The organism is Nocardiopsis sp. CC223A (assembly GCF_030766825.1).
Classification (GTDB): Bacteria; Actinomycetota; Actinomycetes; order Streptosporangiales; family Streptosporangiaceae; genus Nocardiopsis.
In genome coordinates, this window is record NZ_JASFDV010000008.1 from 1 (window position 1) to 115,343 (window position 115,343).

The following is a 115,343-nucleotide window of genomic DNA, read 5'->3' on the forward strand; positions in this document are numbered from 1 at the left end:
GGGCACCCCGGTCACCCGGGTGGTGCCCCCGTCGCGGGCCCGGTCCTCCCCGGCCCGGTCCAGCAGCTCGATGGCCTGCGCCGCCGTCGGCCGCGCGGCCGCGTCCCGGTTCAGCAGCGCCTCGATCAGCGCCCGCAGCGGGGCCGCCGCCACCTCGTCCACCCGGCCGGGGACCGCCTGCCGCGGCGGCATCGGAGCCGTCAGCACCGCGCTGATGATCCCGGTGATGCTCTCCCGCTTGAACGGCGAACGCCCCTCCAACAGCGCGTAGAGGGTGACACCCAGGCTCCACAGGTCGGACGCGGGCAGCGCCCGCTCACCCTCGAACCGCTCCGGGGCCATGTACTCGGGCGAGCCGATGTACACGCCGGTCTGGGTCAGCGCGGTGCTCCCGTCGACGTTCGCGATGCCGAAGTCGGTCAGCACCGTCCGGCCGTCCTCGGTGAGCATGATGTTGGCGGGCTTGACGTCCCGGTGGGTGACCCCGACCGAGTGCGCCGCCTTCAGCCCGCCCAGCAGCGACCGGGCCGCCTCCTCCACCCGGGCCACCGGCATGGGGCCGTCCCGGTCCAGGTGCTGCTGGAGCGAGTGCCCGCTGAGCAGCTCCATCACGATCCACGGGCTGCCGTCGTGCTCCAGGACGTCGTGGACCGTCACCACGGCGTTGTCCCTGATCCGCGCGGTGGCCTGGGCCTCCCGCAGGGTGCGCTCCCGCGCCTCGTCGTGGTCCTCGGGGCTCATACCGTCGGGGAGGACGACCTCCTTGACGGCGACGTCGCGCTGGAGGGCGGGGTCCCAGGCATGCCACACCGTTCCCATCCCGCCCGCACCGAGCCGCTCGCGCAGCTCGTACCGGCCGACGGAGGAACGGGGGGTGGACATAGGGGCGCATCCCTTCTGAATCGGGGGACGATGCGCAGGCCAATCTATCCGAGAAAGAACCCTCCACCGGCGTTCCCGATGGTCATCGACACTTTCCGAAATACCCTCACTGTAAGCTCCCGTTCTCTCCCCGCACGGGGGACGACGGAAGGTGACCGATAACGGTCATCGGTCGGGCCCCGGTCGCCGCATCACGTCCAGGGGGCGGCCGGATCCGCTCGAAACGGTCGTCGAACGCGGAGTCATTGCTGTTCAGCGGTTATTCAGAGCTTCGGTGGGACACGGTCCCCGCCCCTTTCGGCGGCACCGCCCCCACTTTCCGGAACCCGCTCGAACGCCCCCTGGAACTTCACGCGGGGTGACCCCGGAACGGATTCGCCGCCCTCTCCTCTCGGACGGCCGTGGTCTCGCCGATCCGGCCGCCGCCCACCCCCGCCCGGCCGCCGGATGGCGCACCCGTGCCGCGACCAGCGCCACCGGCCGGTGCCGCCCCTCCCCGGCGCCGGGCACGGGGTACCGGACGGCCGGTCCGGCGAGCACCTCCCCGGGCGGCGGCCCGGACCCCGGCGCCTCCTCCCCGGCCCCTACCCCTCCCGGATCCCCAGCGCCTCCGGAGTGATCCCCAGCTCCGCCAAGCGGTCCGGGTCGGCCAGGACGTCGATGGCGGTGATCCGCCCGCCCGCCACCACGAACCCCATGACCGACAGCACCCGGCCGCCCGCCGTCACCACGACACCCTCGGCGCCGTTGACCGACACCGGGTGCACGAACGGCGCGAACCGGTGGAACGTGACCGCCTGCCCCGCCACGTCCGCCGCCCCCGTGATCCGGGTCGTGTACCGACCGCGCACGCCGCCGTCCGAGCGCAGCACCACCTCCGGGTGCAGCACCGACAGCAGCCCGTCGATGTCCCCCTCACGTGCCGCGGCGAAGAACGCGTCCACCACCCGGCGCCGCCGGGCCGGATCCCCGTCCGGGACCGCGCCCCGCGACCCCTGCTCGCGCACCCGACGCCGGGCCCGGCTGGCCAACTGCCGGGCGGCGTCCTCACCGCGCTCCACCAACGGGCCGATCTCCGCGTACGGCACGGCGAACAGGTCGTGCAGCACGAACGCCACCCGCTCCGACGGGTTCAGTTCCTGGACCACCACCATGAGCGCCCACCCCACCGAGTCGGCGGTCAGCGCCGCCGACTCCGGGTCGTCCGCGGCCGCCGACCCCACCACCGGGTCCGGCAGCCGCTCCGCGCCCCACGGGCCGCCGGTCTCCAAGGGTTCCTCGCGCCGCTGCTCGCGCGAGCGCAGCATGTTCAGGCACACCCGCGCCGTCACCGTCGTCGTCCACCCGCCCAGGTCGTCGATGTTCTCGATCCCGGTGCGTTCCAACCGCAGCCAGGTCTCCTGGACGGCGTCGTCGGCCTCGCCCACCGACCCCAGCATCCGGTGGGCGACCGCCCGCAGCCGGGGCCGGTGCTCCTCGAACCGCCGTGCCGCGGAAAAAAGTTCGCGCATTCCGGTCACGTTCCCCTCTCCGCCCGGGTCACGTCAATGAACCCGGCGGTGGGCCCGAGCCCACCGCACACCGACCCGAGGAGACTCCACCATGAACGCACCCGTTCTCGTCACCGGGGGCACCGGAACGCTCGGCTCCCTGGTCGTCCCGCTGCTGCGCGACGCCGGCCACGAGGTCCGACTGCTCACCCGCGGCTCCCGTCCCGCCCCCGGGGGCCTGGTCCACGTGCGGGCCGACCTGCGCACCGGGGAGGGGATCGACCCGGCCCTGGAAGGGATCGGCACGGTCCTGCACCTGGCGGGCGGCCCCAAGGGCGACGACGTCGCCACCCGCAACCTGGTGGCGGCCGCCGAACGCGCCGGAGTGGGCCACCTGCTGCTCATCTCGGTGGTCGCCGCCGACCGGGTCCCGCTGGGGTACTTCCGCGCGAAACTGGGCGCGGAGCGGGCGGTGCGGGAATCAACGGTCCCCTCGACGGTGCTGCGCGCCGCCCAGTTCCACGACCTGGCGCTGGCGGCGGTGCGGACACTGGCGAAATCTCCGCTGGTCCCGGTGCCCGGGCTGCGCTGGGAGCCGGTGGACGCCCGCGACGTCGCCGAACGCCTCGCCGCCCTGGCGGCGGGCGGACCCGCCGGCCGGGTCGCGGACCTGGCCGGACCGGAGGTGCTGCCGATGGCGGACCTGCTGCGCACCTATCTGGCGGCGCGGGGGGTCCGGCGCCCGACGATCCCGCTGCGCATCCCCGGTGCGGCCGGGCGCGCGTACCGGGCGGGGGAGAACCTGGCGGGCCCGGACGCCGACCGGGGCACCCGCACCTGGGCCGCGTTCCTGGCGGAGCGGACGGGGACGGAGTCCTCCCGCCGTTGAGGCCGGCCGGGCGCCGCCGCTCCACTGCGGACAGGATCCGCCCGGCGGCGGGGGAGGGCGGGGCGGGCGCCGCCGTGCCGCGACCGGGTCGAGGAGGGCGGGGCGGCGGGCGGACGGGGGCTCAGATGGGCCGGAGATGTTCCCGCGGCGCGGATACGGGAGCGCGGGCGGGCCCGGGACCTCCGGGGTGTTCGCGGTCGCCCGCCCCTGCCGGTACGGGGGCCGCCCGAGCACGGCCGAGGGCTCTCGGCCGGTGCCGCGGCGGGAGCACCCCGCTTTCCGGCACGGCCGTCGCCGCGCCCGTCATCCGCCCTGCCACAGGGGCGGGCGGATCACCTCGTCCTCGTCGATCAGGCAGTTCTCGCCCACCACGACCTGGTGGTGGTCCAGGCTCCACCCGGTGACACCGTGCCCCTGCCGGCCCAGCTCGATCACACGGGCGCGTTCGGTACCGTCCCCCGTGTCGGCGTCGCAGAACATCACCGTCGTCCAGGAGTGGCCGTTCACCGCCACGCCGAACGCCACCAGCGGCAGCACGACGACGGTCAGCGCCAGGGCGGTGACCCGCCCGGTGTCGGCGACGCCCTGCCAGAGGCTCCCGACGGTCTCACCCGTGCGTTTCCCGCTCTCCGGTGAGCGTCGGCCGGTGCGGTACTCCAGGAACACCGTCAGCCGCAGCAGGGCGGCGAGCACGCAGGTGGCCAGCCCCCACACCGGCCCGTTGATCGCGCCCACCACCACACCAACGGCCACCGGCACGACCATGGCGGAGGCGACGGTGAGAGCGACCGGGGAGTTCAGGTGCCGCAGGGCCCCGCCCCTGGCGGAGAAGTAGGCGTAGCTCATGTGCGAGACGACGACCGCCAGCGACGCGGCCAGCAGCGGCTCCGCCAGGAACAGGTCGATCACCACTTCCATGATGTTGCTCGGCCCCATGGCGTACAGGGCCTCACGGGCCGCCGGGCCACCGCCGAGCGTCCAGGCCAGCTTGACGACCGGGACCGCCAGCACGAGCGCCGCGACCACGATGCGCGCGGCGCTCCGCCGTGAGTCCTCCACGTCCGTGTTCTCCACCATGCGGCCAGTCTCCGGCCCGGCGGAGCCCGGCGGGGGCAACGACACCCGGCATCCGCGGGAGAGGCGGCGGCGGGGCGGCGCGCCGCGTCGACCGGCGGCGCAGGGAGGGCGGGGCGGGCGGATCCCTGTACCCCCGGCCGCGCGGTGGGGTTCCGCGAGGGTGCGGGTGCCGGCCTCGGCGAGTGCCTCGACGCCGTCCGCTCCGGCCGGGCTCACCTGGTCCAGGAGTTCCACCGGCTCTTCGGAGATGGGGTCCGGGAGCGGGCCGGTACGGGGATGGCGGGTGCCGTGGGGCGGGATGCGCTGACGCTGTGGGTGTGATGCGTGGTGCCCCGGTTGCGCTGACCTCTCAGGAGAACTTCTTTTCGGTCCTGCGACAAACCCGACTGCGGTTTCCGCAGAAGCCGGGATCGGCACCGCGTACCAGCCCGATTGCCCGTCGAGTGTCCACTTTTGGACGCGGGTGACGATGTGACGCCGATCATAGAGAGGGGTTGGAGGGGTAATTGTGGATGGGAGTTTTCTTGGGCTTGTGCAAGGCCGATGATGTCCGCTACCTGCGGAAACGTTGATATGTGAACCCTTTGTCACCCCCGGTTCGGGTGTGGCCGGATAGAGAACCCGAAAACGCATCGCGTTGTACCCGTACGCGAACCCGGTGATGGAGCACCATAGAGGATGGGGTAAAGACAACCGGGGGCCTTGTGGTCGCACACGGCCGCACACCGGTGTGCGCTCGCGCGCACCCGGTGGGAGGGCGTGCGACGACCATCGGGAGGGCACCGGGCCTCACGGTTGTCCGCCATCATGACCCCAGGGCACCGACCGACGACGCAGGAGCCAGCAGATGACGGATCAGCACGTCCGACGGCGGGGATGGCGACGCCTCCTGATGACGTTCCTCATGCTGGTCGGTTTTTTGGTGCTGCCGCTCACCTCGGCCCAGGCCAACCCGCTGTGCCCGGGCGAACCGGCGCCGCTGCCGGAGTCCGCGGGCAGCGGCTCCGACGGTCTGCTGGTGCCGCCCCAGTCCCAGTCGGCCATCGAGGGCGCCCCCGACGGCCTGCCGCCCGACGCCAGCATGTACGGCCAGTACGGGACGGCCGGGCAGCAGTGGCACATGATCACCGAGTCGTGCGTCGACGGGATCACCAACGGGCCGCAGGCCACCCTGGCGAACACGGCCTGGGACCTGTCCAAGACCATCAACCAGTCGACCATCACCGTCTACCAGGCGGCGACCTCCGACGGGCTGCTCGCCAGTTTCAACGACCTGGTCGAGAACGTCGTGGTCACCCTCCGGGAGGGGATCTGGCGGCCGCTGATCCCCACGGTCGTGATCCTGGGCGCGATCTGGCTCGGGTGGTACGGGCTCATCCGGAAGCGGATGACGCTCACCATCGAATCGACGGTCTGGATGGTCGGGGCGACCGCGCTGGGGCTGTGGATCATGGTCAACCCGGCACAGGTCATGGGGTTGGCGAGCAGCCTGGTGAATTCGGGCAGCCAGCTGGTGACGAGCACGGTTGGGCAGATTCCCTACGGGGGCGGGTCGGGGACCTGTCCGCCGGGGGCGGACGCTCCGGAGAGGGCTGAGTGGGAGTCGGAGTCGGACTTCCAGGTGCGGCGGAACGCGGACATGCTGTGGTCGAGCCTGGTCTGCCAGCCGTGGGTGGCGGGGCAGTTCGGGAATGGGGATATCGCTGAGGATGCCTCTATCGACCATGCCATGGATCTGATCGCAGCCCAGGGAGTCAGTCGTATCGAGCAGCAGCAGATTCGTGACGGTGAGCTGGACGCCACGACCTTGGTGGAGGAAAAGCAGGAGGCCTACCAAGAGGTGGCGTCGGATATCCAGTCCACCTATCCGAGTGCCTACCCGCTCTTCTCGGGTCAGGACCAAGGCAGCAGGCTGGGTGTCGCGACCTTGGCTCTGTTCGCATCGATCTTCGCCGGAGGCCTGATCCTCGCCGGATCGGTCGCTCTCATCGTCCTGAAGATCGCTTTCCTGGTGCTGTTCCTGTTGTCACCGATTTTCCTGCTCATCGGTATCCATCCCGGTTACGGGCGGATGGTGCTGCTGCGGTGGGTCGAGCTGATGGTGGGGTTCCTGCTCAAGCAGATCTTCGTCGTGCTTCTGATCTCCTTGCTGGTCATGTGCTACGGCATGGTCATGTCCACCAGCCTGGGCTGGGGCCTCCAGATGATCCTGCTGGCCCTGTTCACGCTGGCGCTCTTCATCTACCGCAAGCCCTTCGCCTACCTCTTCTCCTCGGTCAACGCGAACTCCTTCACCTCCCGGGTCGTCGGGGATGCAGTGAACAGCCAGGTCCTCTCGAAGAGCGCGACGGTCCTGCCACCGGTGGCCTACCTCAAGGCGCAGAACTGGGGGCGCCGCAACAGCGCCGCCATCGCCGGGGCCGCTGCCGGTATCCCGGCCGGTACCGGTGCGACGGCCGACCTCAGGGGTGCGGAGGAGACCGTGGGAGAAACCGCGGAACCGACCCGTGTACGAGGAACAGGTGGCTACGGCCGGGTCCGGGGCAACGAGGCCCCACCGCCGCTCAACGTCAGCCGTCAGGACGGCGGTACGCGCCCTGCCGGATCCCGGCGTACCGCCGATGAGGCACCGAGCCTGGGCGGGCGCAGCGGGGCGATCCCGCCGCGGCCCAGCGGTGGCTACACCGGTGCCGGTGACACCGGATGGGCTTCGGTGTTCGGTACCGCCTCCGGTGGGCGTTCCGAGCAGCGGGACGACGGTGGATCCGCGCCCGCGGCCGGGTTCAGCCGTGCGGCGAGTGCGGAACGGCCGGAGCCCAGCACCGGCCGGGGCATCTTCGATGCCCGTGAGGACACCCCGCCGAGGGGCAACCCCGATGCCCGGGGGTCCCGTTGGGGCGCGCCGCGCGAGCGGCGGGAACGCCAGGCTCCGCAGCGTCCGAGCCGTCCGGCACCGGCGGCTCCGGAGCGTCGGCGCGGCGACGGTGAGGGCGGCTGGTTGAGTGGTTCCGGCAAGAGCAACGACAATGCTCCCATCACCCCCTTCTGGGGGGAGAGCTCCAACTCTCCCCGCAGGGACTGGAAGCGCGACGTGCCCTTCTGGCTGAACGACGACTGATCCTCCCCCGCCCGACGACGACAAAGGCCCCTGACGATGCCCAGCCCCCTCCCCGAGCGTGCCCAGAGGTTCGTGTTCATCGGACTCATCGTCGTGCTGGTCGGGGCCGGGGTGTACTTCAGCACGGGCGGCTTCGGAGGTGGCGGGACCGAAGAGGCACCGGTCGAACCGGAGGTCTCGCAGGGGGAGAACGGCGGTAGCGCCGGGGCCCCCAATGGTTTGTCGAGTATGGAGCCCAGCCCGTTGCCGACCACGGCGGAGGGCGATGTGGACGTGCTGGAGTGGTTCCCCTTCCAGGAAGAGGAACTGAGGGTCGCGGGGACGACGGCGAAGGCGTTCGCCGAGGCCTACGGAACGATCGATTACACCGGGTCCCCCGAGGCCTACTACGACTCGATGCGTGCGCTGGCGACCGATGAGTACGCCGACGTGCTGGCGGAGTCCTCCAGGGCCGGGGCCTTCTGGGCGGAGATGGCGGAGGCCGAGGCGATCGCCGAAGGACGTGCCGAGGTGGAGTCCATCCGTACGTTCGGGGACAGCTCGATCACCTTCGTGGTGACGGCGCAGTCCATCACCGAGACCGCGAACCGTGAGTTCGACGAAGAACTCGGGGAGTTCGCGATCACCGTGGTCCAGGAGGGGCGGACGTGGAGGGTCTTCGACTTCCAGCCCGCCGACGCCGGGCAGTTCGGGGAGGAGTGATCCGATGCTCTCCTATTTCGGCGCTTCCGGGGACCGGGGTTCGGTCCGTTGGTGGCTCGGGGGCGGGATCGCGGTCGGGGTGGCGCTGCTGGTCATGGTGGCGATGTTCGTCATCCCGGTGATCACCGGTACCGGAAGTCAGCTGGCGAGCCTCATGGCGAACGGGCTGGTGTGCGCTCCGAACGCCGATGCGGAGCAGCCGGGGGCGAGCGGGTACGCGATGGACTCGATCCCGGAGAACTACCTGGAGCTGTACCAGGAGGTGGGGGAGGACCGGGGGATCCCGTGGAACGTCCTTGCCGGGGTCGGCCAGGTGGAGTCCCACCACGGCAGGTGGGACGGCCCCGGGATCACGGAGGGGCACAACGACTGGGGTGCGGCCGGTCCGATGCAGTTCGGTTCGCTGGACGGTTCCGCCGCCGGGAACAGCTGGGGCGGCGAGCCGATCCAGCCGGTGGAGGACCGTCCGGAGAGCGGGTACGGAGTGGACGGCAACGGCGATGGGATCGTCAATGTCTACGACCCCGCCGATGCCATTCCGGCCGCCGCCGATTATCTGATCGCGCACGGTATCCAGGACGACATGCGACAGGCGATCTTCGGCTATAACCACGCCTGGTGGTACGTGGACGACGTGCTGGAGTGGGCGGACCGGTACGCGGAGGGCGACTACAACACCTCGGACCCCATCCGGACCGCGGTGCTCTGCGAGCTGGATGAGGACGGGGTGCCGATCGGTCGGGCTCCGGATGAGTTGACGCAGGCCGTGGTCGACTGGGCGCTGGCACAGCGCGGGAAACCGTACATCTGGGGTGGGACCGGACCGGACGGGTTCGACTGTTCGGGCCTCACGATGAAGGCGTACGAGAGCATCGGCGTCACGGTTCCGCGAGTGTCGCAGGACCAGTGGAGTTTCGGTCCGGAGATTCCCGCAGGTGAAGAACAGCCGGGTGACCTGGTGTTCTTTGATGTGACCCGGGCAGGGGAACCGCCGGGGCCTGGACATATGGGAATGGTGATCGGCGACGGCCTGATGGTGGAGGCCTGGTGTACCAACTGTGGACCGATCGCGGTGCGCGAGTACGATGACCCCAATCGGTCGGACATCGTGGGTTTCACCCGTCCGCTCGAACACCCCGATGTGAAGGCCCAGCTGGAGGCGCAGGATAGCCGTGGTTGATGAGAAGGCACCACCCAAGAAGCAGGGGCTGCACGGGTGGAAGGCCGCAATCGCGGTTTTCGGCTGCGGGTCGTTGGCGGCCTTCGGTGTCTTCGGTGTTCTTGCGCTTATCGCCGGTTCCTTCCTTCGTGCCACGTCGGCGGGGGTGACAGAGGAAGAGGGACAGGTCGCCGGAGTGGAGCAGACAGGGGCGCCCAGAGACGAGCTGCCGCCGGGCGATCTCAACGTTTGCGAGAACTACTTTCCGTTGATCTCTGATGTGACGATCGAAGAGACTCTCAGCAGCGTGGACATGGACGATGCTCAGGCTGAGGGATTCCAACTGGGTGATCGGCGAGAGGTTGCCGGGGAATGCTCGTTTGTGATATCGCCTTCATACGGGATTAACTCTGAGTCTGCTCGATGGGATATGAATTTCTCCTACCAAGCCATCGTGTTTGATCCGAATGTGGACCGTGATGAGCAGGCGGCTCAGATCTTTGTGAGCGAGGTGTCAGAAGCCGAGCGGGTGAACTCCGGATCTTCTGAGGTTGATGATCCTTCCTGGGCAGAAGAATCCCGAGCGTTCTATGGGGTGGGTGAAGCAGGGGAGAGTCGTTACTTGGTCATCTTGCGTACGCGAAGCGCTGTCTATACGTTTGACTTCGCGGGTGATGTCTCCGACGCCAATTCAGGTGTTGTGCCGAAAAATGACTTCACGCGCCAGGCTGAAGATGTAGTGGAGAGGCTGCATAATCGCTTCTTTCTTCTGATCCCGGAGTGATCAGCGCGGAAGTGGTGGGTCGGTCGGGTTATCCACAGGTTGGGGGCGGGCGACTTCCTTCCCTTTCACCCGATCTCTAGGGTGGATGTAAGAGCTCATCTCATTTGGGTTCTCGGTAACCTAGCCGAGTGTCGATGGTGGAACGGCTGGTGCCGGACGAGCTGTGGGAACTGTTCCAGCGGGTGGTGCCCGAGGCGCCCACCCGACCGCAAGGCGGCGGTCGGCGCAGACACGGCGACCGCCAAGTGCTGGCCGCGATCATCTTCGTGGCCACGTCCGGGTGCACCTGGGCCCAGCTCCCGCCGGTGTTCGGCCCCTCCGGGCCCACCGCGCACCGGCGCTTCACCGAGTGGACCCAAGCTCGGGTCTGGGCCAAGCTCCACCGCCTGGTCCTGGACGAGCTGGGTTCTCGCGGTGAGCTGGACTGGTCGCGGTGCGCGATCGACTCGGTGAACATGCGGGCCCTCAAAGGGGGGACCTGACGGGTCCGAATCCTGTCGACCGGGGCAAGAAGGGGTCGAAGATCCACCTGATCACCGACCGGCGGGGGTTGCCCCTGTCCATGGCGATCTCGGGGGCCAACACCCACGACAGCCAAGCGCTGCAACCCCTGGTGGAGGGGATCCCGCCGATCCGCTCCCGCCGCGGACCCCGGCGGCGCAAACCGGGCAAGCTGCACGGTGACAAGGGCTACGACTACGCCCACCTGCGCCGCTGGCTCCGGCGCCGGGGGATCGTGCACCGCCTGGCCCGCCGGGGTGTGGAGTCCTCGCAGCGGCTGGGCAGGCACCGGTGGCAGGTCGAGCGCACCATGGCCTGGCTGGCCGGATGCCGTCGCCTGCACCGCCGCTACGAGCGCAAGGCCGACCACTTCCTAGCCTTCGCGGGCATCGCCTGCACACTCATTTGCTACCGCAGACTCACCAAATGAGATGAGCTCTAAGGGGGAGCCGAGGTTCCGCCGACATGGTGCTGCCCTACACGGACCCAGGTGGCGGACGTCCACCACGACCCCGTCGCAGGCTCCTCCTCATCGACGCCCTGGCCGCCTGTTGGGGGTCCCGGGCGCCGCGGTGGACTTCCCGTTCTGCGCGGGGTCGGGCACCGCGGTCCGGGGCGAGTCCATCCCCCCGCCCAGGAGGCCCTCACCGCCCGGCCCGGGACGCCTCCCGGTGAGCGCCCACCCGTCGGCCGCCCCCGGGATGCGCGCCGTCCTGTCCGCTCCCCGGGGCCGCCGCTTCACCCGTATCCGCGTCAAGGCCCGCCGCCCGCCCACCCGTGAGCAGCGCCTCTTCACGCAGATGCCGGACAATGCCCGCGTCGCCCGCCGCCCCGCCCACGGCGAACTCCCGCCCTGGATGGACCTCCACCACACCCGCATCACCGCGCGCGCCCCCACCCCGTCCCGAACGCACGCAGGACGACACTTGTCGCCCGCCCCCGCGAGCCTGCGGAATGACGAGAACCCCGCCGGAGCCGACGTCGAACCCGGTGGGCCGCACGTTCCGGTCGGCCCAACGGGAACGTGCCCGGGAAGAGCGACATCCCCGACATGCCCTCGCCGGCTCCCGGAGGCCCGCGCATATTCCTGGACCAGGCCTTCCGTGCCTTCATCGCCCGTCTCCGCCAGGTCGGCCGGACAGAAGCGGGAATGTCTCATTTGAGGCTGATGCCGGCCTTTCCTGGAATCCAAGGTCCTGATCAGCGCCTTTGACATTTTTGTCATGATGCGGCCACGCTGGGGCCGTGAGTGATGACACCCCCCATTCCTCGCCGGTGTTCTTTTCCGGCTTCCCGGAAGAGACGCCCTCCCCGGAACGCGCCTGGGTCGACTTCGACGCGGATCAGGCCCACCACGCGTTGACCCGGCTGCGCGCGTGGATGGGCGATGTTCTCGTTCACGAGCCCGCGGCCGATCTCCTCCGGCCGTGCTGGTACCGGCACCCCGCCGCGGTTCAAAGCCTGTTGGACGCCCAGGCCGCCTGGCATCAGGCGTACCGGTCCGCACTCGACGAGGCGTCCGCCCTGACCTGGGCCCTGGACTGGTCGCAGCGGTACCTTCCGCATGTCGAGCAGCGACTCGCGCGGCTGCTGGCCCAGTGCACCAGCGTGCGCCATGACCCCCGTCCCGCCGACCTGCCACGGCCCGCGGCGGAGGACGTCGCAGCCTACCTGCGGTGGTGGACCGCCGACCGGGATCCCGCCACCGAGCCGCCCCATCGGGAGGGCCGGTGACCCTTCAGGCCGCGGCCGCCTTCTGCGACGAATGCGGTACCCCCTTGGCCGGGGCCACCCTCTGCCCGGCCTGCGCCACCCCCGTCACCTTCCCACCGGATCCCCGGTCCCGGTCCCGATACCGGGACCGGGCGGCCAGGGCCTCCCGCCGCACCGGCCGGCAGTTGCGCGCCGTGCTCCGTCACAACCGGGCCGGCGGCCTCGTCGGGGCGATCGCCGCCTGGTTCAACCTTCCGCTGGTGCTGCTCATGGCCGCGGTCGGAGGCGTCTTCGGGGGTATCGTCGGCCTCTTCTCCGGAGGTATGGGAGGTCCGGGCGCTCTCACCCGGGTCTCCACCCTGTGGAGCGTTCTGGTGCCGATGCCCGTGGACCTGAGCGACCTGCTGCCCACCGCCGCCATCCAGATCGGCGGCGTCATAGGCGCCCTCGTCGGTATCGCCGCGGGCGCTCTCACCATGGCATGGCTCACCCTGGCCACCCCCTGGGAACTGCTCTACACCGCGGATCCGCTCTGGCCCCTGGCGGTCCTCCTCGGCCAGCTCCTGACCGCGGCGGCCGTCGGCGCCCTGTACACCACGTATTCCATCCACACCGAGGCATGGCGCCTGCGCCTGGCGGGGGCACGCCGCCTCAGCCGCCGTGAGGCCGCCTGGCTGCTCCCCCTATTGCGTCAGGCGGCTCAGCGCATGGGCATTCCCGCGGACGACCTGCCGGTGCTGCTCATGGACGACCGGCACACCCCCAACGCCACGGCGTTCACCCGTCACATCGTCATCGACCAGGGGCTGTTGGAGTTTCTACGCCACGACACCGAGACCGTCGAGGCGGTCCTCGCCCACGAGCTCGCCCACTGGCACCGCGGTGACGCCACCGTCATGGCCTGGGGGAAGGGCCTCGCCCTTCCGCTCTACCTCGCCTACAACTTCACCGTGAAGGTCCACGAGGCCACCAGGTGGGGACCCCTGCGAATCCTCGTGTGGATCGTGCTGTGGAGCGTCAACGCCACCATGCACGGCCTGGTCGTACCGCTGCACGCCCGCTACTGGCGTGACTGCGAGTACGCCGCCGACGCCGCGGCCGCGGCCGCCGGGTACGCCGACGGGCTCCACCGTGCCCTGTCCCGGTTGCGTCAGACCTTCGACGGCGCGCGCACCGGTTGGGACGCCACCATGCTCGCCACCCATCCGCCCACCGAACTCCGGCTGGAACGCCTTGAGCGGCCCGGACGAGAGCACCCCTTGCCCGGAGCCCTGTCCGCGGCCCGGACCATCCCTCGCCCCGACCTGCCCCATCACGTTCCCGACAAGGACTGAGCGGATGCACCCCTTCCCCCCGCTGCCCGCCGAAGACCTCGAACCCCGGCAACGGGTCTTCCTCGGGCGTGACCCGAACGACGGCCACCGACGTGTCTGGTCCAGTGCCTCGGACTCGGTCGGCGTCATCGGGCCGCCCCGCTACGGCAAGACCGCCGGCCTCATCATCCCGAGCCTGCTCCACTGGGACGGTCCGGTCGTGTGCACCTCCACCCGCGGAGACCTCCTGCGCGCCACGGGCGACCGGCGCCGCCACATGGCACGCCCCGGCGGCCGCGTCCACCTGTACGACCCGCTCCTCACCGAGGGCCTGGGGACCATGCGGTGGTCTCCCCTGGCCGACTGCGCCGACTCCGGGGTCTGCTACCGACGCGTCCAGGCCATGACCGCCACCGCGGCCGGTGGTGTGACCGACGCCGACCATTGGCGATCCGGTGCGGCGCTCATCCTCCGCGGACTCTTCCATGCCGCCGCTCTGGCCGGTGAGCCCCTGGCCCAGGTGCGGCGATGGATCGCCCGCCAGGACGTACGGTTCCCGGCCGACCTCATCCGTTCCCACCGCGGAACCGAAGCGTGGGCGGACGACCTCGAAAGCCTGCCCCTGCTCGGCGACCGGGAACGCGGATCCTTCTACTCCGTCGCACGCGGTTGCCTGGAAGCCACCGCCGAACCCCGGGTACTCGACTCGTGCTCGGCGGTCGACCTGGACATCGACGCCTTCCTCGACACCGATTCCACGTTGTTCATCGTGGGCCCCGGCCATATCCAGGAAGCGATCGCCCCGCTCATCGTCGCCCTGGTCGACGCCATCGCCCAACGCGCCGCCGAACGCGCGGCCCGCGCCGGAGGACGTCTTCCCCGGCCGCTGCTGCTGGCCCTGGACGAGGTCGCCAACATCGCTCCACTCGACTCCCTGCCGACCCTGGTCTCCGAAGGCGGTGGCCGCGGCATCATCACCCTGTGGTCCACCCAGTCCCTGGCCTACCTGCGTGCCCGGTACGGCGTCGAGCGAGCCCAAGGGATCCTGACCTCCACCACCGCCAAGATCACCTACGGGGGGTTGTCCTCCGAAGCCGACCTGCGCAACATCTCCTCCTGGGCGGGAGAGAGTCACATACCCGAGATCACCCACCACGGCACCGGGGTCGACCCGGCCACAGGCCTGCCCGACCGTCTGCGCCTGGGCAGCCCCGACCAGTTCGGACCGCACTCGATCGGCGGCGCCTACCGGCCGGTCATGCCCTTGGACGTTCTCCAGCAGATGCCCCCCGGCCATGCCTGGCTGTGGTGGCAGTCCTCGCCGCCCCTGCACGTGGAGACCCGTCCCGCCCACCTCGTACCCGCCTACCAACGGGTGCGCGGATACACCCCCGAGCGTTCATGACCGCCGCCGACGTATTGCCCACATGCCCCCGCTGCCGTGCCCGTGCCGTGCGGGCCGAGGCCCGGTTCTGCCGCGCCTGCGGGGCCGCTCTCCACGGCGGGACCGAGGCTCCTGCTCCACCCGCTCCGACGCCGGCCGGACCGAGGAGGCCGCGATTGCGGCGCCTCCTCCTGATCGGGGCCGTCGCGGTGTCCGTCCTCGTCCTGGCCGGAGTGGGACTGCGCGTCGTTCAGGGGCGGGTCACCGACCCGACCGATCCCGTCGACGCGCTGCTGGACCGGATCGCCGACGCTGACGCCGGTGCCCTCGCGGGCCACATCGATACCGACCCCCTCCTGCTTGCGGAGGGCTACACCCCGCCCGAGGACCTGAGGACCACCGGCGTCACGTACGGCCGGAACGATCCCGATACCCGGCGTCCCAACCGCAACGCGGCCACCGTGCACATCGCCTACCGCATCGGTGGGACCACCCACACCGCTTTCGTGCGCGTTCAACGTGAGCCCACGGGGTGGATCCGATCGTGGGAGATAACGGATCCGGGTGATCTGCCCGGTGAACTCGTGATCGCCAGTGCTCATGTGGATCACGTCATGGTCGCCGGAGCCGATGTGCCCACAACCGCTCCCGCCCGAATAAGCACCACGGTTGCGATTCCGGTGCTTCCGGGGATTTACACCTTGAGCACCTCCGGCGACGAGGAACTGTTCGTTTCTTCCGCCCCGCTCGGGGAGGTGACCGTGCCCGGTGCCGATTCCCGTGTCGAGATCACCGTCGACCCCGCCGAGCTCCAGGTTCGCGAGAACCTACGGCAGGAGATCGCCGAGCAGGTGGCCGGGCACCTGGACACCTGCGTGGCCGACGCCAACGCCGCCGCCACGCTCTCGCCGTCGGGATGCCCCCTGCGGGTGGACCGCGCCGTTTACCGATCGGTCCGTGAGGTCACCTGGGCCCTTGCCGAGTATCCCGAGATCACCGTCGTCCCCGCTGAGAGCGGTCTGCACGGCGAGCCGCTGGAAGTACGGACCATCACGCCCGGTGCGGCAGATGCCAGCTGGTTTTACGCCTACACCGATGATGAGGCCGCCGAAGAGGCCGTTGTCGATATCACTGTTGCCGGTACCGTGAGCGTCGATTCCGACGGCGCCGCACTCTGGCGGCCCTAGAAAGGAACGAAATGAATGATATGACTCCTCAGGAGGAGCGCTTCTACGCTACCGCCTCCATCACCGTTCTGTACGACATCTTCGTGGACACCGCCACCCGGCTGAGCGGTAAATATGTTGCCCTCTCCCGTAAGGCCTCCACCGAGGACGAACGCCGACGGTGGTGGGCCGAGGTCATGGAGCTTCGAGACCTGGAAAGGTCGGTCGACCCTGACGATCGGGAAGCCCTCATCGCCCACATCGAAGAGTGGCGTGCCGAGGTCGCTCGGCTACAGGGCAGGTGACCGTGTCGCCTTACCGCTTGGAGCAGGAACAACTGGAGAGCATCTTCCGTGCCGAGGTTCGGTCCTACGTCTTCGACGGATACACGCCGAGCCGCGCTCCCGATGACACCCCTGTTCTCGTCCTGTTGGGAGCCCAACCCGCCGCCGGAAAATCCCGGGCCCAGACCGCGATCATCCGGGAGAACCCTGACGTCGTCCCTCTCACCGGTGACAGGCTGCGGCAGTTCCATTCCGCCTATGACGACCTGATGGAACAGAACCCCTTGGAGATGCCCAACGCCACCGCCCGGGCTTCGGGCGCCTGGGTGAAGATGAGCATCGACCACGCCCGGGACAACCGCTACAGCCTCCTTCTCGAAGGCACCTTCCGGGACCCTGAGATGACCATGGACACCGCCCGCGAGTTCGCCGAATCCGGATACCGGGTGCACCTGGTCGCCCTCGCCGTCAACGAGCGGGTCAGCCGCATGGACACGGTCAGCCGTTACCTCGGCCCCGGCGATGACACCAACCGGTGGACCCCCGCCACCGCACACGATCTCGGTTACCGGATGGCCCCGCACACCGTTCGGGCCGCCGAGGACAACCCCCACGTCCACCGCATCACCATCACCGACAGGTCCGGTGAGGACCTGTTCACCAACACCCGCACCCCGGAAGGCGACTGGGCCGGACCCACCGGAGCGGCGGAGACCCTCCTCTCCGTCCGGGAACGGCCCCTGGAGCGGGACGGCGCCCGGGAGTGGCTGGTGCGGCGCAACGAGTACACCGCGGCCCTCGTCGAACGCGGTGAGTTCGGTCCCGTCACCCGGCCGACCTTCGAGAAACTCCACACGGACGCCGGCACGGTCGCCGACCAGGCCTGGCCGGACCCGGAGGACAGCCGCCAGAGGCTGCGGCACCGGGCCGACCAGCGCTTCCACGGGTACCTCCTGGACTCGTCCGCCGAGGGGACGCCGAGCGACCTGCTCCCCGCTTCCCCGGATGTCTTCTCGGCGAGTGACACCCGTGTGGCCGCCGACCGTCTCGACGCCGGACTCGAACGTGAACGGGACCGCCGGTCCAAGCTTTCCGCGGACCGCGTCGGTATCGAGAACGGGGTCCGCGAGGAGATGCGTGTGCTGCGCGGCCCATCCCGTGACTCCGCGCGGACGCCGACGGCCCCGGAAGCAGGAACGGAGATGGGAAGAACCGGGCAGCGGCAGCCGGACAGAGAGGACCTCCAACGTGACGGTCCAGAGCCCGGGCTTTGAACAGCGGCGAGGGGCACCGCTCTGCCCCCGGCGCCCCGGAAGCCGGTACAGGGGCCGGACCCGACCGTATCCCGGTACCGCGGGCGACGATCCGTAGGAGGCCACCGCGGCCATGGAGTTCTCCCACCGGAACCTCGGCGCCGCCGACCTGTCCCGGCGCGGCTACCGGCCGGGGACCGCGCCCCGGGCCGTGCTGCTCCTCGACATCGAGGCCGACCTGGTCGTCCGGGACGGTGACGGGCGCCCGCTCTTCGCCGAGGATGCCTTCCCCGTCGCCGAACTCGCGGACACCCTGGTCGCCTGGCTGCACCATGGCTCGGCCGCCGCCACCGCCGTCTCCGGCCCCGCCACCTCCGACCGCCCCGACGACCCTGACGACCCTGGTGGCCCCGACACCCCCGACGACCCCGGCGAGTGCGTGTTCCACTCCCTCTCCTGCGCCGAACCCGGCGCGGTCCTGGTGCGGCGTTCCCCGCAGGGGTGGCGGGTCGGCTCGGCCTTCGACCCCGGCGCCTGGTCGAGACCCCTGCCACTCCCGGTCCTGGCGGCGGCGGTCGTCCGCTTCGCGGACGCCGTCCGCCGGGACGTCGCCGACCAGGGCGTCGTCCCCGGCGCGCGGTGGTGCGCCGGGGACATGCCCCCAAGCCCTAGAAACCCAGCCCCCGGAGCCAGGTGAGCAGGTCGTCCTCGCGCCGCTGCGCCGTCTCGGCGCTCCACGGGCCCAGGTGGCGGGACTCCACCACGGCGCCGTCGCGGAGGTAGATCACCCGGTCGGCGCGGGCGGCACAGGCCGGGGCGTGCGTGACCATGACGAGGGTCGCGCCCTCCCGGTGCACGTCGGTGAGCGCGTCCATGACCTCGGTCGACATGGCGCTGTTCAGCGCCCCCGTCGGCTCGTCGGCGAACAGCACCGACGGCCCGCACGCCAGTGCCCGGCAGATCGAGGCCCGCTGCAACTGCCCGCCCGACACCTCCGTGATGCCGTGCCGCCGCACGTGCGCGATCCCGAACCGCTCCATGAGCGCGTCCACCCGGGCGACCGCGGCGTCCCGCCCCGCCCGGTCGCCGCGGGGCACCGCCTTGAGGGCGGGCAGCAGGATGTTGTCCCGGATGTTCAGGTTCTCCAGGAAGTACGCCTGCTGGAAGACGAACCCCATCCGCGTCAGCCGGACGCGGCTCATCTCCGCGTCGTCCAGCGAGGTCAGGTCCCGCCCCTCCAGGCGCACGCTCCCGTCCGTGGGCCGGTCCATGCCGCTGATGCTGTACAGCAGCGTCGACTTGCCCGAACCCGACGCCCCCATCACCGCCAGGAACTCGCCCTTGCCCACGCTCAGGTCGATTCCGTTGAGGACCTTGGTCGGCGGCTCGGTGGAGTGGTAGGTCTTGGTCAGCCCGCGGCATTCCAGCGCGGGGTGGCCTTTGTGCGTTTCGGGTGTTCCCGTGGTCCCTGTCATCCCCGTTGTTCCCGTCATCTCTGTCAGCTCCTGAGCCATGCACTCTTGTCGGCACCGCGCAGCCGCGCGGTGAGGAACACGGCGCCGAGGTATCCGGCGCCGACCAGAACCAGCGGATAGGCCGCGTAGACGAGCAGCGGGTTCGGCAGGAACTCCAGGTCGGCGAATCCCAGACCCGCCGAGGCGAGCAGCGACCCGATGACCCTCTCCCCGGCCGTCGCCGCGAACACCAGACCCGCCACCGTTCCGAGGGCGACCGCCAGGAGGGTCTTGACCCGCACCTGCGCGATGATCTCGCCGGTCGAGAAGCCGAGCGCGGACAGCACGCCCATCTTCCGGCGGTCCCGGGTCAGCCGCAGGCCGAGGAACAGGCTCGTGATGAGCACCGCCACCCCCACCCCGAACAGCACGGACAGCACGGCCGCACTGCGCAGGGCGTCGGTCGCGTACGACAGCGTCTGCTGCATGAACTCCCGCATCGGGACCATGGAGGCGGTGGGGAAGCGCTCGCCGTAGTCGGCCGCGACGTCGCCCGGGTCGGTTCTCCCGGTCGTGTCCGCGTAGATCGTGTATCCGGCGGCGCCGGACGTGACCTCGCCCTGCGCCTTGGCGGTCAACCCGCTGCTGGTGACGTCCTGGTAGACGCCGCTGACGGTGAGGGACGTGCCCTCTCCGGTCTCCCCGGGCCCGCCGTCCGCCGCGCTCCGGTCGACGGCCAGCTCGTCCCCGACCGAGACCCCGTACGCGTCCGCGTTCAGCATGGACAGTGCGATCTCCCCGGACTCCGGCGGTCCGCCCCGGAGGTACTCGATCGCGTCGCCGGAGTGGTCGCCCACCTCGACGTGCAGGGTCTCCCAGCCCTCTTCGCCCTGGACCCGGTAGAGCACGGTGGCGAAGACGCGCACGTCCGTCAGCCGGTCGTCGCGGCGCATGTCCGTGAGCAGGGCCGCCCGGACGGTGTCGACGTCGTCGGAGAACTGGACGTCGGCGCGCAGGTCGCTCTGCGGGACACCCATGTAGGTGGCGAACCGGGGGCTCTCGAAGGTGTTGAGCAGGTTGGTCGGCAGGGCCATGAGGACGGCGGCGAGGAAGAACACGGCGGGGATCAGCACCCACTGCCCGAGTTCGGCCCGCAGGTCCAGCAGGACCAGGCGGCCGTTCACGCCGGGTCGGGGGAGCGCGCCCGTACGGGTACCCCTGACGGCGCCCTCCGGTGCGAGCCCGGTCCGCCGGACCCGCCGGGCCCGCCGCTTCGCCCGGCGCGCGGTCCGGCGTTCGTCCAGGACGCTCCCGTGCACCAGCGCGTTGACGACCTCGATCCGTTCGACCCCGCGCAGGACACCCCGGCAGACCAGGACGACGAACAGGTACACCAGTGCCAGCGCCAGCAGCGGAACCAGGAAGGTCGTGATCCCCGGCGGAGCCTCGCCGTAGTTCACCTGGACGCCCTGTGTCAGCAGCCCCGTCGCGGGGACGGCCAGTATCCCGCCGACCGCGCACGCGAGCAGCGTCATGAGACCGTACTTCGCCAGGTGGAGCCGGGAGATCTCCCGGCCCGGGATGCCGATGGCCTTCATCGCGCCGATCTGCCGGACCTGGTCCTCCAGCGTTCCGCGGATGACGAAGCGCAGGTTGAGCAGGGAGATCGTGATGAGCAGCAGGCTCGCGAACACCAGTGCCGTCGCCACGAGGCCGTCGCTGAACGTGTTGAGCAGGCGGATCATCGCGAACGTGACCGCTTGGCCGTTCCCGGGCAGGTCCGCGTCGGCGTCGTACGCCCGTTGCAGGTCGGCGGCCCCGGCCGGGTCGGCCAGCCGGTATTCGACCATGATCTCGGGGGCACCGCCCCCGGCCGCCTCCAGCGCCGCGTAGTCGTCTTCGGAGACCAGGAAGCGGATGGACGAGGACAGCGACGACGCCATCCCCGCGTCGCGCACGAACCCCTGGATGCGCAGCCGGTGGATGCCGTCGTCCGTGCCGACCCCGAGTTCGTCGCCGACCCGGAGGCCGAACCGCTGCTGGTAAGTCACCGGGACGTGGATCTCCCCCGGCGCGGGGTGCGGGGCGGCCCCGGTCTCGTCGAGGAGGAGGTCGAACTCCTCGTTCTGTGTGACGAAGAGGTTGTCGATCAGGCTGTCGCCGAGGTCGCCGGCCTCGCCGGTCGAGGGGCGCCGCCAGGTGAGGGAGGCACCGTCGAAGCCCAGCATCTCCTGGACGAGCCAGGTGTCGATCTCGGGGTGCTCGGCGGCGAACCGGGCCAGTGCTTCGGGGTCGTGGTCGCCCCGGTGCATCTGGAGGAAGTGCGCGGGCTTGGCCTGCTCGAAGAACCGGTCGACGGAGCCGAGGCTGCGCTCCATGACCATGGCGCCGGTGGCCATGAGGAAGGCGCTGAGGGTGAGGACGACGATGAGTGCGAGGGTGACGCCTTTGTTCTTGGTGAGGTCGTTGTACGCATACCGGAAATATAGAGAATCCCTGGTTCGCACCTGCAACTCCCAACTTCCGGGATTCGCGATCTGATATATGGCCTGGTGGGGAAAGGTCCGAAAAACGGTCCCGTGTCGCCGTTGAACAGGGCCGTCGGTCCGGTCGCCATTGCGCGGAAAACCCTGGGGGCAGGGTGGTCCGGGGCGGACCGGTGTCCGGTGAACTCCTTGCTCCGACGATGCCGTGGCCTTCACGTCGGGGAATTCGTCTCCGCTCGGACGGGGATCGGGCCCGGAGCCGGATAACCGGTTTGTCCTTGACACCGAAATTAGTCGTGATGCCGGCCGGGCACATCAGGGGAGAGCCCCGGTCCGGCGGGGGGAGATCCCTGGTTTTCGACAGGGTGCACGTGTGCGTCCTCAGGGTCGGGCGTGCGGGTGTCTTCGCCGCCCCCCTGGTGTCCCCCGGGGGGTGCGCGTGCCGCCCTGCTCCTCCGCCACCGCTCCGTGCGGGCCGCACGGGTACGCCCGCCCGCACGGAGCGGTGGCGGCAGGTGGCGGGCGGCGGGGTCCCGGACGGTGCGGTCGTCCTCTTCCCGTCCGTGCGCCCACCACGTCGGGTTCGCCCCCGGGTCGGCCCGGCGGTGACCGATGGGACCTGCGATGTCGGGGCCGGCGACCGCCCGGCCGTCGTTCCCGCCGAGGAGAACGCGGGCCGTGAGTTCGTCGAGGTCCCCTGCCTCGCCGCGAACGCCCGTTACGCCGTGCCCGGGGATGCGGGGCACCTCAGGAGACCCCGTGCTCCGCCGTTCCGGGCGGCTCCGGGCCGGAGGCCGTCGCGCGCGTGGTCGGCGACCCGGTCGTGTGCGCGGCCCCCGCCTCCTGCCCGGTGGCCGTGCCCCGGAGCGGCACGGCGGGCGCCGGGGGCGGTGTCCGGCGCCCACCGCCCGGTGCGAGGTGGAGTCCGGAGTCCGGAGCCGGGATCCCCGGGCCGCCGGGGGCGCGCACGGTCCGGCGCGGAACCCGGCGGTTCCGGTGGCGGAAGCGCTCACCTGCCGGCGGTTACAGCACCGAGCCCCATCGGCCCGGCGGATCCCGTCAGGCGACGCCCGCCATGAAGTGGTGGCGGCACAGGGTCGCGTACGACTCGTTGCCGCCGATGTGCACCTGTTCGCCCTCGTACACCATGACGCCGTCCACCACCCGCGCGTTGTGGGTGGCGCGCCCCCCGCACCAGCAGCGCGCCGACACCGGCAGCACCTCGATCTTGTCCGCCAGTTCCACCAGCCGCTGCGAGCCCGCGAAGAGCCGCCCCTGGAAGTCGGTGAGGATCCCGTAGCAGTACACGTCGATCCGCATCCCGTCCACGACGCCCGCCAGCTGGCCCACCTGCTTGGGTGACAGGAACTGGGCCTCGTCGCAGATCACGTACGGAGCCTTGCGGTCGGCGACGTCGTCGTAGAGGTCGAGTTCGTCGGTCACCTCGACGGCCGGGGACACCAGCCCCAGCCGGGAGGAGATGATCCCCGCGCCCGCGCGGTCCTGGCGGGTGTAGAGCACGCCTTCGCTGCCGCGGGAGTGGTGCTCCTGGAGGGCCATGGTGCTCTTGCCCGAGTTCATGGCTCCGGTGAAGTACTTCAGCTCCGCCATGGCTCTCTTTCCTCGGTCGGGGGCGGGGGCCGGATACGGGTGCGGTCCGTCGGGTCCCGGGTTCCGGACCCCGGTTCGCGCGGCGGCTCCGGCGGTCCGTTCCCGCCGGGCGGGGCGGTCCGGACGCGGTCCCGGGACCGGTGCGGCCGAGGGGTGTGCGGGGGTGTGGGGGCCGCAGGCCAGCAGAGAAGATACCAGTGCGGTGCCCGTTCGCCGGAACCCCGGCGTGGTTCCGGCGTCCCGGACTTCGCGGTGTTCCCTTCCCCGCCGACTCCCGGGTTCCCCACCGTTGGTGCTTTTTCGGCCCGGTTTGCGCGCGGGGTGTGTTCCGGCCGGAATTACCGATGTGGTGTGTTGCACCTGCGAATCGCACCGGCCGTCATCCACCCGTTATCGCTCCGGCGCCGACACGCGCCCGCCCGGGTCCGCCGGTGTCGTGCGGCAGGGCCGATCGGCGCCGGTCGGTACACGGGGGGAGGCGGGCGGCCCGGGGTCCGCGCGGGCGGGAGGAAGGGGCGAGGGGTGCTGCTGCGGTGGCGGTGACCTGCGGTGGTCCGGCCCGTGTCCCTCCCCGGCGGTCCCGGACCCCGCCGGTGCGGGGCGGCGGCCGGGGGCGGTCGGCCGGGGCGGAGTCCGCCCGGGACGGTGCGCCGAACACCGTCGGGAGAGATGCGCCGAAGATCGGTTCGGCTGCTTTTGATATATCTGGGTGGCCACTGTCCTGATCGGGGGTGGAATTACGGAGGGGAACGGCACATTGAGCAGAGAACAGATCACCCGTGTGGTGGAGAGCCGGTGGTTCTCCAACGTGATGTTGCTGGTGATTCTGGTCAATGCGGGGATTTTGGGATGGGCGACTTATGGGGGTTCCGCCCTTCCTTATCTTCTGATCGCCGAGCAGGTGATCGTCGGCGTCTTCGTCATCGAGATGGCGCTCAAGCTCTACGCGTGGCGCGGCGACTTCTTCCGTGCGCCCTGGAACTGGTTCGACCTCCTGGTCGTGGTCGTCTCGGTGATCCCGGCGACCGGCCCGTTCTCCGTGCTGCGCATCCTGCGCGTGCTGCGGATCCTGCGGGTCATCACGGCCGTCCCGCAGATGCGCATGATCATCACGGCCCTGTTCCGTTCCGTGCCGGGGATGGGGACGGTCATCGGGCTGCTGCTGGTGACCATCTACACCGCGGCGATCATCGCCCAGCAAATGTTCGGCCGGGACGTGCCGGAGTACTTCGGCGACCTGGGGGTGTCGTTGTACACGATGTTCCTGCTGCTCACCACGGAGAACTGGCCGGACGTGTCGGACGCCGTCCTCCAGCAGCACCCGCTGGGGTGGATGTTCTTCGTGACCTACATCGTGATCACGGCCTTCATCATGCTGAACCTGGTGATCGGTGTGATCGTGACCGCCATGGAGCAGGAGGTCAACGAGGAGCGCTGGGTGGAGGACCAGGAGTTGGAGGCCGTGCAGCACGAGGCGGTCATGGCGCGGCTGGATCGGTTGGGCGCGCAGGTGGAGCGGCTGGACCGGATGCTGCGGGAGCAGCGCGGTGACGCGGGCGGGGCCGACGGCGCGGACGGACCGGTGCCCTCGGAGGCCGGGGCGGGCGCGGAAGCGGGCCCCGGGGCGGTCGCCGACACCGGTTGCGGGGCGGGGGCCGCAGCGCCGGGGAACGGGCACCGCGCCGACGGGTGAGCAGGGCCGCCGGACGGTGGGGGAGGCACCGGCGCGGCCGCCCGCGGACATACGGGTCCCGGCCCCCGGGCGCCCCGGAACCGCCCGATGAGCCGGTGGCGGGGGTCGGCGGGGCCGACGGGGCCGGTCCCGGGGGGCGTGTCCCGTGCGGAGCATCCAGGTTCCGCACGGGACCCGCCCGCCGTGTTCTCTACGGGTTCGGCGGGGCGGGCCCGTGCGGTCGGGCCGTCGAAGGGGTGCGTGCGGTCACCGCCGGGTCAGCGGCGGGCGTCGAGCCAGGGCGTGGGCAGGGCGCCGCCGCTCCGCAGATAACGGTGGAGGGCCTCGAAGGCCCTGTCGGCGCGGCGCAGGACGGACACCGCGTCGACGGTGGGATCGGCGGCGTCGCGGAGCAGCGAGGACAGTCGGTCGAAGAGTTCGTCGGCCCGTTCCCGCTGGGCCCGGGTGACGGGCCGGTCGGTGCGGCGCTTGCGCGTGGCGGTGCCGGTCTGGTCGGGCATCGCGTTTTCCTTTCCGGTGGTTCGTGCGGGTGCGCGGGTCGCGGATGTGCGTCGCGGTAGCGGGCCGAAGGCCCGGGGCGGCGCGGGGGCGGTGGGCCGGGTCCGGGGTGCGGTGAGGCGGGCGAAGTCGGCCCAGGTGAGTTCGCGGTGGCCGTTCACAGGCGGCCGAGGAGTTCGGCGACCAGGTCTCGGGCCAGGGCGTCCTCGCCCCCCGACCGGGCGACCGGAACGGTGATGTGCGGTTCGCCCGGCATCGGCCGCCACCACCGGTCGTCCGTGTGGCGGACGGTGACCCGGTGTCCGGCGTGTTCGGCCCGCACCGAGCCCGGCAGGTCGCCGTCCGTTGCGGCGACGCCCCGGCGGCGCAGTGCCGAGCGCAGGGCCAGGACCGCGGTTTCGGTGTCGGCGGTAACGGGGGTGTGCGCGGTGTCGTTCATGTTCCCAGCGTCGCCGCGCGGGACGCGCTCCACCAGATAGATAAGTATTCCCGTAAAGACATGGTCGGGGTCGTAGCATTCTGGCTAGTTTTGCAACATGGCTGCAAAACAATTCCCGGCACGATTGGTCAAAGCACGCGAAATATCAGGATTAACGCAAAGGCAGCTTGCGGCGCGAGCAGGTACGTCGTCGGCCTCTGTATCCAGGTGGGAAGCGGGTAAGACCACCCCGCAACGGGACAACGTCCAGATCCTCGATGATGCGGTGAACGCCCGCGGGGCCCTGTTGAAGGCGTGGGCCGACGACAAGGAGGGCGCGGGCCTCCCGGCGTACATGCGCGATCTGGGGCGGCTCGAAGAACTCGCACGCCTCATCGAGTTGGTCTCACCGCTGCTGATCCCCGGACTCTTGCAGTCCCCCTCGTACGCTCGGTTGATCTTCGAAGAGTCATTGATGGGTGAGACCGGCGCAGACCTGGACGAACTGGTCGCGCTGCGGTGCGGGCGCTACGAGAAGCTCCGCAGTGCCAACGACCCGAAGGTCGTCGCCGTGCTCCCGGAGACGGCGCTGACGCTGGTGCCCGAGGCGGTGCGCAGTGAGCAGGCGCGCCACCTGGTGGAACTCACCGACACGGGGAGGGTGAGGGTCCATCTGGTCCCCTCGGGGTCCCTCCTGCTGGGGGTGACGTCCATGCTGTTGGTCTTCCACATGCACGACGGTGGAACGGCTGTTTCCAGTGACCACGTGGACGGTAACGTCGTCTACGCAGACTCCGACGGATACCCCCGTTTGCAGGGTCTGGTGAAGCAGGCGCTCGGTGCCGCGCTTCCCGCCGCCCAGTCGCGAAAGGTATTGGAAGAACTACTGTGAGCAATGAACTCTGGCACAAGTCGTCCTACTCGTCTTCAGGCGGCAACTGCGTGGAGGTGCGCGAGCACGAGACCGGTGCCGATGTGCGCGACACCCAGAACCGGGCGGCCGGACACCTCGACTTCGGCCGCACCGAGTGGTCCGCCCTCCTCGCCGGCGTCCGCACCGACCGGTGACCTTCGGCCCGAGCCCCCGTCCTGGAATTCCAGGTCGGGGGCTTTTTCATACCCGGATGACCGAATAGAACCTTTAATGGCAATGGCCAGAAAAATTCCCGCAAGCGAGTTCACCTGCACGGACGCCGGTCCGGGAAAAATTTCTGGCACTACTCGGGCTTAAGTGGCCCTATCGTCTTTGCCATCACATAACCTCTGCTCGACAACCGAACACAGTGACCCCGCGACGCTTAGGTAGCGCCCGGGGTCGTGGCCAGCAATTCGCCCCTTTAGATCCAAAGGATTGCCGACGTGGCTCAGTCTAGTGCCGCGCTTTTGAGCCGTGCCCTGCGCCTGCTCGAAGCGCTCTTCTCCCCTCCCCGCGGGCGTCACTCCCGAACCCGCATCCTCGGTCTCCGCCGCAGGTCAACGCGCGTTCGCCGGTACGCCGCGAACCCCGGACCCGCCCGCCGTTCCACCCTGCACCTCCCCGCCGACCTCGCCCCGCCCGCCGAGGTGTTCCCGGCCGAGGACGTCGCCCTGGTCCGGCCCTACTACACCGCCCACGAACGCTCCCTCGCCGAGGGCGACGATGCCGATCGCGTCCAGGCCCAGGCGTGCGCCCGCCTGGCCCGCTGGACCAACGACACCACCGAGCCCCCCGCGCCGCCGCGCATCCCCGCGCAGCGCCCCGCGCCCGCCGGGGACCTGCTCGCCCCCACCGCTCCCGAGCCTGTGCGTGTCCGGGACCCGTTCGTGCCGCCGGACCTGGCCGACCTGGAAAAAGCCGTCCGCACCTGGGTCGCCCAGCAGGAGCGCCACCGCGCGCAGGCCCAGGGGGTGGGGGTGTGACGAACGTTCGCGCCTGGCCGCCCCGCCGCTACGCCGGGAAGGTGTCCGAGCTGGCCCGGATGCGCACCGACCTGGCCACCGACCTGCACGGATTCGTCGCCGACACCGTGGACTCGGTGGTGCTGTGCGGCAGCGAGCTGTTCACCAACTGTCTCCGCTACACCGCCTCCGGGCGCGGCGGCGGGCAGGTGATCCGGACCCTGTGGGCGATCGGTGACCGGGTCTGCGTCGGGTTCACCGACGACGGCGACACCAACGGCCGCATCCCGCAGATCCCCTACGCCCGCACGGTGCAGGAGTGGGCGTCGGCCGAGGGCGGCCGGGGCCTGCTGCTGATCGAGGCCACCGCCACCGTGTGGGGCCACCGGCCGGTGTGCGGGTGCTGCGACCTGGGCCGCCACACCTGGGCCGCGTTCACCCTCCCCGACCCGCCCGGCCTGCCCGAGACCGCATGAACCACCCGGGCCGCGGGCGGCCCCCTGTCCGCGGCCCCGTCCCCTTTCATACCTACGAAGAATGACAAGGAGTGCGATGCCGAGCGAAGAGCACGAGATCCCCTTGGATATGTTCCGGAAGGAACCGGGCCTGGTGGTACCGCTGCTCGAAGGAGCCGGAATCGATCTGCCGGAGTTCACCGAGGTCACGCACACCTCGGCCGAGTGCACCGACAGCAAGCCCCGGGTCTACACCGCCGATGGCGCCTTCGTGCTGCGCAACGGTACGGAGAACGTCCTCGCGGTGGTGCTCGAACGCCAGCACGTCCGCGACCCGGACAAGGTCTGGACCTGGCCGGTCTACCAGGCCACCGTGCGGGCCCGGCTGAAGTGTCCGACGATGTTGCTGGTGCTGTGCCCGACCGATGCGATGGCCCGCTACTACGCCGGGCCCATCGAGACGGGGTATCCGGGGGACCGGATGACGCCGGTGGTGGTCGGACCGAGCCGGGTGCCGTGGGTGGTGGATCCGGTGCAGGCCCGGGCACTGCCGGGGTTGGCGGTGTTGTCGGCCAAGGCGCACGGGGACGACGATCATCGGGTGCTGGACGCGCTGATGGCGGCTCTGGATGTCGTGACCTCGGATGACCGCGCGTTTTACTATGACTACGTACTCGCGGGACGCTCTCCGGCGGCCCGGAAATACTTGGAGGACTTGATGTCTGTGGGTACCTACCAGTGGCAGAGCGATTTCGCCCGTAAGTACGTCAGCATCGGCCGTGAGGAGGGCCGTGAGGAGGGCCGCGAGGAAGGCCGTGAGGAGGGGCGCGAAGAAGGGGTCGCCGCAAGCGTGCTCCGCATCCTCGACAAGCGGGGGCTGACGGTCTCCGATGACGTCCGTGACCGGGTCCTGTCCTGCCGCGACCTCGACTCCCTCAACTCGTGGCTGGACAGGGCCCTCGACCTCGACCGCGCCGAAGACCTCTTCGACTGAACCGCGTCGTCCGCGGGTCCCGGATCGGCCCGCGGCCCCGTTCCGCTTCGAGCGCCCCCTCGCCCCGTGAGGGGGCGCTCTGCGCGCGGCCCGGCATAGCAGTTCCGGGGTCCGAGCACAACGGGTGAGCCCCCCAGTACGAACGGGGTGCCGTACTCAGGCGTCCCGGGCCCGCCGTCCTGAGGATGGGGTGCATGAAGAACACAGCGAAGATCGCGTTCGGCACCCTCGGCCTCCTCGCCTTCGCGGCCACGGCCTGCACCCCCGGCACCGGTTCCGAGGCGACCCCGACCGGGGCGGTGGAGGAGGACGGGCTGCCGCCGCTGGGCGCGGACGGACAGGCGCCCTCCGAGAACCTGTCCCTGGAGGAGGCCGCGCCCTTCCTGGAGGCACAGGGGTACCTGCCCGCCGAGGGCGACCTCAACGGCTACGAGATCGGTTACATGCCCGACGACGTCGAGGGCACCCCCTACGACCTGGACTACACGGCCTTGGCCGCCGCGGAGGGCCAGGTCGTCCCCGACCTGCACGAGGTCGAGCGCTCGTGGCTGGCCGACACCATCCAGGTCGACCACCTGGTCGACGACTTCGGCGAGGTGCTGCCCGAGCGCGAGGCCGTCGCCGTCTCCAGCCTGTACGTGTCCGTGATGCGCCGGGACGACTTCACCGACATCGACACTTACCACGAGCTCATGGGGACCGAGATGGAAGCGGAGTTCCACGACTCGCCCGCACGGGAGCTGCCGGACGGAAACGGGCATTACAACGGTTCCACCGCGATCTTCTCCCCGGAGTCCGGGGTGGTCGTCCGGGTCGACTACGTGGACGACGCCTACTGGGCGGAGATGGACGAGAGCGACGACCTCACCGCCGAGGGCGACCCCGAGGAGGTCCTGCGCATCGTCGAGGGCATCACCCCCGCCTGACCGGGACGTCGGTCGGAGGGCGTCGTGTTGCCCCCGCCTTTGGGGGTTTCCTTCCCGCCGGAGGTGGTCGGCTCCTTCCGGTGGGCGTCGCGCCATCCTCGTCCCAGAGGGTTTCTCACCCGCCTGGGGCCCCGGCCCCGGCCCGGTCGCATGCTTGGCGACCCCCACCGCAGGGGGTGGAGGCGGCAGGAGGCCTCCGGCCCCGCCCGAAGGGGGTTTTGGTAGAGCGGAACGGAACCCCGGCCGCAGGGGGTGAGAGGAACGTGGAGGTTTCCAGGACGGTCACCGCTTGGGAAGGGCGGTCTGTGGGCGCTGTCTCGGAAGCGTTGTGCTCCACCGGTCACCGCTTGGGAAGGTACAGACCCGGGCCGGGCGTCGACCCGTCCCCGCGCAGTCGGCGCCCGGCAGAGCGCCGGTCGGGTGCGTTGGGCTCACGCCCCGGGTGGTGGGGGTGCGCTTTCCGGGGACGGGTCGGTGACCGGCGGCACGCTCAGCCACACATGTCCACGGAGAGAACGCTGTGACCGCACAGCCGCGGTTGCTCAGACCTCGCTTTTCACCCTGGCCACAGGCGGTACAACCCCCGCCGGTACCGCCCTCCTCCGCCGCAGGGGGTGCCAGGGAGGAAGAACCACGACCCCGGCCCCAGACCGGAAGGCGAACCGCCGTCCGCGCTCCAGGGGGCGGAGGTAGCGGGTACCGGGATCTCCGCCGCTGGGAGTGCAGGTTGCGCTCACCCGTGGCCACGGCCCCGGGGTGTCGGGAGAAAGGACCGGGAACCCCGCCGCCGGGGAGTGACGGCCACAGGAGGCCCGAGGGCACGGGGCAAGAGGCAGGGGCAAGAGACAAGGGGCGGAGGCGGGGGCGGGGGTTTCGGGAGGCGGGACACCATCGCCACCGGCACCACCACAAGCACAGGCGCGGCCACCCCCTTGTGGCCGGGGATGGCGGTGGAGGCGGGGGTTTCACCCTCTGGGGGATGGTGTCCCACCGAGTGGTGTAACTTTTCCGGCCCTGTTCCCACGGATGAGCGTCAGCGGTGTCGGGCGGATCGGTGCGCCGCCGCCTCCGGCGGCTTCTTCATCCCGGTCAGCGGGCCGCCGGTACGCGGCGGCCTGCCCGGCTTCGGCCGACCATCGCGATGACCCGCAAGGACGCACCCGCGCGAAAATCACACCACTCCCGGGGACATGACCCTCTGGGGCCGGGGAGGGCGATCGGGGCGGGGGTTACTACGGCGGGTGGCCGGGGTTACTACGGCGGATGGCTGAGGTGAAAAGCGAGGTCTGAGCAACCGCGGCTGTGCGGTCACAGCGTTCTCTCCGTGGACATGTGTGGCTGAGCGTGCCGCCGGTCACCGACCCGTCCCCGGAAAGCGCACCCCCACCACCCGGGGCGTGAGCCCAACGCACCCGACCGGCGCTCTGCCGGGCGCCGACTGCGCGGGGACGGGTCGACGCCCGGCCCGGGTCTGTACCTTCCCAAGCGGTGACCGGTGGAGCACAACGCTTCCGAGACAGCGCCCACAGACCGCCCTTCCCAAGCGGTGACCGTCCTGGAAACCTCCACGTTCCTCTCACCCCCTGCGGCCGGGGTTCCGTTCCGCTCTACCAAAACCCCCTTCGGGCGGGGCCGGAGGCCTCCTGCCGCCTCCACCCCCTGCGGTGGGGGTCGCCAAGCATGCGACCGGGCCGGGGCCGGGGCCCCAGGCGGGTGAGAAACCCTCTGGGACGAGGATGGCGCGACGCCCACCGGAAGGAGCCGACCACCTCCGGCGGGAGGGAAACCCCCAAAGGCGGGGGCCGGGAAAGGTGTCCGGGCCGGGCCCCAGCCCACGGCGGAGGAGTTCGCCAGGTCGAGCGCCCGTGCGGGCACCCGGCGCAGCAGCGTGTTGCGCACCGACCGTCTCCGGTGTCTCCAACCGCCGCCCAGGTCCGCGCTCACCTTGGCGATGAACACGACCATGCTGTACGGGGGAGCGCTGTTCACACGGGTCACCGGGCCGGTGAGGGCGTTCGATGAGGCGGGTGTGCGCGCCCTGGTCGCGACCGCTCTCATCTGAACGCCGACGGACCCCGGGCGCACCGCGTGGGCGTGCGTCCGGGGTCCGCCGGTCGGGTGTCAGGGGCGGGTGGCCTTGCCGTCGAGCCAGAGGGTAGCGGACTCGTCCCGGTGGGAGCCCGTGGTGCCGACGTGCCCGGCGTCGATCTTCGGGCCCTTCTTGATGACGTGGACCAGGGCCATGCCGTGGCCGCGGCCGAGGCCGTGGTCCTCCTTGAGCCAGGCCAGGATCGCCCCCGCCTTGGTGTCGGGCGCGTCGAAGCCGCGCTCCTTGGCGAGGTCGACGAGCTGGCGGGGGGTGAGCCCGGTCTTGTCCTCGATGGTGTCGAGGTAGGCCTGGAACGACATCCGGGGGTCCTTTCGCCGGGCGCTCTCCGTGACCGGGGCGCCGTGCCGATGGCAGAAGACTGCCGTACCCCTCGGACATTCGGGCGGTGGGACCACGGGCCGCCCGATCGCGCATGCCCTGTGCCGGGTGCGGGTCAGCCGACCAGGTGCTCGCCGAAGAATCCGGTGAGTCGGGTGACGGCCTGGGAGACGTACTCGTCCCGGTCGTACAGGTCGATGTGGGTGGCGCCCTCGACCAGGAACAGCTCCTTGGGCTCGCGCGCCTTCTCGATCGCCTCCCGGCTGAAGTAGGCGGTGTCCGCGTCCGAACCCGCGATCATCAGCAGCGGCCGCGGTGAGATCAGCTCGATCATCGCGTAGGAGTCGTACTGGGCGATCTGGTCGATGCTGCGCAGCACCCACGCGTTGGTGGAGTTGCGGTGCCCGCCGCGCGGGGTCCGGTAGTAGTCCTGCGCCTCGCGGTACAGGGTGGGCGCCTCCTCCAGCCCCTCGGGGCTCTCGGGCGCCCAGTTCAGTGTGGCCGGGGCTTCGCCGCGCGCCTCGGCGGTCCGCAGGGCGCCCGCCTGGTCGAGCATGCCCTGTAGGACCTCCGGGCCCTGGGTCCGGCCCAGGCCCTCGACCAGCAGGCCGCGGATGTCCACGGCGCTGACCGTGGCCACGGCCCTGATGCGGTGGTCGGTCTGGGCCGCGAAGGGCACGTACCCGCCGGAGGCGCAGATGCCCATCGCGCCGATCCGGGCCGGGTCGATGTCATCGCGGGTGGTCAGGTAGGTGACGGCGGCGCGGACGTCCTCGGCGCGCTGGAACGGGTTCTCCAGTCCGCGCGGCTCGCCCTCGCTCTCGCCCTGGTGGGCGGCGTCGAAGACGAGCGCGGCGAACCCGGCGCGGGCCAGCCGCTCGGCGTAGACGCTCGCGGTCTGTTCCTTCACCCCGCCGCCGGGGTGGGAGACCACGACGGCCGCCAGCGGGGCGCCGGTGTGGCCGTCCGGGGTGAACAGCAGACCCGCGAGGGCGAGGCCGCTGCTGGGAAAGGTGACAGAGGTCTTCATGGGTTCCCCATCGGATTTCATGTCGGTGTGTTGCGGGAAAAGCATCCCCGCCATTCGCCGCGGCCCTTCCGGGGGAATCCCGGCGGCCGCACCATCGAGATTCACACGTGCCTTGACCTGTGACAATGGGCCGTCCGCAGCCCCGGACAGGGGCGTCCTGGGACAGATCCGGCCCCCTGTCGAAAGGCGGGCCCTCTGCGAGACTGGTCCCATGAACGGTGATGCGCGCGCCAACGAATTGGGTGAATTCCTCAAGGCCCGCAGGGCCGAGGTCGACCCCCGGACGGCCGGAGTGCCCCACACCGGATCCCAACGCCGGGTCAAGGGTCTGCGCCGGGAGGAGGTCGCCCTGCTGGCCTCGATCAGCCCCGACTACTACACCCGCATCGAACAGGGCCGCAGGCAGGCGTCCGCGCCGGTGCTGGAGATCCTCGCCCGGGTCCTGCGCCTGGACGAGGAGGAACGTGCCTACCTGTTCGAACTCGCGGGCCGGGAGCCGGGCCGCCCCCGCCGCCGGGCCGCGCAGCGGGTACAGCCGCAGCTGCGCCGACTGCTGGAGGAGCTCACCACCATCCCCGCCCTCGTCCTGGGGCGGTGCCTGGACGTGCTGGCCTGGAATCGGATGGCCGACGCCCTGTTCACCGATTTCGCGCAGGTCCCGGAGAAGCAGCGCAACTATGTCCGGCTGTTGTTCACCGAGCCGGCCTTCCGGGCACTCCACGACGACTGGGAGTCCGTGGCCCGCAACGCGGTGGCGATCCTGCGCCGGGAGGCCGGGCGTGACCCGCGGGACCAGCGGATGGAGTCGCTGGTCGGTGAGTTGTCCGTGCGGGACGATGACTTCCGGCGCTGGTGGGCGGACCACCACGTCGCGGTCCTGGACCGGGGGAGCAAGGTGATGCGCCACCCCGTCGCCGGGGAGCTGACCCTCGACTGGGAGGCCCTGTCCTGTGCTGGGGACCCCGAGCAGCAGCTCGTCGTCTGGTCGGCCGAACCCGGCACGCCCGCGCACGACGGGCTGCGGTTCCTCGCCTCCTGGGCCGCCGGGGACGCCCGTTCCGAGGCTGAGCGCTGAGCCGGGACGGTGGCCTGCCGCGAACGATCACCGCAGCTCAGGGGCCGCCATGCCGACTTCGCCGCCCTTCCTCGCCCGGCCCGGACGGGGCCCGGCCCGGACGGGGCCCGGCCCGGTCAGCGCCAGGGGAGGGAGGACAGGTCCTCGGCGAGGAGGTCGCGCTCGCCCGGGGACTCCGGGCGCAGGTGCTCGGCGGCGACGGCGAGGTCGTCCGCGGCACCGCAGCCCGGGGACAGGCTCACGATCCGCCCGTCGTCCATGGCGACGCGCAGCTCGGCCGGGGCGGCGTCCGAGTGGTGGACGGCGACGGTGTCGCCGCCGTCGACGCACCGCGTCCCCGGGTAGTCGCAGCCCTGGGTGATCTCCTCGGAGACGCTGTCCCAGGTGACCACGTACAGCGGGGCGCCGCCCCCGCCGAGGTAGGTGAGCCGCAGCCCCCGGTGGGTGCGGTGGGCGGCGGCCAGGGTCCAGTCCGGGTGGTCCAGGACGGTGATCGGCCGCCCGTAGCCGCGGATCAGCTCTCCGGCGCGTTCGGCGGCGGTGCGGCCGCGCATCACCTCGGACAGCGCCGGGAGCAGCAACAGCAGGACGAACACCACGGCCACGGCGGGCAGGGCGCCGGGGGAGCGGTCGCCCGGCAGCCAGGCGGCGAGCATGGCGGAGCCCAGCCCCAGGGTGGTGATCAGCCCGGTCAGGAACGCGATGTTGACGTTGGGGCCGCCCGGCAGCAGAGCGGCGTCCGGGGCCAGGAACGACACCACGACCGGGACGGCCATGGCGGTGCCGGTCACCAGGACCGAGCAGGTCAGGGCGTGCACGACGCCGAACCCGGCCAGCCAGCGGTCGGCCAGCCACGCCATGAGCAGGACGACCCCGGTGACCACCGGTGTGAGCAGGAACAGCCCCATTCCCGCGTCGCTCAGGGTCAGGGCGCGGGAGAACTCCCACAGCGCCGGGGGGAAGAGCGACATGAGCGGGGCGCCCACCAGGCACAGGGTGAGGACCGCACCGACCGCGGCGATCCGTGGCCGGCCCGTGGGAGCGCGGGGAAGCACACCGTCCATCAGGCCGAATCATCCTCCTGGCGGGGAGGCCACGTTACGCCTGTTGGGGCTTGAGCGCCAGATGTGCAACACGGTATCGGGGCTTGACCCGGACGGCGCCCCGGTGCGGTCCCCGTCCGCACCGGGTCGTCCGATGGTCAACGGGAGTCCACGGCGAACAGGTGTCCGCTTGAACCGTCAGTTCTTGAAGAAGGCGCGGTAGGGGCGCAGCAGGCCGCCGAACACGCCCCGGTTCGGGTCCAGCTGGGTGCTGAGCTTGAGGTCACCCTCGGCCCAGCCCTTGAGCTCCTCCTCGAACGGGGCCAGCGCCCCCGAGTCCGGGTCGAGGTAGAACAGCATGTCCTTGCGTCCGGGCACGGTCTGGTGCATGAACAGGGCGCCGTTGTCGCCCAGCACCCGGTTGAGCCGGTTCTCCAACTCCTGGAGGGCGAGCGCGGACGACTCACCCGGGGTACCGTCGGCGGCGGTCTCGGCGTAGGGCACGACCACGCGCACGGCCAGGGTGAACGCCGGGAAGTCGCGGCGGGTCAACGGGTGGCGGGCGGAGAAGGTCACCCGCCCGCGCCCCGGGCCGGTCCCGTGCAGGGTGACCCAGCCGCCCTCGCCGCCGCCGATCATGTCGACCATCTGGCGGACCGTCGAGGGGATCGAGGTGGGCGGCAGCGGGTCCATGGGCGACTCGTCGAGCGGGTCCACCTTGGCGATGTAGCGGACCACGTCGTCCTCGCCCAGGGCGAGCAGCACCACGTGGTCGGCCAGGGAGCGGCGCACCTCCTCGGACAGGAACATGTTGTCCGGGTGGTAGACGCCCACCTCGATCCGGCCCGAGGCGTGGTCCACGCGCATCGACACCGACACGTGGGACAGGTCCAGCTCGTGGTCCTCCCAGCGCAGGGTCCTGGTCAGGCCGTCGTGGTCGGCGGGCCGCGCCGGGAGGAACCGCCAGGCGCCGTCCTCGGGGGCCGAGCGCGCCCAGCGCTCGGACTGGATGCGGGCGTCGTCGGAGGGACCCGGGCGCAGGGTGAGGGCGTGGGCGGCGGGCTCGGCGAGGGAGCCGGGGTCGTCCAGCGCCGCCAGCCGCTCCAGCAGCTCGTCGGGGTCGACGTCCATCGACAGGTCCAGGTCGGTCAGGTCCGGCCTGGGCGTGGCCGGTGCCGGTCCCACCTCCCAGTCCAGGTCCGGGTGCAGGGCCTTGACCAGCGCGGTCACCCGTTCGGCGGCCTCGTCGGCGACCGGGCGGTCCGCCTCGACGGCCTCGGTCAGGGGGCCGCGCAGGGACGGCCAGGCCTCCCAGAACGCGGAGATCGCGGCGGTCGGGTCGGTGGTGTCGTTGGAGCGGCGACGACGGAACAGAGCCATGGGTCGATTTTCGCAGAAGCGGACGACCACACCCGCCCCGCACACCCCCGACGGGCGCATAGTCTGGAACCACTATGACTTTGCGTGTACTGGCCGCCATGTCGGGCGGGGTCGATTCCGCGGTCGCCGCGGCCCGGGTGGCCGAAGCCGGCCACGACGTCACCGGTGTCCACCTGGCGCTCTCCAAGAACCCGCAGTCCTACCGCACGGGCGCCCGCGGGTGCTGCACGGTGGAGGACTCCCACGACGCCCGCCGGGCCGCGGACGTCATCGGCATCCCCTTCTACGTGTGGGACATGTCGGAGGAGTTCGACCGCGAGGTGGTGCAGGACTTCGTCGCCGAGTACGAGTCGGGCAACACCCCCAACCCGTGCCTGCGCTGCAACGAGAAGATCAAGTTCGAGGCCGTGCTGGACCGTGCCGTCGCACTGGGCTTCGACGCGGTCGCCACCGGCCACCACGTCCGCAAGCTCGACGGGCGGCTGGTGCGCAGCGTGGACCAGGCCAAGGACCAGTCGTACGTGCTGGGCGTGCTCACCGCCGAGCAGGTGGAGCACGCGATGTTCCCGCTGGGCGACTGCACCAAGGAGGAGGTGCGGGCCGAGGCGGAGCGGCGCGGCCTGTCGGTGGCCGACAAGCCCGACAGCCACGACATCTGCTTCATCGCCGACGGCGACACCGCCGGATTCCTCAACCGCAGGCTGGGGGAGCGGCCGGGGGAGATCCTCGACGAGGACGGCAACGTGCTGGGCTCGCACGGCGGGGCGCACGCGTTCACGGTGGGCCAGCGCAAGGGCCTGGGCCTGGGCGGTTCCCCGAACCCGCGCTACGTGCTGTCCATCGAGCCGGTGGACAACACGGTGACGGTGGGCCCGCGCGAGGCGCTGCGGGTGGACGGGATCACCGGGGTGCGCCCGGTGTGGAGCGGTTCGGAGCCGCTGACCGAGCCCACCGACTGCCACGTGCAGCTGCGCGCCCACGGCGAGGTGTACCGGGCGACGGTGCACCAGCGGGACGGCGGCGACGGCCCCGAGCTGGTGGTCCGGCTGGCCGAGCCCGCCACCGGGGTGGCGACCGGGCAGGCCGTGGTGGTCTACGACGGCGACCGGGGCGACACGGTGCTGGGGTCGGCGACGATCTCCGCGACGTCGCGCGCGGCGGTCTCCGCCTGACCCGGGTGTGAGCCACGGGTGGGCAGGGCGTGAGCCTCGCCACTTACCGGACTAAAAGGGACGAACAGGGCAGCTTTTCGATCACGTTCCGACCTTTGCCCCTTGCCCGGGTTAGGTAAGGCAATGCAAACTCAGGGGGGTCAAGGTTGGGAGACCGGTCCATGCCCCAGTTCGCTTTCCTCGAAGGACAACCCTTCTGGGTCGTCTACTTCACCCTGCTCGTCGTCATCCTGCTGCGCGCCCCCGCGACGTACTGGATCGGCCGCGGGCTGGGTGCCGGGGTGAACCGCAGCCGCATGGGCGCCCGCCTGGGACCCCGCCTGGAGCGGGCCAGGAACCTCGTGGACCGCTACGGCGCGCCCGTGGTCACCCTGAGCTTCTTCACCGTCGGCATGCAGACCGCCATCAACCTGTCCGCGGGGGTGGTGCGGATGCGCTTCCCGCGCTACTTCGCCGCCGTGTTCCTGGGCGGCCTGGCCTGGGCGGGCCTGTGGGGCATGGTCATCGCCGGGCTCGTCGGCACCTGGCTCGAACTCTTCCTCGACTCGCCGTGGACCGCCGTGGGCGTCATCGCGGCGGCCGCGGTGCTGGTCACCGCCATGGTGCTGGTGCGCCGTCGGCGGGGCCGCGGGGCACCGGCGGCCGAGCGGACCGCCGGGGGCGTGGGCGTCGAGGACGATGCCGCCGCCCGGGACGCGGGCGGCGAGGGCGACGCCGCCGCCGGGGGCGCGGGCGTGGAGGACGACGCCGCCGCCCGGGACGCGGGCACCGTTCGGGAGCCGGGCACCGCCCGGGAGACGGAGCCCGACACCGGGTCCGGGGCCGATACCGCCCCCGAACACACCGCCGCAGGCTGACCCGCCCCGCCGTCCGCGCCCGGGTCCGGACCGGCCGGACGGCCGCGCCGTACCGTCCCTTGGCCTCCCGTTGCCCTAACCTTGGGCGATGTGAGCGAACAGCACCCCTACCCCTGGCCCGCCGCCTCCTCCACCGGGGTCGGGTCCTGGCCCGGAGAGGACCCCGACGAGGCCGTCCGCACCGTCCTGGGCGAACTTCCCGACCTGCCGCACCTGCCCGAGCTGCCCGGCCGCGGGGTCGGCGCCGACATGGTCGGCCGCACCGCCGGGCTCCTGGTGGAGTTCCCCGTCGAGGTGCAGCCCACCGGCTGGCGTGTCGCCGACACCCCCGGCCGCGACCTGTACCGCGCCCACGGCTTCCTCTCCCGCGACCTGGACGTCCTGGCCGAGCACGCCCACGCCTACGAGGGCGCTCTCAAGATCCAGGTGGCCGGCCCCTGGACGATGGCGGCCTCCGTCGAACTGCGCAACGGCCAGCGCATGGTCGCCGACCCCGGTGCCTACCGCGACCTGGCCGCCTCCCACCTGGAGGGCGTGCGCGCGCACCTCGCCGAGGTCCGCAAACGGGTGCCCGGCGCCCGCCTCCTCGTCCAGGTGGACGAGCCCTCCCTGCCCGCCGTCCTGCTGGGCGCACTGCCCACCGCCAGCGGCTACGGGCGGCTGCGCGCGGTGGACCGGGTTCGCGTGGAGGAGGTGCTGCGCACCCTGTTCGGGGTCATCGAGGAGGCCGGGGCGGTGCCCGCCGTCCACTGCTGCGCCGCCGACGCCCCGCTGGACCTGCTGCGCCGCAGCGGCGCACGGGCGCTGAGCCTGGACGCCGCGCTGCTCGACCGGCGCCACGACGACATGATCGGTACCGCCGTCGAAGCCGGGGTCGGCCTGCTGCTCGGCGTCGTTCCGGCGGTCGATCCGCCCCCCGCGCAGCGCGATCGAATGTCCGACCCGGCGACTAACGTCGAGGTCGTACGCGAGTTGTGGAACCGGCTGGGTTTCGGCCCTGACCTGCTGACCCGTGCGGTGGTGCCCACCCCCGCGTGCGGGCTGGCCGGTGCCTCCCCCGAGCACGCCCGGGCGGCCCTGAAGGCCGTGCGGGACGGGGCGCGGGTCCTGCGGGACGAGCCCCACAGGTCGTAGTCGAGCACGAGACGGAAAGGCGGCCACGTGGCGCCCGAGAACAGCACCGAGATCCCCGACGAGGCGCGCAACCGGCACGAGGAGCTCTCCCAGGAGCTGGACGACCACAGCTACCGCTACTACCTGGGCAACCCGATCATCGCCGACGCCGAGTACGACGCCCTCATGGCCGAGCTGCGCGACATCGAGGAGAAGTACCCGCAGCTCATCACCCAGGACTCGCCCACCCAGAAGGTCGGCGCGCCCATCAGCGTCGACTTCGCCGCGGTCGAGCACCTGGTGCGGATGGAGAGCCTGGGCAACGCCTTCGACGCCGAGGAGCTCGGCGCCTGGGCCGACCGCGCCTCGGCGGAGGTGCCCGTGGGCGCCTACCTGTGCGAGCTGAAGATCGACGGCCTGGCCGTGGACCTGGTGTACGAGAAGGGCCGCCTGGTGCGCGCCGCCACGCGAGGCGACGGCCGGGTGGGCGAGGACATCACCCTCAACATCCGCACCATCGACGTGGTGCCCGAGCGGCTCGACGAGAGCGTGCGCCCGGCGCCCGAGCTGCTGGAGGTGCGCGGCGAGGTGTTCCTGCCGGTGGAGGCGTTCGAGGCGCTCAACCGGCGCATCGCCGAGACCGGCGAGCACACCCCCTTCGCCAACCCGCGCAACGCCGCCGCCGGGTCGCTGCGGCAGAAGGACCCGCGGGTCACCGCCACCCGGCCGCTGTCGATGATCGTGCACGGTGTGGGCGCCTATACCCCGGCCCCGGGTTCGGAGGACGTGGCCTTCACGAGCCAGTCGCAGGCGTACGCCCTGCTCGGGGAGTGGGGGCTGCCGCTCAGCGACCGCTACAGGGTCGTGTCCACCATGGACGAGGTGCGCGCCTACGTCTCCTACTACCAGGAGCACCGGCACGAGCCCGCCTACGAGATCGACGGCATCGTCATCAAGGTGGACGACTTCGCGCTCCAGCGGCGGCTGGGGTCCACCAGCCGGGCCCCGCGCTGGGCGATCGCCTACAAGTACCCGCCCGAGGAGGTCACCACCAAGCTGGTGGACATCAAGGTGGGCGTGGGCCGCACCGGCCGGGTCACCCCCTACGGCGTGATGGAGCCGGTGTTCGTCGCCGGGTCCGAGGTGGAGTTCGCCACCCTCCACAACGCCCAGGAGGTCGAGCGCAAGGGCGTGCTCATCGGCGACACGGTGGTGCTGCGCAAGGCGGGCGACGTCATCCCCGAGATCGTCGGCCCGGTCGAGGAGAAGCGCGACGGCGGCGAGCGGCCGTTCGTCATGCCGGAGAAGTGCCCCGAGTGCGGCACGCCGCTGGGCCAGCAGAAGGAGGGCGACGTCGACCTGCGCTGCCCCAACGCCCGGTCCTGCCCCGGGCAGCTGCGCGAGCGGCTGTACTTCGTGGCCGGGCGCAAGGCCCTGGACATCGAGGCCCTCGGGTACGTGGCGGCCACCGCGCTCACGCAGCCGCTGGAGCCCGCCGACGCCCCGGTCAAGGACGAGGGCGACCTGTTCGACCTCACCGTCGAGCAGCTGCTGCCGATCCGCACGTACGTGCTCGACCCCGACACCTCCGAGCCCAAGACCGACCCCAAGACCGGCGAGCCCAAGGTCGTCTCGTTCTTCGCCAACCTCAAGGGCGAGCCCAAGAAGACCGTGGAGAAGCTGTTCGAACAGCTGGAGATCGCCAAGACGCGGCCGCTGTGGCGGGTGCTGGTGGCGCTGTCCATCCGGCACGTGGGCCCGCGCGCCGCCGAGGACCTGGCCCGGCACTTCCGGTCGATGGACGCCATCCGCGCCGCCTCGGAGGAGGAGCTGGCCGCGGTGGACGGGATCGGCCCGACCATCGCCCGCTCCATCCGGGAGTGGTTCGAGGTCGACTGGCACCGGGAGATCGTCGCCAAGTGGGCGGCGGCCGGGGTGCGCATGGAGGACGAGGTGGACGAGGCCATCTCGGGCGTGCTGGACGGGGTGACCGTGGTGGTCACCGGTTCGCTGGAGGGCTTCACCCGGGACGGGGCCAAGGAGGCCATCGCCGAACGCGGCGGCCGGGCCACGGCGTCGGTGTCCAAGAAGACCGGGTTCGTGGTGGTGGGCGACAGCCCCGGGTCCAAGTACGACAAGGCCGTCAAGCTGGGCGTGCCGATCCTCGACGAGCAGGGGTTCCGGGTGCTGCTGGAGGCGGGCCCGGAGGCCGCCGAGAAGGAGCGGATCAACCCGCCGGCGGAGGAGACCGAAGGCGGATCCGCGGACGCGGCCGAGCCCGCGGCGGAGGAGGCCTCCGAACAGGTGTGACGCACCGGATACGGCGGCCCGGGGTCCGGATCCGCACGCCCGTTCGGCGGGCGGCGGATCGGGGTTCGTTCCGGGCCGCCGTATCTTTTTCCCGGTTCAGGCCACAATCGACCCGCATCTTGGTTAACTGATAGTTCCGAACAGGCGACACTTGGTGACGAAGCGGCGTAAGGTGGACAATGTGCCCCGTAAAACGGGCATCACCGATCCCGGGATTCGGTCATGGAGGGGTGACCGCTCCCGCAGGCCGGAACCATCAGGAGCGGCGGCACCGACGGTGTCGACGGTCTCCGCGTCCCCCTCATGAGGACAGTACGCATGAGAGACCCCATCAGCACCCGGGATATCGGCCCCCGCGCCGGCACCCCGCTCTGGCTGTACATGACGGGCACCGTCGTCTCCGGGACGCTCCTGCTCGCCGCCGCCCTGCTGTGGGCCGGTCCCGCCCTGCTCCGGTACGCCGTCGAACCCCTCACCTGGGTCCTGCTCGTCATGGTCGTGCTGGGCGAGCTGCGCCCCATCGCCATCCCAGGGCAGGCGCCCGGCGACGGCGCCCCCACCTCGCTGCCGTTCTCCCTGGCCCTGGTCATCTTCCAGGGGCTGCCCCTGGCCGGGCTCGTCCAGGCCGCCGCCACCGTCGTCGCCGGGTTCGCCCGCGGCCACGCCGCCCACCGCACCGCGTTCAACGCCGCCCAGTACGTGCTGGCCCTGGGCGCCGCCGACGCCGTCCTGCGCCTGGTCCTGCCGCCGCTGCGCGCCACCGACTGGATCCCCGCCGGTGAGGACCTCCTCGCCGTCGGCCTGGCCGGGGCCGCCTACTTCCTGGTCAACCGGGTGCTGGTGACCTGCGCCGTCGCCATGCACGAACGCGTGCCGCTGTCCCAGGTGATGTCCAAGGGCATCGGGCGCCAGGCCCGGATCAACGCCGTCCTCATCGCCCTGGCCCCCCTCGTCGCCGTCGCCGCGACCCACTCGGTGCTGTACGTGCCGCTGTTCGCGCTGCCCCTCCTCGCCCTGCACGCCAGCGCCCTGCTGTCGGTCAAACGCGACCACCAGGCCAACCACGACGAACTCACCGGACTGGCCAACCGCAAACTCCTCACCGTCCGGGCCCACCAGGAGATCGACGCCGCCCGCAGGCGCGGCGGCCGGGTCGGTCTGCTCCTGCTCGACCTGGACCGGTTCAAGGAGGTCAACGACACCCTGGGGCACCCCACCGGGGACCGGCTGCTGCAAACGGTCGCCGGGCGGCTCACCCACAGCGTCCGCCCCGGCGATCTCGTCGCCCGGCTCGGCGGCGACGAGTTCGCCGTCCTGCTGCCCCAGATCCGCGACACCGAGGCCGCCGCCGAGGTCGCCGCCCGGCTGCGCGGCGCCCTGAGCGAACCCGTCCGCCTCGACGGCATGGACCTCGACCTGGAGGCCAGCATCGGCATCGCCCTGCACCCCGAGGACGCCGTCGACTTCGAGCACCTCATGCAGCGCGCCGACGTCGCCATGTACGTCGCCAAGTCCGCCCGCTCGGGGGTGGAGTCCTACGACCCCGGCAAGGACCGCAACTCCACCGCCCGGCTCAGCCTGTTCAGCGAACTGCGCCGCGGCCTCACCGAGGGCGCCCTGGAGATGCACTACCAGCCCAAGGTCAGCCTGGACGACGGGCACCCCGTCGGACTGGAGGCCCTGGCCCGCTGGCGGCACCCCACCCGGGGACTGCTGGAACCCGGGGAGTTCATGCCGGTCGTGGAGGAGTCCCACCTGTTCCGGGCGTTCACCGGACAGGTCCTGGACATCACCCTCGCCCGCACCGCGCGCTGGCGCGAGCACGGCGTGATGCTGCCCGTCTCCGTCAACCTGGGCGTACGCGAACTCCTGCACCCCGACCTGCCCGGCACCGTGGCCGCCGCCCTGGCCGAACACGGGATCCCACCCGAGCGGCTGGTTCTGGAGATCGGCGAGAACGCCCTCATCACCGACACCGAGGCCGCCACCGCCGCCGTCCACCGGCTGCGCGACCTGGGGGTGGGGCTGGCCCTCGACGACTTCGGGACCGGCCACTTCACCCTGGTCCAGCTCGCCGGGCTGCCGCTGGACGAGGTCAAGATCCACGGGTCGTTCACCGCCCGCCTCACCGACGGCACCGGCAACGGGCCCACCGTCGTCCGCGCCGCCATCGCCCTGGTCAACGCGCTCGGCATGCGCGCCACCGCCGAGGGCGTCCAGACCCGGGCCCTGGCCGAGGCCGCCCGCGACACCGGCTGCCAGGCCGCCCAGGGCCACTACTTCGCCCGGCCCATGCCCGCCGCCGACGTCCCCGCCTGGCTCGCCGAGCACCGGGAGGGCGGCCGTGGCGGGCCGGGTGGTGGGCCGGGTGATCCGGGTTCCGGTCTCGGTGGGTCGGGTGGTCGGGCGGGGGGTCCGGGTTCCGGTCTCGGTGGGTCGGATGGTGGGCCGGGTGATCCGGGTCCCGGCCTCGGTGTACCGGCACCGGGGACGGCGGGGGAGCCATAGGATTGACGGGATAGTCCGTCCGCCGAAGAAACGGTTAGTCACTCATGACCGCCATCACCCGCGATGAGGTCGCGCACCTCGCCCGGTTGTCGCGGCTGGCGCTCGACGAGAGCGAGCTCGACACGCTCGCCGCCCAGCTCGGTGACATCCTCACCGCCGTGGCCAAGGTGCAGGAGGTCGCCCAGGGCGACATCCCGCCGAGCTCGCACGCCCTGCCGCTGACCAACGTCTTCCGTCCCGACGAGGCGCAGCCGTGCCTCACCCCGGAGCAGGCCCTGTCCGGAGCCCCGGCGGTGGAGGAGCAGCGGTTCCGGGTCCCGCGCATCCTCGGGGAGGAGGAGTAGCCATGAGCGACATCGTGAGCCTGAGCGCCGCCGACCTCGGCGCGGCGATCAAGGCGGGCGAGATCTCCGCCCAGGAGGCCACCACCGCCTACCTGGACCGGATCGAGGCCGTGGACGGCGACGTCAACGCCTTCCTCCACGTGCGCCGCGAGACCGCCCTGGAGCAGGCCCGGGCCGTGGACGCCCGCCGCGCCGCGGGCGAGGAGCAGGGGCCGCTCGCCGGCGTGCCCGTCGCCCACAAGGACGTGTTCACCACCAAGGACATGCCCACCACCGCCGCCTCCAAGATCCTGGAGGGCTGGCAGCCGCCCTACGACGCCACCGTCACCGCGCGCCTGCGCGAGGCCGGGCTGGTCATCCTGGGCAAGACCAACATGGACGAGTTCGCGATGGGTTCCTCCACCGAGAACTCCGCCTACCAGGTCACCCGCAACCCGTGGGACACCGACCGCATCCCCGGCGGCTCCTCGGGCGGGTCCTCCGCGGCCGTCGCCGCGTTCGAGGCCCCCCTGGCCACCGGCACCGACACCGGCGGGTCCATCCGCCAGCCCGCCGCCGTGTGCGGCCTCGTCGGCGCCAAGCCCACCTACGGCGGCTCCTCCCGGTACGGGGTGATCGCGTTCGCGTCCTCCCTGGACACCCCCGGCCCGTTCGCGCGCAACGTGCTCGACGCCGCTCTGCTCCAGGAGGCGTTCTCCGGGCACGACCCGCGCGACTCCACCTCCATCGACGCCCCCGTCCCGCCGATCGTCGAGGCCGCCCGCCGCGGCGACATCGACGGCCTGCGCGTCGGCGTGGTCAAGGAGCTGGACAGCGACGGCTTCCAGGCCGGGGTGCGCCAGCGCTTCCACGAGAGCCTGGAACTGCTGGAGTCCCTGGGCGCCAAGATCGTCGAGGTGTCCTGCCCCAGCTTCGACGCCGCCCTGTCGGCGTACTACCTCATCGCGCCCAGCGAGTGCTCGTCCAACCTGGCCCGGTTCGACGCCATGCGCTACGGCCTGCGGGTGGGCGACGACGGCACGCGCAGCGCCGAGGAGGTCATGTCGCTGACCCGCGCCCAGGGCTTCGGGCCGGAGGTCAAGCGGCGGATCATGCTGGGGACGTACGCGCTGTCCAGCGGGTACTACGACGCCTACTACGGCAGCGCCCAGCAGGTGCGGACGCTCATCAAGCGCGACTTCGACGCGGCGTTCGAGAACGTGGACGTGCTGGTCTCGCCGACCACGCCGACCACCGCGTTCCCGATCGGCGAGCGCGCCGAGGACCCGATGGCGATGTACCTGGCGGACCTGTGCACCATCCCGTCCAACCTGGCGGGCAACGCGGCGCTGTCGGTGCCGTGCGGCCTGGCGCCGGAGGACGGGCTGCCGGTGGGCTTGCAGATCATGGCGCCGCCGCTGGCCGACGACCGCACCTACCGGGTGGCGGCCGCGGTCGAGCGCGCCCTGACCGACCGGGACGGCGCACTGATCGCGCGCAGCCCCTACGCGGTCAACGGCTAGCGATCGGCACGACGGCGCCCGCCGCCCCCGTGTCGGGGCGGCGGGCGCCGTCGTGTGCGCCCACCGGGGGCGTCGCCTTCTGTCCGCTGTCCCGGAGGCGCTCGACCCCGACGGGAGCGCGTCGCCGGGGGCCAGGGCTCCGGGAGCGGAAGCCGTGCCCGCTTTCCCGGCGCGGGTCGGGGTGGGGCGGGTCGCCTGAGTGCCCGCCTGTGCTCTTTTAACGTTGTGGTGGGTGGCGGGTGGGGCTGTATGGGGTCTCAGGCGCTGCGGGAGGGTGATCGCCTCCTTCGACTCCAGGGGTTCGGGCGGGCATCCCCTCCGTCCCGGGCACGCGGGGGTGGAGGCCGTGGGTGTCCTTCCGCCCCAACTCCAGGGGGTGTCCCACCCGAACGGAAACCTCGGCCCCGGCCGGAGGACATCGCTGGGCCCGGGCCGCAGGGGGTTGAGGCCGCGGTCATCTTCCCGCCCTGGCTTCAGGGGGTGTGGGTAGGGCGGTACTCGGCTCGGGCCCAAGGGGGGTGTCCACCCGATCGGGGTGCCTGGCCATAGCCGGGAGGAGAATCGGGGCCTCCGCCCCGGGGGGTTGTTCACCCGCCCGGGAACCCTGGCCACAGCCGGAGGGAGAACCGGGGCCTCCGCCCCGGGGGGTTGCCCGCCCGATCGGGGTGCCTGGCCATAGCCGGGAGGAGAATCGGGGCCTCCGCCCCGGGGGGGTGTTCACCCGCCCGGGATCCCTGGCCATAGCCGGAGGGAGAGCCGGGGCCTCCGCCCCGGGGGGGTGTTCACCCGCCCGGGATCCCTGGCCATAGCCGGAGGGAGAGCCGGGGCCTCCGCCCCGGGGGGTTGCCCGCCCGCCCGGGATCCCTGGCCATAGCCGGGAGGAGAGCCGGGGCCTCCGCCCCGGGGGGTTGTTCACCCGCCCGGGAACCCTGGCCACAGCCGGGAGGAGAACCGGAGTCCTGCACCCCAGGGGGGTTGTTCACCCGACCGGAATGCTCAGCCCGAGCCGTGTCACGCCAGTGGGGTGCCCGGCCATAGGGGGTCTTCGCGACAGAGGTGAAGGTTTCCAAAAGGGCCACCGCTTGGAAACGGACGGGGCGCTACGCGTGGGCCCGGCCCCGGCCGCAGTCGGCGCCCGGCAGAGTGTGGAGAGTATCGTTGGGCGCTCGTGCGGGGTGGTGGGGGTGTGATCGCCGGAGCCGGGTGCACGTGGAGCGTGCACACCCGCACCGCTTGGGGTGGGAGGCAATGGTCCGCCTGCGAACAGAGGAGCGCTCCACGCTCGTTTGAAAGCCCGACCACAGATGCTGTAACCCAGCGGTGCCCGCCCTCCGCCACCACAGGGGGGTGAAGGGAAGGAAGGACTGAGACCCTCGCCACACGGGGGGTGAACCGGAGCGTTCCCGCTGCCTGCGCCCCAGACCGGAGGAAGGACCGCACACTCCGGCCCCGGACCGGAAGAAGAACCGCGACCTTCACTTCAAGGGGGGCGGACCGGGAGTGCTCGCGACCGGGCTCCAGAGGGGTGAACCGGCACGGCCCCGCTCACTGAGGTGCCGGTGGCGAAGACCATTTTTCCGGACGCCCCCGGGCGGCCAGGGCCGGAAGTCGGGTGCGGGTTGCATCCCTGCGGGGTGGTGGAGGCCAGCGGTTCTTCCCCCCGCCCCCCGGCAACCGGGCGGAGCGGGTAAGCGCGGCCTTCACCCCCCTGCGGCGGAGGCCGCGGTTCTTCCTCCCTTCACCCCCCTTCGGTGACGGAGGGCGGGCACCGCCGGGGTCACCCCGTCTGTGGCCGGGCTTTCAAGCGAGCGTGGAGCGCTCCTCTGTTCGCAGGCGGACCATTGCCTCCCGCCCCAAGCGGTGCGGGTGTGCACGCTCCACGTGCACCCGGCTCCGGCGATCACACCCCCACCACCCCGCACGAGCGCCCAACGCACCGGTCTGCAAAGCTGCCGGGCGCCGACTGCGGCCGGGGCCGGGCCCACGCGTAGCGCCCCGTCCGTTTCCAAGCGGTGGCCCTTTTGGAAACCTTCACCTCTGTCGCGAAGACCCCCTATGGCCGGGCACCCCACTGGCGTGACACGGCTCGGGCTGAGCATTCCGGTCGGGTGAACAACCCCCCTGGGGTGCAGGACTCCGGTTCTCCTCCCGGCTGTGGCCAGGGTTCCCGGGCGGGTGAACAACCCCCTGCGGCGGAGGCCCCGGCTCTCCTCCCGGCTGTGGCCAGGGTTCCCGGGCGGGTGGACACCCCCTGTTCCTGGGCGGGAGGACGACCGCGGCCTCCACCCCCACGTGCCCGGGACGAAGGAAATGCCCGCCCCGCCCCCCGGAGCCGAAGGAGACGATCTTCCCTCCGGCAGCGCCTGAGACCCCGAGCAGGCGCACCTGTCACCCCTCACAGCGTTGAGAAGGCATGGCGGGTACGCGGGCGGATCGGGCCGGGGGCGATTCGGGCCGGGAGTGGACCCCCTCGGTGGAGGGCGGTGTCGCGACCAGGGCGGGCATGGGACGGGGCCCGGGCCGTGGGGGGTACGGTCCGGGCCCCGGGTTCGGGGGCGGGTGTCGGTTCAGCCCTGCGCGACCCGGCGGCGGCGCGCCGCCAGGAGGAAGGCGAGACCGCCCAGGATGAGGACCGCCGCACCCGCGACGAGGGCGGTGATCGCCGGGCCGGTCAGGGCCAGGCCGCGGTCGTCGGCCGCAGCGGCCACCGGGCTCGCGGAGGGGCTGGCGATCGGCGGCGGGGTTCCGCCCGCCTCGTCCCAGGCGGCGGCCACCGTACGGGAGACGGTGATCTCGCCGTCGGCCGCCGCGATGAGCGTCTGGGTCGGCTCGTCGGCCTCCTCGCCCTTGAACAGGCGCCCGGTCAGCACCGCCGCCTCCGCGGCGACGGTCAGTCGGGCTTCTCCCGCGGCGGAGTCCGCCGGGACGGACAGCCCGATCCGGTCGCCGTCCGACACGGACTCGACGGCCTCCCCGGTCGCCAGGTCCACGACCTCCGCGCCGGCGGGCGCGTCCAGCTCGACGGGCACCGACGCGGCGCTGGTCTCCACGGTGAACTCGCCGATGGTCTCCCCGGCCAGCCCCGACGCCTCCTCCGGGGACACCGACAGGGCGGTCGGCGGCTCGTCGGGCAGTTCCTCGGCGCTGGCGACGAGGTGCTCGTAGAGCTCCACGACCTCTTCCTCGGACACCGTGGGAAGGTCCGGGTTCTGCTTCACCTGCTCCAGGTCGAGCCCGTTGCTGAAGTGCCAGATCGCCGCTTGGGTCGCCGTCAGGGCCTCGGCCTTCGTCAGGCCCGGGATGCCGGTCTCCTCGCGCAGGTCGCCGATCTCCGCGACCGGGTAGGAGTTCATGAGGATCCAGTGGACCCGGCCCGGCTCGCTGAAGTCCCCCTCGCCCGGGTAGTCGGCCCAGCTGTCCTCCACGTACCAGGCGTCCTCGACGATCCCGGTCCGGAAGTCGATGCAGTAGGTCGGCAGGACGCGGTCGCCCAGGTCGACGCCGAAGGTCGCGGTGGTGGTGAACTCCTCGCCCCGCATGACGATCCCGTGCCCGTGTTCGTCGACCCCCGTGTACTGCCCGCGGACGGGGTCGGCGGCGGCCGGGAGGGCCAGCGGGCCCAGGAGGAGCGCGGTGGCCGTGAGCGCTGCGAGGACGGGGCGGCGGGGTGCGGACGCGTTCACGGATCTCTTTCCGTCGGGGGGAGCGGAGGGGGAGAGGTGCTCGGGAACGGTGGCGAGGCGCCTGTTCCATGGGGGGATACCGGGCCGATGGTAGCGATTCACCTTCATGCTTCCAACCCTTGGTAGTGACGCAAGTGCATTGTGTCCACGCTTGGGGTTTTTGTCTGGTGTGCACACGACAAAGGGCCCCGTCCTGTAACAGGACGGGGCCCGAGGGCAGGGGGATTACTCCTGGGCGGAAGCGGCCTTGCGCTTGCGGCTCAGGTAGATCGCTCCGCCGCCGGCGCCGAGGGCGGCGATGCCCGCGGCGACCAGGCCGGCCAGGGCGCCACCGGTGACGGGCAGGCTCGGCTCGTCACGGTCGTCGGCCGGGTTGCTCGGCTCCGGGGAGGCCGGGGTGGAGGGGGACTCCGACGGGGTCGGGCTGGGCTCCGGGGACTCGCTGGGCTCCTCGGACGGGGACGGGGAGGGGCTGGGCTCCTCGCCGGCGGTCCAGGTGGCCGTGGCGGAGGCCGAGACGGTGACCGTCTCCTTCTTCGCGGTGATCAGGGTCTGGGTCGGGTTGTTCGGGTCTTCCCCCTGGAAGAGCCGTCCCGCGGACACCTCAGCGGTGGTCTCCAGGGAGAAGGAGGCCTGGCCCGCTTCGGTTCCGGCCGGGACCTCGAAGCCGACCTTGTCGCCGTTCTCGACCTCGGTGACCGGGTTGCCGTCCATGTCGACCAGGTCGACGCCGTCCGGGTTGGCGGGGTCCTCGACGACCGCGATGGCCGTTTCGGAGTTGGTCTCGATGGTGAACCCACCGACGATGGAACCGGCCTCGCCGGACTCCTCGCCCGGGGTGACGCTCAGGGACGGACCAGGCTCCTGGGAGAGGTCCTCGGCGTTCTCGACCAGGTGGTCGTAGAGCTTGGTGACGTTGCCCGGCGCGCGGGTCAGGTCGACGCCGTTGGTGAAGTGCCAGATGGCGGCCTGGGTGGCGGCCATGGCCTCCGACTCGGTCAGGCGGGGCAGGCGCACCTCGGCGCCCAGCTTCTGGGCGGAGACGGTCGGATAGCCGTGCTGGAGGACCCAGTGCACCTTCCCCGGCTCGCTGAAGTCGCCCCTGCCCGGGTAGTTCGCCCAGTCGTCCTCCACGTACCAGGCGTTGTCGCGGGTGTAGGTCTCCAGGTCGATGCAGTAGGCGCTGAGGGTGTCGCCGTCCTCCAGGGTGAGCTCGAAGAGCGTGGCGCGGGTCTCCTTGTCTCCCATCACGATCGCGACACCGTCGGGTCCGGTCATGCCCGTGTACTGGGCGCGGGCGGCGTTGTCGGCCGCGGCCGGGGCGGCCAGGCCGAAGGCGAGGAGGGCGGCCGCGCCGGCGGCGACGGTCGTGCGCCCGAGGGCACGGGGGAGGGACACGTTCGTCACGTCTCTTCCTTGAGTTCTGCGGTGATGTCCGCGAGGGAGTCAGGGGCACTCGCACGGTCGGAGGATCGCCGTGAGGAGTGCGAGTGGGGAGTCGGTATATACCGCGTGACCGATATTAGCGATATGGGATGTCCCTACCAAGCCGTGGGGTGCGGCGGCGTTCGGGATCCGAGGCACGGTTCGCGGCTCCTGTGAAGGAGATGCACAGAAGGGCCGAACGGTGCACACGCGAAAGCCCCCTCCCGGGTGAATTCCGGGAGGGGGCTCTCAGGCCGTGGCCTTAGCTCTCGGTGGAGGCACCGGCCGCCTTGCGCTTGCGGCTCAGGTAGATCGCTCCGCCGCCGGCGCCGAGGGCGGCGATGCCCGCGGCGACCAGGCCGGCCAGGGCGCCACCGGTGACGGGCAGGCTCGGCTCGTCACGGTCGTCGGCCGGGTTGCTCGGCTCCGGGGAGGCCGGGGTGGAGGGGGACTCCGACGGGGTCGGGCTGGGCTCCGGGGACTCGCTGGGCTCCTCGGACGGGGACGGGGAGGGGCTGGGCTCCTCGCCGGCGGTCCAGGTGGCGGAGGCCGATGCGGAGACCGTGGTCTCGCCGCCCTCGGCGGTGATCAGGGTCTGGGTCTTGGATTCGCCCTCAGCCCCCCTGAACAGGCGACCGGTGGCGACCTCAGCTGTGGTCTCCAGGGAGAAGGAGGCCTGACCCGCCTCGGCATCGGCCGAGACCTCGAAGCCGACCTTGTCGCCGTTCTCGACGGTGTCGCCGACCGGCTCGTCGGTCTCCAGGTCCACGAGGGTGACACCCTCGGGGACCTGGATGACCACCGGGACAGAGTCCGCGCTGGTCTCGATGGTGAACTCACCGACAGTGGAACCGGCCACACCTTCGGCCATGTCCGGGGTGATGCTCAGGCTGGCATCGGGCTCGGAGGTCTGAGGCAGATCGTCAGCCTTTTCGACCAGGTAGTTGTAGACGGCCTCGATCGCGTCGTTGCTGCCGGTCAGGTTGGCGCCATTGCTGAAGTGCCAGATCGCGGCCTGGGTGGCGGCGAGGGCGTCCTCCTCGCTCAGAGAGTCGATCTCTGCGGCGGCCGCCAGGTCAGTGGTGCTGACGCGAGGGTAGCTGTGCTGGAGAATCCAGTGGATCCTGGCGGGTTCGTTGAACTCGCCGTCACCTTCGTACGTCTCCCAGCCGTCCTCGACGTACCAAGCACCGCCGCGAATCCCGGTCTCCAGGTCGATGCAGTACATCGTGAGGTCAGAGCCATCTTCAAGACGCAGGTTGAAGAGGTTCGTCCCGAAGTTCCTACCGTTCATCTCGACGGGGGAACCTTGTTCGGCGTTGTGCGTGTACTCCGCGCGCACGGTGTCGGCGGCCGCGGGGGCGGCAAGGCCGAAGGCGAGGAAGGCAGCGGCGGCGGCCGCCAGGCCCGCGCGCCCGGCGGTACGGGGGAGGGAGATCTGAGTCAAGTCGTATCCCGGTGTCGTCTAGGGGTAACCGGATGGAAACGGTTCAGGCCGCGATGGGGCACCGCGGTGTGATCCGTTGCGAAGGACGGGCGGTACGAGGCCGCCTCACGTGCGTCCGGGTCGGGGGGAGCCACGTCGGGGTCAGGCGGCGTGGAGCCATGGGTCAGGAGGGCGTGATGCGTCCCGATCCCGGGCTGAGCCGTCTCGCGGGGGCGGGCCTACGGCGCGCCGCACTAGGTCGATCGCCCGCCCGATACTAGCGATCCCATTCGCCACTTCCAACCCGGTTCGCGAAAAATGTGGCCGGATACGGGCGAGAAAAAATGCCGGGCACGCAAGGCCGCATTATGAGCGAATGTTATGCAACCTGATGCGGGTCACTCGCGTCGTTTGCGGCCCAGAACCAGGATGATCAGGCCGGATACCACCAGAGCCCCCGCGATGACCAACAGCCCCGACAGCCAGGTGCCCGTCGTCGGCAGGTCCTCCTCGGGGATTCGGTCGGCCTCGGTCGGCGTGGCCACCGGGCTCGGTGCGGCCTCGGTGAGAGGCTCCCTGGGCTCCGGCTCCGGGGTTTCGGTCGGGGTTTCGGGCGCCGTCGGTGTCGGCTCGGGGTCCGAGGCGCGCCAGGTGACCGTCGCCGTGGTGGTGATGGTCGCCTCGGCCGGTTCGGCGGTGACCAGCGGTCGGGTGCGCACCCCGTCGCGGCCGGTGAACAGGCTCCCCTCGGCCAGCGGCAGGTTCTCGCCGCGCACGTGCAGGGTCACCACCCCGGCCGGGACGGACGGGCTCACGTCCAGGTACAGTTCGCCGCCGTCGGTGACCCGGTCGGTCTGGCGGCCCTGCGCGTCCACCAGCCAGGAGGCGGGCGCCCCGCTGAGCGACACGCCCAGCGGGGCGTCGCCGGTGCTCGACACGGTGAGCGGGCCCAGCGGCTCCCGCGGGTCGGTCGCCTCCAGGTGGTCGGGGCCCACGGTCAGCGGGCGCGGGCCGGCCGCCAGGGCGCCGTCGGTGCCGAGCAGGTGGTCGTACAGCGCCAGCACGGTCTCGTCGTTGGCCTCGCGGTCGGGCTCGGTGCCCGACAGCACCCGCCACAGGGCGGCCTGGGTGCCGGCGATCGCCTGCTCCTCGCCCAGCGGCAGGCCGATGTCCAGACTCAGCGACATCAGGTCCCGGTGGGGGTAGGCGTTGGCGACGACCCACCGGGCCCGGTCGGCGTCCTCGCCCGGGGCGTCGGACCACCCCGACTCCACATAGGCGGCACGCCGACGGACCTCACCGTCGGGTGAGGCGGTGTAGGCGCGCACGGTGTCGTCGCTCCCGGTGCGCAGACTGTAGAGCGCGGTGGCCACGGGTTCGCCGCCGGCGGGGACGAGGTCCGTCCCGGACACGGCGTCGCGCTCCACGCGGGAGAAGTCGTCGGCGAGGGCGGCCGGGGTGCCGGCCAGGGTCGCGACGAGGACGAACGAGGAAAACAGCGTTGCGCACCGATGCAGGATGCCCATGTGCAGCTCCCGTGCTCGGCCTGGCGAAATCGTCTCCTGGGGACATTCACACTAACGGTCCGGCACCCTGGGTGACGAAGGAACACCTCTACGGTGGCCGGATCGTGCGCATCACGTGACATCCGGCGTCGGACACTGCACCCCCGGGCGCTCGGTAGGCTGACCTGGAAGGTATGTCCTCTACGGAAACGGGTTTGCGGCGATGGCCCACGCGGTGACTCCTACCACGAACGGCGGCCCGGTGGCCTACGAACAGGCGCTGGCCAAGTACGAGCCGGTGCTCGGTCTGGAGACCCACATCGAGCTGGGCACCGCCTCGAAGATGTTCTGCTCCTGCCCGACCGGGTTCGGCGCGGAGCCCAACACCCAGGTGTGCCCGGTCTGCCTGGCGCTGCCCGGCTCCCTGCCGGTGGTCAACGCCAAGGCCGTCGAGGGCGCCATCCGCCTGGGCCTGGCGCTCAACTGCTCCGTCGCCCCCTGGGGCCGGTTCGCCCGGAAGAACTACTTCTACCCGGACATGCCGAAGAACTACCAGATCTCCCAGTACGACGAGCCGATCTGCGTCGACGGGTACCTGGACGTGACGGTGGACACCCCCGAGGGGCCGCGCGAGTTCCGGGTGGAGATCGAGCGCGTCCACATGGAGGAGGACACCGGCAAGACCTCCCACGTGGGCGGGGCCACCGGCCGCATCCACGGCGCCGAGTACTCCATCGTCGACTACAACCGCGCGGGCATCCCGCTGCTGGAGATCGTCACCAAGCCGATCACCGGCACCGGGGAGCTGGCCCCGCTGGTGGCCCGCGCCTACGCCGCGGAGCTGCGCGACCTGGTCCGCTCCCTGGGCATCTCCGACGTCCGCATGGAGGAGGGCTCCATGCGCTGCGACGTCAACGTCTCCATCAACGAGCGCGGCGCCGCCGAGTGGGGCACCCGCAGCGAGACCAAGAACGTCAACTCCCTGCGCTCGGTCGAGCGCGCCGTCCGCTCCGAGATCGAGCGGCAGGCGGGCGTGCTGGACGCCGGCGGCAAGGTCGTCCAGGAGACCCGCCACTTCCAGGAGCACATCGGCTCCAGCGTCTCCGGCCGCAGCAAGGAGGAGGCGCAGGACTACCGCTACTTCCCGGACCCCGACCTGGTCCCGGTCGCCCCCTCCGAGGAGTGGATCGAGGAGCTGCGGGCGACCCTGCCGGAGCTGCCCGCGGCCAAGCGGGCCCGCATCCGCGCCGAGTGGAACCTCGGCGACACCGAGCTGCGCGACCTGGTCAACGCGGACGCGGTCGAGCTGGTGGAGGCCACCGTCGCCGCCGGGGCGCCCTCGGGCGAGGCCCGCAAGCTGTGGCTGAACGAGCTGTCCCGCCGCGCCACCGAGCAGGAGGTGGAGCTGTCCGCCCTGCCGATCACCCCCGCCCAGGTCGCACGGATCATCGCCCTGGTCGCCGAGGGCACGCTCACCAACAAGCTGGCCCGCCAGGTCGTCGAGGGCGTGCTGGCCGGTGAGGGCGAGCCCGACGCGGTCGTCGAGGCCCGCGGCCTCAAGGTCGTCAGCGACGACGGTGCGCTGGGCGCGGCCGTCGACGCCGCCATCGCCGCCGACCCCGACGCCGCGGACAAGGTGCGCGGCGGCAAGGTCGCCGCGGCCGGCGCCCTGGTCGGTGCGGTCATGAAGGCGACCCGCGGGCAGGCCGACGCCGGTCGCGCCCGGCAGCTGATCCTGGAGAAGCTGGGCGTCTCCTGACCCCGTGTGTGCCCGGCGCCACGCCGGGGCGGGGACGGGGCCCGTCCCGCATCCCCTAGGGTTCAGGGTGTGCCGCGGTTCCGGAAGGTGGACGCGGTACACCCTGTGAGCATTCGGGCCCCGGCGTCCGCAGCCACGGTCACGATGGGTGACGACTCCGTCGTCATCTCTCATCCGGTCCTCAATCGCCATGTGACCTTGGTTGCGTAGGGTTGCGACCGCACGGTGGTGCCGCGGTCGACGGCGACCGCCCGCCACCGGAACGTCCCGGTCCCACGAGATCGCCGGTCCGCGCGCCGCACGTCCGAGCGCGCCCGGAATCGTCACGACGCGAGGTGGGTGCTCCATGTCCGAGGAGAGAGCGTGTCCGCGGCGATCCGCCGCGGAGTCCACTGCGCTCCCGCTGGGAGGTCGGTAATGGGAACCCGGGCACGTCGCCTGTCGGTCAGCGGGCTCGTCGCCTTGTTCCTCGTCTACCTCGCGGCGACCCTGGTCCCCGTGGGGGAGGGCACCGTCGCGACCCTGCTCGGCGAGTGGCCCGCCTCCGTGGCCGCGGGGGTCGCCGGTGCGTCCCTGCTGTTGGCGTCGCGCCGCTGGGCGGCGACCGGCGCCGACCGGGAGGCCCACGCCGACGGCGCCGACGGACCGGCCGCGCTGCGCAACCTCGGCTTCGCCGCCCTGGCCTGGTGCGCGGGCGGCGTCACCCACGGCATCACCCGGATGCTCGGCTCCGGGTCGGTGCTGTCCCTGACCCTGGGGGACCTGTTCGCACTGGCGGCTCTGCCGCTGTTCGTGGTGGGTTTCACCCGTTTCGCCCCCTGGCCCGGGGGCCTGCGCACCGCCCTGCGGCACATCACCGACAGCTATGTGTGCGCCGCCGCCGTGTTCGCCGTGGTGTGGCTGCTGCTGTTCTCCCCGCTGTACGACGAGTTGGGCGAGGGCTCGGGGGTGCTGGGCTTCGCCCTGGTGTACCCGGTGGCCGACATCGCGGTGCTGTGCCTGCTGGTCCCACTGGTCTTCATGTCACCGCACAGCACGCGGCGCGCGGTCCTGCTGGCGATCGGCGTGCTCATCGTGATCGCCGCCTCGGACATGATCGGCGCCGTCAGTCGGCTGACCGGGCCGCCGGTGCTGGGCGGGCTGGAGCACCCGATCCGCTTCCTGGGGTTCACGCTGATGGGCGCGCTGCCGTGGCTGGTGGAGCACCGCCCCGGCGCCCGGCCGCGCAGGATCACCGGGCGGGGCCTGTACCGGTTCGCCCCGGAGCTGGCCGCGGTCGGCGCGGTCGCGATCGCTGCGGTGGTGCTCACGGTGGCGGGCCTGCGGCTGCCGGGGGTGGCCCCGGTGCTGCCGCTGGCGGCGGGGACCGCCGTGCTGGTGCTGCTGGTGCGCATCCTCGGGATGCTGGAGGAGAACGCCACCCTCACCCGGATGGTGCGCAACCGCGAGGGGCACTTCCACGAGCTGGCCCGCAACAGCGGCGACGTCATCCTGGTGCTGGACCGCGACGGCGGGGTGTCCTACGTCAGCCCGGGCACCGCGGAGGCGTTCGGGTACCGGCTGGACGACGTGCTGGCCGCGCCGGTGACGGCGCTCGTCCACCCCGAGGACATGGAGCGGATCGAGGCGGTCACCGCCCTGTTCGACGAACGCGACGGCCAGGGCGTCCACCTGCGGTTGCGGGTGCGCGCCGCGGACGGCACCTGGCGGCACACCGAGTCCACGGTGTCCCTGTACGAGCAGCCCGGCGAACCGGACCGGCTGCTGGTGACCACCCGGGACATCAGCGCCCAGGTGGCGCTCCAGGACGAGGTCGAGCACCTGACCTTCCACGACGGGGTGACGGGGCTGCCCAACCGGTCCTACCTGGAGGAGCGGGCCAGCGACGTGCTGGCGCACCGGGCGATCAGCGACGAGCCCACCGGCGACATCGCGGTGCTGTTCCTGGACCTGGACGGGTTCACCGCGGTCAACGACTCCGCCGGGCACGTGCGCGGCGACCACCTGCTGGCGCAGGCGGCGCGCAGGCTGCGCGGGGAGCTGGAGCCGGGGGCGACGCTGGCGCGCTGGGGCGGTGACGAGTTCGCGGTCCTCATCGAGGGTGTCCCCCGGGCGCAGCGGGTGGTGGACCTGGCGGAGCGGCTGGGCCGGGTGATCGCCTCGGAGCCGTTCCAGGTGGCCGACCGGGAGCTGGTGCTGACGGCCAGCCTGGGGGTGGCCTTCGCCGAGTCGGACACCGACAGCGGCGACCTGCTGCGCAACGCCGACGTGGCGCTCACCCGGGCCAAGGAGCGCGGTCCGGGCAACGTCGAGGTGTACGCGGCGCACATGCACGACACGGTGGTGTCCCGGCTGGAGTTGCAGATCCGGCTGCGCCGGGCGCTGGCGGAGGGCGAGTTCTTCCTGGAGTACCAGCCCATCGTGGACCTGGACACGTCCCGGGTGACGTCGGTGGAGGCGCTGGTGCGCTGGAACCGCGACGGCGAGACCGTGGGCCCGGACGGGTTCCTGGGCGCCGCCGAGGAGTCCGGGCTGATCGTGCCGCTGGGGGAGTGGATCCTGCGGGAGGCCTGCGAGAAGGTCGCGGTGTGGCGGGTGTCGGACTGGGACATCGGCCTGTCGGTGAACCTGTCCGTCAAGCAGGTGCTGTCGCCGCGCTTCGTGCGGACGGTGGAGTCGGTGCTCGCCGACTCGGGCCTGTCCGCCGAGGTGCTCACCCTGGAGGTGGACGAGGACGTCCTGCTCGACGGCGGCGGCGAGGCGGTGCAGCACCTGGCGGAGCTGCGGGAGCTGGGCGTGCAGCTGGCCATCGACGACTACGGCATGGGGTACGCCTCGCTGGCGCACCTGCGCCGGTTGAGCGTGGACGCCATCAAGGTCGACCCGTCGTTCATCGCCGACCTGGGCCGCGACGACACGGTCACGCTGCTCACGCACACGATCATCCAGCTCGGCCGCGACCTGGGCGTCCAGGTGGTCGCCGAGGGCATCGAGCGCCCCGAGCAGCTGGAGCAGCTGCGGGCGATGGGCTGCGACCGCGGCCAGGGCTTCCTGGTCGCCCGCCCGATGGCCGCTTCCGGCGTGGAGTCCCTGGTCGGCGGCGAGGCCGGCGCCAACCTGTAGGACAATTCGTACGTAATGCGGAAATAGCGCCGTTCACCTGCGGAAACGCTGATGGGGGCGCTACTTTTCCACCATGCCCTCTTATCAGCACGAGTTCCCCCTCGACCTGATCCGCAATGATCCGGAATCGGCTGTGGAACTCCTCCAAGAGATCACCGGTACACCGTTGCCGGAGTTCACCCGGGTCCGCTGTGACGCCGCCGAAGCGACCAGCACGGCGGTGGCCCACCTGACCTCCGACTCGGTGGTGGTCTGTGAACGGCCGCCCGGACCTGGGGAGGACCCGGACGAGCCCGTCCCCGTGCTGGCGATCATGGTCGAACCCCAGAATTCCCGGGACGCCCGGAAGTTCTACAGTTGGCCCGCCTATGTCGCCAACATCCGGTGGCGCCTGAGGTGCCCGGTGATCCTGCTGGCCGTCACTCCCACATCGGCGATAGCCGAATACTACGCCGAGCCCATCGACCTGGGATGCGGGGAGGTCCGCCCCCGGATCCTGGCTCTGGACACCCTCAAACCGATCACCGACCTGAAGGCGGCCGCGGCCCGGCCGGTGCTGACCATTCTGGCTCTGGCCAACAACCCGCCCAAGGGCGAGGACGAAGCAGCGGCGCGGGCGCTGGTCGCGGCTCTGGAGAGCCTCGATAAGTCGTCATCCCGGTTGTACGCTGACTATGCGGTCGCGGCCTTCGAGGCCACGGCCCCCGGAATCCTGGAGAAGTTCATGAAGCTGAAGGACGACTACGAGTACAAGTCCGAGTTGATGGGACGCCCCTTCCGCGAGGGCCAGGCCAAAGGCAAGGCCGAGGGCAAGGCCGAGGGTAAGGCCGAGGGCAAGGCCGAGGCGGTGCTCACCGTGCTCAGGGCCCAGGGGGTCGAGGTTTCCGAAGAGGCCCGGGAACGGATCGAGGGCGAGACCGATCTGGACCTGCTGGACACCTGGCTGGGTAGGGCCGTCCGCGCCGAGCGGGTCGAGGACGTCTTCGATGAGTGTTCCGTCGAGACTCGTTAAGGACGGCTAACGATCGGACCGCAGGGCCCCTGTTACGTGTTCTCCGTTACATGTAACGGGGGCTTTTTGTGCGTTCGTGCTGTTCCGCAGGGCTTCCGTGGGGCGTCGGCGGCCGCATGCTGACATGCATGTCTCAATATTTGAGACAATGTGAAGTTCTGGTTGACGGGTGGACGTGTCTTCGGCCAAGGTTGGGAGCGTGAAGAGCAACTCCCTGATTCTCGTACTTGGTCGGCGCGCAGCCCACTGAGTCACTTCTGCTGCGCGCCACCCCTCGACCGCCACGGGCGGTGGGGGTTTTTTTATTGCCGTACCAGGCCACGACGAGTCAGACCCACCACCAACCAGAGCCTCCGTGCCGCTCTGGGCCCTCGCTAAGGATCTTGAGATGACCGAGCAGATGACCGGCGCACAATCGCTGATCAGGTCGTTGGAGCAGGTCGGTGTCGACACCGTCTTCGGGATTCCCGGCGGCGCGATCCTCCCCGCCTACGACCCCCTCTACGACTCCGCGAAGGTGCGGCACATCCTCATGCGCCACGAGCAGGGCGCCGGTCACGCGGCAGAGGGCTACGCCTACGCCACCGGCCGACCCGGGGTCTGTATGGCCACCAGCGGTCCCGGTGCCACCAACCTGGTCACGCCGCTGGCGGACGCCTACATGGACTCGGTCCCGATGGTCGCCATCACCGGCCAGGTCGCCTCCCCGATGATCGGCACGGACGCCTTCCAGGAGGCGGACATCTGCGGCATCACGATGCCGATCACCAAGCACAACTTCCTGGTCAAGGACGTGCGCGACATCCCCCGCACGGTCGCCGAGGCGTTCCACATCGCCTCCAGCGGCCGCCCCGGCCCGGTCCTGGTCGACATCTCCAAGGACGCGCTCCAGGCGGGCGCCGAGTTCGTCTGGCCCGAGCGCCTGGACCTGCCCGGCTACCGCCCGGTCACCAAGCCGCACGGCAAGCAGGTCCGCGAGGCCGCCCGGATGATCCTCGACGCCAAGCGCCCGGTCCTGTACGTCGGCGGCGGCGTGCTGCGCGCCGGCGCCGCGGCCGAGCTGCGGGTCCTGGCCGAGCTGACCGGCGTCCCCGTCGTCACCACGCTGATGGCCCGCGGCGTCTTCCCCGGCAGCCACCCCCAGTTCGTCGGCATGCCGGGCATGCACGGCGACGTCGCCGCCGTCGGCGCCCTCCAGAAGGCCGACCTCATCGTCGCCCTGGGCGCCCGGTTCGACGACCGCGTCACCGGCCGGCTGGACAGCTTCGCCCCCGACGCCAAGATCGTCCACGCCGACATCGACCCGGCCGAGATCTCCAAGAACCGCCACGCCGACGTCCCCATCGTCGGCGACTGCCGCGAGGTGCTCGCCGACCTGGTCGTCGCGGTCCGCGGCGACCAGGAGAAGGGCCGCACCGGGGACTACGCGGCCTGGTGGCAGCAGCTCGACCGCCTGCGGGAGACCTACCCCAAGGGCTACGACGTCCCCGACGACGGCACCCTGTCCCCGCAGATGGTCATCGAGCGGCTGGGCAAGGTCGTCGGCCCCGAGGCCACCTACGTCGCTGGTGTGGGCCAGCACCAGATGTGGGCCGCCCAGTTCATCGACTACGAGCGCCCCGGCGCGTTCGTCAACTCCGGCGGCCTGGGCACCATGGGCTTCTCCGTCCCCGCCGCGCTGGGCGCCAAGGTCGGCGACCCGGACCGCGCGGTCTGGTCGATCGACGGCGACGGCTGCTTCCAGATGACCAACCAGGAGCTGGCCACCTGCGCCATCGAGGGCATCCCGATCAAGGTCGCCGTGGTCAACAACGGCAACCTGGGCATGGTCCGGCAGTGGCAGACCCTGTTCTACGAGGGCCGCTACTCCAACACCGACCTACAGACCTCTCCCCGTGACGAGAAGGTCCGCATTCCGGACTTCGTCAAGCTGTCGGAGGCGTACGGTTGTGTCGGCCTGCGGTGCGAGCGCGCCGAGGACGTCGACGCCACCATCGAGAAGGCCATGGCGATCGACGACGTCCCCGTCGTCGTCGACTTCACGGTCAACCACGACGCGATGGTCTGGCCGATGGTCGGGCCCGGCGTCAGCAACGACAACATCCAGTACGCGCGCGACATGGCGCCGAGCTGGGACACCGAGGACTAAGAGGAGCAGGTCGACCACCATGAGCCGTCACACGCTTTCCGTTCTGGTGGAGGACACTCCGGGCATCCTCGCCCGCGCCTCTGCCCTCTTCTCCCGCCGCGGGTTCAACATCGACTCGCTCAGCGTCAGCACCACCGAGTATCCGGGCCTGTCCAGGATGACGATCGTGGTCAACTGCGACCTCCACCCCTTGGAGCAGGTGACCAAACAGCTCAACAAGCTGATCAACGTCGTCAAGATCGTGGAGATGGACACCACCGCGTCGGTCCAGCGCGAGCTGCTGCTCGTGAAGGTCAAGGCCGACGCGTCGAGCCGCACCCATGTGCTTCAGACGGCCGAGCTGTTCCGCGCGCACGTCGTGGACGTCAGCCCGGACGTCGTCGTCATCGAGGCCACCGGCGACCCCGAGAAACTCGATGCCCTGGTGAAGAACCTGGAGCCGTTCGGCATCCGGGAACTGGTCAAGTCAGGGCTGGTCGCCCTGGGGCGCGGGCCGCGGTCGATCACCGACCGTTCCCTGCGGGCGGTCGAACGCACCGCCTGAGGATCCCGGTGCCCGGACACGGCCGGGTGCCCCCGCGTCCCCCAACGAATGTGAAGAACAAGGAGCAACCCCAAGTGGCAGCACAGATGTACTACGACGACGCCGCGGACCTCGGGCTCATCCAGAGCAAGAAGGTCGCCGTGATCGGTTACGGCAGCCAGGGCCACGCGCACGCGCTGTCGCTGCGGGACTCGGGCGTCGACGTTCGGATCGGCCTGGCCGAGGGCTCCAAGAGCCGCGCCAAGGCCGAGGAGGAGGGCCTGCGCGTCCTCACCCCGGCGGAGGCCACCCGCGAGGCCGACGTCATCATGATCCTGGTCCCGGACCACATCCACCGCGACCTGTACGCCGCGGAGATCGAGCCCAACCTGGAGCCGGGCAACGCCCTGTTCTTCGGCCACGGGTTCAGTATCCGCTACGGGTTCATCACCCCGCCCGAGGGCGTGGACGTCGCCATGGTCGCCCCCAAGGGCCCGGGCCACCTGGTCCGCCGCCAGTTCGAGGCCGGGCGCGGCGTGCCCTGCCTGGTCGCGGTCGAGAAGGACGCCAGCGGGCAGGCCTGGGACCTGGCGCTGTCGTGGGCCAAGGGCATCGGCGGCACCAAGGCGGGCGTCATCAAGACCACGTTCAAGGAGGAGACCGAGACCGACCTGTTCGGTGAGCAGGCCGTGCTGTGCGGCGGCGCCGAGGAGCTGGTCAAGGCCGGTTTCGCCACCCTGGTCGAGGCGGGCTACCAGCCCGAGGTCGCCTACTTCGAGTGCCTGCACGAGCTGAAGCTCATCGTCGACCTCATGTACGAGGGCGGCATCTCCAAGATGAACTGGTCGGTGTCGGACAACGCCGAGTACGGCGGTTACACCCGCGGTCCGCGCGTCATCACCGGCCAGACCCGCGAGGAGATGCGCAAGATCCTGCGCGAGATCCAGGACGGCTCCTACGCCAAGGAGCTCATGGACGAGTTCGACGCGGGGCAGCCGACGTTCACCAAGCGCCGCGAGGCCGAGCAGGGCGAGCAGATCGAGAAGGTGGGCGCCGAGCTGCGCCCGCTGATGAGCTGGCTCAAGGGCTGAGCGGAGTCCTCGTGAGGTGGGGGTGGGTGGCTACGACCACCCGCCCCCATCGGGCTTCCCTACCATCGCAGTAGACTTTGTTCCGGCCGTCCTCACCCGATCTCGGTAGGGCTTGACCTGCGTGAATCGGGACGCACCACCCGAAAAGGAACCCCTGTGTCCAAACCCGCCGTACTCGTAGCGGAAGAACTCTCGCCCGCCGGAATCGCGCTGCTCGAAGAGGACTTCGAGGTCCGCCGCGTCGACGGCGCCGACCGGTCCCTGCTCCTGCCGGCCCTGGCCGACGTGGACGCGCTGATCGTCCGCAGCGCCACCAAGGTGGACGCCGAGGCCCTGGCCGCGGCCCCCCGCCTACAGGTCGTCGCCCGGGCCGGCGTCGGCCTGGACAACGTGGACGTGGAGGCCGCCACCAAGGCGGGCGTGCTGGTGGTCAACGCCCCGACCTCCAACATCGTCAGCGCCGCCGAGCAGGCCGTGAACCTGCTGCTGGCCAGTGCCCGCAACACCGCCCCCGCGCACAACGCGCTGGTCAACGGCGAGTGGAAGCGGTCCAAGTACACCGGTGTCGAGCTGTACGAGAAGACGATCGGCGTCGTCGGCCTGGGCCGGATCGGCGCCCTGGTCGCGCAGCGCCTGCTGGCGTTCGGCACCAAGGTCATCGCCTACGACCCGTTCGTGCAGCCCGCCCGCGCCGCCCAGATGGGCGTGGAGATGACCACGCTCGACGACCTGCTCGGGCGCGCCGACTTCATCACCATCCACCTGCCCAAGACCAAGGACACCCTCGGTCTGATCGGCGAGGAGGCGCTGCACAAGGTCAAGCCGAACGTGCGGGTCATCAACGCCGCGCGCGGCGGCATCCTGGACGAGGACGCGCTGTACCGGGCGCTCAAGGACGGCCGGGTCGCCGGCGCGGGCATCGACGTGTTCGCCAAGGAGCCGTGCACGGACAGCCCGCTGTTCGAGTTCGAGAACGTGGTCGTGGCCCCGCACCTGGGCGCCAGCACCCACGAGGCGCAGGAGAAGGCGGGCACCCAGGTGGCCCGTTCGGTCAAGCTCGCCCTGTCCGGCGAGTTCGTGCCCGACGCGGTCAACGTGCAGGGCACCGGCGTGGCCGAGGAGATCAAGCCGGGCCTGCCGCTCACCGAGAAGCTGGGCCGGGTCTTCACCGCCCTGGCCGGTGCGCTGCCCAGCCGCATCGACGTGGAGGTGCGCGGGGAGATCGCCGCGCACGACGTCAAGGTGCTGGAGCTGGCCGCGCTCAAGGGCGTGTTCGCCGACGTGGTCGAGGACACGGTGACGTTCGTCAACGCCCCGCTGCTGGCCAAGGAGCGCGGTGTGGAGGTGGACCTCGTCACCAGCGACGAGAGCGGCGACTGGCGCAACCTCATCGCGGTGCGCGGCGTGCTGGCCGACGGCACCCGGGTGTCGGTCTCGGGCACGCTCACCGGCCCCCGCCAGATCGAGAAGCTGGTGGAGGTCAACAACTACGCCCTGGAGATCGGCCTGGCCGAGCACATGGTGTTCCTGTCCTACGACGACCGCCCCGGCATCGTGGGCAAGGTGGGCGCCCTGTTGGGCGACGCCGACGTCAACATCGCCGGGATGCAGGTCATCCGGGACCAGGAGGGCGGCCGGGCGCTCATCGCGCTGACCGTCGACTCCGCGGTGCCGGACGCCGTCCTGGCGTCGATCTCCGGCGAGATCGACGCCGCGGTCACCCGCCAGGTCGACCTGGAGGACTGACCGGGCCGGGAGGCATGCCTGGAAAGAGGGGTCGCGCCGGTGGTGCGGCCCCTCTTCTCGTGTCCGGGGGGTTCCGCAGGTTTTTCGCGGGGAAATGCGCGCTTTTCTCACCTGAGACGACACGCGCTCGTCTCATATCGTGAGAAGTTCTGGCCACATAGTTGGACATCCGATATTCTGTCGTCCTAGGAGCCAGCGGTGTCCGACGCCACCGGTCGACGCCGCCGCCCGCCGTTTCCGCCCGCCCCGACCCGGGTCCGCGGAGGCGGCCCCGGCGACCCCGCCGGGAACCACCGCTCCCGCCTTCTCTCATCTCTCGCGGTCACCGTGGACCGCGGCATCCGCGCAGCGCACGCCCATCCGGCCCGAGCGCACGCGATGCCGGTCACGCACCGCAATCGGAGTCCCACATGATGTACGACATGGTCGATTACCCGTCCACCTCCGACGTCGACGAAGAGATCCACCGCGCGCTCCAGGACGCCCTGAACCGCCGCGACTGAAGTGTCGGGGCGACGGACGCCGCCGGTCTCGCGTGCCGGTATGGTTGTCTCATTCAGTGTTCATTCTGATCTCACCATGTGAGAATTGGCCGGTGGGATCGCGATCGGAGCAGAGGCAGGCCGCATGGCAGCGCGCACGGTGAAACTGGCCGTCATCCCCGGCGACGGGATCGGACCCGAGGTCGTCGCCGAGGGCCTCAAGGTGCTGGAGGTCGCCGCCGCCCGGCACGACCTCGCCATCGAGGCCACCGAGTACGAGCTCGGCGCCCGGCTCTGGCACCGCACCGGTGAGACGCTGCCCGACTCCGTCGCCGCGGAGCTGGCGCAGCACGAGGCCATCTACCTGGGCGCGGTCGGGGACCCCACGGTCCCCAGCGGCGTCCTGGAGCGCGGCCTGCTGCTGCGCCTGCGCTTCGACTTCGACCACTACGTCAACCTGCGCCCCGTGCGCCTGTACCCCGGCGTGGCGAGCCCGCTGGCCGGTGTGACCCCCGAGGACATCGACATGCTCGTCGTCCGCGAGGGCACCGAGGGCCCCTACGCCGGGGCCGGCGGCGTCCTGCGCAAGGGCACCCCGCACGAGATCGCCACCCAGGACAGCGTCAACACCCGCTTCGGCGTGGAGCGCGTCGTCCGCTTCGCCTTCGCCCAGGCCGCCGAGCGCCCGCGCAAGAAGCTCACCCTGGTCCACAAGGACAACGTGCTGACCTTCGCCGGCGAGCTCTGGCAGCGTGTCGTCCGCGAGGTCGGCGCCGAGTACCCGCAGGTCTCCGTTGACTACTGCCACGTCGACGCCGCCGCGATGTTCTTCGTCGACCAGCCCGCCCGGTTCGACGTGGTCGTCACCGACAACCTGTTCGGCGACATCATCACCGACATCGGTGCCGCCATCACCGGGGGCATCGGGCTGGCCGCCAGCGGCAACATCAACCCGGACCGGACCTTCCCGAGCATGTTCGAGCCGGTCCACGGCTCGGCCCCCGACATCGCCGGGCAGGGCAAGGCCGACCCGACCGCCACCGTGCTGTCGGCCGCCATGCTGCTGGACCACCTCGGCGTCCCCGAGGCGGCCCGCCGCATCGAGGCCGCCGTCGCCGCCGACCTCAAGACCCGTGCCCCCGGCGAGGCCCGCTCCACCTCCCGCATCGGCGACGACCTCGCCGCGCGAGTAACCGAGCAGGGCTGACGCCCCGCGTCGGCCCTGCCCCGTCGATGGACCAGGGCGCGGCCGACCGGCACAGCCACCGCTGAACCCCGCAAGGGCGCGCCCGGACACCACCGGGCGCGCCCTTCGTGTTACGGGCCTGTTGCTCCCGCTCTGGCACAGGGTGCGCTCTTCCGACAGACTAGATCCCAGGTCGGCGGCGCTGCCGACCTGATGCACCCGAGAGGACCGACGAGTCATGACCAACGACAACACCACCACGAGCGGGTTGGCGTTCGACATCCAGCTCTCCGACCGGCGGAAGACCCCGCAGGAGCGAGAGGCACTGCTGGAGAGTCCGGGGTTCGGCCAGGTGTTCACCGACCACATGGTGAGCATCCGCTACACCGAGGGCAAGGGGTGGCACGACGCGAAGCTGGAGCCCTACGGCCCGCTGAGCCTGGACCCGGCCACCTCCGCGCTCCACTACGCCCAGGAGATCTTCGAGGGGCTCAAGGCCTACCGCCACCCCGACGGCTCCCTGGCCTCCTTCCGGCCCGAGGCCAACGCGGCCCGCTTCAACCGGAGCGCCGCCCGCATGGCGATGCCGGAGCTGCCCGAGGACCTGTTCCTCAAGTCCATCGAACTGCTGCTGGAGCACGACGGGGAGTGGGTCCCCACCAAGCCCGACTTCAGCCTCTACCTGCGTCCGTTCATGATCTCGACGGACGTCGGCCTGGGGGTCAACCACCCCTCCCGCACCTACGTCTACCTGCTCATCGCCTCGCCGGTCGGCTCCTACTTCGCGGGCGGCGTCAAGCCGGTCACCGTCTGGCTGTCCACGGACTATACGCGCGCGGCGCCCGGCGGCACCGGCGCGGCCAAGTTCGCGGGCAACTACGCGGCCAGCTTCCTGGCCCAGGCCCAGGCCGTGGAGAAGGGCTGCGACCAGGTGGTCTGGCTGGACGCCCGCGAGCACCGCTGGGTCGAGGAGATGGGCGGCATGAACCTGTGGTTCGTGTTCGGCTCGGGTGAGAACGCACGCCTGCGCACGCCCCCGCTGACCGGCACGCTGCTGCCCGGCATCACCCGCGAATCGCTGCTGACCCTCGCCCCCGACCTGGGCATCCCGGCGGAGGAGAAGCCGATCTCCACCGAGGAGTGGCGCAAGGCCGCCGAATCGGGCGAGCTGACCGAGGTCTTCGCCTGCGGCACGGCCGCGGTCATCACCCCGGTCGGGTTCGTCAAGAGCGACGACGGCGAGTTCACCATCGGTGACGGCACCCCCGGCCCGGTCACCATGCGCCTGCGCGAGGAACTGGTGGGCATCCAGACCGGGCGGCGCCCCGACGGGCACGGCTGGGTGACCCGCTTCCAGGGGTAGTCCTCCGCTCTCGGACACGAAGGCCGCCGGGGTCTCCGGCGGCCTTCTCGCTGTCCGGTTTGTCCAGTGGGAGAAATCACTGTCCCACATGTTGGGACAATCCGTTCGCGAACGGGGTCACGGACGTCGTCCTGTGGCACACTGGCCGCATGCCGTCTCAGGTGATCATTATCGTGAGGCGCGTCGGCTGACAACGGACCTTGCCGACGCGCAGACCTCTCATGTCCATGGGGGGTCTTTTTTGTTGGCCGGGTCCGGGTCGGTCCTCCACAGCATCCACCTTCGGGAGTTCCACCCATGAGGGACGACGGTTTCCACGTTTTCGACACCACGCTGCGCGACGGGGCCCAGCGCGAGGGGATCAATCTCCGGGTCTCCGACAAGCTGGCCATCGCCGCGCTGCTGGACGACTTCGGGGTGGGGTTCATCGAGGGAGGGTGGCCGGGGGCGAACCCCAAGGACACCGAATTCTTTCAGCGGGCTTCACAAGAGCTCTCGCTGAAGCACGCGCAACTCACCGCGTTCGGGGCGACCCGCCGGGCCGGTGTGAAGGCCGCCGACGATCCCATGGTGGCCGCGCTGCGCGACAGCGGCGCGCCGGTCGTCACCCTTGTCGCCAAGAGCGACGACCGGCACGTCGAGCGCGCACTGCGCACGACCCTCGACGAGAACCTCGCCATGATCGCCGACACGGTGTCCTACCTGCGCGAACACGGCCAGCGCGTGTTCGTGGACTGTGAGCACTTCTTCGACGGGTACCGGCACGACCCGTCCTACGCCCTCGACGTCGTGCGGGCCGCGGCCGGCGCCGGCGCCGATGTCGTGGTCCTGTGCGACACCAACGGGGGCATGCTCCCCGACGACGTCTTCCGCACCGTCACCGAGGTGCGCGAGGCCACCGGCGCCCGACTGGGCATGCACGCCCAGGACGACACCGGCTGCGCCGTGGCCAACACCCTGGCCGCCGTGGACGCCGGGGCCACCCACGTGCAGTGCACCGCCAACGGCTACGGGGAGCGGGTGGGCAACGCCGACCTGTTCGCCGTGGTGGGGGCGCTCACCCTCAAGCGGGGCATGGACGTGCTCCCCCCGGGCTGCCTGGAGGAGATGACCCGGGTGTCGCACGCCGTCGCCGAGATCGTCAACCTGACCCCGGACACGCACCGCCCCTACGTGGGGGTGTCGGCGTTCGCGCACAAGGCCGGGCTGCACGCATCCGCCATCAAGGTCGACCCCGACCTGTACCAGCACACCGACCCGGCGCTGGTCGGCAACACCATGCGCATGCTCGTCTCCGACATGGCCGGCCGGGCGTCCATCGAGCTCAAGGCGCAGGAGCTGGGCCTGGACCTGGCCGGCGACCGGGCCCTGTCGGGCCGGGTCGTGGAGCGGGTCAAGGGCCTGGAGCTGTCGGGGTACAGCTTCGAGGCGGCCGACGCCTCCCTGGAACTGCTGCTGCGCGAGGAGATGGGCGAGCCGGTCCGCTACTTCGAGACGGAGTCGTGGCGGGTCATCACCGAACGCCGTCCCCGGGACGGGGCGCCGCTGTTCGGCGCGTACGAGAGCCTGACCGAGGCCACCGTCAAGCTGACCGTCAAGGGCGAGCGGGTCATCGCCACCGCCGAGGGCAACGGCCCGGTCAACGCGCTGGACCGGGCGCTGCGCTCCTCCATGGAGGGCGTGTACACGGCGCTGGCCGGACTGGAACTGGTGGACTACAAGGTCCGCATCCTGGAGGGCAGCTCGGGGACCAACGCCATCACCCGCACGCTCATCACGTTCAGTGACGGCGCGGGGGAGTGGACGACCGTGGGCCTGGGCCCCAACGTCGTGGACGCCTCCTGGGTTGCTCTGGAGCAGGCCTTCAACTACGGCCTGCTGCGCCAGGGCTACCCGCGTGAACGGGATGTGTGACGGTCCGGTCATCTGCCGTCACGGCGGACCGTGACCGAACGGGCCCCTCGGCCGGGTGAAACCGGACGAGGGGCCCGCCGCGTGTCGTCGGGGGGAGGAAACCGGCGGAACCTTACTTACAAGTAATGGACACCTGGCTTGAAAGATATAGCCACTGTGCCCCGGGTCACTCGATACTGCGAACTTCTGATGAACCCGCACGTTACGAGTGGTGATCGATGTCGGACATAACCGCCCAGCGTCCACCCGTTGGCACACCGTTCTCCCCACGTCGGGATACCGGTCATCCGCCCGGGCAAGACTGCGGGGCGTGTCCTCACCAACCACCACCACCGCCGGCGGGGGAGGAGGCGTGACCACCACCCCCACGGCCACCGCACCCCCCGAGGCCCCGCCGCTCCGCCGCACCCGCAGGAGCAAGGAGACCGTGCTGGCCTGGGGGTTCCTGGCACCGTCCATCGTGGTCTTCGCGCTCTTCCTCGCCTATCCCCTCGGCCGGACCGTGTACCTGTCGATGCACGGCAACGACATCATCGGCAGGCCCAGCCGGTTCGTCGGGTTCAGCCACTTCGCGGAGATGGCCTCGCCCGAGTTCGGCCAGGTCCTGCTCACCACGCTGCTCTTCACGCTCGGCACGGTCGTCCCCGGCGTGGCCGGGGCGCTCGCCATCGTCCTCCTCCTGGAGGGCGTCATCCGCGGTCAGCGCCTCCTGCGCGGCGCCTTCGCCCTGCCCTTCGCGTTCTCCGTGGCCAGCGCCTCGGTGATCTTCGTGGTGTTCTACAGCTCCGGCAACAGCGTGCTCAACGGCATCCTGTACCGGGTCGGGCTGTCCCAGGTCCCCTGGCTCACCTCCCAGGAGATGGCCCTGTGGTCGGTGTGCATCACCACGGTCTGGATGAACCTCGGCTACGGGGTGCTCGTCCTGGCCGCCGGGATCGGCTCCATCCCCAAGGAGATCAACGAGGCCGCCCGCATCGACGGGGCCACCGGGGTGCGCCTGGCCCGCGACGTCACCGTTCCGATGCTCGGCCCGCAGCTTTTCTTCCTCATCGTGATCTCCACGATCAACGCGCTCCAGGGGTTCGGGCAGATCCACATCCTCACCCGCGGCGGGCCCAGCGGCTCCACGACCACCCTGGTCTACTCGATCTTCGAGGAGGCCTTCGCCTACAGCACCAGCGACTTCGGGCGGGCCAGCGCCCAGGCGCTCGTCCTGCTGTTGGTGGTCCTCGTGTGCACCGCGATCCAGTTCGGCTCCATCGAGCGGAAGGTGCACTACGCATGACCGCGGCCCCCCTCACCCTCGGATCCGACGCGCCTGCCGCGGCCGCCCCGGCGCCCCGGCGCCGCCACCGGCCCTCCCCGCGCTTCCTGCTCGGACGGGCGGTGCTCTACCTGCTGCTGCTCCTCTTCCTGGTGCCGACGCTGTTCCCCGTGTACTACGTGTTCGCCGGGGCGATCATGGACCCCAGGGAGCTGGCGGCCTTCCCGGCGCAGCTGGTGCCCACCGGGGTCCACCCGGACAACATCACGGCCGCGCTGGACGCCGTGCCGCTGGTGCGCATGTACGGGAACTCGCTCGTCATGGCGGGGATCATCACGGTCTCCCAGCTGGTGACCTCGGCCCTGGCCGCCTACGCGTTCGTGTTCCTGCGCTTTCGCGGGTCGGCCGTGGTCTTCGCCCTGTTCCTGGCGACCCTGATGGTCCCGGGCGAGGCCACGTTCATCCCCAACTACCTGACCATCGCCTCGTGGGGTCTCACCGACACCTTCGCGGGCCTGGTCATGCCCTTCCTGGCCTACGCCTTCGGCACCTTCCTGCTGCGCCAGAGCTTCAAGCAGTTCCCCCGCGAGCTGTACGACGCGGCGCGCATGGACGGCATGGGGCACCTGCGGTTCCTGTGGACGATCCTGATCCCGCTCAGCCGCCCCGCCCTCACCGCCGTCGGCGTCTACGTGTTCATCACCAGCTGGAACATGTACTTCTGGCCGCTGATCATCACGCGCAGCAGCCAGATGCAGACCCTCCAGATCGGTCTGAACAGCCTCAAGACCGGCGAGGCGTCCGACCCCGGCCTCCTCCTGGCCGGTGCGGCCCTCTCCGTCCTGCCCACCCTCGCCCTCGTGGTCTTCGGACAGCGCTTCATCGTCCGCGGGCTCACGGCGGGCGCGGTCAAGTAGCCGGACACGCGGCCGAACCCCGATCGACCGGTCCCCGGAACCCGGGGACGGTCCCCCCTACCGACCAGAGGAAGCGACGAAGCATGAGAATCTCCCCCCGGCGGCACGCGGTCCGCGCCGCCGCCCTGATCACCGGCCTCGGCCTGGTCCTGAGCGGCTGCTCCGGCGGCGGTGGCGGTGGCGAAAGCACCCTCACCGCGCCCGGAGCCGACGTCCTGGAGGGCCTGGACGAGGCGGTCCAGGTGGAGTTCTGGCACAGCATGGACGCCACCAACGGGCAGGTGCTCGACGGTCTCATCGAGGAGTTCAACGCCCAGAACGAGGGCCGCATCGAGGTCACCGGTTCCTTCCAGGGCGACTACGACACCGCCCTGGCGGCCCACCGGGCGGCCATCCAGCAGGGCGAGACCGCCGAGCTGATCATGATCTTCGACCTGGGCACCCAGTTCATGATCGACTCCGGGCAGACCGTGCCCGCCCAGTCCTTCATCGACGCGGACGGCTACGACACCGATCCGATCGAGGACGCGCTGCTCAACTACTTCACGGTGGACGGCGAACTGCGGTCCTTCCCCTTCAACAACTCCACCCCGCTGATGTACATCAACCGGGACGCGTTCGAGGAGGCGGGCCTGGACCCCGACTCCCCGCCCACCGACCTCGCGGAGATCCGCGAGGCCGCCGAGGAGCTGACCGTCCGCGACGACGACGGCACCGTCGTGCAGTACGGGTTCGGCGCCGCCACCTACGGCTGGTTCGTCGAGCAGTTCATGGCCCGCGCCGGGGTCCCCTACTGCGACAACGCCAACGGCCGCAGTGGCCGGGCCACCGAGGTCCTCTACGACGACCCCAAGGTCGTGGAGATGATCGAGTGGTGGCAGGGCATGGTCGACGACGAGCTCGCCGTCCACATCGGCCGCAACACCGACGACGCCCAGGCCGCCTTCACCTCCGGCCGGGCCGCGATGACGCTGGAGTCCACCGGTTCGCTGGGCGGCTTCATCGAGCAGTCCGACTTCGAGGTGGGCGCCGGGTACTTCCCGCTCGTCGAGGCGGGCGACCCGGGCGGCTCGATCATCGGCGGCGCCTCCCTGTGGATCAACGGCGAGGGCCACAGCGAGCAGGAGGTCCGCGCCTCCTGGGAGTTCGTGCAGTTCCTGCTGACCCCCGAGTCCCAGTCGACCTGGCACGCCGGGACCGGCTACCTGTCCGTCAACACCGAGGGCTACGACGGCCCCGAGGCGCAGGAGCGGGCCGAGGAGTTCCCGCAGTTCTCCGTCGCCGCGGCCCAGCTCGCCGACTCCGAGATCAACGAGAACACCGCCGGCTGCATGATGGGCGTCATGGCGGACGCCCGCGCCGCCGCGGAGGAGGGCTGGGAGACCGCCCTGACCAGTGACACCCCGGCCGAGGACGCGATGGCCGAGGCCGCCGACCGGCTGAACACCCCCATCGAGGAGTACAACGCCTCCGTGGAGGACTGACCGCCCGGTTCGGGTCCGTGGGCCGGGGGACGTTCCCCCGGCCCACGGCCGTACCCGGGGCGGGCGGGTCAGGGCGCGCGCCGCACCCGGGTCGCGGGCGGGGCCGTGGCGGTATGCAGGAGGACCCCGCCGTCCTCGGCGCGCAGGAGCCAGTGGCCGCCGTCGCGTTCGGGGGTGCCGGGCCGGCCGTCGGGGTCCACCGCCCAGGACAGGCCGCGGGCGATCGGCCCGGTGACCGGGTGCTCCAGGTAGCGGGAGACCCAGGTACCGAGCCCGGGGGCGTGGTCTCCGAGGGCGTCGAGGCGCTCCTGTTCGGCCCTGAAGGTCTTCCGGACGCGCGCCGCCCGGTCCTTGACGTCCTTGAGGGCTCCGGGGTGCTCCCCGGCCAGGACCTTGGGGGCCCGGGGGCCGGTCCTGCCGTCGGGGCCGGTGTACCGCAGGGCCGCGCCCTGTTCCGTCACCGCGATGGTGACGCCGTGGTCGCCGACCCGTTCGGTGCGGGTGCCGTCGGGGCCGAGCCCGTGCGCGGGCACGGTGCGTTCCGCGGTCTCGGCGGCGGACAGGCCCATCCGTTCGGCGGTACGGGACAGCGAGGCCCCGACGTACTTCACCGAGACCCTCTCCCGGAACTCCGCGTGCAGGTCGACCAGTGCCGCCAGGGCCTCTTGACCGCCCATCCGCTCGATCACCGAGACGAGACCGCGCGCGGCGTGCGAGTCCCGCGGCCCGTGTCCGGCACCCAGCCGCAGGGCCAGGCGGTGCAGCAGGTCCACCGCCCACCCGGGGGTGCGGTCCAGGTGCGGCAGCACCGCTGCGACCCCCTCCAGCAGGTGCCGGGCGTGCGGGGTGAGGTGGTCCGCGGCCCGGGGCGGGACGTGCTTCGCGTGCAGGTGCGCCGACCGCTCCGCATCGGTGAACACCGGGACCGGCACCGGGACCTCGGGAAGGTCCAGAGCCGCTTCCAGGAACTCGCGCAGAGCCCCGTCGAGGTCCTTGAAAGCACGGAGCCGAAGCGGCAGGCCCGCCTCCCAGGCGTGCCCGTGGAAGGGCTGGAGGCAGTGGACGACCAACCCGGTCAGCCCCGGGTCGGCGAGCAGATCCGGGTGCTTCGCGCGGAGCCGTTCGAAGAAGCGGTCATCCCGGTAGGCCAGGACCTCCAGGGAGGCCGGCGGCTCACCCATGGCGGTGAGGATCTCCAGCAGCCTGTGGTGCGCCCGCTCCCGCTCCCGGTCGCCGCCGGGTGTGGATCGAAGCCGGGCGCCCAGGTGCGCCGCCGCCTCGCGGACGGCGTCCGCCGAGGCGGCCGAGAGGGCCGGCGATACGCGTACGCAGGCGCCCACCGGCAGGTCCGGAGGGCTCCAGCCCAGTGTCAGGGTGCGGATCAGCGCGGGCAGGGTCTCGCCGTCCCAGCCCAGGGCCGACCGGGCGAAGTGGTCCTGCAACGCCCAGTGCCGTGAGCAGACCGGATGCGGCCGGGCCGCGGGTGAGCCGGTGACCCGCGCATCCGGGGGCATCGTCGCCCGGGACCACACCAGGACCCTGCGCAGGGTGTCCTCGTCCCACCCTTCCAGAAGCAGGTCCAGGTCGGTCACCGGCCGTCGGCCCGCCGTCCCCCACACCGGACGGGGCGGCCCGGACAGGCCGGTCAGCTCGTGCTCGAAGTTCGCGGCCGCGGCGGGCAGGGCCGGTGTGTACAGCTCTTCGAGCAGGTCGGTGGCGGCGGGGGAGAGGGAGAACGCCCCGGCCTGTGACTCGGCCCAGGATCGTGCTGCGGAAGACGTCATCGGTGGTCCTTCTGTGCCGGTCGCTGTCGGCGATGGGATCCCCCCGCGCCCGCCGCGGTTCGCCCCGCCGTCAGCCGACGACCAGACCGCCCTCCTCGGTGACGGTCACCGGGTACTCCTCCAGGGGGTCGGAGGCCGGACCGGCGGTCCGGGAGCCGTCGGCGATGGAGAACCGGCTGCCGTGGCACGGGCACACGATCTCATCGCCGACCACCTCGTCCACCGGACAGCCCTCGTGGGTGCAGGTCGTGGAGAACGCCCGGAACTCGCCCGCCTCCGGCTGGGTCAGGACCACGGCGGCCCCGGCCAGGACGACGCCCCCGCCGACCGGCACCTCCTCGACGGTGGCCACGGACTCCTCCGGAGAGGGCGCGGGCGCCGGATCGGTCCCGGGGGTCGGATCGTTCCCGGAGGCCGGGGCACCGGAGTCCTGCGCGGGGCCCGAACAGGCGGCGACGGCGCCGGTGACCGCCGCGCCCGCGGCCACGCCCAGGGCCGCCCGCCTGTTCACCGGGGAAGGGATGTTCACGGGTGCGGCCTCTCTGTTCCGTTCGGGACCCGTCACTCGTCCCCGGGCGGGTCGTTGTCCGGGTGCACCCAGCCGTTGGCCTCGCACCCCTGGAGGTCCAGCGTCTGCTGCTGCATCACCGGGGCGGTCTCGCCCGGCCCCGGGCAGAACACGTGGCCGTGGCCCAGGGTGTGGCCCACCTCGTGGTTGATCAGGTAGATCCGGTAGGTCTCCAGGTCGCCGTCGAAGTGCGGGACCCCGGACACCCAGCGGTTCTGGTTGATGATGGCCCGGTTGCCGTTGGCGCAGGAGACGTAGCCGTTGGTGCGCAGCGGCGCGCACATGCGGTCGACCGTGTCGGGGGCGGCGAGGATGACCCGGATGTCGGCGTCGTCGCCGTCCACCCGCTGCATCGCCCGCTCCCCGTCGTCGCCCCAGCTGCGCGGGTCGCCCAGGATCAGCTCGACGGCCTCGGCGAAGTCCTCGTCCGCGCCGGGCAGGCCCTGCTCGACCTCCACCGCGAACGTCGTCACCGGGCCCTCGCCCATGACGTCGCCCTCGCCCTCCATCACGGAGAACTCGCCGTCGGCGCTGTCGACCTCCTCCACGACCGAGCGCAGCAGCACCGGCTCGTCGTCCTCCTTCTCCTCCTCCGCCTCCTCCGCGGGTGGGGCAGGGGAGGACGGCGCGGGCGCCTCTTCGGTCCGGCCGCTGGCGCTGGCCGCCGGCGGGGCCTCGGCGTCGTCGGGCACCCCGTCGCCGACCGGGCCGGAGGCGCCCGCGGGGGTGCCGGAATCCTCCAGCGGCGGCGGCACGCTGACCATCAGCACGGTGGCGGCGCCCGAGACCAGGCACAGGCCGAGGGCGAGTCCCGCCGAGTACCGGCGGGATCGGCGGCGACGGCCTCCCGGGGACGGAGCGGACGTGGGCACGGGGCACCTCTCAGTAACGGACGACGGATCCAGCATGCCATGACCGCGACCGTTCCGAAGGCCAAGGCGAAGGTGCGGCACCGCCGTCGTGCCGTCGGGGGCGGGCGCGGATAACCTTCAAGCGCAAACGTGTCGATCTGGGAGGACAACAGGTGCGCATCGCACGGTTCGCGGCCGGTGACGAGGTCGGGTTCGGCCTCGTGGAGACCGATACCGACAGCGGCGACGAGTACATCGCCAGGCTCAACGGGCACCCCCTGCTCGGCGACATCAAACTGACCGGTGAGCGGGCCAAGCTCACCGACGTCCGCCTGTTGTCGCCGGTCCTGCCCACCAAGGTGGTCTGCATCGGCAAGAACTACGCCGACCACGTCGCGGAGATGCAGGGCATCACGGGCGAGAGCACGGAGGAGCCCGTGGTCTTCCTCAAGCCCTCCACCTCCGTGGCCGGGCCCACGGACCCCATCTTCCACCCGGCGGTCTCCGAGCGGGTCGACTTCGAGGGCGAACTGGCCATCGTCATCTCCCGGCCCTGCCGCGAGGTGCCCCGGGAGCGGGCCGCCGACGTCATCTTCGGGTACACCGTCGCCAACGACGTCACCGCCCGCGACCTGCAACAGAAGGACAAGCAGTGGACCCGGGCCAAGGGGTTCGACTCCTTCTGCCCGATCGGCCCGTGGATCACCACCGGGCTGAGCATCGACGAGGCGCAGGACCTGGCGGTCACCACCACCGTGGACGGCGAGGTCCGGCAGAGTGGACGAACATCACAGTTCATCCATGACATCCCGGGCATGATCTCCTATGTCACCTCTTTCATGACGCTGCTCCCCGGCGACGTCCTGCTCACCGGCACGCCCGCCGGTGTCGGGCCGCTGCGGGTCGGCCAGGAGGTCGCGGTGACGGTGGAACGACTGGGCACGATCAGCAACCGGGTCGTCGCCCGGGACTGAAGTCCCCCGGCCCGGCCGTGACCCGGCCGGGCCGTGTACCGTCCCCGGACGGCGGCCCCCGCCGCCCGACGCCTCACCGGAAGGGCTCCGAAGTGGCCATCCCCCCGTCCCGACGCACCGGCACCCTGATCCTGGCCGGCCTCCTCGCGCTGGCCCTGGTCGCCGGCGGCGGCTACCTGTGGGTGACACGTACCGACGACCGCGGAACCGACCCCACAGCGGAGGCTGAAACACCCATGAGCGGATCACTGCGCGTCATGCTCTCCGGAGACTCCATGACCCAGGGCGCCGACGGCGACCGGACGTGGCGCTACCACCTGTGGAACCACCTGGAGCCCGCCGTGGGCGGGCTGGACTTCGTCGGCCCCTACAGCGATCCGGCCACCACCGACATGATCGTCCCGGTGCCCACCGACGAGACCTCGCCCTCCGCCGGGCCCACCGCGGACGATCCCGCCGCCGAGGCGGCGTCCGGGGACGCCGACACCGTCGAGTACCGCGACCCCGACTTCGACCAGGACCACAACGCCGTGTGGGGCCGCACCCTGCGCGACGCCTCCGCCAGCATCGGGGAGGAGGTCGGCCGCTACGAGCCGGACGTGCTGTGCGCCCTCATCGGTGTCAACGACCTGCTGTGGCCGGTCGAGATGGCGGAGATGGAGGAGTGGCTGCGCCGGTACGTCGAGGGCGCCCGCGAGGGCAACCCCGACGTGAAGATCGTCCTGGCCGAGGCGCTGCCCATCGCCTACGCCGACAACGACCCCGGGTTCGCGCTGCGCACGTACTCCTACAACATCCTCATCCGGGACCTGGCCGGTGAGCTGTCCACCGACCGGTCCCCGGTGGTCAGCATCGACATCGCCGAGCGCGAGAAGTGGGACGTGGCGGCCGACACCTACGACGGCACCCACCCCAACGCGCGGGGCGAGATCAAGATCGCGGCGGCCTTCGCCGACGCCCTCGCCGAGTCCTACGGCGTGGGCGAGCCCTACCCCCGCCCCCTCCCCGAACCCCTGTGACCCCCTCCCGAGCACGCCGAAGGAGGGACCACGGAGCCCGTGTGCTCTGTTCGGCCCTACCCTGGAAGGCGTGACCGAGACTTCGATTCGTACCCGCTTCGCCCCGTCCCCTACGGGCATGTTCCACGTCGGCGGCGCCCGCTCCGCGCTCTTCAACTGGGCTCTGGCACAGCAGCAGTCCGAGGGGCGCATGGTGCTGCGCATCGAGGACACCGACGCCGCGCGCAACCGCCCGGAGTGGACCGAGGGCATCATCCGCGCCCTGGCCTGGCTGGGCATCGAGGAGGCGGACCCCCACTTCGAGGGGCCCTACTTCCAGTCCTCCTACGCCGACGCGCACCGCGAGACGGCGCAGGAGCTGTACAAGAACGGCCGTGCCTACTACTGCGACTGCACCCGCGAGCAGTTGGAGGCCCGCCGCGACAACCCCAACCTGGGGTACGACGGCTTCTGCCGCGACCGCGGCCTGGAGCCCGGACCCGGCCGCGCGCTGCGCTTCCGCGTGCCCGACGGCGGCCCCACCGTCGTCGACGACAAGATCCGGGGCCGGGTGGAGTTCGCCCACTCGGCCATCGAGGACTTCGTGATCGCCCGCGCCGACGGCTCCCCGCTGTTCGTGCTGGCCAACGTGGTCGACGACGTCGAGATGGGCATCACCCAGGTCGTCCGCGGCGAGGAGCACCTGTCCAACACCCCCAAGCAGCAGCTGCTGTGGGAGGCGCTGGGCCACACCCCGCCGGTGTGGGCGCATCTGCCCGTCATCGTCAACGAGCAGCGCAAGAAGCTGTCCAAGCGCCGTGACAAGGTCGCCCTGGAGTCCTACCAGGAGGAGGGCTACCTGGCCGAGGCGATGGTCAACTACCTGATGCTGCTGGGCTGGGCGCCGGGCGACGACCGCGAGATCATGCCGTGGTCGGAGATGGTGCCGCTGTTCCGCATCGACGACGTCAACAGCTCCAGCGCGTTCTTCGACGAGAAGAAGCTGCGCGCCTTCAACGGCGAGTACATCCGGGCGCTCGGTGTGGACGAGTTCGTCGAGCGCTGCGCCCCCTGGGTGACCGGGGAGGACACCCCGTGGGCGGCCGCCGACTACGACCCGGAGGTGTTCCGGGCGGTCGCGCCGCTGGCCCAGAGCCGGGTGGCGGTGCTGTCGGAGATCGTGCCCAACGTCGACTTCCTGTTCCTCGCCGAGCCGGTGGAGGACGAGAAGAGCTGGTCCAAGGCCATGAAGCCGGGGGTGGGCGAGGAGATGCTCGCCGCCGCCCTGGAGCGCTTCGCCGACCCGGCCCTGGAGTGGAACGCCGAGGCGCTCAAGGCCGCCACCGAGGAGACCGGTGCCGGGCTGGGCCTCAAGCTCGGCAAGGCCCAGGCGCCGGTGCGCGTCGCGGTGACCGGCCGGACCGTCGGCCTGCCGCTGTTCGAGTCCCTGGAGCTGCTGGGCCGCGAGCGCGTCCTGGCGCGGGTGGCCGCGGCCCTGGAGAAGCTGCGCTCCCAGGGGCCGGCCGAGCAGGTCTGAGGACCCCGCCGAAGGTGTGGACCCCCTGCTCAGGGGGGCGAGAAACGGGGTGGTCGGGGTCACGGACCCCCCACCCCGTTTTCGGTTCGCGAGCACTCTGAAGTTCCGCTAGAGTTATCCACGTCGCCGAGGGGGACAGGGAAGCGGAAAGCCGACCGGGTCCTCCCAGAGCACTGGGGTATGGTGTAATCGGCAGCACGACTGATTCTGGTTCAGTTAGTCTAGGTTCGAGTCCTGGTACCCCAGCGCAGTCCGAGTGAGAGCTCGGGCCATCGGGTCCGAAGGGCCCGGCACGCGCCCCCGTCGTCTAGTGGCCTAGGACGCCGCCCTCTCAAGGCGGTAACGGCGGTTCGAATCCGCTCGGGGGTACCACAGGGAGCGCCTCCCACCATCGTGGGGGGCTTCTTTCTGGCCGGTGTTCGTCACCGGTGTCCGGTTCGACCGGGTATCGTAGGGGTCGGTGTCGCACCGATCACCGCGGAAGCAGTTCAGGCCCCCGTCGTCTAGTGGCCTAGGACGCCGCCCTCTCAAGGCGGTAACGGCGGTTCGAATCCGCTCGGGGGTACCAGCACGAAAGGCCCCGCCCGCCAGGGCGGGGCCTTCGGCGTTCCCGACGGGAGCCCGCGGCGGCGGGCCGTGCCCTCCCCGGCGGTCACCGGGCGGCCCCGGGGTCAGGCCCGCGGGGCGACCCGGAAGGCCGACACGTTCAGCTCCTCCTCCGGTGCCCCGGCGGCCGAGACCATCGCGACCAGCTGCTTCAGCAGCCAGTCCGCCAGCTCCTCCGCGGTGTGCCCGCGCTCCGGCAACCACAGCATCACCGCGGTCTCCACCGCCGAGATCCAGCAGCGCAACGCCAGCAGGACCGACGGGGAGGGCGACCGCGGGCCGATGCGGTCCAGGATCAGCGCCAGCACCCCCGCGCGCACCCGGTCGATCTCCGCCTCGGTCTCCTCGGTGGCGATCACCGAGCCGCCGCGCAGCAGTGCGACGTAGGCGGGGGAATAGGAGTCGGCGAACTCGATGAACCGGACCAGGGAGCCCCGCAGCTGCTCCAGCGGCGGCAGGTCCGGGGGTGGCACCAGCCGCTCCAGCAGCTCGGACATGGCCTGCTCCAGCGCCTCGCGGCGCAGCTCCGCCATGTTCGGGAAGTAGCGGTACACCAGCGCGCGGGACACGTCCGCGGCCTCGGCGATGTCCTCGGGGGTGACCTCTCCGGGCGGGCGCAGCGCGAACACGCCCAGCGCCGTCCGGATCAGGTCCTCCCGGCGTTCGTGCGGCGCCATGCGGCGGGGCCGACGCCCCGGCCTCGGCTGGTTCGCCGAGGGCTCCGAATCCGCCACCCGCGCCCGGTGACGGTCGGTCCTGTGGGACACCACCGTGGTGACGACCTCCCGAAAGCTCCTCGATGCCTACCCCGAACCTACCGCCGACCGCCGACACCGGCGGTCGCCTGTCCTCACATGTCCACGATGATGCGTGTGCCCTCGTCGGCGCGGGAGACGCACAGGGCGAACTCCCCGCCGCGCGGGGAGCCGCCGGTGGGCCGGTCCCGGTGGTCGGCCTCGCCGCGCAGCAGCCCCACCCGGCAGGCACCGCAGAACCCCTGGCGGCAGGAGTAGGCGGTCTGCGGGCGCACCCGGCGCACCACCTCCAGCGCGGTCTCGTCGGCGGGCACGGCCACCACGGGGCCGCCCTCGCCCAGCTGCACCTCGAACGGCCGCCCGTCCACGACGGGCGCCGGGGAGAAGCGCTCGGAGAACACCGGGTTGCGCGCGCCCGCCCCAGAGCGCACGGCGGCGATCAGCGGCGGCGGACCGCACACGTACACGGCCGTGCCCGGCGCGAGGCCGCCGACCAGGTCGTCGGCGCCGGGGACCCCGAACTCGTCGTCGGGCCGCACGATCGCGCCCTCGGGCAGCTCGTCCAGGAACGGCATGCTCTCCCGGGAACGGCCCGTGTAGACCATGCGGAAGGGCGTGCCCGCGCGGTGGGCGTGCGCCGCCATCGGCAGGATCGGGGTGATGCCGATCCCGCCCGCGACGAACAGGTACCGTTCCGCCCGGGCGAAGGGGAAGGCGTTGCGCGGCCCGCGCAGCCCGACGACGTCCCCGGGCCCGAGCGCGTGCACCCGCGCCGAGCCGGCCCCGCCGGGGATGCGCCGCACCGCGATCCGGTAGCGGGACCGGTCGCGGGGGTCGCCGCACAGCGAGTACTGGCGCACGGTGGCCGGGTCCAGGACCAGGTCCACGTGGTGGCCGGGCTGCCAGGCCGGCAGCGGTCCGGGCCCCTGCGGGACCAGGACGACCTCGGCGACGTCGGGCGCCGGGTGCGCCACCGACGCCACCCGCACCCGCAGCTCCGGGGCGGGCGGCAGCGGCGGGTGCCCGGGCCCCAGCCGGCCCAGGGCCGGGACGAGCCGGGCGGCCAGGGCTTCGAGGCCCCGCATGTAGCGGTCCGGGCCCCGGCCCGTGAACAGCGAGACCGGCGGGCGCGGGTCCGCGTAGTACTCCGTGCTGTGCTTGATCCGGGGCCGGTGCCGGGGCCCCTCCGGGGCGCTCACCGCCTCCCCTTCTGTTCCGCGAGCTGCTCGGCGGCCTCGGCGGCCCGGGCGGCCGGGGAGACCGCGAGGTAGGCGACCGCTTGGGCGGTGGAGCCGTAGTGCGAGGGGTGGTAGTTGCGGCGCAGGTACTCGGGCACGGCCCGGGCCAGGCGGCCCAGGTGCGGGATCAGCCCGCGGCGGCCGTCGCGCAGCGCCCAGGACGCCCGCGGCCGCCGCCCCCCGACGCGGCCCCTGAGGTAGGGGTCGTTGGCGATGAGGAACCGCACCCCGCGCACCCACAGTGTGGCCAGCGCGCCCGCGGCGACGAGCATGGCCACGGCCCGGCGCGGGTAGCCGCCATCGACGTGCATGAACAGGTCGTAGGCGACGGCCCGGTGCTCCACCTCCTCGGCCCCGTGCCAGCGCAGCAGGTCCAGCATGGTCTCGTCGGCCCCCGCCGCGTCGAGCTCCCCGGCGTCCAGCACCCACTGGCCCAGCACCGCTGTGTAGTGCTCGATGCCCGCGATGATCGCCAGGCGTGTGAACAGCCACGACCGGGCGAGGTCCGGGGGCAGGTCGCGGTCGCCCAGCACGATCCGGAACATCCAGGCGACCTGCTCCACGTACGGCGTCGGGTCCAGGCCGTGGGCGTCCATGTGGTCGAGCACGCCCGCGTGCGCCTCGGCGTGCACCGCCTCCTGGCCGATGAAGCCCAGGACGTCCTCGCGCAGCCGATCGTCGGTGATGTGGGGGAGGGCCTCCTTGAAGACCTCGACGAACCAGCGCTCGCCCTCGGGCAGGAGCAGGTGCAGCACGTTGATGACGTGCGTGGCGAACGGCTCGTCCGGGATCCAGTGCAGGTCCAGCGCGCTCCAGTCGAAGTGGACGTCGCGGGCGTGCAGGACGAGGCGGTCGGGCTCGTCCAGGGGGGCGGGTGTCGCGTCGGTGCTCATGTGCAGCCTCCAGTACTGCGGCCGTGGCCGATGGGAAGGGGGACGTGACGGGGGTGTGCTCAGACCGGGAGACCGGCCTTGGCGAGGGCGCGGACCGCGGCCGGGGCGAACCGGGACAGGTACAGGCCGATGTGGGCCTCGGCGGCCACCGGGAGGATGTCGGGGGCGTCGGCGACGGCGTCGGCGATGCGGCGGGCCGCCCTCTCGGGGGTGTAGCCGCGGCGGCGGTACAGCCGGGCCAGGCGCTCCCTGGCCTCCTGGGCCTCCGAGACCCCCGACAGGCTGGTGGCGCCGATGATCCCGGTGTCGATGAGGCCGGGGCAGACCGCGGTGACGCCGATGCCGGAGGGGGCGAGTTCGCCGCGCAGGGAGCGGCTGAGCGCCAGCACGGCGGCCTTGGTGGCCGAGTACGCCCCGTACATGCGCGAGGGCAGGTAGGCGGCGGCCGAGGCGGTGTTGACGATGCGGCCGCCGCCTCCGGCCTCGACCATCATCGGGGCGAAGGCGCGGCAGCCGTGGATCACGCCCCACAGGTTGACGTCGACCAGGCGCTCCACGTCGGCGATCGGGGTCTCCAACAGGGGCCCGGCGGCGCCGATCCCGGCGTTGTTGACGACCAGGTCCGGCACCCCGTACTCCTCGCGCACCCGGGTGGCGAGCTTGTCGACGGCCGAGGCGTCGGTGACGTCCACCCGCTGGGCGGCGGCGCCCGGGGTGAGCAGGGCGCACAGTTCGGCGGTGCGCTCGGCGGCCGGGCCGTCGACGTCCACGGCGACCACCCGGGCACCGCGTTCGGCCAGCTCCAGGCACAGGGCCCGGCCGATGCCGCTGCCCGCCCCGGTGACCACCGCGACCTGCCCGGCGAAGGCGCCGCCGTGGCGGCGGGCGGCCGCGGGGGAGCGGCGGGGCCGGGGCGCGCCGGACTCCACCTCCTCGACGAAGGAGCGCAGCCGGTCGGCGACCGCTCCCGGGCGCGAGCGCAGCGACCAGTGGCCGCCCTGGAAGCGGTGGAAGCGCAGGTCGTCGACCCAGCGCCCGGCGTTGGACTGGATCTGCTCGACCATGAACGCGTCGTTGGCGGGAGCCAGTACCTGGACCGGGACCGCGGTGCGGCGCTCGGCCGGGCGGGTGAGCCGGGGGATCATGTTCGCCCGGTACAGCGCCAGGCCGTTGACGTAGTCGCGGGTGGTGCGGCGGGCCGGGCGCGCCGGGCCGCCGCCGACGCGCTCCATTCCGGCCAGGGCCAGCCCGCCCAGTCCGGTCAGCCAGGCCAGTTCCGGGATCAGCGGGGTGTGGAAGAACCCGATGTAGCCGGAGCGGACGCTCTGGCGCAGGACGGCGCGCAGGCCGTCGGGGGCCGAGCGGAACCAGTGCCCGGCGTGGTCCAGGTCCGGCCCGGAGATCGAGGTGTAGGAGGCGAACCGGTCCGCGTACCGGGGTTCGGTGACGGCGTGCCAGCTCTGGATGGACCCCCAGTCGTGGCCGACCAGGTGGACCGGCCTGCCCGGGCTGACGGCGTCGGCGACGGTGACGGCGTCCGCGGCCAGTTGGTCCATCCGGTACCCGGCGCGGGTGTCGGGGGCGGTGGAGCGTCCGGCGCCGCGCACGTCGTAGGCGGCGATCCGGTACTCCCCGGCCAGCTCCTCGACCAGGGCGTCCCAGACGGAGGCGTTGTCGGGGTAGCCGTGGACGAGCAGCAGGACCGGGCGGTCGGCGGGTCCGGTGGCGCGGACGGCCAGGCGCTGGCCGTCCGTGGCGGTGACGTACTGGTGCACTCGGGTCTCCTCAGGGGGTGGTGTCCCCGGTCACATTCTTATGAGACATTGCGTCATGTTAGACAACATGTCAATAAGCCTCCGCGGATGGGCCCCGATTCTCCGGACGGCGCCCGGACACGGGAGACCCCGCCCGGCGGTGGGGCCGGACGGGGTCGTGTTCGCTGTGGGGGATGTGCCCGCCGGGGGGCGGGGCGCGCGGGTCAGTGGGCCTCGACGCTGTGCAGGGACTCGCTGATCTTCTCGGCGGCCGACAGTATCGCCTGCGAGTGGATGCGCCCCGGCGAGCGGGTCAGGCGCTCGATCGGTCCCGACACCGACACCGCGGCGATCACGCGCCCGCCCGGGCCGGACACCGGCGCCGACACCGAGGCGACGCCCTGCTCGCGCTCGGCCACGCTCTGGGCCCAGCGGCGGCGCCGGACCTGGGCCAGACTGGCCGCGGTGAAGCGGGCGCCCACCAGGGAGCGGCGGATGCGGTCCGGGTCCTCCCAGGCCAGCAGCACCTGCGCCGCCGACCCGGCGTTCATCGGCAGCTCGCTGCCGACCGGCACGGTGTCGCGCAGGCCGCTGGTGCGCTCGGAGGCGGCCACGCACACGCGCACGTCGCCCTGGCGGCGGTAGAGCTGGGCGCTCTCCCCGGTGAGGTCGCGCAGCTGCACCAGGACCGGCGCGGCCACGGCCAGCAGGCGGTCCTCCCCGGTGGCGATCGACAGCTCACCCAGGCGCGGGCCCAGCACGAAGCGTCCCTGGCTGTCCCGGGAGACCATGCGGTGCCGCTCCAGGGCGACCGCCAGCCGGTGGGCCGTGGGCCGGGCCAGGCCGGTGATCTGGACCAGCTGGGCCAGGGAGGCCGGTCCGGATTCCAGGGCGTCCAGAACGGACATCGTCTTATCGAGTACTCCGACGCCGCTGGATGAGCTAGAGTTGTCCATGACTTGATATTGCCGTCTCGAAATATGGAATGCAAGTCAGAGTCCGCGCAACGGTACGCAGGAGAGAGGCGATCGCCCATGGCACGCACGATGGCCGAGAAGGTCTGGGAGGAGCACGTCGTCCGACGTGCCGAGGGCGAGCCGGATCTGCTCTACATCGACCTCCACCTCGTGCACGAGGTGACCAGCCCCCAGGCCTTCGAGGGCCTGCGGCTGGCCGGCCGCTCGGTGCGCCGTCCGGACCTGACCATCGCCACCGAGGACCACAACGTCCCCACCATGGACCTGCTGGCCCCCATCGCCGACCCGGTCTCCCGCAAGCAGGTCGAGACGCTGCGCAAGAACTGCTCCGACTTCGGCGTCCGCCTGCACCCCATGGGCGACATCGAGCAGGGCGTCGTGCACGTGGTCGGCCCCCAGCTCGGCCTGACCCAGCCCGGCATGACCATCGTCTGCGGCGACAGCCACACCAGCACCCACGGCGCGTTCGGCGCGCTGGCCTTCGGTATCGGCACCAGCCAGGTCGAGCACGTGCTGGCCACCCAGACCCTGCCGATGGCCCCGTTCAAGACCATGGCCGTCACGGTCAACGGAACGCTCAGGCCGGGCGTGTCCGCCAAGGACATCATCCTGGCGGTCATCGCGAAGATCGGCACCGGCGGCGGCCAGGGCTACGTCCTGGAGTACCGGGGCGAGGCCATCGAGGCCCTCTCGATGGAAGCCCGCATGACCGTGTGCAACATGTCCATCGAGGCGGGCGCCCGGGCCGGGATGATCGCGCCCGACCAGACCACGTTCGACTACATCCAGGGCCGCCCGCACGCCCCCCGGGGCGCCGACTTCGAGGCCGCCGTCGAACACTGGAAGACCCTGCGCACCGACGAGGGCGCGGTCTTCGACGCCGAGGTGGTGCTGGACGCCGACGAGCTCAGCCCGTTCGTCACCTGGGGCACCAACCCGGGCCAGGGCGTGCCGCTGGACGCCGCGGTGCCCGACCCGGCCTCCTACGACGACCCCTCCGCGCGCGCCGCCGCCGAGAAGGCCCTGGCCTACATGGGCCTGGAGGCCGGGACCCCGATGCGCGAGGTGCGGGTGGACACCGTCTTCCTCGGCTCGTGCACCAACGGCCGCATCGAGGACCTGCGCACCGCCGCCGAGATCATCAGGGGCCGCAAGGTCGCCGACGGCGTCCGGATGCTGGTCGTCCCCGGCTCCATGCGGGTCAAGGAGCAGGCCAACGCCGAGGGCCTGGGCGCCGTCTTCGAGGCGGCCGGCGCCGAATGGCGCGAGGCGGGCTGCTCCATGTGCCTGGGCATGAACCCCGACCAGCTCAAGCCCGGCGAGCGCAGCGCCTCCACCTCCAACCGCAACTTCGAGGGACGCCAGGGCAAGGGCGGCCGCACCCACCTGGTGTCGCCGCAGGTCGCCGCCGCCACCGCGGTGCGCGGCACGCTGTCCTCGCCCGCCGACCTGGCCGACCTGTAGCCGCGCCCGACCACGACAGGAGGAGACCTGCCATGGAGAAGTTCAACGTCCACACCGGTCGGGCCGTGCCGCTGCGCGCGAGCAACGTCGACACCGACCAGATCATCCCCGCCGTCTACCTCAAGCGGGTCAGCCGCACCGGGTTCGAGGACGGCCTGTTCGCCGAGTGGCGCGAGGACCCCGACTTCGTCCTCAACCGCCCCGAGCACCAGGGCGCGTCCGTGCTGGTGGCCGGGCCCGACTTCGGCACCGGCTCGTCCCGCGAGCACGCCGTGTGGGCGCTACAGGACTACGGCTTCAAGGCCGTGCTGTCCTCCCGGTTCGCCGACATCTTCCGGGGCAACTCCCTCAAGGGCGGCCTGCTGACCGTGCTGCTGCCGCAGGAGGTCATCGAACGGCTCTGGAAGGCCGTCGAGGCCGACCCGGCCACCGAGATCACCGTGGACCTGGTGGAGCGCGAGGTGCGCGCCCCCGGGGCCGGTGTGCAGGAGGCGTTCGAGCTGGACGACTACACCCGCTGGCGTCTCCTGGAGGGCCTGGACGACATCGGGCTGACTCTGCGTCACACGGACGCGATCACGGAGTTCGAGGAGCGGCGCAAGCCGTGGCTGCCGGTGACCCTGTAGCGGTCCGAACCCCTTACGGGACGGGGGTCGGCGGGGCTGTGTGATGCAGCGCACCCGCCGGCCCCCAAATATTTTACCTTTACGTGGCGTGACCGAACTGCGGTGCTTCCCGTATCCGTGAACGGGGTCCACCGCTCGCCCGGAATCCGGTTATACATAGGCATTTGAGGATCACAGAGAGGGGCAAAAGGGGCTCGCCGCGGTGCCTCCGCGGGGCCGCTGGAGCCGTCCCGGAGAGTGACCGCGCAGGTCGGACCGGGCCCGACACGCCCTAGCCGCAGGCGTTTGTATTTGTGCAAGGGCCTCTGCGTCCCCTAATTTCGTGCGAGCAAGGGGGAACCGGAGGAACCTTATGAACAAGCGTGACCTGATCGACGCGATCTCCGACCGACTCGGAGACAAGAAGACCGCGACCGAAGCGGTCAACGCTGTGCTTGAGACCATTCAGGCCACCGTGGCGTCGGGCGACAAGGTCGCCATCACCGGCTTCGGTGTTTTCGAGAAGTCCGAGCGTGCCGCGCGCACCGCTCGCAACCCCGCCACCGGTGCCACCATCGACGTTCCCGCGAGCTTCGTTCCGAAGTTCCGGGCCGGCGCCGACTTCAAGGCACTCGTCAACGGGGACAAGAAGTAGGTACGGTCCAGATTCGACCGTGACCGCGCTCCGCCCGGGTCCACACGGACCCGGGCGGAGTCGTGTCCGGGGCGAGGGCGCCCACGGGGTCTCCGGAGGCCGGGAGCGGGGGGAGTCCGTGGCCGCACGCCATCCGTGGGAGGGAAGTGCCGCAGGCCGTCCTTGAGGGCGGCGGTGGGCGACGGGCGGTCGAGGACATGGGCGTAGGGCCACCGTGCTCCCTGAAACCCGCATCCCCGTTCTCCGGGTGTCCGAGCGCGGGCCGGGGCGGGGTGGAGGGCCAGGGCAGGTACAGGCGGGCGGGGCGTCAGGGGGCTCCGCGGTCGTGCTGGAGCAGCGCGGCGGTCAGCGCCCGGGTGCGCGGGCCCACACCCAGCTCCAGCGCCGCCGCCAGGTCGGCGGGGGTGTCCACGTCCCGGCGCACCGACTCCACGTCCGGGAGCAGCAGCTCCCGTGCCCCGGCGGCCAGGTGCCGCTCCCGTGAGGCGCCCTCGAACGCGGGGGAGAACCGGTGCCCCGGCGTCGCCGCGAACAGGGTCGTCCCCACCCCGGGGGCGTCGGCCAGGAACGACCGGCCGTGCCCGGCCGCGGCCGCCAGCACCCGGCCCAGCTCCGCCGGGCGCAGCGCGGGCAGGTCCGCCGACAGCGCGCACACGCCCGCACCCGGCGCCCGCAGCCGGGCCGCGCGCGCCCCGTGCTCCAGCGCCGGGTTCAGGCCGGTGCCCGGCTCCCCGGTCACCACCGCCGCGCCCAGCGCCGCCAGCCCCGAGCCGGCCCGCGGGTCGTCGGTGACCGCGAACACCTCCGCCACCGCCGGGCAGGCCAGCGCGGCGGCCACGGTGTCGCAGGCGAACGCCAGGGCCAGCCCCTCGCGCCCCGGTCCCAGGGCCGGGGCCAGGCGCGACTTGGCGAGCCCGAGGTGCTTGACTGGGACGATCAGGGACCAGCGCACTCCAGGGCCCGCGGCCCTCTCCCGCTCTCCGACGCCGGCCACGTTCTCCCCCGGGGCGCTCGTACGGCCACGACAGTGACGAGGGTAGGGCTTCACGGGAGGCGCAGCGCAGGGCACTGCGCCGTAGGTCGTCCGTTGAAGGTGACGGGCGGGCTCCTGCGGAGCGGGAGTGGGGTCGGGAGCGTCCTAAACTGAACCGATTGTGCTTCGAGGTCCGGTAGGGACCCGGGAGCGATGGAATGAGGAGTCCCGTGGCCAAGGCCAAGCAACGAGAATCGCGGTGGGTGAAGGCGGTCGTCTCCCGCATCGTCCGCCTCGTCCTGTGGTTCGTCACCAAGCCGGACTGGAAGGGCACCGAGAACGTTCCGGCCCGGGGCGGCGTGATCATCGCGGCCAACCACCTGTCGCTGACGGACCCGCTGACGGTGGCGCACTTCCTCTACATCGGGGCCCGCCGCTGGCCCACCTTCACGATGAAGGACGGGGTCATGAAGATCCCCGTGGTGCGGTCGGTCGCCAAGAGCACGGGCCAGATCCCGGTCAAGCGCGGTACCACCGACGCGGTCAAGGCACTCAAGGAGGCCGAGCTGGCGCTCACCCGCGACGGCGCGTCGGTGATCTTCTACCCCGAGGGCACCTGCACCCGGGACCCGGACCTGTGGCCGATGAGCGCCAAGACCGGCGTCGCCCGGCTGGCCCTGACCACCGGGGTCCCCGTCGTCCCGGTGGCCCACTGGGGCGAGCAGCACATCCTGCCCTACGGCTCCAAGAAGCCGAGCCTGTTCCCGCGCAAGCGCCTGGAGTTCCTGGCGGGCCCGCCGGTGGACCTGGAGCGCTTCAAGGGCAAGCCGCTGACCGCGACGGTCCTCAAGGAGGCCACCGACGCGATCATGGACGACATCACCGCCCTCCAGGCGCAGATCCGCGGCGAGCGGCCGCCCGCGGTGCGCTACGACCTCAAGCGCGCGCGCCTGGAAGAGGCGGAGAAGAGGAAGAAGGCCGCCTCGGACGGCGGGGAGACCGGCGGCGACACGGCGAAGGGTGCGGCGGAGTGACGGTGACGGGCAACGACAGCGTGCGGATCGCCGTCCTGGGCTCCGGGTCGTGGGGCACCGTGTTCGCGAACGTCATCGCGGACGCCGCCGACCGGGCCCGGGACCCGGCCGCCCCCGCCGCGGAGGTCGTCCTGTGGGGGCGGCGGGCCGCGGTGGTCGACGCCGTCAACCAGACCTCCCAGAACCCCGACTACCTGCCGGGCGTCACCCTCAACCCGCGGCTGACCGCCACCACCGACGCCGCCAAGGCGCTGGCGGAGGCCGAGGTCGTCGTGCTGGCGGTGCCCACCCAGTCGCTGCGGGACAACCTGGCGCAGTGGCGCGGGCACCTGCGCGAGGACGCGGTGGTCGTCAGCCTCATGAAGGGCGTGGAGCTGGGCACCCACCTGACCGCCTCGCAGATCATCGCCGAGGTGCTGGAGCTGCCCGCCGAGCGCATCGCCGTCGTCTCGGGCCCCAACCTGGCCCGGGAGATCGCCGAGCGCCAGCCCGCCACCGCCGTGGTCGCCTGCCCGCACGAGGAGACGGCGGTGCGCCTCCAGGGGCTGTTCAAGGCCCCGTACTTCCGCCCCTACACCAGCACCGACCTGGTGGGCGTGGAGATCGGCGGCGCCATGAAGAACGTGATCGCGCTGGCCGTGGGCGTGGCCGAGGGGATGGGGTTCGGCGACAACACCAAGGCGTCGCTCATCACCCGCGGCCTGGCCGAGACGACCCGCCTGGCGGTGGCCCTGGGCGCCGACGAGCACACCCTGTCCGGACTGGCCGGCATGGGCGACCTCGTCGCGACATGCTCGTCGCCGTTGTCGCGGAACCGGACCTTCGGTGAGAAACTGGGCAAGGGCAAGACCCTTGAGCAGGTCATCGCCGAGACCCGGCAGACGGCCGAGGGGGTCAAGTCCTCCGAGTCGGTCCTGGAACTGGGCTGGGCCCGCGGGGTCGACCTGCCGATCACCGAGGCCGTCGTCAAGATGATGCACCACGACCTGAGCCCCGCCGAGGCACTCGTCGCCTTCATGGCGCGCAGTGCCAAGCCCGAGCGCTACGGGGTCTGAGAGCGAGCAGCGATGTCGTACACACCCGCGGCCGGGGGCGAGCACACCCGGGCGGTCTCCCCGCCGTCCGCGGCCGTCCCCGCCGAGCGCCCCATGCGGATGCCGGTCCACCGGGCCACCACCTACGCCTTCGACACCTCCCAGGACTACGCCGACGTGCTGTCCGGGGCGCAGCAGGGCTACTCCTACGCCCGCATCGACAGCCCCACCGTCGACGCCTTCGCCGAGGCGGTCGCGGCGCTGGAGGGCGCGGGTCTGCCCGACCGGGTGCGCGGCCAGGCGTTCGCCTCCGGGATGGGTGCGCTGAGCACCGTGTTCATGGCGCTCACCGAGGCGGGCTCGCACGTGGTGGCGTCGCGGTCCATCTACGGCAACACCTACTCGCTGCTGGACCGGCTGCTGCGCCGGTTCGGGGTGCGGACCGACTTCGTCGACATCACCGACCTGGACGCGGTGCGCGAGGCCGTGCGGCCGGGCACCGCGGTGCTGTTCACCGAGACCCTGTCCAATCCCACCATGACCGTCTCGGACCTGCCCGGGCTGGCCCAGATCGCCCGGGAGGCCGGGGCCGCCCTGGTGGTGGACTCCACCTTCGCCTCCCCGGCGGTGTGCCGGCCCCTGGAGTACGGGGCCGACGTGGTGGTGCACTCGGCCACCAAGTACATCGGCGGGCACAGCGACACCACCGGCGGCGTGGCCGTGGCCGCACCCTCCTTCATCGACCGGATCCGGTCGGCGCGGGTGGACCTGGGGCCCTGCCTGGCCCCCGACGAGGCGTACCTGCTGCACCGGGGCCTGGAGACGCTGCCGCTGCGGGTGCAGCGCCAGTGCGGGACCGCCGCGCTGTTCGCCGCCGCGCTTCAGGACCACCCGCTGGTGGAGCGGGTCGACCACCCGTCCCTGGACTCGCACCCGCAGGCGGCGCTGGCCGCCAAGCTGTTCGACCCCGGACGGTACGGCGCCGTCGTCACCGTCCACCCGCGCGGCGGGTGGGAGGCGGGGATGGCCTTCGCCGACCGCCTGCGGGTCGCCACCATCGCCGCCTCCCTGGGCGGCACCCACACCCTCGCCGGTCACGTCGCCTCCACGTCGCACCGGAACATGAACGACGTCGAATTGGCGGCCGCCGGCATCTCACCGGGTGCAGTGCGGTTCTCCATCGGCCTGGAGGACCCTCAGGACCTCATCGGGGACGCCCTGGCGGCCCTCGGGGGCAACTGACACACGAGCAGGCCGGGAGAACCCCGGCCGCTTCCGGCAACGAGTACAAAGGGTCAGCACCATGTCGTCCGAGCAGCGAAGGATCCGGGTCGCCGTCGTCTTCGGCGGTCGCAGTTCCGAACACGAGATCTCCTGCGTCACCGCGGGCAGCGTCCTGTCGGTGATCGACCACGACCGCTACGAGGTCGTGCCGGTCGGCATCACCAAGACCGGCAACTGGGTGCTGACCTCCGGCGACCCCGAGCGGCTGCGCATCGAGGAGGGCACCAAGGCCCTGCCGACCGTGTCGGAGGAGGGCGGCAGGGACCTGGCCCTGCCGTTCGACTCCGCCGGGCAGCTGATGGTCGTGGACCCCGCCGAGGGGCCCTCCCGGCTGGCCGAGGTGGACGTGGTGCTGCCGCTGCTGCACGGCCCCTTCGGCGAGGACGGCACCATCCAGGGGCTGTTCGAGATGATGGGCGTGCGCTACGCGGGCGCCGGGGTGTTCTCCAGCGCCGCCGCCATGGACAAGGTGTTCATGAAGGCGATCCTGACCGGCAACGGGATCCCCACCAGCGACTACGTGGCCATCACCGACCGGCGCTGGCGCACCGAGCGCAAGAAGGTCCTGGACGACATCGCCGAGCTGGGCACGACGGTGTTCGTCAAGCCCGCCCGGGCCGGCAGCAGCGTGGGCATCAGCAGGGTGAGGGACTCCTCCGACACCGACGCGGTGGTCGCGGCCGTCGAGGCGGCGCGCGAACACGACCCCAAGGTGCTGGTGGAGGCCCAGGTCGTCGGCCGCGAGATCGAGTGCGGTGTGCTGGAGTCCGAGGACGGGGGCACCCCCGACGTGTCCTTCCCGGCCGAGGTGCACGTGGCGGAGGGCTTCGACTTCTACGACTTCGAGGCCAAGTACCTGTCGAGCAGCGGGCTGACCATCCCCGCGGAGATCCCCGAGGACGTCACGGCGCGGCTGCGCGGGCTGGCCGCCGAGGTGTTCGAGGCGATGGGCTGCGAGGGGCTGGCCCGGGTGGACTTCTTCTACACCGAGGACGGCGAGGTCCTCGTCAACGAGCTGAACACGATGCCCGGGTTCACCCCGGCGTCGGCGTTCCCGCAGATGTGGGCGGCCACGGGGCTGGACTACGCGGCGCTGGTCGACCGGATGATCACGACGGCGCTGCGGCGCTCGCCGGGGCTGCGCTGACACACGCGAAAGGGGGGGCGGCCCGCACGGGCCGCCCCCCCTTTTTTTCCGCGTCTGTCAGGCCCCCGGGGGCGGTACCTGCGGGTGCCCCTGCGGCGGGGCGGCCTGGGAAGGTCCGTGCGGGGGCGGGGCGACCGGCGGGACCGGGGCCGGGCGGTCGGCGCCCCGGGGCAGTTCGGGCACGCCCAGCAGCTGCCGGGCCAGGATGGTGCCGCCCGCCGTCGCGGCCGGGAACACCACGACCGCCACGAACGGGATCGCCAGCAGCAGGTACGTGGGGACGGTGAACCCCAGCACCCGCGGCCGCCGGGTGCCCATCCACTTGCGGCGCTCCTTGATGGTGAGGAACCCGCGCCGGTCGAACGAGCCCGCCACCAGCTCGATGCCCAGCAGCCACCCGCCCAGCAGGGCGGCCAGCACCGAGCCGATGACCGGGCCGGCCACCGGGATGAACCCGATGACGAACACCAGGACCGTCACCAGCAGCGAGGCGAGGACGATCACCAGGGACTGGCGGACCGCCCGGCCCAGCGACGACCAGACCGACTCGTCGGAGTCGGCGGGGGCGTTGCCCAGCTCCTGCTCGACCAGGTCCGTGATCTTGTCGTAGATCGGCGCGCCCAGGGCCAGCGTGACGGTGGTGAACGAGACCACCATCAGCAGGACCGTCCCGGCCAGCGCACCGACGGCGACGGCACCGCGGACCAGGTTCCGCCAGACCTCGTCCCAGCCGTCGGCGAAGGGGGTCGCCCACGCCGCCAGGTCGGTCAGGTTCACCACCAGGACCACGAACAGCGCCAGGAACAGCAGCGACGTGATCAGGGCGGGGAGCGCGCCCAGGAGGAACAGACGCGGTCTGCGCAGCAGCAGGCCGAAGCCGCGCGCCAGCGCGCCGACTCCGCCGAGGACTTCACGAACGGGATTGGGATTGGCCACGCTGGAACATTAGGGCAATCCCGCCCGCACCTGCCAGTCGGCCCGGCTCACCCCGAACCGTCCCCGGCCGGGGACTCTTCGGGATTTTCAGGGAAGCACGTACGCCGGAGGAGTGCGCTCACTACGCTCAGGGATGTTCCGGATACCACGAGGGGTCGCCGATGGCGTTCGCCGTGCGAGAGCGGCCGGGTGAGGCGATGACCGGCCTGCACGCTCTCATGGAGGGTCTCGATCTTCCGAACGGTTACCGGGCGGAGGTCATCGACGGGAGCATCATCGTGTCGTCGGCGCCGACGTATCGGCATGCGCGCATCGTGCGCGGAGTCGAGCGCCTCATCATCGGCGCCCTGCCGGACGACCTCGTCGCCCTCCAGATGGTGACGGTGGAGAACGCGGCGACCGGGGACCGCTACGTGCCGGACCTGCTGGTCATGCCGACCGCCGTCGCGGACGGCGGGGGGTGGGACGGGCCGGAGTGGATCCGGCCGATGGAGGCCGTCGAGTTCGCCCTGGAGGTCGTCTCGCCCAGCAGTGCGCTCCACGACTGGAAGGCCAAGGCCCAGGGCTACGCCCGGGCCCGGGTTCCGCTGTACCTCGTGGTCGACCCGCGCCTGGGCGAGGTCGCCCTGTTCTCCGACCCCGACGGCCACGACTACCGCGAGGTGGCCAGGGCCGTGCGGGGCGGGCACGTGCGGCTGCCGGAGCCGTTCGCGGTGGAGATGGCGGCGGAGGCGCTGCTCGGCTAGAGGTCCGGGTGGACGTCGCGGTACCAGCCGTCGCGGGCCAGGAGTTCGGTGTGGGTGCCCGACTGCACGACGCGGCCGTCGCGGATGACGACGATGCGGTCCACCCGGTCCAGGCCGGTGAGGTCGTGGGTGATGAGCAGCGTCGAGTAGCCCTCGGCGGCGGCCAGCAGGTCCTCGACCACCGCGTCCCGGGTGTCGGGGTCCAGGTGGGCGGTGGGCTCGTCCAGGACCAGCACGCGGGGCGCGGCCAGCAGGGCGCGGGCCAGGGCCAGGCGCTGCACCATGCCGCCGCTCAGGCCCAGGCCGTGGGTGCCCACGCGGGTGTCCAGGCCGTCGGGCATCGCGGTGACCTCGTCGGCCAGGCGGGCCCGGCGCAGCGCCGCCCACAGGTCGTCGTCTGTGGCGTCCGGTCGGGCCAGTCTGAGGTTCTCGCGCAGGGTCGAGGCGAACACGTGCGGGTCCTGCGGCACCCCGGAGACCACGGCGCGCACCTCGTCGGCCGGGTACCCGGTGATGTCGGCGCCGCCCAGTTCCACGTGTCCCGCGTCGGGGTCGCGGAAGCGCAGCAGGACGGAGGCCAGGGTGCTCTTGCCCGCTCCGCTGGGGCCCACCACCGCGACGGTCTCGCCGGCGGGGACGTCCAGGTCCACGCCGTCCAGGGCCCAGGGCCCGTCCGGGGCGTAGCGCACCCGCAGCCCGCGGACCCGGAGGGTGGGGTCGCCGTGCGGGTCCAGGCCGGTGCGGGCGGCCGGGGCGACCGCCGCCGGGGTGTCCAGCACTCCGAACAGCCGCGCCCCGCTCTCCCGGATCGCCCCCAGTTTGGCCGCCACGGCGGGCAGCGGGGCGACGATCTCGAACGCCGCCAGGGTCACCAGCACCAGCACCGCGAGCGAAACCGCGTCCAGGCTCCCGCCGTCCACGGCCAGCACCCCCAGGAACAGGGCGCCCCACACGCTCAGCCCGGTGATGAGCGTCGTCGCGCCCGCCCCCAGCCCCAGTACCGCGGCGTCGCGCCGCGCCATCCGGGTCAGCTCCTCGTCGGCCTCGTGCACCCGGGCCACCTGGCGGTCCATCGCCCCGTAGGCGACCAGGTCCGGCGCCCCGTGCAGGGTGTCCACCAGGGAGGTCGACAGGCGCCCGCGCGCCACCGCCTGGCGGCGCCCCGGGGCCCGGCCCAGCGCGGCGGCCGCCCAGGGCACCGCCAGCCCCGCCAGCAGCAGGCCCGCGGCCAGCAGCGCCCCGCCGGGCGCGTACACGGCGGTGACCACCAGGACGGTGATGCCGCCGGTCACCAGGGACACCAGCGGCGGGGCCAGCCCGCGCACCAGCAGGTCCAGGGTCGCCTCGGTGTCGTTGACCAGCCGCGACACCAGGTCGCCGGACCGGAACCGGCCGAAGGGCTCGGTGGCGGCGAGCCTGCGGTACACCCGCACCCGCACCTCGGCCAGCGTGCGGAACGCGGCGTCGTGGGTGACCAGCCGCTCCAGGTACCGGCTCACCCCCTTGCCGACGCCCAGCGCCCGGGTGGCCACCACCGAGACCCCCAGCGCGGTGATCGCCGGCTGTGAGGCCGCGGTGGCCAGCATCCACGCGGCCACCCCCAGCAGCGCCACCCCGGACCCGGTGGCCACCGCGCCCAGCAGGACGCCCAGCGCGAACCGCCCGGCCCGGGGCCGGGCCAGCGCGACCATCCGCCGCAGCGGGTCGCGGCGGCGCTCCCTCTCGGGGACGGGGGAGACGTCGGCGGTGTCGATCGTGTTCATCGGCTCAGCGCCCCTTCACGGCCCGGCAGCGGGAGTTCCACGACCCGGGCGCCGAGGACGGCCTCGGCCCAGCCGGTGTCGTGGGCGACGATGACCGCGGTGCGCCCGTGCAGGAGGCGGTCCACGGCGGTGCGGACCGCGGCGGCGTTCTCCGGGTCCAGGTGGGCGGTGGGCTCGTCCAGCAGCACCAGCGGCGCGTCCCGGCAGAACGCCCGGGCCAGCGCGATCCGCTGGCGCTGGCCCGCCGAGAGCCGGGTGCCGCGTTCACCGAGCCGGGTGTCGTACCCGTCGGGCAGCGCGGACACGAACCCGTCGGCCTCGGCCAGCCGGGCCGCCTCGCGCACCCGCTCCAGCGGGGTGTCGGGGTCGCCCAGCCGGATGTTGTCGGCCACCGACACGTCGAACAGGTAGGGGTGCTGGGGCACCCAGGCCACCCCCAGCCGCCAGTCGGCGGCGGGCACGGACCCCAGCGGCGCCCACTCGCCGCCGGGCGCGCGCACCTCGATCCGCCCTTCGGAGGGGGTGTTCATCCGCAGCAGCAGCGACAGCAGGGTGGTCTTGCCCGACCCGCTGGGCCCGGTGAGCAGCACCCGCTCGCCCGCGCGCACGGTCAGGTCCACCCCGGACAGGGCGGGCAGGTCCCGCCCCGGGTAGGTCAGCGACACCCCGCTCAGGCGCAGGTCGCCCCCGGTCGCCGGGGACCGCTCCCCGGTGGGCGCGGGCGCGTCGGTGTCCGCGGTCCGGTGCCGCTCCAGCTCGGTGAACACCTGGTCGGCGGCGGCCACGCCCTCCATGCTCGCGTGGAACCGGGCGCCCACCTCGCGCAGCGGCAGGTAGGCCTCCGGGGCCAGGATCAGCACCAGCAGGGCGGTCTGGTAGTCCATGTACCCGCCCAACAGCCGCAGTCCCACCTCCACGGCGACCAGCGCCACCGCCAGGGTGGCCAGCAGCTCCAGGGCGAACGCGGACAGGAACGCGATCCGCAGCGTCCCCATGGTCGCCCTGCGGTGCTCCTCGCCGACCTGCCGGATGAGCGCCGCCTGCGCCTTGGCCCGGCGGAACACCGCCAGGGTCGGCAGCCCCTCCACCACGTCCAGGAAATGCCCGCCGAGCCTGCTCAGCAGCCGCCACTGCCGCTCGGTGCGGTTCTGCGTGTGCATGCCGATGAGCGCCATGAAGACGGGGATGAGCGGCACCGTCACCAGGATGACGACGCCGGAGATCCAGTCGGCCCAGAACACCACGGCCAGCACGGCGACCGGCACGATCGACGCCAGCACCAGCTGGGGCAGGTAGCGGGCGAAGTAGTCGTCGAGCGCGTCCAGGCCCCGCGTGGCCAGGGTGACCAGCTCCCCGGCCTTGGGGGCCTCCCCGTCCGCGCCGCGCCGGGCCGTCCACACCGTTCCGTCACCGGTGACGGCGTCGATCAGCCGCCGCCGCAGGATCGACTTGGTGCGGGCGGCGCTGTGCAGCGCGGACGCCTCGGCCGCGTACGACAGCAGGGAGCGGGCCAGGGCGATGCCGGCGACGGTGGCGACCGCCCACCCCAGGGCGTCGAACCCGGATCCGGCGAACACCCCCGAGATGACGTGGGCGAGCAGCCAGGCCTGGGTCAGGATCAGCCCGGTGATCGCCACCCCGCTGAGCACGGAGACGGCCAGGTGGGCGCGGACCGGGTCGGCGGCCCGCACCAGGCGCGGATCGAGCGGTTTCAATGGGACCTCTTGGCTGGTCTGGCGACGGGTGGGTCGGGCTGTGTTGGAGGCGTCTGTTGAGGGTGGTGGGTGGCGGAGTGGGTCGGGCTGTGTTGGAGGCGTCCGTTGAGGGTGGTGGTGGGTGACGGGGTGGGTCGGGCTGTGTTGGAGGCGTCCGTTGAGGGTGGTGGTGGGTGACGGGGTGGGTCGGGCTGCGCCGGAGGCGTCCGTTGAGGGTGGTGGTGGGTGACGGGTGGGCCCTTCAGTCTTGCCGATGCGCCCCGGGTACGGGTACGGCCCCCGCCCCGGGCGATGGGGGAGGGGGCCGTACCGGTGCGTCAGGCGCCGGAACCCCGGGTCACGGTCTCGCCGGTGACGGTGGCACCGGTGACCCGCCTGCGGAACACCCAGTAGCTCCAACCCTGGTAGAGGAGCACCAGCGGCAGGAACACCACGGCCACCCAGGTCATGATGGTGAGCGTGTAGTCCGCCGAGGAGGCGTTCTCGACGGTGAGGCTGAACGCCGGGTCGGTGGTGGAGGGCAGCACGTTCGGGAACAGCGACCCGAACAGGGTGATCACGGCGGCCAGGATGGCCGCGACCATGAGCCCGAACGCCGTCCCCTCGCGCCGCGCCCGGGCCGCCGCGACCCCGCCGACCAGGGCCAGGGCGGCCAGCGCCACGAGCGGCCAGGTCCACGCCGGGCCGTGGGCGAGCTGGGTCCACAGCAGGAACGCGGCCGCGGCGGGTACGGCGACGCAGGCGGTGCGCAGTGCGGCGGCGCGGGCCCGGGTCCGGACCGGCCCGTCGGTCTTCAGGCTCAGGAACACCGCCCCGTGCAGGGCGAACAGCGACAGGGTGGTGAGCCCGCCCAACAGCGCGTACGGGTTGAACAGGTCCGCCAGGGACGCGGTGACGATCTGGTCGCCGTCCATGGCCACCCCCCGGACGACGTTGGCGAAGACGACGCCCCACAGCAGGGCGGGTGCGGCGCTGCCGAAGAAGATGGCCCGGTCCCACCACAGTCGCCAGGTGGAGTCGTCGCGCTTGCCGCGGTACTCGAACGCCACACCGCGCAGGATGAGGGCGACGAGGATGATGAACAGCGGCACGTAGAACCCGCTGAACAGGGACGCGTACCAGGCGGGGAACGCGGCGAACGTGGCGCCCCCCGCGGTGATCAGCCACACCTCGTTGGCGTCCCACACCGGGCCGATGGAGTTGATGGCGACCCGCCGGTCGACGGAGTCCCGTTTGCCCATGAACGGCATCAGGGTGCCGACCCCGAAGTCGAACCCCTCCAGGACGAAGTACCCGATCCACAGGACCGAGATGGCGATGAACCAGATGACGGCCAGATCCATGGTGATGTCCTAGTAGCTGAAGTGGGGGATCTTCGACTCGTCGCCGTCCTTTTCGAGGTCGGGGACGAGGTGGGACGGGCCCGCCTTGATGTACTTGACCAGGAGTCCGACCTCGACGACGGCGAGGACGCCGTAGATGAGGGTGAACCCGGTCAGGCTCAGGGCGACGGTGCCCAGGCTCACGCCGGGCGAGACGCTGGCGGCGGTGAGCAGGTAGCCGTGGACGGTCCAGGGCTGGCGGCCCATCTCGGTGAGCACCCAGCCGAAGATGTTGGCGGACAGGGCGGCGGGCAGCGCGAGCACGGCCAGCGGATAGAACCAGCGGGTCAGCCGGCCGTGCACGGACGGCGTCCGGTCCCTGCCCCGGGTGAGCCACAGCCCGATCGCGGCGATGGCGACCCCGGCCATGCCCAGGCCCATCATGAGGCGGAACGACCAGTACGTGACGAACACGTTGGGGATGTAGTCCCCCTCGCCGTACTCCGCCTCGTAGGCCGCCTGGAGGTTGTTCATCCCGTGGACCTCGCCGTCGAACTCGCCGGTTGCGAGGAAGCTGAGGATGTTGGGGACGGTGACGTCGATGGGGTTGTACCGCGCCTCGGTGTCCCCGACGGCGAACGCGGAGAACGCGGCGCCCTCCTCGGTCTCCCACAGGGCCTCGGCGGCGGCGAGCTTCATGGGCTCGTACTGGGCGGCGAGCTTGGCCTGGTGGTCCCCGGAGACCGCCACGATGACCCCGGCGACGAGCGTGAAGACCAGCCCGACCTTGAGCGTGCCGCGGAAGAGGGCGAAGTCGCCCTTGGGCGGCGTCACCCCGCGGATCCCGGTGTCGCCGTGCTTCTGGTTGCGCCAGAGCTTGTAGGCGCTGACGCAGACCACGAACAGCCCGGCGGTGATGAACGCGGCCGAGACGGTGTGCAGGTAGGTGGACCAGGCCTGGTCGTTGCTGAGCACGGCCCAGATGTCGTTGAGTTCGGCGCGCCCGTTCTCGGGGTTGACCTCGAACCCGACGGGACGGCGCATCCAGGCGTTGGCGGCGAGGATGAAGTACGCCGACAGGTTGGTGCCGATCGCCACCAGCCAGATGCAGGCCAGGTGGGCGGCGCGGGGCAGCCGGTGCCAGCCGAAGATCCACAGGCCGATGAAGGTGGACTCCAGGAAGAAGGCGAGCAGCGCCTCCATCGCCAGCGGGGCGCCGAAGACGTCGCCGACGAACCGGGAGTACTCGCTCCAGTTCATGCCGAACTGGAACTCCTGGACGATGCCGGTGACCACGCCCATGGCGAAGTTGATGAGGAAGAGCTTCCCGAAGAACTGGGTCGCCTGGAGGTACTCGTGTCTGCCGGTGCGGTACCAGACCGTCTGTAGGACGGCCACGATGAACGACAGGCCGATGGTCAACGGCACGAACAGGAAGTGGTAGATCGTGGTGACACCGAACTGCCACCGCGCGAGTTCAAGGGCTTCCATACCCGCCTCTCAGATACCGACCGCCGGTAGTACTACAAATCGTAGTTCTACATCGTGTCGTTGATGTCCCGGGGGTCACTGAAGGACCTCCGAGTGACTCGTGTGAGGGAGGGGGCGAGAGGGATCGGACGGGGAGCGGGGTGGACGCGCGGCGATGAGAACATTCTGACCTGTGCCGATGCGGAATCCGCGGAGGCCGGGGCGCCGTGTCTGTGGGTTCTGCCACACATGCGGGGACGCCCCGGGAACGGCGGAGGCGGCGCACCCCGCGGGGTGCGCCGCCTCCGGAGAACGCGGGGGTCCGGTCAGCCGCCGGTGCGGTCGGCCAGCAGTCGCTCCATGAGGTCCACCTCGGCCCCCTGGGCGTCGATCATGCCCTGGGCGAAGCCCACGACCATCTCCTCCCGGCCCAGGTCCACCTCGGCCTCGGCCATCTCGATCCCGCCCAGGTGGTGGTCGATCATCAGCTCCAGGAAGATGACCTCGGCGTCCACGCCCTCGGCCGCCTGGAGCTCGTCGAGCTGCTCGGCGGTGGCCAGCCCCGGCATCGTCTCGGGCACCCCGCCGTCCTCGCCGCCGTGGTCGTGCCCCGCCATCCAGGCCATCGGCTCGTCCGGGGCGCGCACCGGCAGGCCCCAGGCCAGCAGCCAGCCCTGCATCCGCCCCACCTGGGCCTGCTGGGTGCGGGCCATGTCGGTGGCGACGGTGCGCAGCTCGGGGTCCTCGGTCTTGTCGAGGAGGATCATCGACATGTCCACGGCCTGGTTGTGGTGGACGCTCATGTCCCGCAGGAAGCCCGCGTCGGCGCCGGTGTCCAGCGGGTACGAGGGGCGGCCCAGCAGGTAGCCGCCGAGCAGGGCGACTGCGACCAGGATCACCACGGCCCAGGTCGGGACGGAGTCCAACCGGAGGGGACGTGTCTCGGATTCCTCCGGGAACTCCCCCGGTACGGCCTCCTCCCGGTCGTCCCCGGGGAGGTCCGCGGTGTGCCCGAGGTCACCGATCGGGTCGCTCTCGGTACCGCTTTCGTTTCCCATGGGAACCATCCTGGTCAAATCGCCCGACTGTGATGCCAAAGTAGAGGATAGGTAAGTCCCAGGCCCCACCACCCACCTCAGGAGACCCAGTGGCCAAGAAGAAGACGGCGGAGGAGCGCCGCCAGCGCGCTGCCGCCCTCAAGGCGGAGCGCCTGCGCAAGGAGAGACAGCGCAAGATCCTCGGCATCGCCGGCGGTGCCCTGGCGGCCGTGCTGGTCGTGGGCCTCATCGGCTTCCTTTTCTACATGGACTACCGAAGCCGGCAGATCCCCGGCATGGCGGAACACGAGGTGGGCTCCTACGTCCACGTCGAGACCGGCGAGAAGGTCGACTACGAGCAGAGCCCGCCGGTCGGCGGCGACCACTGGAACTCCTGGCAGAACTGCGGTGTCTACCCCGCCCCGGTGACCTCCGAGTTCGCGGTGCACTCCCTGGAGCACGGCGCGGTGTGGATCGCCTACGACCCCGAGCTGCCCGCGGACCAGGTCGAGCAGCTGAACGACTTCTACACCCCCGGCTCCTACCTGCTGGTCACCCCGTACGAGGGTGAGATGGACGGCCCCATCGTCGCCTCCGCCTGGGGCCGCCAGGTCGCCGTCGACAGCCCGACCGACGAGAGCCTCCAGCGCTTCGTCCGCGCCTTCGAGCAGAGCACCGACGTGCCGGAGCCGGGCGCCCTGTGCTCCCAGGGCGTGGCCGAGAACGCCGAGGAGGTCGAGGCCATGCTCGTCGGCGGTGGCGGCGAGGAGATCGCCGAGGGGATGGACGGCCCCGCCGAGGGCGCCGAGGAGGGTGACGCTCCGGCCGAGGACGAGAGCGAGGCTCCTGCTCAGGACGAGAGCGAGGCCCCCGCAGAGGAGGAGTCCGAATAGCGGACGCTCCGCGGGGAGGAACGGGAGAAGGGGCGGTGCGACCACGGTCGCACCGCCCCTTCCTGGTTCTGCCGAGTCCCACCCCGCCCGGGCCGCCAGAGCCTCCGGGCCGTTGGGGCGTGTTCGACGGGTCGTTCCGCCCGCCCGTCGCCCACCGCCGCCCTCAGCGGACGCCGTCGGCGCGGTGTCTCCGCGGAGCCGCCGGGCCGCCTCTCGCGGCGCCGCCCGCGCTCGGCCGGCCGAACCCGGGCGGGCCCCCGCCGTGCGACACCGCCGAGCCTGCGGGGCGAGGCACGGTGGGGGCACCTGCACTCGTCGTTTTGCGGGAGATCGCCCGGCGGCCGCCCGTGTCCTTCGGCGCGAGCGCCGAACCGCACGAAGGCATCCGCCGCACACGCCCTAGAGTTCCCCGTCGGGCAGCGGCGGCAGGTGTTCGGTGACCAGGTCGCTCACGGTCGTGAGCGCCGCGGCCGGGGGGCCGTAGGAGGCCGGGATCAGCAGCTCGACGTAGGCCTCGTGGCCGACCGCGGTGAAGACCGTGGGGGCGTCGGCCGGCTCCGACAGCCACGGGACCCCGTTGACCTCTTCGAGCAGGGAGTCCGGGGCCAGTGCCACGGGCCGTTCCACCCCGCAGCGCAGGCCGATCGCCGGGTCGCCCCAGGCGGCGGTCAGCTCGGACGCGGGCCGGACGTCGACGCGGTCGGCGTCCATGAGGGTGTCCGGCAGGTCGGCGACCAGGGCCGCGCACGGTTCTTCGGCCGCGGCGTCGGGCAGCGGCGGCTCCATGCGCACCGTCTGCGCTCCGCACCCCGCGACCGCGCCCAGGAGGAGGAGCACCGGGGTCAGCCGCAGGAGTACACGCACCACATTCTCCGAGGAGTCGGGTCAGATGTTGACGATGGGACAGGTGAGTGTCCGGGCGATCCCCTCCAGACGCTGGATCCGGGCCACCACCAGCGCCCCCAGAGCATCCACGTCGTCGGCCTTGGCCTGGACGATCACATCGTAGGGGCCGGTCACGTCATGGGCCTCCACGACCCCCTCGATGCCCCGGATGCGCTCGGCGACCTCGGCGGCGCGGCCGACCTCGGTCTGGATCAGGATGTATGCCTGCACCATGTGTACTCCTTCGTGCATGCCGGGTACAGGAGCACCCGACGGTGAGGCCGATGACGAACGTGTGACGAACGTGGGTCTAGACCACCGCGCCGGAGCGTCACCGTACCCTGTTCCCTGTGCAGAACACCATTGGGGGCCTGGGTGAGTTCGCTCTGATCAGACGCGTGACGAGCAAATTCCCCAGGACGGACGATGTAATCCTCGGCCCGGGTGACGATGCGGCCGTGGTCGCGGCCCCCGACGGCCGGACCGTGGCCACCACCGACCTGCTGGTCGAGGGGCGCCACTTCCGGCGCGACTGGTCCACCGCCCGCGACGTCGGCCACCGGGCGGTGGCCCAGAACTTCGCCGACGTCGTCGCCATGGGCGCCCGCCCCACCGGCCTGCTCATCGGCTTCGCCGCCCCCGCCGACCTGCCCCTGGAGTGGGCCGAGGAGTTCACCCTGGGCGTGCGCGACGAGTGCGCGGCCGCGGGCGGCGCGGTGGTGGGCGGCGACACCGTCGGCTGCGACACCCTCACCATCGCGATCACCGCGCTGGGCGACCTCCAGGGCCGGGCCCCGGTCCGCCGCGACGGCGCCCGCCCCGGCGACGTCGTCGCCTACTCCGGGCACCTGGGCCTGTCCGCCGCCGGGCTGGCCCTGCTCACCGCCGGGACCGCCGGGGCCGCCGGAACCGCCGCCTGCCTGGACGAGTACCGCAGGCCCTCCCCGCCCTACCCCGCCGGCCCCGAGGCGGCCCGGCTGGGCGCCACCGCCATGCTCGACGTCAGCGACGGCCTCGCCCAGGACCTGGGCCACGTGTGCCGGGCCTCGGGGGTGCGCATCGACCTGGACCCGGACCTGCTGCGCCCCGAGCCCGCGCTGACCGAGGCCGTGCGCGTCCTGGGCGAGGAGCCCGGGCGGGCCGTGGCGTTCATGGTCTCCGGGGGCGAGGACCACGCCCTGGCCGCGACCTTCCCCGCCGGTGCCGACCTGCCCGGCCACTGGCACCGCATCGGGACCGTCCTCCCGGCCGCCGAGGAGGAACTCCGTGTCACCGTCGCGGGGCGGGTTCCCGAACGCACCGGTTGGGATCATTTCCCCGGTGAATGAGCGAGTTTGGATTTGTCTGTTTTGGCTCGCGCGCTAGGCTTGCGGCCGAGAATCGCCCGGTCCCGCTCCCACCGAGCGGCGGCCACCGGGCAGGACGAGATCGGTATCCGATCCCGGGGAGAGGCGGTCCATGGGGCGGCACGGGCAGCGGCAGGGCACCCGTCGCGGTGCGCACCGCAGCGAGCCCGCGGACACCGGAGCGCTGCGCCGACTGGGCGGCCTCATCGAAAGCACCGTCCCCAAGCGGGTGGAGCCCCCGCGCCTGCTCAACGTCCTCGTCATCTCCGGTGTGATCCTGGGCCTGCTCCTCTTCGGCTACAGCACCACCCAGATCTACCTCCAGTTCGGCGGTACCCCCGAGGGGGCCGCCCGGAACCCGGGCACCCAGGACGGGGCGGGTCCCAGCGGCGGAATCACACCCGAACCCGAACCCGAGCCCGGGTCGCCCGCGCCGCAGACCCAGGCGGGCACCGAGCCCACCACCGTCTCCTACCGCGTCGTGGAGTCCGGTGGGGCGGGCTTCAGCGCGCAGGTCACCGTCACCAACACCTCCCGCGGCAGGCTCGACGCCTGGGAGCTGGCCCTGGCCTTCGAGGACGCCGAGATCACCCACGTCGAGGGCGCCGACTGGGAGGCCATCGACGACGGCATCCTGGCCCGCCAGCCCGGCGGCGCCGACGGGCTCGCGCCCGGGGAGAGCGCCTCGCTCACCTTCCAGGCACTGGGCACGGCGCAGAGCCCCATCCGCTGCTCCCTCAACGGGCACATCTGTAGCCTGTGAGCGGTCCGGCCGCCGGTCGTCCGACCCCGGGAACGGCGAAGGCCCCCCGACCGGAGTCGGAGGGCCTCGAAGACCTGTCAGGGGCGGTGCTCCCTAGCGGGTCACCTTGCCGGCCTTGATGCACGAGGTGCAGGCGTTCACGCGCTTGGGCGTGCCACCGACCCGGGTGCGGACGGTCTGGATGTTGGGGTTCCAGCGGCGGCGGGTGCGACGGTGCGAGTGGGAAACACTGTTACCGAACCCTGGTCCCTTGCCGCAGACGTCGCAGACGGAAGCCACGGTAACTCCATTCAAGTGTTCGGGATCGCGCACGTCGCCGCACGCGAAGGTTCAACCGGCCGAAAGAGGCCGGGCGGACAGGCCGGCGCGAACGCCAACCGTGGAAGAGTACACGAGGGGAGGTAAAACGCCCCCGCGTGCGCCGACGGAACACGATGCCGCCGGAAGGACCATCGACCGCCGCCACGCGGGCATGGCGGAACACGATGAACTCACACGAGTATAGCCCCGCCGGAGACGGCGGCGGACATCCGTGCCCCGAGCCCCCGTCCCGGGAGAACGCCGACCCGCCGCAGCCCCGCTCCCCGGAGCCGCCACCGAGCGTCGCAGCGGGGCATTAGCGTTGGCCGTGACCGGCGATCCTGAAGAGGAAGACCATGAGCACCTGGGACGAACCGCTGGGCCGGGGCCCGCACCCGACGCTGGGCGCCAAGACGGCCAAGGCCCTGGAGGAGAAACTCGACCTCCGCACCCTCGGCGACCTCCTGCGCTACTACCCGCGCCGCTACGACCGGCGCGGCGACCTCACCGACCTGGCCCTGCTGCGCGAGGGCGAGCAGGCCACCGTGCAGGCCCGCGTCCTGGACGCCAAGCGGCGCACGGTCCCGCCCCGGCAGGGGCGGCGGCGGATGGACCTGCTGGAGGTCACCGTCACCGACGGCACCGGGAGGCTGCACCTCACCTTCTTCAACCAGGGCGCCTACCACCAGACCCGGCTCACCCCCGGGCGGCTGGCCATGTTCTCCGGGAAGGTCAGCACGTTCAAGGGGCGCCGCCAGCTCGACCACCCGCAGTACGAGCTCCTCGACGAGGACGGCTCCGAGGTGGACCGGGCCCGCGCCTACGCCGACGAGCTCATCCCCGTCTACCCGGCGGTCAAGGGCATGGACTCGGCCACCATCGGCCGCGCCGTCGAACTCGCCCTGGGCGTCGCGGACAGCCTGCCCGACCCGTTGCCGCCCGCCGTGCTCGGCGGCCGGATCGCGATCGCCGACGCCCTGCGCAGAATCCACCGGCCGCAGAGCGACCAGGACATCGGGTCCGCCCGCCGCCGCCTGAAGTGGGACGAGGCGTTCGTCCTGCAACTGGCGCTGGCCCGCCGGCGCCGCGACGCCGAGAGCCTGCCCGCGGTGCCCCGGCCCGGCGTCGACGGCGGCATCCTCGACGCCTTCGACGCGCAGCTGCCGTTCACCCTCACCGACGGCCAACGGGAGGTCGGCGGCCTGCTCGCCGAGCGGCTCGACTCCGCCCACCCCATGCACTGCCTGCTCCAGGGCGACGTGGGCGCGGGCAAGACCCTGGTGGCGTTGCGCGCCATGCTCCGTGTGGTGGACTCCGGCGGTCAGGCCGTCATGCTCGCCCCCACCGAGGTGCTGGCCCAGCAGCACCACCGCTCCATCGGCGCCATGCTCGGCGCGCTGGGCCGGGCCGGGCAGATCGACGGGGCCGAGCGGGCCACCAGGATCGCCCTGCTCACCGGGTCCATGGGGGCCGCCGCCCGGCGCGAGGCCCTGCTGGACGCCGCCTCCGGCGCCGCCGGGATCGTGGTGGGCACCCACGCCCTGCTCCAGGAGCACGTGTCCTTCGCCGACCTGGGCCTGGTCGTGGTCGACGAGCAGCACCGGTTCGGGGTGGAGCAGCGCGACGCCCTGCGGGCCAAGGCCGCCGACGGCCGCCCGCACGTGCTGGTGATGACCGCCACGCCCATCCCGCGCACCGTCGCCATGACCGTCTACGGCGACCTCGACGTGGTCGCCCTCACCCAGCTGCCCGCCGGGCGCGCGCCGGTGTCCACCCACGTGGTCCCGGCCAAGGACAAACCCCACTACCTCAGCCGGGCCTGGGAGCGGATCCGCGAGGAGGCGGCCCGGGGCCGCCAGGCCTTCGTGGTCTGCCCGCGCATCGGCGACGGCGACTCCGCCGAGGACGCCCAGGGTGCGGGGGAGGAGGGCGAGCGCGCCCCGCTGTCGGTGCTGGAGATCGCCGCCCGGCTGGCCGAGGGCCCCCTGTCCGACCTCAAGGTGGAGGTGCTGCACGGGCGGATGGCCCCCGACGACAAGGACGCGGTGATGGGCCGCTTCTCGGCCGGCACCACCGACGTGGTGGTGTCCACCACCGTCATCGAGGTCGGCGTGGACGTGCCCAACGCCACTGTGATGGTCATCATGGACGCCGACCGGTTCGGGGTCTCCCAGCTGCACCAGCTGCGCGGCCGGGTCGGTCGCGGCCAACTGCCGGGGCTGTGCCTGCTGGTCACCGAATCCGAGGAGGGCTCGCCCGCCCGGGAACGGCTCGACGTGGTCGCCTCGACCACCGACGGGTTCGTCCTCTCCCAGGAGGACCTGCGGATGCGCCGCGAGGGCGACGTGCTGGGCGACGCCCAGTCGGGCCGCTCCAGCCTGCGCCTGCTCACCCTGCTCAAGGACGAGAAGATCATCGAGGAGGCCCGCGAGCGCGCCGCCGCCTACCTGGCGGAGGACCCGGAGCTGACCGCCCACCCGCCGCTGGCCGACGCCCTGGAGGAGCTGCTCCCGGAGGAGCGTGCCGAGTACCTCGACAAGGCCTGAGCCGTGCCCGCTCCGGGCCTCCGCTCCGCTTCGGCCCGCGCCCGGCGCCTCCTGAGGGCGGGAACGGGCTTCAGGAGGCGCGGCGGCCCTGCGCGGACATCCCCGCCCGCCCGCTGTTCACCGCCGTCCGCCCACCGTTACCCGCCCGTCGTCCATCACCGCCCGCCCGTCGCCCACCACCACCCGCCCGTCGCCCACCACCACCCTCAACGGATGGCCTGCGGCCGCGCTTTTCCCGCTTACGGATGGCCTGCGGCCGCGCTCTTCCCGCTTACGGATGGCCTGCGGCCGCGCTCTTCTCCTCGAAGGTGTCCGCTCCGGGCCTCCGGAGCCCCGCCGACGTCCCGCTGCCCGAACCCCTACGCGCAGTGGTGGGCGTACCAGAGGACGGCCTCGCCGCCTTACGGGTGGTCTGCGGCCGCGCTCTTCCCGCTTACGGGTGGTCTGCGGCCGCGCTCTTCTCCTCGAAGGTGTCCGCTCCGGGCCTCCGGAGCCCCGCCGACGTCCCGCTGCCCGAACCCCTACGCGCAGTGGTGGGCGTACCAGAGGACGGCCTCGCCGTAGCCGCGCTTGCGGTCACGGGTGAGCCCGGCGGGCCAGGCGGGCTCGGCGGTGCGCTTGGAGCGCTCCACCACCACCAGTGCGCCGTCGGCCAGCCACGCGCGGGCGACCAGGTCGGCGAGCACGGCGGCGATCTCGGCGTCGGTGACCGCGTACGGCGGGTCCGCCACGACCAGGTCGTAGGGCTCGCCCGGGGCGTCCTGCGCGACCACCCGCTCCACCCGGTCGGCGGCCAGCCGGGCGCCGGGCAGGCCCAGCGCGTCGATGTTGTCCCGCACCACCTTGGCGGCCCTGCGGTCGGCCTCCACCAGCAGCGCGTGGGCGGCGCCCCGGGACAGGGCCTCCAGACCGATGGCACCCGAGCCCGCGTACAGGTCCATGACCCGCAGCCCCGACAGCGGGCCGAGGTCGGACTGGGCGGAGGCGAACAGGGCCTCGCGGGCCCGGTCGCTGGTGGGGCGGGTGGTGCGGCCGTCGGGGACGGAGAGGCGGCGCCCCCCGGCCGTCCCGGCGATGATGCGGGTCATGTCACCACCGTAGCCAAGGCTCTGTGCCTCCCGAACGCCCCGGCGCGCCTCCTCCCGAGGTGGGGGCGATGGGGGGAAAGTGGCCACTAAACGGGAGTTGCCCGAATCGGGGCGAGGGGCGCCCCCTACGATCGCGGTACCCGAACGCCATGTCCGAAAGGGGCGATCCACCGTGCGCCGTGCCGTCTGCCCGGGTTCCTTCGATCCGGTGACCTACGGTCACATCGACATCATCGGCCGGGCGGCCAAGCAGTACGACGAGGTCGTCGCCGCTGTGCTCAACAACGTGAACAAGAAGGGCCTGTTCACGGTCCCGGAGAAGCTCGACATGCTCCGTGTGGAGACCGAGGACCTCGCCAACGTGCAGGTCGCCGAGTTCGACGGCCTCCTCGTCGACTTCTGCCGCGCCAACGGCATCGACACCATCGTGCGCAGCCTCCGCTCGGTCAGCGACTTCGACTACGAGCTCCAGATCGCCCAGATGAACTACCGCCTGTCCGGGGTCGAGACGGTGTTCATGACCGCGAACCCGCAGTACTCGTTCCTGTCCTCCAGCCTGGTCCGGGAGATAGCCCAGTACCATGGCGACGTCTCCAACCTGGTGACGCCCTACGTCCAGGGCCGACTGCGCGAGAAGTACGCCGCGAACGGCTGATACACGGGCCTTGACGGGGCTGATTTGGGTGCTCGGGGACGTGATGGGTAGAATCCAGGTTCGACCATGTGCGTCGCCGTCTTCGGCGTGCGCGCGGGCCGGTCCCGGCCGCCACCGGCGGGCCGCCCGGCTCCCGGAAATCTCGTGAAAGCCCGATGACCCTGTCTCGTCTCAATCCCCGTGACCCGTTCGTGGTCGACACCCAGGCGCTGGGCCGCCAGCCGGGGTCGATGCGGACGGTCCAGCGCATCGTGACCGTCCCCGAGGCGTTCGCGAACGCGATGTCCTCCGTGCCCGAGGGCCGCGAGCTGGAGCTCGACCTGCGCCTGGAAGCGGTGATGGAGGGCGTGCTCGTCACCGGGACCGTGCGCGGGCAGATCACGGCCGAGTGCTCGCGCTGCCTCGACCCCCTCTCCGAGGACTTCGAGGCGGGCTTCCAGGAGATGTTCCGGTACGCCGCCGACGAGGACGACCTCCACCAGGAGGACCCGGAAGCGGAAGACGACGATGAGGACTACTATCTAGAGGGCGACCTGCTCGACCTCGAACCCGTGGTCCGAGACGCCGTCGTTCTCGCCCTCCCGCTCTCGCCGCTGTGCGACCCGGATTGCCCGGGCCTGTGCTCGGAGTGCGGTGCCCGACTCGCCGACGCGGGTCCCGACCACGGTCACGGCGACCGGGTCGATCCCCGCTGGGAGGCGCTCCGCGACCTCGCGGAGCGGCCGGGCGAGTGACAACAGCCCTTCCCCGTGCACCACGGGGATGATCCCGGCCCCGTGCCGGGCGCCCCGTTCTACGGAGCACACCCCGCCGCGCGCGGGGCCGACCAGATAAGCGACCTCCCGCGATCCGCGCGGGGGTGACCCAGGAGGATTGAAGTGGCCGTCCCGAAGCGGAAGATGTCGCGGAGCAACACCCGGACCCGCCGTTCCCAGTGGAAGGCGTCGCGCCCGGTGCTGGTCAACTGCCCGCGCTGCCGTGACCCCAAGCAGCCCCACGTCGCCTGCCCGACCTGCGGCACCTACAACAACCGCCAGGTCGTCAACCCGGCCTAAGGCACATGACAGGTCCTCGGGTCATCGAACCCGACTCCTGCCCCGGGGCGGGTCCGTGACACGGACCCGCCCCGATCGCTGTCCGGGGACTGCGGGGGAGGCGCGGACGGGCCGGGATTTGTAGAGTGTCATCGAGGGACGGCCCGGAGCCGCCCCGACCCAGTCCTACCGTCCATGCGACGGCCGGCCCGCGGACCGCATCGGAGTTCCCGAGTTCGTGGTGGCCGCCGGGGGAGCGGGTGCCGTGTCCGGCGCCCGGCTCCCGCGACGTTCACCTCGTTTTCGAGCACCCTGGTCGGGCCGTGCGTCCGCGACCGCGCACGCGCGCCGTACCGGCGTGCCCGAACAGGGAAGTGAAACGAGTGGCCACCCAGCTCTCCTCCGCCGAGGCCAAGGCGTTCCACCAGGCCATCGGGGTCGAGGTCGACCCCAAGATCCTGGTCCGCGCGCTGACCCACCGCTCCTACGCCTATGAGAAGGGCGGCCTGCCCACCAACGAGCGCCTGGAGTTCCTGGGCGACTCCGTGCTCGGCCTGGTGGTCACCGACACGCTGTTCCGCAAGCACCCCGACCTGCCCGAGGGCCAGCTGGCCAAGCTGCGCGCCGCCGTCGTCAACATGCGGGCGCTGGCCGACGTGGCCCGCGGCCTGGGCATCGGCGCGTACATCCGGCTGGGCCGCGGCGAGGAGGGCACCGGCGGGCGCGACAAGTCGTCGATCCTGGCCGACACCCTGGAGGCCATCATCGGTG

At 71.8% G+C, this 115,343-nt stretch carries 94 protein-coding genes, 3 tRNA genes and 1 pseudogene (1 of these 98 running past the window's edge); 63 read left to right on the forward strand and 35 right to left on the reverse strand.

All coding sequences use genetic code 11. The features are described 5' to 3' along the window. Together QJS33_RS04845 and QJS33_RS04850 are read right to left on the reverse strand one after the other, a co-directional pair. The coding region (locus tag QJS33_RS04845) for a serine/threonine-protein kinase (protein ID WP_306366634.1) at window positions 1–882 on the reverse strand (882 nt) is incomplete at its 3' end. A 584-nt stretch (window positions 883–1,466) separates the two neighbouring features. Further along, window positions 1,467–2,393: a sigma-70 family RNA polymerase sigma factor gene (locus QJS33_RS04850; RefSeq protein ID WP_306366635.1), complete on the reverse strand. Its 927-nt coding sequence runs from the start codon at window positions 2,391–2,393 to the stop codon at window positions 1,467–1,469. 91 nt (window positions 2,394–2,484) lie between these two features. Here QJS33_RS04850 and QJS33_RS04855 point away from each other — a divergent pair, with 91 nt between their 5' ends. Then, the gene (locus tag QJS33_RS04855; protein ID WP_306366636.1) at window positions 2,485–3,261 is read left to right on the forward strand and encodes an SDR family oxidoreductase; all 777 of its coding nucleotides are present in this window, start codon (window positions 2,485–2,487) and stop codon (window positions 3,259–3,261) included. Window positions 3,262–3,564: 303 nt separating this feature from the next. Here the strand turns inward: QJS33_RS04855 and QJS33_RS04860 are convergent, their stop codons facing one another. Further along, complete coding sequence (locus QJS33_RS04860) at window positions 3,565–4,338, reverse strand: hypothetical protein (RefSeq protein WP_306366637.1); 774 nt, start codon at window positions 4,336–4,338, stop codon at window positions 3,565–3,567. 847 nt (window positions 4,339–5,185) lie between these two features. Here QJS33_RS04860 and QJS33_RS04865 point away from each other — a divergent pair. From QJS33_RS04865 to QJS33_RS04920, 12 genes are all read left to right on the forward strand, one after another. Continuing rightward, window positions 5,186–7,456, forward strand: a complete 2,271-nt coding sequence (locus QJS33_RS04865; RefSeq protein WP_306366638.1) for a type IV secretion system protein — start codon at window positions 5,186–5,188, stop codon at window positions 7,454–7,456. Between the two features lie 36 nt (window positions 7,457–7,492). Beyond that, the gene (locus QJS33_RS04870; RefSeq protein ID WP_306366639.1) at window positions 7,493–8,158 is read left to right on the forward strand and encodes a hypothetical protein; all 666 of its coding nucleotides are present in this window, start codon (window positions 7,493–7,495) and stop codon (window positions 8,156–8,158) included. Window positions 8,159–8,162: 4 nt separating this feature from the next. After that, window positions 8,163–9,338, forward strand: a complete 1,176-nt coding sequence (locus QJS33_RS04875) for a bifunctional lysozyme/C40 family peptidase (RefSeq protein ID WP_306366640.1) — start codon at window positions 8,163–8,165, stop codon at window positions 9,336–9,338. Further along, window positions 9,331–10,101, forward strand: a complete 771-nt coding sequence (locus tag QJS33_RS04880; RefSeq protein WP_306366641.1) for a hypothetical protein — start codon at window positions 9,331–9,333, stop codon at window positions 10,099–10,101. The genes QJS33_RS04875 and QJS33_RS04880 overlap by 8 nt, the downstream gene beginning before the upstream one ends. A gap of 134 nt (window positions 10,102–10,235) precedes the next feature. After that, window positions 10,236–11,032, forward strand: a protein-coding gene (locus tag QJS33_RS04885; RefSeq protein ID WP_306366722.1) for an IS5 family transposase whose coding sequence is annotated in 2 segments (ribosomal slippage) — window positions 10,236–10,572 and window positions 10,572–11,032 — 798 coding nt in all. Because the reading frame shifts where the segments join, the coding sequence is not laid out codon by codon here. Between the two features lie 815 nt (window positions 11,033–11,847). Next, window positions 11,848–12,336 (forward strand): DUF4913 domain-containing protein, encoded by a 489-nt coding sequence (locus tag QJS33_RS04890; RefSeq protein ID WP_306366642.1) that lies wholly within the window; start codon window positions 11,848–11,850, stop codon window positions 12,334–12,336. Then, complete coding sequence (locus QJS33_RS04895; RefSeq protein WP_306366643.1) at window positions 12,333–13,649, forward strand: M48 family metalloprotease; 1,317 nt, start codon at window positions 12,333–12,335, stop codon at window positions 13,647–13,649. Before QJS33_RS04890 ends, QJS33_RS04895 begins: the two co-directional genes overlap by 4 nt. Before the next feature lie 4 nt (window positions 13,650–13,653). Then, a complete protein-coding gene (locus QJS33_RS04900; RefSeq protein ID WP_306366644.1) occupies window positions 13,654–15,033 on the forward strand; it encodes a type IV secretory system conjugative DNA transfer family protein in 1,380 nt (459 codons plus the stop codon). Between the two features lie 155 nt (window positions 15,034–15,188). Continuing rightward, window positions 15,189–16,199, forward strand: coding sequence for a hypothetical protein (locus tag QJS33_RS04905; protein WP_306366645.1), 1,011 nt, complete (start codon window positions 15,189–15,191; stop codon window positions 16,197–16,199). Between the two features lie 11 nt (window positions 16,200–16,210). Then, window positions 16,211–16,483 (forward strand): hypothetical protein, encoded by a 273-nt coding sequence (locus QJS33_RS04910; protein WP_306366646.1) that lies wholly within the window; start codon window positions 16,211–16,213, stop codon window positions 16,481–16,483. A gap of 17 nt (window positions 16,484–16,500) precedes the next feature. Further along, complete coding sequence (locus tag QJS33_RS04915) at window positions 16,501–17,736, forward strand: zeta toxin family protein (protein WP_306366647.1); 1,236 nt, start codon at window positions 16,501–16,503, stop codon at window positions 17,734–17,736. A gap of 112 nt (window positions 17,737–17,848) precedes the next feature. After that, complete coding sequence (locus tag QJS33_RS04920; RefSeq protein WP_306366648.1) at window positions 17,849–18,412, forward strand: hypothetical protein; 564 nt, start codon at window positions 17,849–17,851, stop codon at window positions 18,410–18,412. On the opposite strand, the gene QJS33_RS04925 is transcribed toward QJS33_RS04920, so the two are convergent. The 3 genes from QJS33_RS04925 to QJS33_RS04935 form a co-directional block, all read right to left on the reverse strand. Continuing rightward, window positions 18,384–19,190 (reverse strand): ABC transporter ATP-binding protein, encoded by an 807-nt coding sequence (locus QJS33_RS04925; RefSeq protein ID WP_306366649.1) that lies wholly within the window; start codon window positions 19,188–19,190, stop codon window positions 18,384–18,386. The genes QJS33_RS04920 and QJS33_RS04925 overlap by 29 nt on opposite strands. 23 nt (window positions 19,191–19,213) lie before the next feature. After that, on the reverse strand, window positions 19,214–21,676 hold the full coding sequence (locus QJS33_RS04930; protein ID WP_306366650.1) for an FtsX-like permease family protein: 2,463 nt from the start codon (window positions 21,674–21,676) through the stop codon (window positions 19,214–19,216). A gap of 1,038 nt (window positions 21,677–22,714) precedes the next feature. Beyond that, window positions 22,715–23,266: a thymidine kinase gene (locus QJS33_RS04935; RefSeq protein WP_306366651.1), complete on the reverse strand. Its 552-nt coding sequence runs from the start codon at window positions 23,264–23,266 to the stop codon at window positions 22,715–22,717. A 757-nt stretch (window positions 23,267–24,023) separates the two neighbouring features. On the opposite strand from QJS33_RS04935, the gene QJS33_RS04940 reads away from it, so the two are divergent. Beyond that, window positions 24,024–24,959, forward strand: a complete 936-nt coding sequence (locus QJS33_RS04940) for an ion transporter (protein WP_306366652.1) — start codon at window positions 24,024–24,026, stop codon at window positions 24,957–24,959. A 257-nt stretch (window positions 24,960–25,216) separates the two neighbouring features. Here the strand turns inward: QJS33_RS04940 and QJS33_RS04945 are convergent, their stop codons facing one another. Together QJS33_RS04945 and QJS33_RS04950 are read right to left on the reverse strand one after the other, a co-directional pair. Next, a complete protein-coding gene (locus QJS33_RS04945; RefSeq protein ID WP_306366653.1) occupies window positions 25,217–25,459 on the reverse strand; it encodes a hypothetical protein in 243 nt (80 codons plus the stop codon). 155 nt (window positions 25,460–25,614) lie between these two features. Beyond that, on the reverse strand, window positions 25,615–25,896 hold the full coding sequence (locus QJS33_RS04950) for a hypothetical protein (RefSeq protein ID WP_306366654.1): 282 nt from the start codon (window positions 25,894–25,896) through the stop codon (window positions 25,615–25,617). Window positions 25,897–25,993: 97 nt separating this feature from the next. Here QJS33_RS04950 and QJS33_RS04955 point away from each other — a divergent pair, with 97 nt between their 5' ends. The 6 genes from QJS33_RS04955 to QJS33_RS04980 all read left to right on the forward strand — a co-directional run bounded on the left by QJS33_RS04955 (window position 25,994) and on the right by QJS33_RS04980 (window position 30,128). Then, window positions 25,994–26,767 carry a helix-turn-helix transcriptional regulator gene (locus tag QJS33_RS04955; protein ID WP_306366655.1) on the forward strand — a complete coding sequence of 258 codons (774 nt, stop codon included), beginning with the start codon at window positions 25,994–25,996 and terminating at the stop codon, window positions 26,765–26,767. Then, window positions 26,764–26,943: a DUF397 domain-containing protein gene (locus tag QJS33_RS04960; protein WP_306366656.1), complete on the forward strand. Its 180-nt coding sequence runs from the start codon at window positions 26,764–26,766 to the stop codon at window positions 26,941–26,943. The genes QJS33_RS04955 and QJS33_RS04960 overlap by 4 nt, the downstream gene beginning before the upstream one ends. 291 nt (window positions 26,944–27,234) lie before the next feature. After that, a complete protein-coding gene (locus QJS33_RS04965; RefSeq protein WP_306366657.1) occupies window positions 27,235–27,774 on the forward strand; it encodes a hypothetical protein in 540 nt (179 codons plus the stop codon). Continuing rightward, the gene (locus QJS33_RS04970) at window positions 27,771–28,229 is read left to right on the forward strand and encodes an ATP-binding protein (protein WP_306366658.1); all 459 of its coding nucleotides are present in this window, start codon (window positions 27,771–27,773) and stop codon (window positions 28,227–28,229) included. The genes QJS33_RS04965 and QJS33_RS04970 overlap by 4 nt, the downstream gene beginning before the upstream one ends. A 76-nt stretch (window positions 28,230–28,305) precedes the next feature. After that, window positions 28,306–29,202, forward strand: a complete 897-nt coding sequence (locus QJS33_RS04975; RefSeq protein WP_306366659.1) for a hypothetical protein — start codon at window positions 28,306–28,308, stop codon at window positions 29,200–29,202. A gap of 194 nt (window positions 29,203–29,396) precedes the next feature. After that, complete coding sequence (locus QJS33_RS04980) at window positions 29,397–30,128, forward strand: hypothetical protein (RefSeq protein ID WP_306366660.1); 732 nt, start codon at window positions 29,397–29,399, stop codon at window positions 30,126–30,128. 2,121 nt (window positions 30,129–32,249) lie between these two features. On the opposite strand, the gene QJS33_RS04985 is transcribed toward QJS33_RS04980, so the two are convergent. Together QJS33_RS04985 and QJS33_RS04990 are read right to left on the reverse strand one after the other, a co-directional pair. Continuing rightward, window positions 32,250–32,537, reverse strand: coding sequence for a DUF4287 domain-containing protein (locus tag QJS33_RS04985; RefSeq protein ID WP_306366661.1), 288 nt, complete (start codon window positions 32,535–32,537; stop codon window positions 32,250–32,252). Window positions 32,538–32,671: 134 nt separating this feature from the next. Further along, window positions 32,672–33,586 carry an alpha/beta hydrolase gene (locus QJS33_RS04990; protein WP_306366662.1) on the reverse strand — a complete coding sequence of 305 codons (915 nt, stop codon included), beginning with the start codon at window positions 33,584–33,586 and terminating at the stop codon, window positions 32,672–32,674. A gap of 211 nt (window positions 33,587–33,797) precedes the next feature. On the opposite strand from QJS33_RS04990, the gene QJS33_RS04995 reads away from it, so the two are divergent. Continuing rightward, entirely contained in the window at window positions 33,798–34,661 is an 864-nt protein-coding gene (locus QJS33_RS04995) for a helix-turn-helix domain-containing protein (RefSeq protein WP_306366663.1), read from the forward strand. Window positions 34,662–34,777: 116 nt separating this feature from the next. On the opposite strand, the gene QJS33_RS05000 is transcribed toward QJS33_RS04995, so the two are convergent. Together QJS33_RS05000 and QJS33_RS05005 are read right to left on the reverse strand one after the other, a co-directional pair. Next, window positions 34,778–35,725, reverse strand: coding sequence for a hypothetical protein (locus tag QJS33_RS05000; RefSeq protein ID WP_306366664.1), 948 nt, complete (start codon window positions 35,723–35,725; stop codon window positions 34,778–34,780). A 177-nt stretch (window positions 35,726–35,902) separates the two neighbouring features. Then, window positions 35,903–37,084, reverse strand: a complete 1,182-nt coding sequence (locus tag QJS33_RS05005; RefSeq protein ID WP_306366665.1) for a DUF695 domain-containing protein — start codon at window positions 37,082–37,084, stop codon at window positions 35,903–35,905. 74 nt (window positions 37,085–37,158) lie between these two features. On the opposite strand from QJS33_RS05005, the gene mnmA reads away from it, so the two are divergent. From mnmA to gatA, 7 genes and pseudogenes are all read left to right on the forward strand, one after another. Then, window positions 37,159–38,256 carry a tRNA 2-thiouridine(34) synthase MnmA gene (gene mnmA / locus QJS33_RS05010; protein ID WP_306366666.1) on the forward strand — a complete coding sequence of 366 codons (1,098 nt, stop codon included), beginning with the start codon at window positions 37,159–37,161 and terminating at the stop codon, window positions 38,254–38,256. A 161-nt stretch (window positions 38,257–38,417) separates the two neighbouring features. Next, window positions 38,418–38,912: pseudogene (locus tag QJS33_RS05015) on the forward strand (DedA family protein); the annotation flags it as partial. A gap of 291 nt (window positions 38,913–39,203) precedes the next feature. Beyond that, complete coding sequence (locus QJS33_RS05020; protein WP_306366667.1) at window positions 39,204–40,247, forward strand: methionine synthase; 1,044 nt, start codon at window positions 39,204–39,206, stop codon at window positions 40,245–40,247. Window positions 40,248–40,274: 27 nt separating this feature from the next. Beyond that, window positions 40,275–42,536, forward strand: a complete 2,262-nt coding sequence (ligA, locus tag QJS33_RS05025; RefSeq protein ID WP_306366668.1) for an NAD-dependent DNA ligase LigA — start codon at window positions 40,275–40,277, stop codon at window positions 42,534–42,536. Window positions 42,537–42,854: 318 nt separating this feature from the next. Beyond that, complete coding sequence (locus QJS33_RS05030) at window positions 42,855–45,044, forward strand: bifunctional diguanylate cyclase/phosphodiesterase (RefSeq protein ID WP_306366669.1); 2,190 nt, start codon at window positions 42,855–42,857, stop codon at window positions 45,042–45,044. Window positions 45,045–45,088: 44 nt separating this feature from the next. After that, window positions 45,089–45,388, forward strand: a complete 300-nt coding sequence (gatC, locus tag QJS33_RS05035) for an Asp-tRNA(Asn)/Glu-tRNA(Gln) amidotransferase subunit GatC (protein ID WP_306366670.1) — start codon at window positions 45,089–45,091, stop codon at window positions 45,386–45,388. 2 nt (window positions 45,389–45,390) lie between these two features. After that, the gene (gene gatA / locus QJS33_RS05040) at window positions 45,391–46,890 is read left to right on the forward strand and encodes an Asp-tRNA(Asn)/Glu-tRNA(Gln) amidotransferase subunit GatA (protein WP_306366671.1); all 1,500 of its coding nucleotides are present in this window, start codon (window positions 45,391–45,393) and stop codon (window positions 46,888–46,890) included. Window positions 46,891–49,457: 2,567 nt separating this feature from the next. Here the strand turns inward: gatA and QJS33_RS05045 are convergent. The 4 genes from QJS33_RS05045 to QJS33_RS05060 all read right to left on the reverse strand — a co-directional run bounded on the left by QJS33_RS05045 (window position 49,458) and on the right by QJS33_RS05060 (window position 54,950). Next, window positions 49,458–50,573, reverse strand: coding sequence for a thioester domain-containing protein (locus tag QJS33_RS05045; protein WP_306366672.1), 1,116 nt, complete (start codon window positions 50,571–50,573; stop codon window positions 49,458–49,460). Window positions 50,574–50,798: 225 nt separating this feature from the next. Then, window positions 50,799–51,980 (reverse strand): thioester domain-containing protein, encoded by a 1,182-nt coding sequence (locus tag QJS33_RS05050; protein ID WP_306366673.1) that lies wholly within the window; start codon window positions 51,978–51,980, stop codon window positions 50,799–50,801. A gap of 280 nt (window positions 51,981–52,260) precedes the next feature. Next, on the reverse strand, window positions 52,261–53,445 hold the full coding sequence (locus tag QJS33_RS05055) for a thioester domain-containing protein (RefSeq protein WP_306366674.1): 1,185 nt from the start codon (window positions 53,443–53,445) through the stop codon (window positions 52,261–52,263). Window positions 53,446–53,822: 377 nt separating this feature from the next. Beyond that, the gene (locus QJS33_RS05060) at window positions 53,823–54,950 is read right to left on the reverse strand and encodes a thioester domain-containing protein (RefSeq protein WP_306366675.1); all 1,128 of its coding nucleotides are present in this window, start codon (window positions 54,948–54,950) and stop codon (window positions 53,823–53,825) included. 241 nt (window positions 54,951–55,191) lie between these two features. Here QJS33_RS05060 and gatB point away from each other — a divergent pair, with 241 nt between their 5' ends. The 13 genes from gatB to QJS33_RS05125 all read left to right on the forward strand — a co-directional run bounded on the left by gatB (window position 55,192) and on the right by QJS33_RS05125 (window position 74,942). After that, window positions 55,192–56,688, forward strand: a complete 1,497-nt coding sequence (gatB, locus tag QJS33_RS05065) for an Asp-tRNA(Asn)/Glu-tRNA(Gln) amidotransferase subunit GatB (RefSeq protein ID WP_306366723.1) — start codon at window positions 55,192–55,194, stop codon at window positions 56,686–56,688. Between the two features lie 417 nt (window positions 56,689–57,105). Then, a complete protein-coding gene (locus tag QJS33_RS05070) occupies window positions 57,106–59,811 on the forward strand; it encodes a bifunctional diguanylate cyclase/phosphodiesterase (RefSeq protein ID WP_306366676.1) in 2,706 nt (901 codons plus the stop codon). A 73-nt stretch (window positions 59,812–59,884) separates the two neighbouring features. Further along, a complete protein-coding gene (locus tag QJS33_RS05075; RefSeq protein ID WP_306366677.1) occupies window positions 59,885–60,823 on the forward strand; it encodes a hypothetical protein in 939 nt (312 codons plus the stop codon). 388 nt (window positions 60,824–61,211) lie between these two features. Then, complete coding sequence (locus QJS33_RS05080; protein ID WP_306366678.1) at window positions 61,212–62,972, forward strand: acetolactate synthase large subunit; 1,761 nt, start codon at window positions 61,212–61,214, stop codon at window positions 62,970–62,972. A gap of 19 nt (window positions 62,973–62,991) precedes the next feature. Further along, complete coding sequence (ilvN, locus tag QJS33_RS05085) at window positions 62,992–63,516, forward strand: acetolactate synthase small subunit (protein ID WP_220563144.1); 525 nt, start codon at window positions 62,992–62,994, stop codon at window positions 63,514–63,516. 74 nt (window positions 63,517–63,590) lie between these two features. Further along, window positions 63,591–64,586 (forward strand): ketol-acid reductoisomerase, encoded by a 996-nt coding sequence (ilvC, locus tag QJS33_RS05090; RefSeq protein ID WP_306366679.1) that lies wholly within the window; start codon window positions 63,591–63,593, stop codon window positions 64,584–64,586. Between the two features lie 156 nt (window positions 64,587–64,742). Then, window positions 64,743–66,332 carry a phosphoglycerate dehydrogenase gene (gene serA / locus QJS33_RS05095; protein WP_306366680.1) on the forward strand — a complete coding sequence of 530 codons (1,590 nt, stop codon included), beginning with the start codon at window positions 64,743–64,745 and terminating at the stop codon, window positions 66,330–66,332. A 627-nt stretch (window positions 66,333–66,959) separates the two neighbouring features. Next, window positions 66,960–68,021, forward strand: a complete 1,062-nt coding sequence (locus QJS33_RS05100) for a 3-isopropylmalate dehydrogenase (RefSeq protein ID WP_306366681.1) — start codon at window positions 66,960–66,962, stop codon at window positions 68,019–68,021. A 217-nt stretch (window positions 68,022–68,238) separates the two neighbouring features. Continuing rightward, window positions 68,239–69,363: a branched-chain amino acid aminotransferase gene (locus QJS33_RS05105; protein ID WP_306366682.1), complete on the forward strand. Its 1,125-nt coding sequence runs from the start codon at window positions 68,239–68,241 to the stop codon at window positions 69,361–69,363. Window positions 69,364–69,660: 297 nt separating this feature from the next. Continuing rightward, window positions 69,661–71,277, forward strand: a complete 1,617-nt coding sequence (cimA, locus tag QJS33_RS05110) for a citramalate synthase (protein WP_306366683.1) — start codon at window positions 69,661–69,663, stop codon at window positions 71,275–71,277. A gap of 352 nt (window positions 71,278–71,629) precedes the next feature. Further along, on the forward strand, window positions 71,630–72,562 hold the full coding sequence (locus QJS33_RS05115) for a carbohydrate ABC transporter permease (protein ID WP_306366684.1): 933 nt from the start codon (window positions 71,630–71,632) through the stop codon (window positions 72,560–72,562). Beyond that, window positions 72,559–73,458 (forward strand): carbohydrate ABC transporter permease, encoded by a 900-nt coding sequence (locus QJS33_RS05120; protein ID WP_306366685.1) that lies wholly within the window; start codon window positions 72,559–72,561, stop codon window positions 73,456–73,458. Before QJS33_RS05115 ends, QJS33_RS05120 begins: the two co-directional genes overlap by 4 nt. Before the next feature lie 83 nt (window positions 73,459–73,541). Beyond that, window positions 73,542–74,942 (forward strand): ABC transporter substrate-binding protein, encoded by a 1,401-nt coding sequence (locus QJS33_RS05125; protein WP_306366686.1) that lies wholly within the window; start codon window positions 73,542–73,544, stop codon window positions 74,940–74,942. Between the two features lie 68 nt (window positions 74,943–75,010). Here QJS33_RS05125 and QJS33_RS05130 read toward each other — a convergent pair whose 3' ends face one another. The 3 genes from QJS33_RS05130 to QJS33_RS05140 form a co-directional block, all read right to left on the reverse strand. Next, entirely contained in the window at window positions 75,011–76,726 is a 1,716-nt protein-coding gene (locus tag QJS33_RS05130) for a hypothetical protein (protein WP_306366687.1), read from the reverse strand. Window positions 76,727–76,796: 70 nt separating this feature from the next. Then, window positions 76,797–77,237 carry a Rieske (2Fe-2S) protein gene (locus QJS33_RS05135; RefSeq protein WP_306366688.1) on the reverse strand — a complete coding sequence of 147 codons (441 nt, stop codon included), beginning with the start codon at window positions 77,235–77,237 and terminating at the stop codon, window positions 76,797–76,799. 50 nt (window positions 77,238–77,287) lie between these two features. Continuing rightward, window positions 77,288–78,058, reverse strand: coding sequence for a DUF3152 domain-containing protein (locus QJS33_RS05140; protein WP_306366724.1), 771 nt, complete (start codon window positions 78,056–78,058; stop codon window positions 77,288–77,290). A 260-nt stretch (window positions 78,059–78,318) separates the two neighbouring features. Between QJS33_RS05140 and QJS33_RS05145 the strand changes: the two genes are divergently transcribed. The 6 genes from QJS33_RS05145 to QJS33_RS05170 all read left to right on the forward strand — a co-directional run bounded on the left by QJS33_RS05145 (window position 78,319) and on the right by QJS33_RS05170 (window position 82,222). Beyond that, entirely contained in the window at window positions 78,319–79,119 is an 801-nt protein-coding gene (locus QJS33_RS05145; protein ID WP_306366689.1) for a fumarylacetoacetate hydrolase family protein, read from the forward strand. Between the two features lie 92 nt (window positions 79,120–79,211). Further along, complete coding sequence (locus tag QJS33_RS05150) at window positions 79,212–80,138, forward strand: GDSL-type esterase/lipase family protein (protein WP_306366690.1); 927 nt, start codon at window positions 79,212–79,214, stop codon at window positions 80,136–80,138. A 70-nt stretch (window positions 80,139–80,208) separates the two neighbouring features. Next, the gene (gene gltX / locus QJS33_RS05155) at window positions 80,209–81,654 is read left to right on the forward strand and encodes a glutamate--tRNA ligase (protein WP_306366691.1); all 1,446 of its coding nucleotides are present in this window, start codon (window positions 80,209–80,211) and stop codon (window positions 81,652–81,654) included. Window positions 81,655–81,828: 174 nt separating this feature from the next. After that, a tRNA-Gln gene (locus tag QJS33_RS05160) sits at window positions 81,829–81,900 on the forward strand. A gap of 50 nt (window positions 81,901–81,950) precedes the next feature. Beyond that, a tRNA-Glu gene (locus QJS33_RS05165) sits at window positions 81,951–82,026 on the forward strand. Between the two features lie 120 nt (window positions 82,027–82,146). After that, window positions 82,147–82,222, forward strand: a tRNA-Glu gene (locus QJS33_RS05170). A 103-nt stretch (window positions 82,223–82,325) separates the two neighbouring features. Here QJS33_RS05170 and QJS33_RS05175 read toward each other — a convergent pair. The 5 genes from QJS33_RS05175 to QJS33_RS05195 all read right to left on the reverse strand — a co-directional run bounded on the left by QJS33_RS05175 (window position 82,326) and on the right by QJS33_RS05195 (window position 87,808). Then, window positions 82,326–82,937 carry a TetR/AcrR family transcriptional regulator gene (locus QJS33_RS05175; RefSeq protein WP_306366692.1) on the reverse strand — a complete coding sequence of 204 codons (612 nt, stop codon included), beginning with the start codon at window positions 82,935–82,937 and terminating at the stop codon, window positions 82,326–82,328. A 173-nt stretch (window positions 82,938–83,110) separates the two neighbouring features. Beyond that, window positions 83,111–84,178: a 2Fe-2S iron-sulfur cluster-binding protein gene (locus QJS33_RS05180; RefSeq protein WP_372339592.1), complete on the reverse strand. Its 1,068-nt coding sequence runs from the start codon at window positions 84,176–84,178 to the stop codon at window positions 83,111–83,113. Between the two features lie 32 nt (window positions 84,179–84,210). Next, the gene (locus QJS33_RS05185; protein ID WP_306366693.1) at window positions 84,211–85,146 is read right to left on the reverse strand and encodes a metal-dependent hydrolase; all 936 of its coding nucleotides are present in this window, start codon (window positions 85,144–85,146) and stop codon (window positions 84,211–84,213) included. A 59-nt stretch (window positions 85,147–85,205) separates the two neighbouring features. Next, the gene (locus tag QJS33_RS05190; protein ID WP_306366694.1) at window positions 85,206–86,921 is read right to left on the reverse strand and encodes an SDR family oxidoreductase; all 1,716 of its coding nucleotides are present in this window, start codon (window positions 86,919–86,921) and stop codon (window positions 85,206–85,208) included. A gap of 203 nt (window positions 86,922–87,124) precedes the next feature. After that, window positions 87,125–87,808, reverse strand: coding sequence for an IclR family transcriptional regulator (locus tag QJS33_RS05195; RefSeq protein ID WP_277615513.1), 684 nt, complete (start codon window positions 87,806–87,808; stop codon window positions 87,125–87,127). A gap of 126 nt (window positions 87,809–87,934) precedes the next feature. Between QJS33_RS05195 and leuC the strand changes: the two genes are divergently transcribed. The 3 genes from leuC (at window position 87,935) to QJS33_RS05210 (ending at window position 90,601) form a co-directional block, all read left to right on the forward strand. After that, window positions 87,935–89,341, forward strand: coding sequence for a 3-isopropylmalate dehydratase large subunit (gene leuC, locus QJS33_RS05200; RefSeq protein ID WP_306366695.1), 1,407 nt, complete (start codon window positions 87,935–87,937; stop codon window positions 89,339–89,341). A gap of 32 nt (window positions 89,342–89,373) precedes the next feature. Beyond that, window positions 89,374–89,967: a 3-isopropylmalate dehydratase small subunit gene (gene leuD / locus QJS33_RS05205; RefSeq protein WP_306366696.1), complete on the forward strand. Its 594-nt coding sequence runs from the start codon at window positions 89,374–89,376 to the stop codon at window positions 89,965–89,967. 352 nt (window positions 89,968–90,319) lie between these two features. Then, window positions 90,320–90,601, forward strand: a complete 282-nt coding sequence (locus QJS33_RS05210) for an HU family DNA-binding protein (protein WP_087096568.1) — start codon at window positions 90,320–90,322, stop codon at window positions 90,599–90,601. A 307-nt stretch (window positions 90,602–90,908) separates the two neighbouring features. On the opposite strand, the gene cofC is transcribed toward QJS33_RS05210, so the two are convergent. Further along, window positions 90,909–91,595 (reverse strand): 2-phospho-L-lactate guanylyltransferase, encoded by a 687-nt coding sequence (cofC, locus tag QJS33_RS05215; protein ID WP_372339591.1) that lies wholly within the window; start codon window positions 91,593–91,595, stop codon window positions 90,909–90,911. A 197-nt stretch (window positions 91,596–91,792) separates the two neighbouring features. Here cofC and QJS33_RS05220 point away from each other — a divergent pair, with 197 nt between their 5' ends. From QJS33_RS05220 to QJS33_RS05235, 4 genes are all read left to right on the forward strand, one after another. Then, a complete protein-coding gene (locus tag QJS33_RS05220; RefSeq protein ID WP_306366697.1) occupies window positions 91,793–92,608 on the forward strand; it encodes a 1-acyl-sn-glycerol-3-phosphate acyltransferase in 816 nt (271 codons plus the stop codon). A gap of 2 nt (window positions 92,609–92,610) precedes the next feature. Further along, on the forward strand, window positions 92,611–93,663 hold the full coding sequence (locus QJS33_RS05225; RefSeq protein WP_306366698.1) for an NAD(P)H-dependent glycerol-3-phosphate dehydrogenase: 1,053 nt from the start codon (window positions 92,611–92,613) through the stop codon (window positions 93,661–93,663). Window positions 93,664–93,675: 12 nt separating this feature from the next. Continuing rightward, window positions 93,676–94,884, forward strand: a complete 1,209-nt coding sequence (locus QJS33_RS05230) for a PLP-dependent aspartate aminotransferase family protein (protein ID WP_306366699.1) — start codon at window positions 93,676–93,678, stop codon at window positions 94,882–94,884. A gap of 61 nt (window positions 94,885–94,945) precedes the next feature. Next, a complete protein-coding gene (locus tag QJS33_RS05235) occupies window positions 94,946–96,073 on the forward strand; it encodes a D-alanine--D-alanine ligase family protein (protein WP_306366700.1) in 1,128 nt (375 codons plus the stop codon). A 57-nt stretch (window positions 96,074–96,130) separates the two neighbouring features. Here QJS33_RS05235 and QJS33_RS05240 read toward each other — a convergent pair whose 3' ends face one another. Beyond that, window positions 96,131–97,009, reverse strand: coding sequence for an EI24 domain-containing protein (locus QJS33_RS05240; protein ID WP_306366701.1), 879 nt, complete (start codon window positions 97,007–97,009; stop codon window positions 96,131–96,133). 161 nt (window positions 97,010–97,170) lie between these two features. On the opposite strand from QJS33_RS05240, the gene QJS33_RS05245 reads away from it, so the two are divergent. Continuing rightward, window positions 97,171–97,755, forward strand: a complete 585-nt coding sequence (locus tag QJS33_RS05245) for a Uma2 family endonuclease (protein WP_306366702.1) — start codon at window positions 97,171–97,173, stop codon at window positions 97,753–97,755. On the opposite strand, the gene cydC is transcribed toward QJS33_RS05245, so the two are convergent. The 5 genes from cydC to QJS33_RS05270 form a co-directional block, all read right to left on the reverse strand. Continuing rightward, window positions 97,752–99,518, reverse strand: a complete 1,767-nt coding sequence (gene cydC / locus QJS33_RS05250; RefSeq protein WP_306366703.1) for a thiol reductant ABC exporter subunit CydC — start codon at window positions 99,516–99,518, stop codon at window positions 97,752–97,754. The genes QJS33_RS05245 and cydC overlap by 4 nt on opposite strands. Beyond that, window positions 99,515–101,233 (reverse strand): thiol reductant ABC exporter subunit CydD, encoded by a 1,719-nt coding sequence (gene cydD, locus QJS33_RS05255; RefSeq protein ID WP_306366704.1) that lies wholly within the window; start codon window positions 101,231–101,233, stop codon window positions 99,515–99,517. The genes cydC and cydD overlap by 4 nt, the downstream gene beginning before the upstream one ends. A 317-nt stretch (window positions 101,234–101,550) precedes the next feature. Then, window positions 101,551–102,576, reverse strand: coding sequence for a cytochrome d ubiquinol oxidase subunit II (gene cydB, locus QJS33_RS05260; protein WP_306366705.1), 1,026 nt, complete (start codon window positions 102,574–102,576; stop codon window positions 101,551–101,553). 9 nt (window positions 102,577–102,585) lie between these two features. Next, entirely contained in the window at window positions 102,586–104,046 is a 1,461-nt protein-coding gene (locus QJS33_RS05265) for a cytochrome ubiquinol oxidase subunit I (RefSeq protein WP_306366706.1), read from the reverse strand. Between the two features lie 305 nt (window positions 104,047–104,351). Beyond that, window positions 104,352–105,083: a DUF305 domain-containing protein gene (locus QJS33_RS05270; RefSeq protein ID WP_306366707.1), complete on the reverse strand. Its 732-nt coding sequence runs from the start codon at window positions 105,081–105,083 to the stop codon at window positions 104,352–104,354. Window positions 105,084–105,172: 89 nt separating this feature from the next. On the opposite strand from QJS33_RS05270, the gene QJS33_RS05275 reads away from it, so the two are divergent. After that, complete coding sequence (locus tag QJS33_RS05275; protein WP_306366708.1) at window positions 105,173–105,955, forward strand: DUF3105 domain-containing protein; 783 nt, start codon at window positions 105,173–105,175, stop codon at window positions 105,953–105,955. A gap of 399 nt (window positions 105,956–106,354) precedes the next feature. Here the strand turns inward: QJS33_RS05275 and QJS33_RS05280 are convergent, their stop codons facing one another. Then, complete coding sequence (locus QJS33_RS05280; RefSeq protein WP_306366709.1) at window positions 106,355–106,819, reverse strand: DUF3515 domain-containing protein; 465 nt, start codon at window positions 106,817–106,819, stop codon at window positions 106,355–106,357. A gap of 21 nt (window positions 106,820–106,840) precedes the next feature. Next, window positions 106,841–107,074: an Lrp/AsnC family transcriptional regulator gene (locus QJS33_RS05285; protein ID WP_306366710.1), complete on the reverse strand. Its 234-nt coding sequence runs from the start codon at window positions 107,072–107,074 to the stop codon at window positions 106,841–106,843. A gap of 116 nt (window positions 107,075–107,190) precedes the next feature. Here QJS33_RS05285 and QJS33_RS05290 point away from each other — a divergent pair, with 116 nt between their 5' ends. Both QJS33_RS05290 and QJS33_RS05295 read left to right on the forward strand, forming a co-directional pair. Next, a complete protein-coding gene (locus QJS33_RS05290) occupies window positions 107,191–108,168 on the forward strand; it encodes a thiamine-phosphate kinase (protein ID WP_306366711.1) in 978 nt (325 codons plus the stop codon). Between the two features lie 130 nt (window positions 108,169–108,298). Further along, window positions 108,299–108,949, forward strand: a complete 651-nt coding sequence (locus tag QJS33_RS05295) for a cellulose binding domain-containing protein (RefSeq protein ID WP_306366712.1) — start codon at window positions 108,299–108,301, stop codon at window positions 108,947–108,949. A gap of 93 nt (window positions 108,950–109,042) precedes the next feature. Here QJS33_RS05295 and rpmB read toward each other — a convergent pair whose 3' ends face one another. Beyond that, complete coding sequence (rpmB, locus tag QJS33_RS05300; protein WP_013151263.1) at window positions 109,043–109,228, reverse strand: 50S ribosomal protein L28; 186 nt, start codon at window positions 109,226–109,228, stop codon at window positions 109,043–109,045. Window positions 109,229–109,605: 377 nt separating this feature from the next. Here rpmB and recG point away from each other — a divergent pair, with 377 nt between their 5' ends. Further along, window positions 109,606–111,795 (forward strand): ATP-dependent DNA helicase RecG, encoded by a 2,190-nt coding sequence (gene recG, locus QJS33_RS05305; RefSeq protein ID WP_306366713.1) that lies wholly within the window; start codon window positions 109,606–109,608, stop codon window positions 111,793–111,795. A 521-nt stretch (window positions 111,796–112,316) separates the two neighbouring features. Here the strand turns inward: recG and rsmD are convergent. Next, complete coding sequence (gene rsmD / locus QJS33_RS05310; RefSeq protein WP_306366714.1) at window positions 112,317–112,883, reverse strand: 16S rRNA (guanine(966)-N(2))-methyltransferase RsmD; 567 nt, start codon at window positions 112,881–112,883, stop codon at window positions 112,317–112,319. A 172-nt stretch (window positions 112,884–113,055) separates the two neighbouring features. Between rsmD and coaD the strand changes: the two genes are divergently transcribed. From coaD to rnc, 4 genes are all read left to right on the forward strand, one after another. Then, on the forward strand, window positions 113,056–113,538 hold the full coding sequence (gene coaD / locus QJS33_RS05315) for a pantetheine-phosphate adenylyltransferase (RefSeq protein ID WP_306366715.1): 483 nt from the start codon (window positions 113,056–113,058) through the stop codon (window positions 113,536–113,538). A 155-nt stretch (window positions 113,539–113,693) separates the two neighbouring features. Then, window positions 113,694–114,272: a DUF177 domain-containing protein gene (locus QJS33_RS05320; protein WP_306366716.1), complete on the forward strand. Its 579-nt coding sequence runs from the start codon at window positions 113,694–113,696 to the stop codon at window positions 114,270–114,272. Window positions 114,273–114,416: 144 nt separating this feature from the next. After that, window positions 114,417–114,593: a 50S ribosomal protein L32 gene (gene rpmF, locus QJS33_RS05325; RefSeq protein WP_073379826.1), complete on the forward strand. Its 177-nt coding sequence runs from the start codon at window positions 114,417–114,419 to the stop codon at window positions 114,591–114,593. Window positions 114,594–114,955: 362 nt separating this feature from the next. After that, window positions 114,956–115,343 carry the 5' portion of a ribonuclease III gene (gene rnc, locus QJS33_RS05330; protein WP_306366717.1) on the forward strand. It continues 338 nt past the right edge of the window, so the window shows 388 of its 726 coding nt (coding positions 1–388); the start codon lies at window positions 114,956–114,958; its stop codon lies beyond the right edge, outside the window.

What these genes read in the sequence shown, in the direction of transcription:
- QJS33_RS04850 (WP_306366635.1), bottom strand. Translation starts at nt 2,393, where the DNA reads ATGCGCGAACTTTTTTCCGCGGCACGGCGGTTCGAGGAGCACCGGCCC.
- QJS33_RS04855 (WP_306366636.1), top strand. Translation starts at nt 2,485, where the DNA reads ATGAACGCACCCGTTCTCGTCACCGGGGGCACCGGAACGCTCGGCTCC.
- QJS33_RS04860 (WP_306366637.1), bottom strand. Translation starts at nt 4,338, where the DNA reads ATGGTGGAGAACACGGACGTGGAGGACTCACGGCGGAGCGCCGCGCGC.
- QJS33_RS04865 (WP_306366638.1), top strand. Translation starts at nt 5,186, where the DNA reads ATGACGGATCAGCACGTCCGACGGCGGGGATGGCGACGCCTCCTGATG.
- QJS33_RS04870 (WP_306366639.1), top strand. Translation starts at nt 7,493, where the DNA reads ATGCCCAGCCCCCTCCCCGAGCGTGCCCAGAGGTTCGTGTTCATCGGA.
- QJS33_RS04875 (WP_306366640.1), top strand. Translation starts at nt 8,163, where the DNA reads ATGCTCTCCTATTTCGGCGCTTCCGGGGACCGGGGTTCGGTCCGTTGG.
- QJS33_RS04900 (WP_306366644.1), top strand. Translation starts at nt 13,654, where the DNA reads ATGCACCCCTTCCCCCCGCTGCCCGCCGAAGACCTCGAACCCCGGCAA.
- QJS33_RS04910 (WP_306366646.1), top strand. Translation starts at nt 16,211, where the DNA reads ATGAATGATATGACTCCTCAGGAGGAGCGCTTCTACGCTACCGCCTCC.
- QJS33_RS04920 (WP_306366648.1), top strand. Translation starts at nt 17,849, where the DNA reads ATGGAGTTCTCCCACCGGAACCTCGGCGCCGCCGACCTGTCCCGGCGC.
- QJS33_RS04925 (WP_306366649.1), bottom strand. Translation starts at nt 19,190, where the DNA reads ATGACAGGGACCACGGGAACACCCGAAACGCACAAAGGCCACCCCGCG.
- QJS33_RS04935 (WP_306366651.1), bottom strand. Translation starts at nt 23,266, where the DNA reads ATGGCGGAGCTGAAGTACTTCACCGGAGCCATGAACTCGGGCAAGAGC.
- QJS33_RS04945 (WP_306366653.1), bottom strand. Translation starts at nt 25,459, where the DNA reads ATGCCCGACCAGACCGGCACCGCCACGCGCAAGCGCCGCACCGACCGG.
- QJS33_RS04950 (WP_306366654.1), bottom strand. Translation starts at nt 25,896, where the DNA reads ATGAACGACACCGCGCACACCCCCGTTACCGCCGACACCGAAACCGCG.
- QJS33_RS04955 (WP_306366655.1), top strand. Translation starts at nt 25,994, where the DNA reads ATGGCTGCAAAACAATTCCCGGCACGATTGGTCAAAGCACGCGAAATA.
- QJS33_RS04975 (WP_306366659.1), top strand. Translation starts at nt 28,306, where the DNA reads ATGCCGAGCGAAGAGCACGAGATCCCCTTGGATATGTTCCGGAAGGAA.
- QJS33_RS04980 (WP_306366660.1), top strand. Translation starts at nt 29,397, where the DNA reads ATGAAGAACACAGCGAAGATCGCGTTCGGCACCCTCGGCCTCCTCGCC.
- QJS33_RS04985 (WP_306366661.1), bottom strand. Translation starts at nt 32,537, where the DNA reads ATGTCGTTCCAGGCCTACCTCGACACCATCGAGGACAAGACCGGGCTC.
- QJS33_RS04990 (WP_306366662.1), bottom strand. Translation starts at nt 33,586, where the DNA reads ATGAAGACCTCTGTCACCTTTCCCAGCAGCGGCCTCGCCCTCGCGGGT.
- QJS33_RS04995 (WP_306366663.1), top strand. Translation starts at nt 33,798, where the DNA reads ATGAACGGTGATGCGCGCGCCAACGAATTGGGTGAATTCCTCAAGGCC.
- QJS33_RS05000 (WP_306366664.1), bottom strand. Translation starts at nt 35,725, where the DNA reads ATGGACGGTGTGCTTCCCCGCGCTCCCACGGGCCGGCCACGGATCGCC.
- QJS33_RS05005 (WP_306366665.1), bottom strand. Translation starts at nt 37,084, where the DNA reads ATGGCTCTGTTCCGTCGTCGCCGCTCCAACGACACCACCGACCCGACC.
- mnmA (WP_306366666.1), top strand. Translation starts at nt 37,159, where the DNA reads ATGACTTTGCGTGTACTGGCCGCCATGTCGGGCGGGGTCGATTCCGCG.
- QJS33_RS05030 (WP_306366669.1), top strand. Translation starts at nt 42,855, where the DNA reads ATGAGAGACCCCATCAGCACCCGGGATATCGGCCCCCGCGCCGGCACC.
- gatC (WP_306366670.1), top strand. Translation starts at nt 45,089, where the DNA reads ATGACCGCCATCACCCGCGATGAGGTCGCGCACCTCGCCCGGTTGTCG.
- gatA (WP_306366671.1), top strand. Translation starts at nt 45,391, where the DNA reads ATGAGCGACATCGTGAGCCTGAGCGCCGCCGACCTCGGCGCGGCGATC.
- QJS33_RS05060 (WP_306366675.1), bottom strand. Translation starts at nt 54,950, where the DNA reads ATGGGCATCCTGCATCGGTGCGCAACGCTGTTTTCCTCGTTCGTCCTC.
- QJS33_RS05070 (WP_306366676.1), top strand. Translation starts at nt 57,106, where the DNA reads ATGGGAACCCGGGCACGTCGCCTGTCGGTCAGCGGGCTCGTCGCCTTG.
- QJS33_RS05075 (WP_306366677.1), top strand. Translation starts at nt 59,885, where the DNA reads ATGCCCTCTTATCAGCACGAGTTCCCCCTCGACCTGATCCGCAATGAT.
- QJS33_RS05080 (WP_306366678.1), top strand. Translation starts at nt 61,212, where the DNA reads ATGACCGAGCAGATGACCGGCGCACAATCGCTGATCAGGTCGTTGGAG.
- ilvN (WP_220563144.1), top strand. Translation starts at nt 62,992, where the DNA reads ATGAGCCGTCACACGCTTTCCGTTCTGGTGGAGGACACTCCGGGCATC.
- QJS33_RS05100 (WP_306366681.1), top strand. Translation starts at nt 66,960, where the DNA reads ATGGCAGCGCGCACGGTGAAACTGGCCGTCATCCCCGGCGACGGGATC.
- QJS33_RS05105 (WP_306366682.1), top strand. Translation starts at nt 68,239, where the DNA reads ATGACCAACGACAACACCACCACGAGCGGGTTGGCGTTCGACATCCAG.
- cimA (WP_306366683.1), top strand. Translation starts at nt 69,661, where the DNA reads ATGAGGGACGACGGTTTCCACGTTTTCGACACCACGCTGCGCGACGGG.
- QJS33_RS05120 (WP_306366685.1), top strand. Translation starts at nt 72,559, where the DNA reads ATGACCGCGGCCCCCCTCACCCTCGGATCCGACGCGCCTGCCGCGGCC.
- QJS33_RS05125 (WP_306366686.1), top strand. Translation starts at nt 73,542, where the DNA reads ATGAGAATCTCCCCCCGGCGGCACGCGGTCCGCGCCGCCGCCCTGATC.
- QJS33_RS05130 (WP_306366687.1), bottom strand. Translation starts at nt 76,726, where the DNA reads ATGACGTCTTCCGCAGCACGATCCTGGGCCGAGTCACAGGCCGGGGCG.
- QJS33_RS05140 (WP_306366724.1), bottom strand. Translation starts at nt 78,058, where the DNA reads ATGGTCAGCGTGCCGCCGCCGCTGGAGGATTCCGGCACCCCCGCGGGC.
- QJS33_RS05175 (WP_306366692.1), bottom strand. Translation starts at nt 82,937, where the DNA reads ATGGCGCCGCACGAACGCCGGGAGGACCTGATCCGGACGGCGCTGGGC.
- QJS33_RS05185 (WP_306366693.1), bottom strand. Translation starts at nt 85,146, where the DNA reads ATGAGCACCGACGCGACACCCGCCCCCCTGGACGAGCCCGACCGCCTC.
- QJS33_RS05195 (WP_277615513.1), bottom strand. Translation starts at nt 87,808, where the DNA reads ATGTCCGTTCTGGACGCCCTGGAATCCGGACCGGCCTCCCTGGCCCAG.
- leuC (WP_306366695.1), top strand. Translation starts at nt 87,935, where the DNA reads ATGGCACGCACGATGGCCGAGAAGGTCTGGGAGGAGCACGTCGTCCGA.
- leuD (WP_306366696.1), top strand. Translation starts at nt 89,374, where the DNA reads ATGGAGAAGTTCAACGTCCACACCGGTCGGGCCGTGCCGCTGCGCGCG.
- QJS33_RS05210 (WP_087096568.1), top strand. Translation starts at nt 90,320, where the DNA reads ATGAACAAGCGTGACCTGATCGACGCGATCTCCGACCGACTCGGAGAC.
- QJS33_RS05220 (WP_306366697.1), top strand. Translation starts at nt 91,793, where the DNA reads ATGAGGAGTCCCGTGGCCAAGGCCAAGCAACGAGAATCGCGGTGGGTG.
- QJS33_RS05230 (WP_306366699.1), top strand. Translation starts at nt 93,676, where the DNA reads ATGTCGTACACACCCGCGGCCGGGGGCGAGCACACCCGGGCGGTCTCC.
- QJS33_RS05235 (WP_306366700.1), top strand. Translation starts at nt 94,946, where the DNA reads ATGTCGTCCGAGCAGCGAAGGATCCGGGTCGCCGTCGTCTTCGGCGGT.
- QJS33_RS05245 (WP_306366702.1), top strand. Translation starts at nt 97,171, where the DNA reads ATGGCGTTCGCCGTGCGAGAGCGGCCGGGTGAGGCGATGACCGGCCTG.
- cydC (WP_306366703.1), bottom strand. Translation starts at nt 99,518, where the DNA reads ATGAACACGATCGACACCGCCGACGTCTCCCCCGTCCCCGAGAGGGAG.
- cydB (WP_306366705.1), bottom strand. Translation starts at nt 102,576, where the DNA reads ATGGATCTGGCCGTCATCTGGTTCATCGCCATCTCGGTCCTGTGGATC.
- QJS33_RS05265 (WP_306366706.1), bottom strand. Translation starts at nt 104,046, where the DNA reads ATGGAAGCCCTTGAACTCGCGCGGTGGCAGTTCGGTGTCACCACGATC.
- QJS33_RS05270 (WP_306366707.1), bottom strand. Translation starts at nt 105,083, where the DNA reads ATGGGAAACGAAAGCGGTACCGAGAGCGACCCGATCGGTGACCTCGGG.
- QJS33_RS05285 (WP_306366710.1), bottom strand. Translation starts at nt 107,074, where the DNA reads ATGGTGCAGGCATACATCCTGATCCAGACCGAGGTCGGCCGCGCCGCC.
- QJS33_RS05295 (WP_306366712.1), top strand. Translation starts at nt 108,299, where the DNA reads ATGGGGCGGCACGGGCAGCGGCAGGGCACCCGTCGCGGTGCGCACCGC.
- recG (WP_306366713.1), top strand. Translation starts at nt 109,606, where the DNA reads ATGAGCACCTGGGACGAACCGCTGGGCCGGGGCCCGCACCCGACGCTG.
- rsmD (WP_306366714.1), bottom strand. Translation starts at nt 112,883, where the DNA reads ATGACCCGCATCATCGCCGGGACGGCCGGGGGGCGCCGCCTCTCCGTC.
- QJS33_RS05320 (WP_306366716.1), top strand. Translation starts at nt 113,694, where the DNA reads ATGACCCTGTCTCGTCTCAATCCCCGTGACCCGTTCGTGGTCGACACC.